A 111,772-nucleotide genomic window follows, 5' to 3' on the forward strand; every position below is an offset into this window, starting at 1 on the left:
TCGAGCAGGTCGGGATCGTCAGTGGCACGCAGCCGACGACAGCGATCGTGGATCTGGGTTATCGGGGACGGGAGATCGAGGGCGTCCAGGTGCTGTACCGGGGCAAGCCGAAGACGCTGACGCGGCGGCAGTGGGCGTGGGTGAAGCGGCGACAGGCGGTGGAGCCGGTGATCGGGCATCTGAAGGACGACTGCCGGCTGCGTCGCTGCCATCTCCAGGGTGCTGAAGGCGACGCCCTGCACGTGATCGCCTGCGCGGCCGGCTACAACATCCGCTGGCTGCTGCGGTGGATCGTGTTTTTGTGTGCCTGGATCCGGGAGTGCCTGTTGCCGTCGGCGGCTCGCAGCTCAGGTGCGCGCGTCGCAATGGCCTGCTGAAGCGGATACTTCAGGGGTGACTACTGAGAGATCACAGCTAGGCTACAACGCGCTGAACGAGCGCACGTGGAAGCAGATAGCGACCCTGGGCACCACCCGTTTCGTGTACGGGCCCAACAGCACGCTGCTGGGCGAGCGACGGGCAGTGGACCAGCTACCTGTGGTTCGGGGGGCGAGTTGGTCGGCATGGTCCGGGGCACCACGCTGTACTACATCCATGGCGACCACCTGGGCCGGCCGGAGATCGTGACCAGTACCGGCAAGGCGGTGGTGTGGCGGGCCAGCAACTACGGCTGGGACCGGGCGGTGACCACGGACAGCATCGGCGGGCTTAACATCGGCTTCCCGGGGCAGTACTACGATCAGGAAAGCAACCTCTGGTACAACATGAACCGGTATTACGACGCCCGGCTGGGGGCTTATACGCAGGTCGATCCGATCGGGCTGGCGGGTGGGTTGAATCCGTATGTCTATGTGTCAGGAAATCCAATCAGCCAGACTGACCCACTTGGTCTGAAGGACTATACCGAATGTGAAACCGAAGCCCTGCTAAACCAAGAAAGGATGGATGCCGAGTCAGCTCCATTAGTAGCGACAGCAAAGCTATTTAACAACCATCGGGCAGGCGGAACGTTTGATTTCGCCCATAACCAACTCCCTGGTCAGAATGACACCTTCAACGTCGGTGGTACGATCTACAACGCGAGCCAATTTGGCAATTTCATCGCGGGTTATGGCGGGGCTTATTTCGGGGGTGCTGCCGGCGTCGGTATAGTCAAAGGTGCAGGTTTTTCCATGAACGCCATGGAAGGCGGAGTTAACTTTGCCTTACGACGAGAAGGGCGCCAATTCGATGGCGATCGTGGAAGCCGGCCCTACATTGATGCAGGTGCACAACGAGCCTACGGAGAAATGGCGAACGGCAGCGGCCCTGGCTGCGGGTGCGGGCAATGAAGCCTATCTGGTTGCTTGCGATTGTCTTCGTGCTGACATTTCTTGTTGGGGTATTTAGTAAGAAGCTACTGCTACGGAATTGCGCAGCGGTAGTTCTATTCTTGGTTATCGCTATCGGCGCAACGCTATTTTTTGAAGTAAGCGTAAGAATTGTTTTGGACAACGCCTACCAAAGCACAGAAATCTCGGAAGGTTTCATCTTAGGCGTGCGTCGGCTATCTGGGTGGTTTTCTTGGAGTCGGATAGTTGTGGTTTTCGCAGCACTGGGGCTCCTGATCATCGCTCTTCGCAAACCGCCCACCTGAACATCTATGCCTATGTTGATGGCAACCAATTAGCTTCATTGATCCTTACGGATTGACCTCCTCCCTGTAATTCGGACCATCCAGAAGTAGAGGATTGGGCGACACTCCGCCCCGAGGAGGGCCCGTCGCCATGAAGAAGTCGAAGTTCACCGAAGAGCAGATCGCGTTCGCCCTGAAGCAAGCCGAAAGCGGAGCGTCCGTCGAGGAGGTCTGTCGCAAGCTGGGCATCAGCCAAGCCACGTTCTATGCCTGGCGCAAGAAGTTCGGCGGGCTTGGCGTGGCCGAATTGCGCCGTCTGCGCCAGCTCGAGGAGGAAAACCGCAAGCTCAAGCAGTTGGTCGTCGACCTGAGCCTGGACAAGGTCATGATGCAGGATGCCTCGTCAAAAAAGCTCTGAGGCCCACGCAGCGCAAGACGCTCGTGCGCCATCTGCTCGACCGGTACCGCATCGGCGTGCGCCGTGCCTGCGAGGTCGTCAGGCAGAGCCGTTCGGCGTGGTACTACCAACCCCGGGAGAATGATGATGCGCCCCTGCTTCGACGGATCGAGGAGATCGCCGCCACACGGGTCCGCTACGGCTTCCGCCGGATCTTCGTGCTGCTGCGCCGGGAAGGCTGGAGGGCCAACCACAAGCGCGTGTACCGGCTGTACTGCCAGGCCGGACTCAACCTGCGGCGCAAGCGGCCTCGTCAGCGCAAGGCCGCGGCCCATCGCCTGGAGCGCGCCGTGCTGACGGCGCCCAACCAGGCCCGGAGCATGGACTTCGTGGCCGACGCCCTGTTCGACGGTCGCCGCTTCCGGGCCCTGACAGTCGTGGACAACTTCACCAAGGAGAGCCTGGCCATCGAGGTCGACCAGCAGCTCAAGGGTGAGGACGTCGTGGCGGTCATGGAACGGCTCAGGCACCCACGTGGGGTGCCGCAGCGGATCCAGACGGACAATGGCAGCGAGTTCATCTCGATCGTGGTGGATCGCTGGGCCTACGACCACGGCGTGACCATGGACTATTCCCGCCCGGGCAAGCCCACCGACAATCCGTTCATCGAGTCGTTCAACGGCAGCTTCAGGGACGAATGCCTCAACACGCACTGATTCCTGTCGTTGGATGACGCCCGTCAGAAGATCGAAAACTGGAGGGTCGATTACAATCATTTCCTGACGCACTCGTCGATCGGCGACGTCCCGCCCGCCGAGTTCGCCGCCCGGTTCACCCCCCAACCCAAGGCCGAATTTTTCCAGTTCTGCTCGGGCCTAATGCGGGGAGGAGGTCAATCGGTCGCCTAGGTCCTCCGCAATGTGGATGCTGCCCGGGGCCCAGTTGTTCGGTATGATCTATCATGATTGACAATGGAGTCGAAAAAGTCGTCGCCTCGCAAATCGCTCCATCTTCCGCCCTAGAAAAATCTTTGAGCGGCTGGCGGTAAAAGCGACGGTAAGGCTCCATGCCGATCACAGCCAATCCCTTTAACCACGCGGACTTGCGTGGCTTGTTGATGATCGAGTGGGGAGTGAGCGGCGCAGCCGCCGGCATGGTCCACGCCTGACAACAACACAAGGAGCAGTCCATGCATTCCAGACCCTTCGGCCGTACCGGCCGCGATGTCGGCCAGATCGGCTTCGGCGCCTGGGCGATCGGCGCCGCCTGGGGCGAGGTCGACGATTCCGCGTCGGTCGCCGCGCTGCACGCCGCGCTGGACGCGGGGCTGGACTTCATCGATACCGCCGACGTCTACGGCGACGGCCATTCCGAGCGCCTGATCGCCCGGGTACTGAAGGAGCGCGGAGGCGAGCGGCCGTTCGTGGCGACCAAGGCCGGCCGCCGGCTGCCGCAGCAGACCGTGGAAGGCTACAGCGCGGCGAACCTGGAGGACTGGATCGACCGCAGCCTGCGCAACCTGGACGTGGAGCGCCTGGATCTGCTCCAGTTGCATTGCCCGCCCACCGATGCCTACTACCATCCGGACGTGTTCGAGCGCATGGAGCGCCTGGTGGAGCGCGGCAAGGTCGCCCACTACGGGGTGAGCGTGGAGCGGGTGGAAGAGGCGCTGAAGGCGATCGAGTACCCCGGCGTGGTCAGCGTCCAGATCATCTACAACATGTTCCGCCTGCGCCCGGCCGAGTTGTTCTTCCGCCAGGCGCAGCGCCGCGAGGTGGCGGTGATCGTGCGGGTGCCGCTGGCCAGCGGCCTGCTCAGCGGCAAGTTCGGCCCGGATACCCGCTTCGAGTCCAACGACCACCGCCAGTTCAACCGTCACGGCGAAGCCTTCGACGTGGGCGAGACCTTCTCCGGCGTGCCCTACGAGGTGGGCCTGGCGGCGGTGGAGAAACTTCGTCCGCTGGTGCCGGAAGGCGCGACCCTGGCACAGCTCGCGCTGCGCTGGATCCTGATGGACCCGGCGGTGACCGTGGTCATACCCGGTGCGCGCAACACCCGCCAGGCGCTGGGCAACATCGCCGCTTCGGCGCTGCCGGCGCTGCCGGAGGACACCATGCAGGCGGTGGCACGGATCTACGACGAGGACATCCGGCCCTACGTGCACCAGCGCTGGTGATCCGCAAGCGCCGGCGATGCGGGGGAGTCCGGTAGGGTACGGGCAGCATCCGCTCCGTGCGCCCGCCGGGCCGTCCTCGGCATGATCGATGCGCGCCATTCGTCCGCCATGCCCGCGGACGCTCGCATCCCGCGCATGCCGGGGGCACCATGGACTTCCGCCCAGGAGAACCCCGCCATGCGCGTGCTGCGTGTTCGGATGCGACTCCCCATCCTGTGCCTGCTCCTGCCGTTGGCGGCGTGCGGAGCGGACGATGGGTCCGGTGGTTCCCCGCCTGTTCCCGAAGCCGCCACGCCGACGCCGGCATCGGTGCAGGAACGGCCTGCCGATGCGCTTGCCGGCGACCTGGTCGCATCGATCAACGAGCCGTTCTGGCAGGCGCGCGTGGAGGCGCGCGCATTGCAACTCGGAGGCGTGGACCAGGAATCGCCGCGCTGGCTGGACATCGTGGAGGACGTGCGGCAGGCGCGCCTGCGCCGGATCCTGGCCCGCGACGCCATCGGCGAGGTGGAGTTGCGGGTGGAAGATCTTCCCTGCGAGGACAGTATGTCCGGCGCCCGTTTTCCCTTCAGCGCCCTCCTGTCCATCGCCGACGGCGACGCGGTCGCCGGTTGCGCACGGCCGGCATCGATGCCGCAGCCGCGCGAACCGGGCTGAGCGACGCCCGCGGGCACCGTGCATCCGGGCGCCCGCGGACGGCGCTGGCTAGAATGGGCGGTTCCACGCCAGTGCAGGTGAGCGTCATGACCATGAACCCTTCCAATTGCCCGCAGTGCGGTCTGGACAACGTCTATCCCGATGGCGCGCTCCAGGTGTGCGCCGATTGCGGCCATGAATGGAGCGGCCATGCCCAGGCCGTGGACGAGGTGCGGCAGGCCGTGCGCGATTCCAACGGCAATCCCTTGGCGGCCGGCGACACCGTGGTGGTGATCAAGGACCTGAAGGTGAAAGGCTCCTCGATTCCGCTCAAGCAGGGAACGATGATCCGCAACATCCGCCTCGTGGAGGGCGATCCGGAACACATCGAAGGCCATTCCGAGAAGATTAAGGGGCTGGTGCTCAAGACTCAGTTCCTGCGCAAGGCGTGACGCAGGGTCCGGCGATGCCACGGCAGCCCGGCACCCGCGCGGGGTCCTGAATGAGCGGAGGCAGCGAAGATGGCGACCGGTTGGGCAGGCGACGGCGCGGTCCACGACCAGATCGAAGCCACGGTGAAGGACGCGGTGGAACGGGCGCGCCGGCAGTTGCCGGCCGGCCCGGGGCTGGACCGCTGCGAGGAATGCGATGCGCCGATCCCGGAAGCGCGCAGGCGCGCGATTCCCGGCGTGCGCCTGTGCGTGGCCTGCCAGACGGTGCGCGACGAGGAGGCGGGCTTCAGCGCCTACAACCGCCGCGGCAGCAAGGACAGCCAGTTGCGCTGATGGCCCGGGCGCGGCTTCAGCCGGGCTGCTCCTGGGTGCCGGCGTCGGCGGCGTCCGCCCGCCAGCGCGAGGGTACGTCCTGGCCGCGCCAGCGGCGCACGGCCCGCTGGAAGAAGAGGCTGTTGGGTATTTGCAGCACGCTGCTTTCGCCGTCGGCGCCGCCGCCGATCTCCTGCAGGGTGGTGTAGATCAGGTTGAGGTCGACCACCCGGCCCTTGAGGCCGGGTTTCTCGCCGTTCTCCAGTATCTCGATGTGGTCGTTGCGGCGGAACGGCCGGGTGGTGAAGATCAGCACCGAGCAGAAGATGTTGGACAGCACGCTCCACGCGGCGAAGAAGGCCACCGCGCCGACCGCGGCGAAGCTGGTGAAGGCGGTCCACAGCACCGTCCCGGAGACGCCCAGCCGTTCGAGCGCCAGCAAGATGGTGGCGAACGCGATCAAGGTGGCCGATACGCGCCGCAGCACCGCGGCCATCTCCGGCGGGAGGCCGCGCCGCGCCACCAGCCGGCGCACCACCGCCCGGACCAGGCGCTGCAGCAGCCAGGCCGCCAGCAGGATCAGCACCACCTGGCCGATGGGCAGCACGGTGCCCAGCCATTCCTGCATCCATGCGGGCAGGTGCTGCCTCATGGCGGGGATGCGCCGGTGCGCGGCGGCGCCAACACGTTGATGCGCGTGTCCCCGACCGCCACGGTGTCGCCGGCCCGGATCTTGCGGGTCTTGCGCAACTCCACCGCTCCGTCCACGCGCACCTGGCCGGCGGCGACCAGCGCCTTGCCAGCTCCGCCGCTGTCGCACAGGCCGGCCAGCTTGAGCAACTGGTTCAGCTCGACGTACTCGCGGTCCAGTTCGAAGTCCATGTGTTCCATCGGCACAGTCTAGAGGCTGCGTCCCGCCTGGCCGGCGCTGTGTTCCTGCCAGCGCTTGAGGTGTTCGAGCTTGCGCATGTAGACGCTGCGGTCCTGTTCGGTGTTGGCCAGGGTATGGGCGCGGGCCATCTCGCGCTGGGAACGGACGATGTCGCCGGAAAAGAAATAGGCGCGGGCCAGGCCGAAACGGAACTGATGCTCGTTGTGGCGCAGCCGCAGGGCGGCGCGGTAGTGGTCGATGGCGCAGGCGTAGTCGCCGCGCTCTTCGCAGCGCACGGCCATGACGAACTGGTGGAAGGCGTCGCCGCCCTGCACCTTTTCCAGCCGCCGGGCGTAGCGCTGCACATTGCCGACGTTGCCCCGGCGCTGGTACAGGGACACTAGGTTGCTGAGCGTGGGACTGCTCTGCGGGGCCAGGCGCAGGGCGGTCTGGTAGGCGTGTTCGGCGCCGTCCAGGTCGCTCTCGCGTTGCAGCAGCACGCCCAGGTTGTTCCAGGCCGCGACGAACGTCGGGTCGTCGGCCAGCGCCGCGCGCAGCAGGACGCGCGCCGCCTCGACGTCGCCGGCGGCCATGTGCTCGGCGCCGCGGTTGTTGTGGAAATGCGCCATCGCACGCGCGTCGTCGATGGCGCGCGGGTGTTCGCGGGTGGCCAGGATGTTGCGGTCCAGGTCGAAGGTCCGATGCCGGCCGTTGCCGCGGACGCCGGCGTTGACGTGGTTGGCGCCGTAGATCACGCCCTGGTTCTGGTACCAGGCCAGGACTTCGCCGGCTTCCTGCACCCGCGCGTCCAGCCCGGCTTCGCGGGCCAGGGCGACGAACAGCAGGGTGAAGGACAGGCAGTTGGCGCGGCGGTCGCGCCAGGTTTCGGCCACGGTGCGGGTGAACTCGAAATCGTAGTGCAGCTCCAGTCCGCCGTCCTCGAACGTCAGCTCGAGCAGGCGCTGCAGGCGCGCATCCGCATTGCCGCCCGGCGCGACGACGCGCTCGTGCAGCAGCGCGCGGAGGTCGTCGGGCAGGTGCATGACCTCGGCCTGCGACGGCACCGCGACGGTGGCGGGAGGCGGGAAGGGGGCCTCTTCGGCCATTGCGGCGGAGGCGGCCATGGACAGCGCCAGCGATGCCGCCATCAGCAAGGTGTGCATGACCTGCCTCCAGGGGTGCGGTAATGGGCGCAGTGTAGGCCGTTCCTGGCCGCTCATGGCGCCGTCTGCTCCGAGGGAATATCCAGCCGTCCCCGGCCGCTGAAACGGCGGGTGCCGAACAGGCCGCCTTCCAGCTTGCCGCGGACCACGTAGTCCAGCCGTCGCGGCTCCTTCCCGCTGCCGAACGCGGCGATCTGGCGGGCCACGCCCAGCATGGATACGGTGACGGGGATGGTGACGATGGCCTCGCCATAGCGGGGCACGGTACCGGCCGCGCCGCTCACGCCGGTGGCCAGGGTACGGCCGTTCAATTCCAGCTCCAGGGCCGCGCCGTCGTAGTCCACCGCCACGGCGTTGGGGTTCTGGACCCGCAGCTTCACCGCCAGGCGCAGTTCCATGCCCTCGCCGGGCAGGGATTCCACACCGGCCACGTCCACCCGCAGCGGGTCGCGGTGGGGCAGGCCGGCACAGCCGGCGAGCGCGGCCAGCAACAGCAGCGCGAGCCGTTGGAAGACCGGGGCGGGGCGCATGGCGATCCTGCATCTGGGAGGATGCGGGCAGTCTGTATGCAAGGGCGCGGGGCCGGCAAGACGGTGGCGCAGCCCTGTTCAGCCGCCGCCCGGCAGCGGCGTCAGCGGAGGGCCGCCGCCCTGGACGCCAGCGAGCCGCGGGCCGGCGCGGCGGCAGTGGCGGAGTGGGAGGGCGCCGCGCGCGCGACGGGGTCGATGGCGTTGCCGGTTGCGCCCGGCGATGCCAGCGCGTCGGCCTGCAGGTCGGTGGCGCGATTGAGCACGACGATGCTGATCCGGCGGTTGATCGGCGCGCGCGGATCGGCCTGGTCGAACGGTACCGAGGAGGCCAGGCCGACCACGCGGGCCACCCGCGCTTCGGCCAGCCCGCCCGCCAGCAGGGCGCGGCGCGCGGCATTGGCGCGGTCGCTGGACAGCTCCCAGTTGCCGTACCCGCGCGGCGCGTGGAACGGCGTCTCGTCGGTGTGCCCGGCCAGGGCGATCCGGTACGGCGAGTCGACCAGCAGCCGGCCCAGTTCGTGCATCACCTCGACGGTGTAGTCCTTCATGCTGGAACTGCCCAGGTCGAACATCGGCCGGTTCATGCGGTCCACGATCTGGATGCGCAGCCCCTCGGGCGTGAGGTCGATCAGCAACTGGTCCTTGAACGGCGCCAGCGCCTGGCTGTTCTCGATGGCCGCTTCCAGTTCGTGGCGCAGCTCTTCCATCCGGCGCCGGTCCTCCACCTGCGCCGCGGCGCGGGCGATCGCGTCGGGCGCCTGCGGTCGCCGGGCGCGCGCATCGCCGGGATCGCCCGGGCGTGGGCCGACGCCGCCTGGGATGGACAGCGCGTTGGCGGTGGGGACGAGCTTGTCGGAGGCCCCGCCGGGACCGAGCACGCCGCCGCCCGGGACGATGGCCCGGCCCTCGGCCGCGCTGGGGTTGTTGAAGTATTCCGACACCGCCGCCTTCTGCTCCTTGCTGGCGATGCCCACCAGCCACATCACCAGGAAGAAGGCCATCATCGCGGTGACGAAGTCGGCGTAGGCCACCTTCCAGGCGCCGCCGTGATGGCGGCCGGCGACCTTCCTGACCCGGCGGACGATGATCGGCGCAGGCTTGTCCATGGTCGCTCAGCGGTTCCCGCGCAGGTGCGCTTCGAGGTCGGCGAAAGCCGGGCGCACGTCGGTGAACAGCAGCTTGCGCGCGAACTCCACCGCCACCGTCGGCGGATAGCCGCGCAGGCTGGAGACCAGCGCCATCTTGATGATCTCGAACGCCTTGCCTTCCTCGTGCGCGCGATGCTGCATCGCGGCGGCCAGCGGCCCGACGAACCCGTAGCCAAGCAGGATGCCCAGGAAGGTGCCAACCAGCGCGCCGGCCACGTGCTGGCCGATCTCGCTCACCTCGCCGCCGATGGCGCCCATGGTGATGACGATGCCCAGCACCGCCGCCACGATGCCGAAGCCGGGCAGCGAGTCGGCCAGCACCTGCAGCGCGTGCGCCGGCTCGGCCGCCTCCTGGTGGTGGGTCTCCACCTCGATCTCCAGCAACTGCTCCAGCTCGTGCGGCTCCAGATTGCCGCTGACCATCAGGCGCAGGCAGTCGGTGGTGAACTCCATCAGCGCATGGTCGGCCAGCAGTTTCGGATACTTGGAGAAGATGGTGCTGGCGCCGGGATCGTCCGCATCCTTCTCGATGCCGATCATGCCTTCCTTGCGGGCCTTGACCAGCACGTCGTAGACCATCGAGAGGATGTCCACGTAGTCCTCGCGCTTGTAGCGGGCCCCCTTGAACAGGCCGGGCACGCCGCGCAGCACCGCCTTGACCACCTTGACCGGGTTGGCGGCCAGGAACGCGCCGAAGGCCGCGCCGCCGATGATGATCAGCTCGTAGGGCTGCCACAGCGCGCCGAGCCGGCCGTGCGCCATGGCGTAGCCGCCGAACACGCTGAGGACGACGACGACGAAGCCGATCAGGATGAGCATGGGAAGACGAGGCCAGGGGTCGTATCCGTATCGGCCGCCGGGCGCGGGAGTTGAGCGGGCGCCGGCGCCGGGGGCCGCACCGCCCGGTGCGCGGGTGTATCCTGCGCCGCCGCACGCCGCGTGCGGCGCCCACCTTGCCCTCCAGCTTCCAGGAATTCCCCGCATGATCCAGCGTTTCGAAGTCGGTCCGCGCATGTCCGAACTGGCCGTCCACGACGGTGTCGCCTACCTCGCCGGCCAGGTGCCGGAAGACGCCTCGCAGGACATCGCCGGCCAGACCCGCCAGGTCCTGGAAGCGATCGACGCGCTGCTCGCGCAGGCCGGTTCCGACAAGACCAAGATCCTGCGCGCCCAGATATTCCTGGCCGACGCGGCCGACTTCGCCGGCATGAACCAGGCCTGGGACGCATGGGTCGTACCCGGCCACACGCCGCCGCGCGCCACCGTGCAGGCGGTGCTGGCCAAGCCGGAGTGGAAGGTCGAGATCGTGGTGACCGCCGCGGTGTGAGGCGGCACAGATCGGCCGGCTTCCTTCCGGTTACGGACCGGGAGAAGCCAGTCGGCCGGCCGCGGCGCGGCCGGCGCGCAGGCCGCTGGCGAAGCAGGCGGTGAGCAGGTAGCCGCCGGTCGGCGCTTCCCAGTCCAGCATCTCGCCCGCGAAATACACGCCGGGCGCGGCCTGGGCCATCAGTTCCGCGTCCAGCGCCTCCAGCCGCACCCCGCCGCCGCTGCTGATCGCCTCGGCCACGGGGCGCGGGCGGCGCAGGACCAGCGGCAGCCGCTTGAGGGCGCCGGCAATGCCGTCCATGTCGGCCAGGGCATCGGCATCGAGCGCTTCGCGCAGCAATGCGGCCTTGGCTCCGCCGATGCCGGCATGGCGGCGCAGGTGTTCGCTCAGGCTGCGGCCGTTGCGCGGCCGGGCGAGGTCGCGGCGCAGGCGGTCCAGGCCGCGGCCGGGTGCCAGGTCCAGCCACAGCATGGCCTGGCCATCGCGCGCGATGGCTTCGCGCAGCGGCACCGACAGCGCATAGACCAGGCTGCCTTCCAGGCCGGTGGCGGTGGCCACGCATTCGCCCTGGAGGGCGTGCTCCTCGCCGCCGGCGTCGCGCCAGTGGGCGACCACCGGCTTGAGCGGGGCGCCGGCACGGCGCTGGGCGAAGTGCTCGCTCCAGCCGACGTCGAAGCCGCAGTTGGAGGAAACCAGCGGGGCCACGTCGACCCCGCGCGCGGCGACCTGGGCCGTCCAGGCGCCGTCGGACCCCAGGTGCGGCCAACTGCCGCCGCCCAGGGCCAGCACGCTCGCCCCGGCGCGCAGGCGACGTTCCCCGTCGGGCGTGTCGAAGCGCAGCGCGCCGCCGGCATCCCAGCCCAGCCAGCGATGGTGGACGTGGAAGCGCACGCCCTGCTCCTTGAGCCGGCGCACCCAGCCACGCAGCAGCGGTGCGGCCTTGCGGTCCAGCGGGAACACGCGCTCCGAGCTGCCGACGTAGGTCTCCACGCCCAGCCCGCGCGCCCATTGGCGCAAGTCTTCCGGGCCGAAGTCGCGCAGCCATCCGGCCACCTGCGCCGTGCGCGATCCGTAGCGCCGTACGAAGCCGGGCATCGGCTCGGCGTGGGTGAGGTTCAACCCGCCCTTGCCGGCGATCAGGAACTTGCGCCCCACCGAGCCCTTGGCCTCGAACAGGTCAACCTCCACGCCGGCCGCGCGCGCGGTCTCGGCGGCCATCAGTCCGGCCGGGCCGCCACCGATGACGGCCAGCCCGGGCAAGCGCGAGGCAGGGGCGTCCATGCGCTTGTCAGCGAGGCCGCACGTCGAGCAGTTCCACCTCGAACACCAGCGAGGCGTCGGCCGGGATCACCCCGCCGGCACCGCGCCGACCGTAGGCCAGGCCGGCGGGAATCGACAGCGTGCGCCTGCCGCCCACCCGCATGCCGGCCACGCCATCGTCCCAGCCACGGATCACCTGGCCGGCGCCGAGCAGGAAGGTGAAGGGTTCGCCGCGGTCGCGGGAACTGTCGAATTTCCTGCCACGCCTGTCCGCCGCCAGCGCGTCGTAGAGCCAGCCGGTGTAGTGCACGGTGACGTCGCTGCCGGGCGCGGCGAGGGCGCCTTCGCCGATCCGCTGGTCGACCCGCTCCAGCTCGGCCACGGTGCCGGTGGGCGGCGGGCCGGGAGGGGCCTGGCAGGCGGCCAGCAGCAGCGCGCAGGCGAGGGCGGCGAGGATGGGGATGCGATTCTGGCGGCGCATGGCTCGGGGCGTTTCACGCGGGGCGCAAGGGTAACCCATGCGCCGCCGGTTCCCGCGACGCAGCTATCATGCGCGAATGGCGAAACGGCTGTTCGATCTGCGCAACGTGCCCGACGACGAGGCCGACGAGGTGCGCGCGCTGCTGACCGCCCACGCGCTGGACTGGTACGAGACCCGGCCCGGCTCCTGGGGCATGTCCGCCGGCGGGCTCTGGCTGCGTGACAAGGCCGACTATCCGCGGGCGCGGCGATTGCTGGACGAGTACCAGCGGCAGCGCCGCGACAGGGCGCGGGATGCGGCCGCCGGCGATCCGCAACCCACCTTCCTGGAACTGCTCCGCAACCAGCCCATGTTCGTGCTGCCGCGGCTGCTGGCGATCCTGGCCGTGTTGGCGCTGACCCTGGCGTTGCCATGGTGGCTGCTGCGCTGATGCCTGCCGGTCCGCGCCGAGGCGCCGCCCCGGCTGCATGGCGGCACCGCCCGTACAATGCCGGCCATGATCCTCAACGCCGCCGCTTATCACTTCGTCAACATCTCCGATCCTCCCGCCCTGGCCGCCTGGCTGCGGGAGCGTGCCGAAGCGGCGGGCCTGCTCGGCACCGTGCTGGTCGCCGGCGAGGGCGTGAACCTGTTCCTGGCCGGCGCGGACGAGGCGCTGCGCGGGATGCTCGAGCAGGTGCGCGGTCGCCCCGGCTTCGAGGCGCTGCAGGCGAAGTTCAGCCATAGCCAGCGGCCGCCGTTCGCCCGGCTCAAGGTGAAGGTGAAGCCGGAGATCATCAGCTTCCGCCATCCGCGGGCCACGCCGCTGGCGGCGGGCGGACGCGCGCCGGCGGTCGATCCGCCGACCCTGGCGCGCTGGCTGGCCCAGGGCGGACGCGACGATGCCGGCCGGCCGGTGGTGCTGCTGGACACCCGCAACGCGCAGGAGGTGGAGCACGGCACCTTCGCCGGCGCACTGGCCCTGCCGATAGCCAGCTTCACCGAGTTGCCCGGCGCGCTGGCCCCGCACCGCCCGGCGTTGCGGGATGCCACCGTGGTCAGTTTCTGCACCGGCGGCATCCGTTGCGAGAAGGCCGCGCTGTGGATGCGCCAGGCGGGAATGGACAACGTGCTGCAGCTCGAAGGCGGCATCCTGGGCTACTTCGAGCAGGTGGGCGGGTTCGGCTACGAGGGCCGTTGCTTCGTGTTCGACCAGCGCACGGCCCTGGATGCGCGGCTGCAGCCATGGGTGGACGGGGCGGTGGCGGACGAAACGCTTGCGTGCTCCGGGGCGACTGGCTAATATTCGCGCCCTCAGCTTCGTGGGGCCATAGCTCAGCTGGGAGAGCGCCTGCATGGCATGCAGGAGGTCGGCGGTTCGATCCCGCCTGGCTCCACCAATCCAGCCGACGCGCTGGGCGAAGCGACGATTCAAGTCCCCATCGTCTAGAGGCCTAGGACACTACCCTTTCACGGTAGCGACCGGGGTTCGAATCCCCGTGGGGACGCCACTCCAGCAAGGCCGCGCAGGCACCGCGCGGCCGTTCCCGGTTCGCCTGGGGCCATAGCTCAGCTGGGAGAGCGCTTGCATGGCATGCAAGAGGTCGCCGGTTCGATCCCGGCTGGCTCCACCAGGCGGCCGTGCCGGCATCGCGCATTCCAGCCCATCGCCAACGCAGCCCGGAACCATGCCCGCCTTCCAGGCGAGCAGAACGCCGTGCCCCGACACCGGGCGCTATCGCGCAACGGTACTCATGCCGCCCTGCGCCCGTGCCGCAGGCGCAGGGCGTTGCCGACCACCGATACCGAACTCAGGCTCATCGCCAGCGCCGCCAGCATCGGCGACAGCAGCAGCCCGGTGAACGGGTACAGCACGCCGGCGGCGATCGGCACGCCCAGGCCGTTGTAGACCAGGGCGAAGCCCAGGTTCTGGCGCATGTTGCGCACGGCCGCGCTGGAGATCGCGATGGCCTGGGCGATGCCGCGCAGGTCGCCCTTGACCAAGGTCACCTGCGCCGAGGACATCGCCACGTCGGTACCGGTGCCCATGGCGATGCCGATGTCGGCCGCGGCCAGCGCCGGCGCGTCGTTGATGCCGTCGCCGGCCATGGCCACGCGGCGTCCTTCCCGGCGCAGGCGCTCGATCAGCGCGACCTTGCCGTCCGGCGTCATCTCGCCATGCACCTCGTCGATGCCCAGTTGCGTACCCACCGCCTGCGCGGTGGCCTGGCCGTCGCCGCTGGCCATGACGATGCGCAGCCCGGCCGCGTGCAGGCGGGCCAGCGCCTCGGGCGTGCTGGCCTTGACCGGGTCGGCCACGGCCAGCAGCCCGGCGGCGGCACCATCGACCGCGAGGAACATCACGCTGGCGCCTTCGCGGCGCAGGGCCTGCGCGCGCGCATCCAGGGCGGCGACGTCGATGCCCTCGGCGCGCATCAGCGCGGGCGAGCCGAGCAGCAGGGCATGTCCGTCCACCCGGCCACGCACGCCGGTCCCGGCACCGGACTCGAAGTCCTCGGCCGGCGACAACGCCAGCCCGCGCCGGCGCGCCTCGCCAACGATGGCGGCGGCCAGCGGATGCTCGCTGCCGGCGTCGAGGCTGGCGGCCAGGTGCAATACGCCGGAATCGCCGGCCGGGGCCAGCGCCACCACTTCGCGAAACGCGGGCCGGCCTTCGGTGAGGGTGCCGGTCTTGTCGACGACGAGGGTGTCCACTTGGCGGAGGCGCTCGATCGCCTCCGCATCGCGGAACAGCACGCCGGCCTGCGCGGCGCGGCCGCTGGCCACCATCACCGACATTGGCGTGGCCAGGCCCAGCGCGCAGGGACAGGCGATGATCAGCACCGACACGGCATTGAGGAGGGCGTGCGTCCACGACAGTTCCGGGCCGTAGAGTCCCCAGACCGCGAAGGTCAGCATCGCCACGCCGATCACCCCCAGCACGAACCAGAACGCCACCCGGTCCGCCAGCCGCTGCATCGGCGCCCGCGAGCGCTGCGCCTGCGCCACCAGTTGCACGATGCGCGCCAGCACGGTCTGCTCGCCCACGCGGGTGGCGCGGATCACCAGCGCGCCGTTGCCGTTGAGGGTGGCGCCGACGACATCGTCGCCCACCGCCTTGGCCACCGGCATCGGTTCGCCGGTGAGCATGGATTCGTCCACGTGCGAGCGGCCTTCCAGGACCGTGCCGTCCACCGGGACCTTTTCGCCGGGCCGCACGCGCAGGCGATCGCCGGCCTGGACCCGGGCCAGCGGCACGTCCTCCTCGCCGCCGTCCTCGCGCAGGCGGCGCGCGGTGGCCGGCGCCAGTTCCAGCAGCGCGCGGATGGCCGAGGACGTGCGCGAGCGCGCCTTCAGTTCGAGCAACTGGCCGAGCAGGGTGAGCGAGACGATGGCGGCGGCGGCCTCGAAGTAGACGCCCACGCGGCCGTGCTCGTGGAACGAGGCGGGGAACCACTGCGGCGCCAGCGCGGCGACCAGGCTGTAGGCGTAGGCGGCCAGCACGCCGGTGCCGATCAGGGTCCACATGTTCGGACGACCGGTGGCGATGGAGGTCGCCCAGCGCCGCAGGAAGGGCCAGCCGGCCCAGAGCACCACCGGTGTGGCCAGCACCAGTTCCATCCAGGTGCGGGCCGAACCGGAAAGCCCGGGCCACAAGCGGTGCCCGGCCATCGCCACCAGCACGATCGCCGCGGTCAGCGGCAGGGTGAGCCAGAAGCGCCTGCGGAAGTCGACCAGTTCCGGATTCTCGCCATCGTCCAGGCTGGGCATCATCGGCTCCAGCGCCATCCCGCAGATCGGGCACACGCCGGGTGCGTCGCGCACGATCTCCGGATCCATGGGGCAGGTGTAGAGGCTGCCCGGCGGTGCCGGTTCCGATTCCTGCACCCGTGCCGGGTCCAGGAACCGCTGCGGATCGGCGAGGAACCGCTCGCGGCAGCGCGCCGCGCAGAAGTGCCAGGTGCGTCCGGCGTATTCGGCGTGGTGCGGCGTGCGCTGCGGATCGACGCTCATCCCGCAGACCGGGTCGACCGCCATGTTCTTGGCCGGGCCTTCGGACGTCCCGCCCGCCGTGGCCTGCAAGCGACCGCTGCAGCAGGAGGAGGGGACGGCGACCGGCCCGGGCGGTGGCGGAGCGGGGTGGCGGTGCCCGTTCATGCCGCTTCTTCCGCCAGGGCGCCCATGATCGGGCAATCCTGGAGTGCGCCATGGCCCGGACAGGCCTCGACCAGGTCGCGCAACGCATTGCGGACCCGCTGCAGTTCGTCGATGCGCTCCTGGATCATCACCAGTTTCTCCTGCGCGGTGACGCGTACCTGGGCCATGTCGGCGCCGCGCGCATCGCTGAGCGCGAGCAGGCTGCCGATTTCCTCAAGGGAGAAGCCCAGTTCCTTGGCGCGCCGCACGAAGCGCAGCCGGCGGGTGTCGGCCGGCCCGTATTGCCGGTAGCCGTTGGCGCCGCGCCGTGCGGCGGGCAGCAGGCCCTGGCGTTCGTAGTAGCGGATGGTGTCGATCGCCACGCCGGTCTGGCGCGCAAGCTGGCCGATGTTCATGGGAGGCTTCCGCAAGGAGATGGCGACATTGTCGACCCTGGAGCAGGGTCCAGGGTCAAGGCCGGTGAGGGCTTGGCGCGGAGGGTGGATAGGCGACGCCCAAGGTACAGAGCCACTTCCATAATTTCGCATAATGCACATTATGTAAAATTATAGATGGAGTGTTGAGGCTTGCAACCCGGCCTCCCGCCGATGCTGCCGGCTTGCCCAAATCCCGCCGTGTCGCGGCTGGCGCCCGCAAGCCATCACCCACGGAGACGCAACAGCATGACCGGCTACGCGTCAAGACGACGGGCGCTGGCACGAAAGACGTTTTGGCCGCGCAGGCTGAACTCCTGTTGACGCTGGCCAGGCCAGCCGCCACTCCGCTTGGCGTTCTCACCTATCATCCCCGGCGGGCCATGGGGATGGCCTCGAATCGATATGGGGAGAAATCAATGAAGCTAGCGACACTCGTGGCGGCGGCCTGCCTGCTCACCCTGCCCGGCGCGGTAAAGGCCGAGCCGCAACTCAAGCTCAACGAGCAAGGCTATTTCGAGGCGCCCGGGCTCAACGTCACGGTGTTCGCCGACATCTATCCCGATGGCCACCAGACCGGCGTGACCGTGATCCAGCACGGCGAGCGCGTGGCCGCCAACGGCGATCTGCGCCTGGAACCCTCGCCCGGCCAGTGGTCGCCGATGCCGGCCGGCGACGGTACCGCGGTCGTGGATGCGGCCTCCGGTACTGTCACCCAGGCCCTGCGCTACCCCGACGAGTCGAAGAACCGCAAGGGCTTCAACCCGATCGAGTATCCCGACCTGGCCTTCAGCTACCGCGTCGGCGTCACCCCGATGGAGGGCCATGCGTTCAAGGTCACCGTCGACTTGGACGAGCCGCTGCCCGCCGACTGGGAAGGCAAGGTCGGCTTCAACTTCGAGCTGTTCCCGACCGACCTGTTCGGCAAGTCCTGGCTGATGGACGGCGCGTCGGGCATCTTCCCGCGCCAGGCCAACGGCCCGATCAAGGAGGTCCACGGGCAACCGATCTCGGCGCCGATGGCCGAGGGCAAGACCCTGGTGGTGGCGCCGGAGAGCGACCTGCAGCGCCTGAAGATCGAAAGCCTGACCGGCCGGATCGAGCTGCTGGACGGCCGCGGCAACATGAACAACGGCTGGTACGTGGTGCGCGAGATCACCCGGCCCGGCGCGACCCAGGGCGCGGTCTCGTGGGTCATCACGCCCCACGTCGACCCGGGCTGGCGCTATGCGCCGGTGGTGCAGGTCTCGCAGGTCGGCTATCGCCCGCACCAGGTCAAGACCGTGGTGATCGAGCAGGACAAGCGCGACCTGCGCGCCGACCCGCTGGTGCTCTACCGGTTGACCGAGGCCGGCCCGCGCGAGGCCGCCCGCTTCACGCCCAAGCCGTGGGGCAAGTTCCTGCGCTACCACTACCTGACCGCCGACCTGAGCGCGGTCACCGAACCGGGCATGTACGAGCTGGCCTATCGCGGCAGCCGGACCCACGCCTTCCGCATCGCCGACGACGTGTACGACCGCGGCGTGTGGCAGCCGACGCTGGAGTACTTCCTGCCCGCGCAGATGTGCCACATGAAGGTCGTCGAGAACTACCGCACCTGGCACGGCCTGGACCACCAGGACGATGCGCGCATGGCGCAGGTGGGCGTGCACTTCGACGGCTACGACCAGGGGCCGGACACGCTGAGCCGCTACAAGCCCGGCGACCGCGTGCCCGGCCTGAACGCGGGCGGCTGGCACGACGCGGGCGACTACGACCTGCGCGTGGAAAGCCAGATGGGCACGATCTGGCTGCTGGCCAAGATGGTCGAGGAATTCGGCCTGGACTACGACGCCACCACCATCGACCAGTCGCGCAAGGAAACCCACATCCACCGGCCCGACGGCGTCAACGATGCGGTCCAGCAGATCGAACACGGCCTGCTGAGCGTGCTGGGCGGCTACAAGGCGCTGGGGCGCACCTACCGCGGCATCATCGTGCCCACGCTCGAGCAGTACACGCTGCTGGGCGACCCCGCCACCCACACCGACGGTCTGAACCACGACCCGGCGCTCAAGCCGGGCGCCAGGACCGCCACGACCTCCTCCGTGCCCGACGACCGCTGGGTGTTCACCGAGGACAATCCCGACCGCGAACTGAACACCGCGGCCGGCCTGGCCACGGCCGCCCGCGTGCTGCGCGCGTCCAACCCCGCCATGGCCGCCGAGGCGCTGGACGCGGCCGTCGACCTGTACCGCCAGGCCATCGACCGCGCCAAGAACGTGGGCGCCAAGGTGTCGGCCCTGTCGCAGTTGGCGCGCAGCACCGAGGAACCGGCCTATGTCGCGCGGCTGGTGGCGATGAAGCCCGAGATCGTCGCCAACATCGACAAGACCGGCGCATCCCTGGCCCAGGCCCTGCCCCTGATCGACGACGCGGCCTTCCTGGACGAAGTCGATGCGGCGGTGAAGGCCTACCAGGCCCGGCTGGCCGACGAGGCGACCCGCACGCCCTATCGCGTGCCCTACGTGCCCTACATCTGGGGCGCGGGATGGGACATCCAGAAGTTTGGCGTGGACCAGTATTTCTTCCGCAAGGGCTGGCCGCAGCACACGCCGGCCACCCTGCAGATGGAGGCGTTGAACTTCGTGCTGGGCGTGCATCCGGGCAATCGCACCGAATCGTTCGCCTCCGGCGTCGGCGCGCATTCGGCCACGGTGGCCTACGGCACCAACCGCGCGGACTGGAGCTACATCCCCGGCGGGGTGATCTCCGGCACCGCGCTGATCCGCCCGGACCTGCCGGAACTGAAGGTATGGCCCTACTTCTGGCAGCAGCGCGAGTACGTGATCGGAGGCGGCGCCGAGAACTTCATGTTCCTGGCGCTGGCGGCGGCGCAGCGCGAGGCGGAATAGCCCGCACTGCCCTCGTCCCGGCCGCCGTGCATCCGGCGGCCGGGACGATCGCATACGCGTGATCGCATGCGTATAGGGGGAGCCCGCTTCAGCGGGCGGCCGCGCCTGCGCGATGCCGCATAGCGAACCACAGAGGGGGCGTTCGCTGGCTCCGGCGACTCCGGGTCGCCCACTGAAGCGGGCGCCTGCATGGCCGGGGGTCAGCGCCCCTTGCGCGCCTGTTCGCGCGACGCGCGCAGACGGTCCAGTTTTTCCTTCAGCCGGATCTCAAGCCCCCGCTCCACCGGCGCGTAGTAGACGCGCTCGCCCATCGCATCCGGGAAGCCGGTCTGGCCCAGGGCGATGCCGCCTTCGGCGTCGTGGTCGTACTGGTAGCCCTTGGAATAGCCGAGCTGCTTCATCAGCCGGGTCGGTGCGTTGCGCAGGTGCAGCGGGACCTCGGCCGTGCCGTACTCGCGGACGTCGGCCTTGGCCGCGTTGAAGGCGGCATAGGCAGCGTTGGACTTGGCGGTGCTGGCCAGGTAGATCGCCACCTGGGCCAGCGCCAGGTCGCCCTCGGGGCTGCCCAGGCGCTCGTAGGTGTCCCAGGCGTCCACCGCCATCTGCCAGGCGCGCGGGTCGGCCAGGCCGATGTCCTCGATCGCCATCCGGGTCAGGCGCCGCGCCAGGTAGGCCGGGTCGCAGCCGCCGTCGAGCATCCGCGCCAGCCAGTACACCGCCGCGTCGGGGTTGGAACTGCGCACGGACTTGTGCAGCGCCGAGATCTGGTCGTAGAACTGCTCGCCCCCCTTGTCGAAGCGGCGGGTGCGATCGGCCAGCACCTGCAGCAGGGTCTGCTCGGTGATGCGGCCGCCCTCGTCGGCGGCCAGCTCGGCGGCGATCTCCAGCAGGGTCAGGGCGCGGCGCACGTCGCCGTCGGCGGCGCCGGCGATCTCGCGCAACGCCAGCGGCTCGACCTCGATCCCCTGCCCTCCGAGGCCGCGCTCGCCGTCCTCCAGCGCCCGCTGCAACGCGGCCACGATATCGTCCACCGACACCGCCTCCATCACGTGCACGCGGCAGCGCGAGAGCAGCGCCGAGTTCAGCTCGAACGAGGGGTTCTCGGTGGTGGCGCCGACGAAAACGATGCTGCCGCGTTCGATGTGCGGCAGGAACGCATCCTGCTGCGCCTTGTTGAAACGGTGCACCTCGTCCACGAACAGCACCGTGCGCCGGCCCCCGGCGAAGCGCTGGGCGGCCTCGGCCAGCACCTGGCGGACCTCCGGCAGGCCAGACAGCACCGCGGAGATGGCACGGAAGTCGGCGTCGGCGTACTGGGCCAGCAGCAGCGCCAGGGTGGTCTTGCCGCATCCGGGCGGCCCCCACAGCACCATCGAGTGCACCTTGCCCGCCTCCACCGCCCGGCGCAGCGCCGAACCGGGCGCGAGCAGGCGGCGCTGGCCCACCATCTCGTCCAGGCTGCGCGGGCGCATGCGCTCGGCCAGCGGGCGCATGGCTTCCTGGCGGGTGTCGTCGGCCAGCAGGTCGCTGGTGCCGGCTCGGGGGGGACGGGTGCGGCTCATGCGGCCATGATAGGCGGTCGGGAATGGCGCGCCTTTACCCGGTCAAGGAACCGGCTTGCCGGCTCCTGCGGCGGCACTATTCGCCGACGACGTCGACGTCCTTGCCCGGGACGAACGTGAAGGTGCCGGCGGCGAAGGCCGGGTTGCGCTTCCAGCCATCGAAGCGGATCTGGGTCTTCTGCCCGACCAGGTCCAGCACTTCCATGCGCGCCAGTCCCTGCGGCCCGAAGCCCAGGCGCGCCATCTGGAAGCTGGCCTCGGCATCGGCCTTCGGGGTCAGGGTGAGCCAGTGCAGGCCGTCGCTGGGCACCGCTTCCTCGCTCACGTCGAACTGGCGGTCCAGCCGGTCCGGATCGAACAGCGCCACCAGCGGGCTGTTGCGCTCCTCCTCGCCCTGGGCGCGCACGGTGGCCTGGTCCAGGTCCGGCTCGTACACCCATACCTTCTGTCCGTCGGCGACGATCAACTGCTCGAACGGCTTGAGGTATTCCCAACGGAACAGGCGCGGGGCGGAGACGGCGACCTTGCCGCTGCTGGTCTCCTTGTTCCGCCCCTGGCCGTCGAACACCTGCTGGCTGAACTGTCCTTCCAGGCCCTTGAGGCCGCTGGTGAAGCGGGTCAGCTCGTCGCGGGCGCCGGCGAAGGCGGTGCCGGCGGCGAACAGGGCCAGGGCCAGGACGAGGAGCGCAGGGCGGGCGTGGCGGAGAGAGTGCGGCATGGGATCGGCGTCCGTATCGGGTCGGGCGGAAGTGTGCCGCGATGAACCTGAACGAGCGGCGGCATGGTGCGCGCCAGGAACCGGCTTGCCGGCGACCGCCACGCATGAAGCGCCTGCCGGCGATCCGTGAGCCATGGGTCGCCCGCAAGCCGGCCCTTGCACGGAGGATTGCCGTGGGGCTCAGTCGCGCGGCGGCGGCGGCGCCAGCACGCTGCGGTCGCCGTTGTGCTCGGGCGGGCTGACCACGCCGGCCGCTTCCATCGCCTCGATCAGGCGCGCGGCGCGGTTGTAGCCGATCTTCAGCCGCCGCTGCACACCGGAGATGGACGCACGCCGGGTATCGGTGACGATGCGCACCGCCTCGTCGTACAGCGGGTCGGATTCGTCCCCTCCCCCGCCCGACTCGGGCAGGCCGGTGGCGCCGACCACCACGCCGTCGCCCAGGGTCTGCACTTCGTCCAGCACGCCTTCCACGTAGTCGGCGCGGCCGCTGGCCTTGAGGTGCTCGACCACGCGGTGGACCTCGTCGTCGCTGACGAAGGCGCCGTGGATGCGCTCGGGCATGGCGGTGCCCGGCGGCAGGTAGAGCATGTCGCCGTGGCCCAGCAGGGTCTCGGCGCCGGACTGGTCCAGGATGGTGCGCGAGTCGATCTTGCTGGAGACCTGGAAGGCGATGCGGGTGGGGATGTTGGCCTTGATCAGGCCCGTGATCACGTCCACCGACGGGCGCTGGGTGGCCAGGATCAGGTGGATGCCGGCCGCGCGCGCCTTCTGCGCCAGGCGCGCGATGAGCTCCTCCACCTTCTTGCCGACGATCATCATCATGTCGGCGAATTCGTCGATGAAGATGACGATGAACGGCAGCGGCTCCAGCGGGCGCGGCGCCTCGCCCAGTTCCGGGTTGGGCTTGAACAGCGGGTCCATCAGCGGCTGGCCGGCGTCCTGCGCGTCGCGGACCTTCTTGTTGAAGCCGGCCAGGTTGCGCACGCCCACCGCGCTCATCAGCTTGTAGCGGCGCTCCATCTCGGCCACGCACCAGCGCAGGCCGTTGCCGGCCTCCTTCATGTCGGTGACCACCGGCGCCAGCAGGTGCGGGATGTCCTGGTAGACGCTCAGCTCGAGCATCTTCGGGTCGATCATCAGCATCCGCAGTTCTTTCGGGCTGGCCTTGTACAGCAGGCTCAGCACCATCGCGTTGACCGCCACCGACTTGCCCGAGCCGGTGGTGCCGGCCACCAGCAGGTGCGGCATGCGCGCCAGGTCGGCCACCGTCGGGCGGCCGGCGATGTCCTTGCCCAGAGCCAGGGTCAGCACGCTGGCGGACTTGTCGTATTCCTTGGAGCGCAGCAGCTCGGAGAGGTAGATCATCTCGCGGCTGGTGTTGGGGATCTCCAGGCCGACCACCGACTTGCCCGGGATCACGTCGACCACGCGCACCGACTTGACCGACAGGCCGCGGGCGATGTCCTTGTCCAGCGAGCTGATCTGGCTGACTTTCACGCCCGGCGCCGGCTCGATCTCGAAGCGGGTGATCACCGGGCCGGGATAGGCGCCGACCACCTGCGCGTCGATGCGGAAGTCCTTGAGCTTGAACTCGATCTGCCGCGACAGCGTCTCCAGGGTCTGTTCCGAATACCCCTTGGTCTGCGGCTTGGGGTCGTCCAGCAGGGCCAGCGGCGGCAACCCGTCGGCGGTGCCGCCGGCGCCCTGGAACAGCGGGATCTGGGTCTCGCGCTTGGCCCGCTCGCTCTTTTCCACGACCGGTGCGGCGGGCGGCTCGATCTTCACCGGTTCGCGCCGGGCCTGGCGCACGGCCTCGGTCTTGCGCACCTCGCCGCGCTCCTCGCGCATGGTGCGCGCGCGCTGCCACTCCCCGGCCTGCTGCGACTTGCGCCGCAGCAGGTCCGGCAGGGCCAGCACGCCGGCGCCGATCTTCTCCATCACCCAGAACCAGGACAGCCCGGTGGCCAGGGTGACCGAGACCAGCAGCAGCACGACCAGGAACAGGTTGGCGCCCAGCACGCCGAAGCCGGCGGCGATCGACTTGCCGACCAGTTGCCCGATCACGCCGCCGGCCCGGGCCACGTCGCCGCCGCCACCCACGCCGAGCAGGCGCATGTGCAGCAGCCCGGTGACCGCGATCAGGAAGCCGACGATGCCGACCAGACGCAGCGCCGGCCCCAGCTCGTCCTCCTCGCCCAGGCCGAACAGGGCGATCCAGGCCACCGCGCCCAGGATCAGCGGCAGGACGAAGGCGGCATGGCCGAACAACTGCAGCAGGACGTCGGCGGTCCAGGCGCCGGCGCGCCCGCCCAGGTTGTGGATCGGTGCGACCACGCTGCCGCTGTGCGACCAGCCCGGATCGGCCGGCGAATAGGTGAACAGGCACGCCAGCAGGTACAGCAGCAGCGGCGCGACGACGATCAGGGCCAGGTCGCGCCACAGCCGTTGCCGGCGCGCGGCCGGTGCGCGTTCCTCGCGCACGGGCGTGCCGCGGGAGGACTTGCTGCGTTCCGTCAGTGCCTTGGCCACGTGGTTCCGGGGTCTTGAAATGTTCGCAGGAATGCTGCGTTAGGCATTGATATTAAACGAATATGAGTGCCATCGCCTAGTGCCTGACACAGCGCCTGATGGATCGCGCCAGCGATGCGCCACGCGGCGCGCGCGACCGGGCGGACGGTGCCGGGTCGGCTTGATTCGCCTGGGTGCGGCCGCCACTCTATGTGTCGGCTTCCGCGCCCATCCTTCCCTCCAAAGACTATACATGACCACCACCCAGCACTCGCGCCTGCTCATCCTCGGTTCCGGCCCCGCCGGCTGGACCGCCGCCGTCTACGCCGCCCGCGCCAACCTCAAGCCGGTGGTGGTCACCGGCATGCAGATGGGCGGCCAGTTGATGACCACCACCGAGGTGGACAACTGGCCGGGCGACGCGCACGGGCTGATGGGCCCGGACCTGATGGCGCGGATGCAGGCCCATGCCGAGCGCTTCGACACCCAGGTGGTGTTCGACCACATCCATACGGCCGACGTGTCCAAGCGTCCGTTCACCCTGGTCGGCGACAGCGCGACCTACACCTGCGACGCGCTGATCATCGCCACCGGCGCCACCGCCAAGTACCTGGGGATCGAGTCGGAGGAGACGTTCAAGGGCCGCGGCGTGTCCGCCTGCGCCACCTGCGACGGGTTCTTCTACAAGGACCAGGACGTGGTCGTGGTCGGCGGCGGCAATACCGCCGTGGAGGAGGCGCTGTACCTGTCCAACATCGCCCGCAAGGTGTACCTGGTCCATCGCCGCGACACCCTGCGCGCGGAAAAGATCATGCAGGACAAGCTGCTGGCCAAGGTCGAGGCCGGCAAGATCGAGCCGGTCTGGCACCACACCGTCGACGAAGTGCTGGGCGACGACGCGGGCGTGACCGGGGTGCGGGTCAAGTCCGTCCTCGACGGCGGCACCCGCGACATCGCCGCCCACGGCTTCTTCGTGGCCATCGGCCACCATCCCAACACCGGCCTGTTCGAGGGCCAGTTGGCGATGGACGGCGGCTACCTGACGATCCGCTCGGGCCTGGGCGGCAATGCCACCCAGACCTCGGTGGAGGGCGTGTTCGCCGCCGGCGACGTGGCCGACCAGCACTACCGCCAGGCCATCACCTCGGCCGGCTTCGGCTGCATGGCCGCGCTGGACGCCGAGCGCTACCTGGACGCCAAGGGCGCCTGACGGGCGTGCGCCGCCGTCCGCTACCGGCACGGCGGCGTGCGCAGCCGCGGGGGCGTTCGCCCTGCCCCGCGGCGGCCTCCCCGGCACCGGCATGACCGTGCAGGTCCGCTGCCTGTCCTCGCTGGCGGCCATCGATCCGGCCGCCTGGGATGGACTGCACGACGGCCGCAATCCATTCCTGCGCCACGCCTTCCTCGAAGGGCTGGAGCGCTGCGGCTGCCTGCGCCCGGAATGGGGCTGGACGCCGCGCCACCTGACCCTGTGGCGGGATGGGCGCCTTGCGGCCGCCGCGCCCGGCTATCTCAAGGCCAACTCGCACGGCGAGTTCGTGTTCGACCACGCCTGGGCCGCGGCGCATGCGCGGCAGGGCCTGGACTACTACCCAAAGTGGCTGTTCGCCGTGCCCTACTCGCCGGTGACCGGCCCGCGGCTGCTGGCCGGCGACGAGCCTTCGCGGCGCGCGCTGCTGGCGGCGATGGTGCAGTGCCTGGGCGCGGATGGGCTGTCCTCGGCCCACGTCAATTTCCACGGCGCCGGGGAGGACGCGCTGTTCGGCCAGGACTGGCTGCCTCGCAGCGACGTGCAATACCACTGGCGCAACCCTGGCGGCTGGGCCGACTTCGATGCGTTCCTGGCGGCGATGGACCACAAGCACCGCAAGAACATCCGCCAGGAGCGGGCGAAGGTCCGGCGGGAAGGCATCCGCTTCCGGCGGGTGCATGGCGACGAGGCCTCGCCGGAGGATCTGGAGGCGATCCACCGCTTCTACCTGCGCACCTTCCGCGACTACGGCAACGCCCCGGCGCTTACCCTGGAATTCATCCGATATATTGCACGAAAAATGCCTCGCAATATATTGATTATATTGGCTATACATAACGACGAAGCGATCGCGGGCGCCTTCTGCCTGAGGGGCGAAGACACGCTCTACGGCCGCTACTGGGGCAGCGAGGCGGCCGTACCGGGGCTGCATTTCGAGACCTGTTACTACCAGGGCATCGAGTACTGCCTGGAACAGGGCCTGGACCGGTTCGAACCGGGCGCGCAGGGGGAGCACAAGCTGGCGCGCGGCTTCCTGCCCACGTTCGTGCGCAGCCGCCACTACCTCGCCCATCCGGGTTTCCGCGAAGCGCTGCGGGGCTGGTGCGAGGAGGAAACCCGCGCGGTGCGCCGCTACGCGGACACCCTCGCCGCGCACGGCCCGTTCCGGGCGCGGGATTGAACCCGGTCGGCCCGTCGGCAACCGCCGCGCCGCGCATACCTCGCCCGGCCGCGCCGCCGCCTGCACAATCGCGGGCATGAGCGCACGCCCGTTCCTGCTGCCGGACGATCCTTCCGTCCCCTTCCCGCCCGCCGCGCACGCGCTGCGCGAGCCGGACGGGCTGCTGGCGGTCGGCGGCGACCTGTCTGCGCCAAGGCTGCTGAACGCCTACCGGCACGGGATATTCCCCTGGTACTCGGAGGGCCAGCCGATCCTGTGGTGGAGCCCCGATCCCCGCCTGGTATTCCGCACCGATGCGGTGCGCCTGTCCCAGCGCTTCCGCCGCAGCCTGCGCCGCAGCGGCTGGCGGGTGCGGGCCGACACCGCCTTCGACGCCGTCATCGACGCATGCGCGGACAGCCCGCGCCCGGGCCAGTCGGGCACCTGGATCACCGGTGCGATGAAGGCGGCGTACGCGCGCCTGCACCGGCTGGGCCATGCCCATTCGGTGGAGGTGTGGGATGGACAGGGGCGACTGGCCGGCGGACTCTACGGCGTGGCCATCGGCCGCATGTTCTTCGGCGAGAGCATGTTCAGCGCGCGCCCCGGCGGTTCCAAGGCCGCCCTGGCGGCATTGGCCTGGCGCTTGCGCGAATGGGGCTGGCCGCTGCTGGACGCGCAGGTGGAAAACCCGCACCTGCTCTCGCTGGGAGGCGAACGCTGGCCACGCGCCCGCTTCCTGGAAGAGGTGGCGCGGCTTGCCGAGGCGCCGGGACGCGCGTGGAACTGGCGCGAGGAATTCGGCGAGCTGGCCGCCGCCTTGCTGGCCGGCCAGGGCCGGGGTTAACGCATTTTTGCTTTGTTGGCGGCATTCGCATAGAATTCCGGCCTTTCACGCCCCGAATAAGCGCAGATCCCAGCCGCATGTCGAAAGACGATTCCATCGAGTTCGAAGGCACTGTCGCCGAGACGCTGCCCAACACCACCTTCCGGGTTCGCTTGGAGAACGGGCACGAGATCATCGCCCACATCTCCGGACGCATGCGCAAGAACTACATCCGCATCCTCACCGGCGACAAGGTCAAGGTGGAGATGACGCCCTACGACCTGACCAAGGGCCGCATCACCTACCGCATGAAGTGAGTCCGCCCGGGGCCGTTCGGCCTCGGTGGCGGTTCGAAGAAAGGCGGCCGATCGGCCGCCTTTTGCATGTCCGCCGCCTTTCCCTCCCCGGTCAGACCGTGGCCGGCAGCAGCCGCTCCGGCTCGGACTGGGCCTCGACCACCAGTTCCCCATCGACCACGTCGATGTTGACCCGGCCGCCGTCGACCAGCTTGCCGAACAGCAGTTCGTCGGCCAGCGGGCGCTTGATCTTGTCCTGGATCACCCGCGCCATCGGGCGGGCGCCCATCAGCGGATCGAAGCCGTGCTGGGCCAGCCAGTCGCGGGCGGTCGGCGAGGCCGACAGGGCCACCTGCTTCTCGTTGAGCTGCATCTCCAGCTCGATCAGGAACTTGTCCACCACCCGCAGGATGTGGTCGAAGCCCAGCGGCTGGAACTGCACCACCGCGTCCAGGCGGTTGCGGAACTCCGGGCTGAAGCTCTTGCGGATGACCTCCATCGCGTCGGTGGAATGGTCCTGGCGGGTGAAGCCGATCGAGCGCCGCGCGGCCTGGGCCGCGCCGGCGTTGGTGGTCATCACGATCACCACGTTCTTGAAGTTGGCCTCGCGTCCGTTGGTGTCGGTCAGCACGCCGCGGTCCATGACCTGCAGCAGGATGTTGAAGATGTCCGGGTGCGCCTTCTCCACCTCGTCCAGCAGCAGCACGCAGTGGGGGGTCTTGACGATCTTCTCGGTGAGCAGGCCGCCCTGGTCGAAGCCGACGTAGCCCGGGGGCGCGCCGATCAGGCGCGACACCGAGTGCGACTCCATGTACTCGGACATGTCGAAGCGCACCAGTTCGATGCCCAGTTGCAGCGCCAGTTGCTTGGTCACCTCGGTCTTGCCCACGCCGGTGGGGCCGGCGAACAGGAAGTTGCCGATGGGCTTCTCCGGGTTGGCCAGACCGCTGCGCGCCAGCTTGATCGCCGAGGCCAGGGTTTCGATCGCCGGGTCCTGGCCGAAGATCACCATCTTCAGGTTGCGCTCCAGGTGCTGGAGCACGTCCTTGTCGGTGGCGCTGACCTGCTTGGCCGGGATCCGGGCCATCTTGGCGACGATGGTCTCGATTTCCTCCACGTCGATCAGCTCCTTGCGCGCGCCCTCCGGCAGCAGGCGCTGGCGGGCGCCGGCCTCGTCGATCACGTCGATGGCCTTGTCCGGCAGCAGGCGGTCGGCGATGTGCTTGACCGACAGGTCCACCGCGGCCTGGATGGCGTCGTCGGCGTAGGTCACGCCATGGTGCGATTCGTAGCGGGGCTTGAGGCCCTGCAGGATCTCGTAGGCCTCGCCCACCGTCGGCTCGACGATGTCGATCTTCTGGAAGCGGCGGGCCAGGGCGCGGTCCTTCTCGAAGATGCCGCGGTATTCCTGGAAGGTGGTCGAGCCGATGCAGCGCAGGTCGCCGGAGGCCAGCGCCGGCTTGATCAGGTTGGAGGCATCCATCGTGCCGCCGCTGGCCGAGCCGGCGCCGATGATGGTGTGGATCTCGTCGATGAACAGGATCGCGCCGGGGATCTTCTTGATCGCCGACAGCACGCCCTTCAGGCGCTTCTCGAAGTCGCCGCGGTACTTGGTCCCGGCCACCAGCGCGCCCAGGTCCAGCGAGTAGATCACCGCGTCGGACAGCACCTCGGGCACGTCGCCCTCGACGATGCGCTTGGCCAGGCCTTCGGCGATGGCGGTCTTGCCCACGCCGGCCTCGCCCACGTACAGCGGGTTGTTCTTGCGCCGCCGGCACAGGACCTGGATGGTGCGCTCGATCTCGTCGGCGCGGCCGACCAGCGGGTCGATCTTGCCGCCGCGGGCGCTGTCGTTGAGGTTGGTGGCGTATTCGGCCAGGGCATCGGTCTTGCCCTCGCCCTCGCCGCCCTCGGCCCGGCCTTCGCCGTCGCCGGAGGCCGACGGGCCGCTCTCGGAGGATTCGTCGCCGAGCTTGGCGATGCCGTGCGAGAGGTAGTTGACCACATCCAGCCGGGTCACGTCCTGCTGGGTCAGGAAGTAGACCGCGTGCGAGTCCTTCTCGCCGAAGATCGCCACCAGCACGTTGGCGCCGGTGACCTCCTTCTTGCCCGAGGACTGCACGTGATACACCGCCCGCTGCAGCACGCGCTGGAAGCCCAGGGTGGGCTGGGTGTCGCGGCCGTCGTCCTCGGCCAGGCGCGAGACCGAGGCTTCGATGGCCTGGTCCAGCTCGCCGCGCAGGCGGCTGGCGTCGGCGCCGCAGGCGCGCAGCACGGCCTGGGCGGAGGGATTGTCGAGCAGGGCCAGCAGCAGGTGCTCGACCGTCATGAATTCATGCCGTGCTTCGCGCGCGCGCTTGTAGCACTGGCCGATGGTCTGTTCGAGATCTTTGCTGAACATGGCGGACTCCGGCGGTTTGCCAACAATATGCGGCCTGACCACCGGAATTCCACATCCCCGGCGAAAGAAAGCGTTCAGGTAGGGATATGCCGGGCGGACCGGCTCTGCCGGCGCCAGCCGGCGGGGTCAGGCCTTCTCCATGGTGCACAACAGCGGATGCTGGTTCATCCGCGAGAATTCGTTGACCTGGGACACCTTGGATTCGGCCACTTCCCGCGTGAAGACGCCGCACACGCCGCGGCCTCGGGTATGCACGTGCAGCATCACCTGGGTGGCCCGCTCCAGGTCCAGGGCGAAGAACTGCTGGAGCACCGCGACCACGAAGTCCATGGGCGTGTAGTCGTCGTTGAGCAGCACCACCTGGTACATCGGCGGCGGGGCCACCGCCGGCTTGCCGGGATCGACCAGGGTGCCGTGTTCGTGTTCGTGGCGAGGGGTTCGGGGCATGGCGGCGATTATACGGACCGTGCGTGGATGGACGCGGTCGCAGACGGTGCCGGACAATGCGTCACCGCCCTTCCGGCCGCTTCCGAACCGATGTCCGATTCCCCCCGCCCCTGGCGCCCGCACGTGACCGTGGCCAGCCTGGTCGCCCGCGAGGGACGGCTGCTGCTGGTCGAGGAGCGGATCGCCGGCGAGCGGGTGCTGAACCAGCCGGCCGGGCACCTGGAGCCGGGCGAAAGCCTGGCCCAGGCCGCGGTGCGCGAGACCCTGGAGGAAACCGCCTGGCGCATCCGCGTGGAAGCCTTCGTCGGCGCCTACCAGTGGACCGCGCCGGGCGGCGGGCAGTACGTGCGCTTCGCCTTCGCCGGGCAGGCGCTGGAACACCACCCGGGCCGGCCGCTGGACACGGGCATCGAACGGGCCCTGTGGCTGACGCCGGACGAGTTGCAGGCCCAGTCCGCCCGCCATCGCAGCCCGCTGGTGTGGCAGGGGGTGGCCGACTGGCTTTCTGGGCGCCGCTACCCGCTCGACCTGGTGCGCAACCTGGGATGAGCGCAGGAGCGACCAATGCGCCGCGCACCGTCGTCGGCGTCTCCGGCGGGGTCGATTCCTCGGTCGCGGCCCTGCTGCTGGCCCAGGCGGGCGAGCCGCTGGCCGGGCTGTTCATGCAGAACTGGGACGACGACGGCAGCGGCCAGTGCCGGGCCGAGGAGGACCGCCGCGACGCGGTGGCGGTGTGCGGCCGGCTGGGCATGGCGTTCCATTTCCGCGACTTCTCCAGGGAATACTGGGCCGGCGTGTTCGAGCACTTCCTGGCCGAGTACGCGGCCGGGCGCACGCCCAACCCGGACGTGCTGTGCAACCGCGAGGTCAAGTTCAAGCACTTCCTCGACGCGGCCCGCGAACTGGGCGCCGAGCGCATCGCCACCGGCCACTACGCGCAGGTGGAGCGCGCCGGCGGCCGCTGGCGCCTGCTGCGCGGCGCCGACCGCGACAAGGACCAGAGCTACTTCCTGCACCAGCTCGGCCAGCGGCAACTGGCGGCCACCGTGTTCCCGATCGGGCACCTGCCCAAGGCGCAGGTGCGGCGGCTGGCGCGCGAGGCCGGCCTGCCGACCCATGCCAAGAAGGATTCCACCGGGATCTGCTTCATCGGCGAACGCGACTTCCGCAGCTTCCTCGGCCAATACCTGCCGGCACAGCCGGGCGAAATCCGCGATCCGCACGGGGTGAAGGTCGGCGAGCATCCGGGCGTGTTCTATTTCACCCTGGGCCAGCGCGAGGGCCTGAACATCGGCGGCGTGCGCGGCCGTGCCGCGGCCCCCTGGTACGTGGTCGCCAAGGACGTGGCCGGCAACGTGCTGTACGTGGACCAGGCGTGCGACAGTCCCTGGCTGCTCTCGCGCACGGTGCGCACCGAGGCGATGCACTGGGTGGAAGGCGGGCCGCCGGCGGCCGCGTTCGACGGCGCCGCGCAGGTGCGCTACCGGCAGCGCGAGGAACCCTGCCAGGTACAGGCGAACGCCGATGGAAGCCTGACGGTGCGTTTCGAGCGCGCGCAGCGCGCGGCCACGCCCGGCCAGTCGCTGGTGCTGTACGACGGCGACGCCTGCCTGGGCGGCGCGGTGATCGAGTCCACCGACGCGCCGGTGCCCGGGCGCTGAGCCGCAGGCCCGGCTGCGGGTGGCGCGTGCCGGGTAGAATGCGCGGCATGAATCCTCCCTACGACGACCGCGTGCTGGCGCTGGCCGGCCTGGCCCAGGCGCTGCGCCAGGTACGGCGCATCGCCGAGACCGGACAGAGCGAGACCGCCGCGGCCCGGCCAGTGCTGGACAGTGTGTTCCGCATCGATGCCGATTCCACCGCCGAGGTCTACGGCGGCGCGCGCGCACTGGCACCGGGCCTGCGCCTGCTGGCCAACCACCTGTCCAGCCGCGGCGACGACCCGCTGCTGCCGCGCCTGGCCCTGGCGACGGTGCAACTGGAACGCCGCTTCTCGGGCGAGCCGGAGATCGTGGCCGCGGTCGCCGCGGGCATCGCCGCGATCGCGCCGCAGGCCGAGGCCCTGGACAGTACCCATCCTGAAGTGCTGTCGGCGCTGGGCGCGCTGTACGCGGACACCATCAGCAACCTGCGGCCGCGGATCATGGTCCAGGGCAACCCGCACTACCTGGGCCAGCCCGGCGTGGTGTCGGAGATCCGCGCACTGCTGCTGGCGGCGGTGCGCTCGGCCCTGCTGTGGCGGCAAGTGGGCGGCAACCAGTGGCAGTTCCTGCTGGCACGGCGGGCGATGCTCGATTCGGTGGCGCGGCACCTGGACTGATCCAGCCTCGCCGCGGCCCTCGCGTTCGGCGCCGGCGTCGGTTTCCCGGCGCGCGCATCGATCGTCGCGCGGTCTTCACGCGGCCCGCTTCCATTAAAGGCCCCCGCCATGCGGCCGATACTGCGAACGAGGCTCCGCCGAGATCACCCATGGACTCCCGTTTGCTTATCCGCATGGCCGCACCGCTGGTGCTGACCCTTCTCACCCCCATCGCCGTGGGCTTCGATTGGCCGGCGCCGATGCGCTGGGCGATCCTGACCACCTTGACCCTGAGCTGGTTCGGCTTTGCCGCCTGGCTCCTGTTCCGCGGCCCGACCTCGCCTTCGCGTTCGCCGGAGCAGTTGCGGGTGGTCCGCGAGCAGGAACACCTGCTCGGCGAGCTGCGCACCTTCGTGGGCAAGGAGATCGACGGCTCGCGGCATGAAGTCGAGCGTGCCCGCGACCTGATCCGCCAGGCGGTGGCGGGCCTGGGCGGCAGCTTCGAGGAGATGAACCGCAAGTCGCGCCAGCAAAGCGGCGCGATGGCCCGGATCATCGCCGACCAGGACGGCGCCGGCGGCGTGGACGTGGCCCGCTTCGCCCAGCACGCCAGCTCGCGCATGGAGCAACTCGTGGAGGCGCTGGAGCAGGTATCCGGCCAGAGCACCACCACCGTGCAGCACATCGACCAGATGGCCCAGCACCTGGACGGCATCTTCGCCCTGCTGGAGGACGTCAAGTCGATCGCCGACCAGACCAACCTGCTGGCGTTGAACGCGGCCATCGAGGCCGCCCGCGCCGGCGAGGCCGGCCGCGGCTTCGCGGTGGTGGCCGACGAGGTGCGCAACCTGTCCGAGCGCTCGACCACCTTCAACGAGCAGATCCGCAAGCTGGCGCACAGCTCCAAGGACGCCATCGCCAAGGTCCGCGACACCGTCTCGCACATGGCCTCGCGCGACCTGGACCGCTCCCGCGAGGCGCGGGCCGAGGCGGCGCAGATGCTGCAGAACGTGGCCGCGATCAACAGCTCGCTGGGCGACGGCATGCGCGAGATCTCCGAGTGCGGCCGCGCCATCGACGGCTCCGTGGCCGAGGCGGTGCGCGCCCTGCAGTTCGAGGACATCGCCACGCAGGCCCTGGGCGGCGCCCACGTCCACCTGGACCGGCTGGATGCGATCAACCGCGAGGCCCTGGCCCTGCAGGAACTGCTCCACCGCAGCAACGGCGCCTGCGACGACGACATGCTGCGCGCCCTGCAACGGCTGGGCCAGCGCCTGAGCGAACTGCGCGGGGAATGGGAACATCCGCCGCACAAGCCGGTCACCCAGCAGACCATGGGCGCGGGCACGGTGGAACTGTTCTAGGCGGCATGGGCACGCTGGCCATGCCGTCCTTCCCGCTGCGAAGCGACCAGGACCCCGGTTCCGTACCGGGGTCCGTGCGTTCGTCCGCCGCAACGGCCGTCATGCACCAATGGCCGGCATCGCCGTGAGCCAGGGGCCTTCTTCCCCTGGACGCTTCACCGCCGGACCCATGCGCCGGACTCCGGTGCAGTCGCGGACCGCTTCCGCCCCCCTGCCCTGGGTGCTGAGGCGGATGGAGGAGATGGCCATCCAGGAGCTGGACGAGGCCGCACGCCTGGCCCCGCCCAGCACCCGACCCGACCCGCTGGACGCCTGCCTCGCGTGGGACATGGCCGGCCCGGTCCAGGCTGAAAGCGGCGCCGGGGGGAAGAGTCCCTCCGGAAGCGGCGCAGGCGATCCTCGCCACCCTGGCTGATACCGGCCTGCGCCGCGGGAGGGAGGGCGATGGGGCGCGGTACGCAGCGCCGGCCCCTGGCGGCATCTCCCGGACGGCAATGGCACCGACGACGCCCCCTTCGTGCCGCGTGTGGAAGCTGCGCGTTACGGCGTATCGCGGTGTCAGCGTACCTGCGCGTGCAGCGGGGTTTCGCCCAGCCAGGCCGGCGTGCCGGGAGCCTCGTTGGCCTGGCGCGCCAGCCACTGCGCCAGTTCGCGCGGCGGCAGCGGACGGGTATACACGTAGCCCTGGATTTCGTCGCAGCCCCAGGCCTTGAGCTGGGCCTGTTCCTCCGGGGTTTCCACGCCCTCGGCGACCACCCGCATGCCCAGTGCATGGCCCAGGTGGACGATGGCCTGGGTGACCTCGCCGGCATTGGTGTCGCTGAGCATGTCGGCGACGAAGCTGCGGTCGATCTTCAGCCGCTGCACGGGGAAGCGGTTGAGGTAGTGGAGGTTGGAGAAGCCGGTGCCGAAGTCGTCCACGGCCAGTTGCACGCCGTGGTTCTCGAACACCTGGAAGCAGTGCCGCAGGTTGTCGCTGTCCAGGATCAGGGCCGACTCGGTCAGTTCCAGTTCCAGCCGCGCCGGCGGCCAGCCGGCGCGCTGGCACAGGGCCACCACGCGGTCGGCGAAGCCGCGGTCGCGCAACTGCACGCCGGAGACGTTGACCGCGATGCGGCCGAACTGCAGCCCGGCCGCGTGCCAGGCCGCGGCCTGGCGGCAGGCTTCGGCGATCACCCACTCGCCGAGGCGGACGATCTCGCCGCATTGCTCGGCGATGGGGATGAACTCGCCCGGATGGCACGGGCCGCCCGGCCAATGCCAGCGCAGCAGGGCCTCGATCCCGGGCGGGTGGTCGCCCTTGACGCAGACCTGCGGCTGGTACACCAGGGCCAGTTCCTCGCGCTCCAGCGCGCCGCGCAGGGCATGCTCGATCTCCAGCCGGCGCCGGGTATGGCGATGGATCTCCTCGTTATGCAGTTGCCAGCCGTTGCGCCCGCGCTCGCGCGCCACGCGCAGGGCCGCATGCGCGGCGCGCAGCAGGTCGTCGAACCCCTCGCCGTCGTGGCCCAGCAGGGCAATGCCCACGCTCGCGCCGACCTTGAGGTGCTCGCTGCCGAAGGCCAGCGGCTCGGACAGCGCGGCGATCAGGCGGCGCGCGGCCTCCTCGGCCTCGGAGCCGTCGATCGGCCGGCGCAGCACGACCATGAACTCGTCCCCGCCCAGGCGGCCGAACAGGTCGCCCCCCTGCAGGGTGTGGTGCATGCGGCCGGCGGCCGCCTTGAGCATGGCGTCGCCGGCGGCATGGCCGAAGGAATCGTTGATGCTCTTGAAGCCGTCCAGGTCCACCAGCAGCAGCGCCAGCCCGGTCTCGCCACGGTCCTGGGCGGCGGCGATGGCCTCCTCGGCCTGGACCCGCAGCAGGAAGCGGTTGGGCAGGCCGGTGAGCAGGTCGTAGTGCGACAGCAGCTCGATCCGCTCACTGGTCTCCAGCTCGCGGCTGACGTCGCGGTACAGGGCCACGAAGCGCGGCGGCAGGCCGTCGCGGCAATCCAGCTCGACCAGCACCTGGACCCGCGCGCGGCGCCCGTTCTGGCGGTAGAAGCACAGTTCCAGTTGCTCCGGGGGGCCGCCCGCCGCCAGCCGCGCCAGCGCCGCCTCGAAGGTCTCGCGCGATTCGCGGGTGTACAGGGCCAGGGCGTCGTCCAGGGTCAGCGGGCCGTGCGGCAGGCCGTGCAGGCGGTAGCACTCGTCGGTCCATTGCACCCGGCGGGTCCCCGGCTCGATCTCGCAGCCGCCGATGTGGCCCAGCGAGGACACCCGGTCGAGCAGCTCGGTGCGCCAGCGCAGCAGCGCATCGGCGCGCCAGCGCGCGGTCACGTCCTGGACCTGGCCGAGCACGCGCACGATGTGCCCGTCCTCGTCCATCTGCGGCCGGCTCCAGGCCTGCAGGTGCAGCGGCTGGCCCTGCGCGTCGCGCAGTTCCAGGTCGAAGTTCAGCGGCTCGCCGTCGCGCCGCATCCGCCGCCAGGCGCGGCGCAGGGACGCGGCGGCCCCGCGCGGCAGGCGCCGCAGCCAGGCGCGGGCCGAGTCGTGGGCGCGCACGGGCTGCCCGAGCAGGCGATAGAGATCCTGCGGCCACCAGCCGGTGTCGGTGTACGGGTCCCACGACCACGACGCCATGCCGGCCAGCCGCTGGATTTCCTCCAGCAGCGCCTGCTGCCGCCGCAGCCGTTCCTCCAGTTGCTTCTGCTCGTCGACCGCAGTGTGGGTGCCGACCATGCGCAGCGGCCGGCCATCGGCCGACCAGGCGACCACCCGGCCGCTGTCGCGGACCCAGCGCCAGCCGCCATCGCGGTGGCGCACGCGGTGCTCGCAGGCGTAGGCGCCGACGCGCCCGTCCAGGTGGGCCTGGACACTGGCGCGCACGCGCTCGATATCGTCCGGGTGGACCAGCGCCAGGGCCGTTTCCAGGCCGTTTTCCGGCGCTTCCTCGGCGGTGTAGCCGAGCATGGCCAGCCAACTGTCCGAGCGGAAGATGCGGTTGGCGCCGATGTCCCAGTCCCACAGGCCGTGGCCGGCACTGTCCAGGGCCACCTGCCAGCGGCTGGAGCCGTCGGGGTCGGGAATGCTCAGGGTGTAAGCCAGCACCCCGCCCTCCGGCGCGCGCACGGCGCGCATCCATCCGTCGAGCCGGTGCTCCGGCCCGGGCAGGCTGCACGGCACGGTGCGCTGGACGTCCTCGGCCAGGGCCTGGCGCAGGTCCTGCAGGAGCTGGGCGTAGCGCAGCGCGGCCTGTGGCAGGCCGAGCGCCTGCGCAGCCGGATTGGCAGCCAACACCCGCCCGTCCCGGTCCAGGACCAGCAACGCGCTGTTGATCGGGTGTTGCATCAGGCTGGCGATCGCACCCGCATCCACGCCGTGCACTCCATAGCGGGGTCCGCCTGTCGGACCCGTCGTGTCGATAACGGCAAGCCGGGTCGAATATTGAGGGCGGATCGCGCACGCGGCGCTGCTATGCTTCCTGGCCTCCGTCTGGCAGGGGAGCGGGATGCAACGACAGGCCGGTTCCATGCCCCCGGCGCGGCCGGCCCCCGGCTTGCCGGGGCCGGGCGCGCACGCCCGGGCGATGACTTGGCGGATCCCGCTGATCTACTTGGTCGTGGGCGTGCTGTGGATCGTATTCAGCGACCGTGTCCTCGCCGCCCTCATCCCCGACCCGGCCGCCATCACCCACCTGCAGACCCTCAAGGGCGGCTTCTACATCGCCGCCACCGCGGGCCTGCTGTACCTGCTGCTGCGATCCCTGGTGGAGCGCATGTTGCGCTCGCAGCACGAGGCGCTGGATTCGGAATCGCGCTACCGCGAGCTGTTCGAGGCCAACCCCAACCCGATGTGGATCTACGAGCCGGCCTCGATGCGGATCGTCGACGCCAACCAGGCCGCCAGCGCGTTCCTGGGCTGGTCGCGTGGCGAATTGCGCGGCATGGAGATGTTCATGCTCTGGCCGCCTGAGGACCTGGAATGCTTCAAGGCCGGCGCCGAGGCCATCCGCCAGGCGCCCGGGCTGGCCTATGCCCGGATCGAGCGCCTGCGGGTCAGCGACGGCAGCTTCCGCGACGTCGAGCTGCGCAGCACCGACCTGACGCGCGGCGGCGGCGAGGACCGCGGACGGCTGATGGTGCTGTCCGACCGTACCAGCGAACTGCAGTCGCAACGCGCGCGCGAGCAGGCCATGGCGCGCCTGCAGGAGGCGCAGCGCCTGGCCCGGCTGGGCTCCTGGGAAATCGACCTGCCCGGCCGTCGCGGCCGCTTCTGCCCGATCCTGCTGCACCTGCTGGGCCACGGCATCGCCGACGACCGTCCGCGCGAGCTGGGCGACGTGCTGGTGGCGGCCGATGCGGCCAGCCAGGCACGGTTGGACCAGTTGCTGGACGAACTGGCGTGCGGGCAGTTGCAGAAGATGGACGTGCTGCTGCCGTTCCTGGGCGCGGGCGGCGGCGAGCGCCTGCTGCGGGTGCGGGCGCAGCGCATCGACGAGGACGGCCGCCGCACCCTGCGCGGCACCGTGCAGGACGTGACCGAGGAGCAGCAGACCCGGCGCCTGCTGGACGAACGCGAGCAGCAGTTCCGCGAACTGGTGCGGATCCTCCCCGACGGCGTGATGATCCTCGCCGGCGAGCGCGTGTTCTACGCCAACCCGGCCTGCGGCGGGTTGTTCGGCTGCCAGTCCGAGGCCTTGCTGGGCGAATCGCTCGCCCACCTGGTGGATCCGCCCGACCTGCCCGCGCTGCACGCCTGGCTGGAGGGCGGCGGCGCGCTGGAAAGCCCGCCGCGCATGCGCCGCGCCGACGGCAGCACGTTCCGCGCCGCGCTGTCGCGCGCGCAGGCGCGCTACGGCGGGCAGGCCTGCAAGCTGCTGCTGGTGCGCGACCTGAGCGAGCCGGAACGCATGCGCGATGCCCTGGCCGCCGGCAACGTGGAGCTGCAGGCCATGGCCCGGCGCCTGTTCTCGGTGCAGGAGGACGAGCGCCGCGCGATCTCGCGCGAGCTGCACGACGACATCGGCCAGGCGATCACCGCGATGAAGCTGTCCGCCCATGCGGCCATGGGCGAGGAGGACGGCGCCCGCCGCCGCGAGGACCTGGACGACATCGCCGCCACCGCCGACGCCACCCTGGACAAGCTGCGCAACCTGTCGATGCTGCTGCGCCCCCCGCAACTGGACGCGCTGGGCCTGGAAGCGGCGCTGCGCTGGCATGCCGGCGGGCTGTTCCGCAACTCGCCGGTGCGCCTGGAGATGGATATCCATGCGCTGCCGCGAAGGCCCGAGCGCGAGATCGAGCAGGCCTGTTTCCGCATCGCCCAGGAGGCGTTGACCAACGCCCTGCGCCACGCCGGCGCCGACGCCATCCGCCTGGCGCTGGAGGACGACGGCGACGAGGGCCTGTGCCTGAGCGTGGAGGACGACGGCCGCGGCTTCGACCCAGCCCGCGCCCGCGGCCTGGGCCTGGTGATCATGCGCGAGCGCGCGCAGAGCGCCGGCGGCCGCCTGCGCATGGGCACCGCCCCGGGCGGCGGCACCCGCATCCGGCTGCAACTGCCCTACGCGCCGCGACCGGCCGCCGACGGCCCGCACCGATGATGATGCATCCCCCCCTCGCCGATATCCCGCCGCGCCTGGGCGCGGGCAACCCCGAGCTGGCGGCCATGGTCGCCCAGGCCGCCGAAGGAGGTCCGCCGCTGATGGTGGTCCACCTGGACATCGACCACTTCGCCTCGGTCAACGAGAACATGAGCGTGGACGTGGGCGACCTGGCGCTGGACCTGCTGGCCTGCCGGCTGGCCGAGTCGCTGCAGGGGCGCGGGCGGATCTGGCGCCACGGCAGCGACGAGTTCGTGGCCGCGATCGTGCTGGCGCCGGGCATGCCTTCGCCCGAGGCGCTGGCCGAGGAACTGCTGCGCCAGACCGAATCCCCGTTGGGCGTGCTGCCCTACACCCTGTTCCTCACCGCCAAGGCCGGCATCAGCCTGTGCCCCCAGCACGCGCGCGCGCCCGACGCCCTGCTGCGCATGGCCGAGACCGCGGCGCGCCAGGCCAGCCACGGCGACGAGCGGATCCAGTTCTATGGCGGTGCGAGCCTGCAGAACGTCCACAACGAGAGCGTGATCGCCCGCCAGATCGTCGATGCGATCCCCAACGGCGAGCTGCGCCTGCGCTTCCAGCCGGAGATCAGCGCCCGCGACGGGCGCGTGGTCGGCATGGAGGTGCTGCTGCGCTGGCAGTCGCCCAGCCTGGGCCTGATGGTGCCCGAACGCTTCATGCCCATCGCCGAGCGGCTGGGCGTCATCGTGCAGATCGGCGACTGGGTGCTGGACAACGCCATCGCCCAGTTGCGGCTGTGGCGCGAGTCCGGTTTCGACGACCTGTTCGTGGCGGTCAACGTCTCCACCCTGCAACTGCTGCGGCCCGGCTTCACAGACGAGGTGCTGGAACGCCTGCGCAAGAGCGCGATCCCGCCCGAATGCCTGGTCCTGGAGATCAACGAGAGCGCGCTGGCCGCCAACGTCACCCCGGTCTACGAGGGGCTGGCCATGCTCCGGCGCGAGGGCGTGGGCCTGGCCCTGGACAACTTCGGCACCGGCGATTCCAGCCTCAGCGCGCTGGTGCGCTACCCGGTGGACATGCTGAAGATCGACCGCAGCTTCATCCGCAGCGCCCCGGCCGGCGAGCGCGAGACCGCGATCGTGCGCGCGATCATCGCCATGGGCCACCAGCTCAACATGAAGGTGATCGCCAACGGCGTGGAGAGCGAGGCCCAGTTGGGCTACCTGCGGCGCAGCGACTGCGACGTGTTCCAGGGCTACCTGTTCGGCGAGCCGATGCCGCCCGAGGCCGCGGGCATGGCCCTGCGCCGGCGCTACCTGCGCCCGGAGCTGTTCGCCACCAGCAAGCAGGACCTGACCCTGCTGCTGGTGGACGACGAGGAGAACGTGCTGCGCTCGCTGGTGCGCCTGTTCCGCCGCGACGGCTACCGCATCCTGGCCGCGGGCAACGTGCGCGACGCCTTCGACCTGCTGGCCACCAACGACGTGCAGGTGATCCTGTCCGACCAGCGCATGCAGGACATGAGCGGCACCGAGTTCCTGGGCCGGGTGAAGATGCTCTACCCGGACACGGTGCGCATGGTGCTGTCCGGCTACACCGACCTGGCCACGGTCACCGACGCGATCAACCGCGGCGCGATCTACCGCTTCCTGACCAAGCCCTGGAACGACGACGAGCTGCGCGAGCACATCCGCCAGGCCTTCCGCACCCACCAGGAGCGGCAGCCGATGCGCGGCGACGTGGTGGGCTGACGGCATCAGCCCGCGCAGGGCCTGCCGCCACGAAGCCTCTCGCAGCGGCTGAAGCGGTTTGCAACAGCCGAATGGCCGGTAATGGCCGGTCTCGCGCAGGTGGCGACTTGGCGAGTCGGCATTGCGCCGGCGACCCTTGGCCGCGGCGTCCCGGCACGATGCCGGCCCCCACGGCGAAAGTGCTACGGGCCGCGGGCGCTCAGGCGGCCGCCTTGGGCTGGCGTACCGGCAGCACGATGCGGAAGCGCGAGCCCTCGCCCAGGGTGCTGGCCACGTCGATCCGGCCATGATGCTTGGCCACGATGCCGTAGGAGATCGACAGGCCCAGCCCGGTGCCCTTGCCCACCGGCTTGGTGGTGAAGAACGGATCGAAGATCTTCTGCAGCGACTCGGCCGGGATGCCCGGGCCGCTGTCGGCGATCTCGATCCACACCTCGTCGCCCTCGTGCCCGGTGCTCAGGCGCACCCTGCCGCGCTCGCCGATGGCCTGGCCGGCGTTGATCAGGATGTTCATGAACACCTGGTTGAGCTCGGACGGCAGGCACTCCACCGGCGGCAGGGTGCCGTAGTCCTTTTCCAGGGTGGTGTTGTACTTGAGCTCGTTCCAGATGATGTTGAGGGTGGATTCCAGGCCGGCATGGACGTCGGCCAGCTTCCACGACTCGTCGCGCTCGGAGCGCGAGAAATCCTTCAGGTCGCGCACGATCCGGGTCACCCGCTCGATGCCCTCGCGCGACTCGGTCATCAACTGCGGCAGGTCGCGGCTGATGAAGTCGATGTCCAGGCGCGAGCGGGTCTGGTCGATCTCCGGCAGCATCGCCTTGGGGTCGGGCGAGCGCAGCGCGCGCTCGTAGGCGTCGATCAGGGCGAACAGGCTGTGCAGGTATTCCTGCAGGCTGCCCAGGTTGGAATGCACGTAGCCGATGGGATTGTTGATCTCGTGGGCCACGCCGGCGGCCAACTGGCCGATGGAGGCCAGCTTCTCGGCCTGCAGCAGCTTTTCCTGGGCGGCGGTCAGGCGCACGTTGAGCTCGGCGTGGCGGCGCAGCAGTTCCTGCTCGTAGGCGCGGATGCGCTGCAGGTCCTGCATCAGCACCAGGTAGTGGTCGCCTCCCTCCTCGGTGAAATACAGGTGGACCAGCAGCATCGAGCCCTGGCCGAAGGACAGGTGCCCGCCCCAGTGCCCCTGGCTGCGGGCCTGCGGCAAGGCGTCGCGCGGCACCAGCAGCTCGAGGGTGAGGCCGTGCTCCAGGTCGCGCGGATAGCAGGCCTTGCACATGGCGTGCGCGGCCGGGTTGGCGTACAGCAGCGTCCCGTCGGCGCCGTACAGCAGCACGCCTTCGAGCATGCGCGCGCGCAGAGCGTCGAGCGCCCCGGGGGAAAGCGTATGGATGTTTTCGGGGGGTGCGGTCACGGCGCTGGGGGATGGAAGCCTGGCCCGATTCTAGCTGCCCGGCGGACGGCGAACGCGCGGGTCAGACCACCGCCAGGTCGCGGCGTGCCTGGAGTTGCTGCGACTGGCCCTGCGCGTCGTACTCGGGCGCGCTCTCGGCGCGGCCCAGGTGGCGCAGTGCCCAGTTGACCTCGCGGCGCCGGCGGGCGAGCAGCGCACCGTTGCTGCGGTTGTTCTCGGCCAGTTCGACCAGGCGTTCGGCGAGGCCGTCGGGCAGGTCGGTCTCCAGCTCGCGCAGGGCGGCCAGTTTCTCCTGGGTCGAGCGCACCAGCAGCTCGATGTCGTGGTCGAGCAACGCGCGGCGCTCCTCGGCCAGGGCGGCGGCCAGGCGGTCGAGCGCGGCATCGCTGGTGGCCAGGGCGCTCATGCGGTCAGCCCAGCAGGCGGTCCATTTCCAGCATGCGGTCGGCGATCCTGGCCGGGTCGATGCGGTAGCTGCCCGACTCCACCGCCTGCCTGACCTCGGCCACGCGGGCGCTGTCCACGGCCGGGGCGGCCGACAGCTCGCGCTGCAGGGCCTGCAGGCCGGTGGCCTCGCCGGTCAGGCGCAGGCTGTCGCCGGCCTGGGTGGCCTCGACCGGGCCGGAACGGTCCGCGCCGGCGGGAGCAACATGGCCGCCTACCGGGCCGGTGCTGCGTACCGCGGGGGGCGGGACACCTTCTATCTTCTGGCTCATCGCTGTGAGTCCTTGAACGGGGTACGCCGGGAGTATCGGCTGGGCTGGAGGGAAACTTTAGAGGGAAGTCACAAAAAACTTCATGGCTGCCTGATGGCTGCCTGCTAGGGGGCCACCAGGACGTCGCCGCCCGGTCCCACCCGGCCTTGCAGGATGCGATGGGAGGACAGGTTCTCCACCGCCACGCGCTCGTTCTCGCCGGCATCGCCCAGGGCGCGGCCGGCCACCCGCACTTCCACGCCGCCGCGGCGCGAGACCAGGGCCACCTGGTCGCCGCGCCTGACCAGCCGCGGCGCGGCCAGGTCGCCGGACGCCAGCACGGTGCCGGCGGGCAGCACCCGCCGCGCGATCTTGCCAGCGGCCTGCGCCGGGTCGGCCAGCGCCGCGCCGGCGATCCGCGCCGCATCGCGGGTCTCGGCCACCAGCGCATCGGCCGGGATGGCCTCGCCCGCCGCCACCCCGCGCGACAGCACCAGCACGGTCTGGCTGCGGCGCAGCTTGACCGGCACGAACAGGCGCCAGCCGCTGGGACAGGTCACCTCGACCGTCCCCGAGGAGGCCTGCTGGGCCTGCAGCGGCTGGCCGCAGGCCGGCATCCGCAGCGCCGGGTCCAGGTTGACCTCGGCCTGGCCCCCGGCCACCGCGCCCAGCGCGGCGGCGCGGATCGACTCCACCGGCTGGAAGCCGCCGGCGGCCAGTGCCATCGTCATCGGCAGTCCCAGCAGGAACATGAGCGCACAGCGCAGCAGGGTCATGGCAGCCTCGGCCGGATCGGCACGTGAATCCACCCGGCTCGATGCAAGCCGCGTGCCGGACCCGGGGCCGCGCGGCGGCGCCTCAAGCGGCCGCGCGCGGCGCCGATACCGGGAGCATGGCCCACAACCTGCTCAACCGCATCGACCAGCGCACCCGCCTGGCCGGCCACAACCGGCTGGCGCTGCTGCTGTTCCGCCTCGGCGGGCGTCAGCTTTTTGGCGTGAACGTGTTCAAGGTCCAGGAAGTGCTGCGCCAGCCGCCGCTGTTCCAGTTGCCCGGGCTGCCGGCCCAGTTCGCCGGTGCGGCGGACGTGCGCGGGCGCTCGGTGCCGGTGCTGGACCTGGGCATGGCCATCGGCCATCCCGAGCGCGGCGCCCCGGGGGAGGACGGCGCCACCCAGTACCTGGTGGTGACCGAGTTCAACCGCTCGGTGCAGGGCTTCCTGGTCAGCGACGTGGAGCGCATCGTCAACATCGCGGTGGAGGACATCCACCCGCCGCCCGACCTGGGCGCCGAAAGCACCTACCTGACCGCGGTCACGCGCTTCCAGGGCGAGTTGATCCAGGTGCTCGACGTGGAGAGCGTGCTGTCGGACATCACCCAGGCGCGGATGGACGCGGTCCTGGCGCCGGAGATGTCGCTGCCCGCCGACGCGCCGCCCATGCAGGTGCTGGTGGCGGACGATTCGCGGGTGGCGCGGCAGCAGATCCGCAGCGTGCTGGACCAGCTCGGAGTCGGCGTCACCCTGCTGTCCGACGGCCGCCAGGCGCTGGACCACCTGTTGCAGGTGCACGCCAGCGGCGAGGATCCGACCGAGCGCTACGCCATGATCATCTCCGACATCGAGATGCCGGCCATGGACGGCTACACCCTGACGACGGAAATCCGGCGCCACCCGGCCCTGTCCGGCCTCTACGTGCTGCTGCACACCTCGCTGTCGGGCGTGTTCAACAACGCCATGGTCGAGCGGGTCGGGGCCAATGCCTTCGTCGCCAAGTACAGCCCGCACGAGCTGGCCGAGCACGTCCTTACGCGGCTGCGGCAGGTGGCGCAGAGGGCCTGAAGGGCTTGCGGGGCCATTGAGGCCAAGGCGTTGGTGGGAAAGCACGGAGCCGTCGCGGCAGGAGCGGGATGGGTGTCGGCTCCGGATGGCGACGTGGCGCCCCCGGTGTCCATCCTCGGGGACGTCCTGCGCTTGCTCGGGGTCGCAGAACATCCATGTCTTGACCTTTGCCGCAGCCCCCAGGGCGCCACGTCCCGGTCATTTCTTACCCTATATTTTAGATAAAGAATATATCTCAATATACTGATATATAAGATATTTATAAGTAATCCGAAGGGCGGGAATGGCAGCCGCTGGCCGTGCCCGGCTCTGCCATGGCCCCCCGCTCCGATCGGCCTTTCCCTGCAGGCCGGCGTCAGTCGACGACTTCGCACCTGGGCCAGGATGGCCGCCCCCCGCTGCCGTCGGAACCCCGTCCTGGCACGCCGCTTGCCTATGCCCTGGCAACGGTTCGCCCGGAGGCGCCATGTCCAATCCGATCTCTTCCTATTTCGGGGTCCATGCCGACGCCCTGCCCCTGCGCGAGCAGCGGATGAAGCTGATCGCCAGCAACCTGGCCAATGCCGACACGCCCGGCTACAAGGCCCAGGACATCGACTTCAACGCCGCCCTGGACTCGGCCCGGCAGCAGCGCATGGGCCTCCAGGACGGCAACGGGATGGCCACCACCAACGAACGCCATCTGTCCGATGCCATCGACACCGGCCGCCTGCCGTTCCAGTTCACCCGCCAGGCCAGCCAGCCGAGCCTCGACGGCAACACCGTGGACCCGGACGCCGAGCGCGCCGCCTACGGGCGCGCCGCGCTGGAGTACCGCGCCTCGCTGAGCTTCCTCGAATCCAAGGTGCGCAACATGCTCACCGCGATCACCGGCCAATAGGGGCCAAGGGGACATCCATGAGCAACCTGCCCATCTTCGACGTCGCCGGTTCCGCGCTCCAGGCGCAGTCGGTGCGGTTGAGCACCATCGCCTCCAACCTGGCCAACGCCGACTCGGTGGCCGGTTCCCCCGAGCAGGTCTACAGGCCGGTCGAGCCGGTGTTCCAGGCCCAGGCCAGCGCCAGCGACCCCAACCTGACCGGCGTGCGCGTGCGCGAGATCGTGCAGAGCGACGCGCCGCCGGTGCGCCGCTACGAGCCCGGCCACCCGCTGGCCGACGCCGACGGCTACGTGTTCGCGCCCGACGTGGACCCGGTGGCGCAGATGGTCAACCTGATCTCCGCCTCGCGCAGCTACCAGGCCGGCGTCGAGGTCATCTCCACGGCCAAGGAACTCGCCCTGGCCACCCTGTCCATGGGCCGCTGAGGACCCCGCGCATGAGCAGCATCGCTTCCGACGTCTACAGCAGCCTTGGCCTGTCCGCCCCGCAGGGCAAGGCCGACAAGAAGAACGACGCGCTCGGCCAGGCCGATTTCCTGCGCCTGATGACCGAGCAGTTGCAGCACCAGGACCCGCTCAAGCCGATGGAGAACAGCGCCTTCCTCGGCCAGTTGGCGCAGTTCTCCACGGTGCAGGGCATCCAGGAGCTCAACACCCAGGTACAGGGCTTCTCCGCCTCCCTGGGCAACGACCAGGTGCTGCGCGGCGCGGCGCTGGTCGGCCACGAGGTGCTGGTGCCTTCTTCCAAGCTGTCGCTGGAGGAGGACGGCAGCGTCCGCGGCGCGGTCGCCGCGCCCGGCTCGGGCAACGTGGTCTTCGAGGTCACCGACGCCAATGGCCAGAAGGTCCACGAGTTCACCGTGGCCGCCACCAAGGCCGGCGAGGTCGCCTTCGCCTGGGACGGCACCGGCGCCGATGGCGAGCGCCTGGCCGCCGGCAGCTACGGCATCGGCGCCCGGCACGTCGCCCCCGACGGTACGGCGACCAAGCTCGACACCTACGTCAAGGGCCGGGTCGACAGCGTCACCGTCGGCACCGACGGCCTCTACCTCGACCTGCCCGGCCTGGGCACCGTCCCGCTCGACTACGTGCTCCGCGTGAGCTGAGCCGCCACCGTCCAACGCACGACCTCCCGCAGGAGTCCGCCATGAGCTTCAACACCTCGCTGTCCGGCATCAACGCGGCCAACGCCGACCTGAACGTCACCGCGAACAACATCGCCAACGTCAACACCACCGGCTTCAAGGAATCGCGGGCCGAGTTCGCCGACCTGTTCTCGTACACGACCTACGGCCTGTCGCGCAACGCGATCGGCACCGGCGTGAAGATCAGCAACGTCGCCCAGCAGTTCTCGCAGGGCAACATCGACCCGACCGGGCGCAGCCTGGACTTCGCGGTGGACGGCGAGGGCTTCTTCACCGTCAACAAGAACGGCAACGTCCTCTACACCCGGGCCGGCAACTTCCAGACCGACAGCCAGGGCTACGTGGTCACCCCGGACGGCTCGCGCCTGCAGGTGTTCGCGCCCAACGCCGGCGGCAACGGCTTCGACGTGGGACGGCTGAGCGACCTGCAACTGCTGGCCACCGACAGCCCGCCGCGGCAGACCGAGAGCATCAGCCTGATGGTCACCCTGCCCGGCAACGCCAGCCAGCCGGCCACGCCCCCCGTGCCGCCGGCGACGGTGCCGACGCCGATCCCGTTCGACCCGGCCAACCCCAACAGCTACAACGCCTCCAGCGGCGGCGTGACCGTCTACGACTCGCTGGGCGTGGCCCACGTGCAGACCTCGTACTTCGTCAAGACCGGCAACCCCAACGAGTGGGAGGTGCACAACTTCATCGACGGCGCCCCCGCCGGCGCGCCGTCCCTGCTGCAGTTCTCCGACGCCGGCGCGCTCGTCCTGCCGGCGGACGGCCAGGTGGCCATGGACCCGTACACCCCGACCACCGGCGCGGGCGTGCTGAACCTCACCCTGGACGTGACCGGAAGCACCCAGTACGGCAGCACCTTCGCCCTGCGCGACGTGCACCAGGACGGGTACGCCAGCGGCCGCCTGAGCGAGATCAGCGTGTCCGAGGACGGCGTGGTGTTCGCCCGCTACAGCAACGGCGACGACGTGGCCCTGGGGCAGATCGCGCTGACCACCTTCGTCAACCCGCAGGGCCTGCAGTCGCAGGGCAACAACATGTGGGGCGCCACCTACTCCTCCGGCACGCCGCGCACCGGCACGCCGGACAGCTCGGACTTCGGCCAGATCCAGTCCGGCGCGCTGGAGTCGTCCACCGTGGACCTGACCGAGCAACTGGTGAACATGATCGTGGCCCAGCGCAACTTCCAGGCCAACGCGCAGATGATCTCCACCCAGGACCAGACCACCCAGACCGTCCTCAACATCCGTTGACGACGCCGCGAGCCGGAAGCCGGGGCGGACATAGGCGTTCCCCCGGCCCGCCCGGACGCATCCCGCCCCCCGGAACCGCGCTCCCATGGACAAAGCCCTCTACATCGCCATGACCGGCGCGCGCGCCACGCTGCAGGCGCAGGGCACGGTCTCGCACAACCTGGCCAATGCCGACACCGCCGGCTTCAAGGCGGCGCTGGCCAACACCGAGGCATTCCCGGTGCGCGGCCCCGGCCATGCCTCGCGCACGGCGGCCATGCACATCGACCAGGGCTTCGACGGGCGCATCGGTGCGCAGCAGGTCACCGGCAATCCGCTGGACGTGTCGCTGCAGGCCGAGCGCTGGCTGGCGGTGCAGGCGCCCGACGGCGGCGAGGCCTATACCCGCGCCGGAAACCTGTCGCTGACCCCGAACGGGCAGTTGGTCACCGCCGGCGGCCGGCCGCTGCTCGACCAACAGGGCAACCCCATCGCCCTGCCCCCCCACCAGGCGCTGGAGATCGGCCAGGACGGCACGATCTCCATCGTGCCCCTGGGCGAAGGCGCCGACACCATGGCCGAGGTCGGCCGCCTGAAGGTGGTGGCCGCCGCGCCCGAGCGGCTGGCCCGCGGCCTGGATGGCCTGATGCGCAACGTCGACCCGCAGGCGCCGCTGGCCCAGGCGCCCGGCGCGGTGATGACCACCGGCGCGCTGGAGCAGAGCAACGTCGATGCCGCCGGCGCGCTGGTGCAGATGATCCAGTTGCAGCGCCAGTTCGAGATGCAGGTGAAGGTGATCTCGCGCGGCGACGACAACGCGCAGGCGGCCAACTCGCTGCTGCGGCTGAGCGGCGGCTGAGGCGCCGGCCCAAGGTGCGGCCGCTTCCTCGGGGCGTTCTCGTGGAAGCCGGTTCTTCCCTGCTTCGGTAAGCGAGCCGTCGTCATCGCGGGTATGGCTTGGCCCCTCGGGGACGGCCTCCTGCCTTTACTCGGGGCCGTGGCACATCCTTGTACCGCTTGCGCCATGCTCCCGGTGGCACGACGGCTCCGTCCGAAGCCAGCTCTCATGGCCGTTGCACTTGGCTGCAGCCCCCGGCAACCGCCATCCCCCTGGGCCAACCAGCCCCCTCCGCCGGCCGACCGGCGCCCTTTGGCACGCCGCATGCATCTACCCCGGCGTCAATCCGACTCACGAGGTATCGCGTCATGAACCAGGCACTCTGGGTCGCCAAGACCGGACTGGATGCGCAGCAGACGCGCATGTCGGTGGCCGCCAACAACCTGGCCAACACCAACACCACCGGTTTCAAGCGCGACCGCGCCAATTTCGAGGACCTGCTCTACCAGCAGGTCCGCCAGCCCGGAGGCTCCACCTCGGCGCAGACCCAGCTTCCCTCGGGCCTGCAACTGGGTACCGGCGTGCGCGTGGTCTCCACCGCCAAGGACTTCCAGCAGGGCAACCCGCAGCAGACCGGGCGCTCGCTGGACGTGATGATCAACGGCCGCGGCTTCTTCGAGGTGCTGATGCCCGACGGCAGCCCGGCCTACACCCGCGACGGCAGTTTCCAGGTCAACGCCCAGGGCGAACTGGTCACCAGCAGCGGCTATCCCGTGCAGCCGGGCATCCAGGTCCCCGAGGGCGCGCAGTCGATGACCATCGGCAACGACGGCACCATCACCGTGCAGATGGCCGGCGAGGCGCAGGCGCTGGAAGTGGGTGCGCTGAGCGTGACCGACTTCATCAACCCCGCGGGCCTGCAGGCCCGGGGCGAGAACCTGTACGTGGAGACCACCGCCTCCGGCCCGGCCCAGAACGGCACGCCCGGCCTCAATGGCCTGGGCCTGCTGGAACAGGGCGCACTGGAGGGCAGCAACGTCAACGTGGTCGAGGAGCTGGTGAGCATGATCGAGACCCAGCGCGCCTACGAGATGAACGCCAAGGCCATCTCCACCACCGATTCGATGCTGGGCTACCTGAACAACAACGTCTGACGCGCGCGTCGCCGCGCCGCAGGAGAGCGCCATGAACCTCCCGTTCCGTACCGCCGCCGTGCTTGCCGCCACCGCGCTGCTCGGCGGTTGCGTGGCCGCCGGCGACGTGCGCCCCTACCCGCCCATGGCCCCGGTGGTGCCGGTGGTCGCGCCGAGCGTGGCGGCCACGCCCGGCGCCATATACCAGGCCGGGCCGGGGCTGTCGCTGTATGCGGACCGGGTGGCCCGCGACGTGGGCGACCTGCTGACCATTACCCTGGTCGAGTCCACCACCGCCCAGACCAGTGCCAGCACCCAGGTGGGCAAGAGCGGCGGGATCAGCATGGGCGCGCCGGAGATCTTCGGCGCGCCGGTGACCTACAACGGCCGCGACATCCTCTCCGCCTCGGCCAGCGCCGAGCGCGACTTCGACGGCCAGGGCAAGAGCAGCCAGAGCAACCGCCTGCAGGGCAGCGTCACGGTCAGCGTGATCCAGCGCCTGCCCAACGGCAACCTGGTGGTCCAGGGCCAGAAGAACCTGCGCCTGAACCAGGGCGACGAGCTGGTGCAGATCCAGGGCGTCGTGCGCCCGGCCGACATCGCCCGCGACAACAGTGTGCCGTCCAGCCGGGTCGGCGAGGCGCGCATCGTCTACGGCGGCCGCGGCGCCATCGCCCAGTCCAACGCGATGGGCTGGCTGGGCCGCTTCTTCAACTCGCGGCTGGCGCCGTACTGAGGTCCTTATGCGAATCCCTCGCAAGAGCCCGCACGTCGACGTGCCAATCCCTCGCAAGAACCCGCACATCCATGTGCGCGGGTTCAACCTGCGGGGATCCAACGGGCGAATCCTTCGCGCAAGGATCGGCGCCCTGGGCTGCGTGCTCGCGCTGCTGGGCGCCTTCCTGGCACCGGCCCATGCCGAGCGCATCAAGGACCTGGCCCAGGTCGGCGGCGTGCGCGGCAACGCGCTGGTCGGCTACGGCCTGGTGGTCGGCCTGGACAACAGCGGCGACCGCACCAGCCAGGCGCCCTTCACCGTGCAGAGCCTGAAGAACATGCTCGGCGAGCTGGGCGTGAACGTGCCGCCCAACGTCAACCCGCAGTTGAAGAACGTGGCCGCGGTGGCGATCCACGCCGAGCTGCCGCCGTTCGCCAAGCCCGGCCAGACCATCGACATCACCGTCTCCTCGATCGGCAACGCGGTCTCGCTGCGCGGCGGCTCGCTGCTGATGGCGCCGCTGAAGGGCGCCGACGGCCAGGTCTACGCCATCGCCCAGGGCAACCTGGTGGTGGGCGGTTTCGGCGCCCAGGGCCGCGACGGCTCGCGGGTGTCGGTCAACGTGCCCAGCGTCGGCCGCATCCCCAATGGCGCCACGGTCGAGCGTGCCGTGCCCAACGCGCTGGACGGCGGCGGCGACATCACCCTTAACCTGCACCGCAACGACTTCACCACCGCCGCGCGCATGGTCGAGGCGCTGAACGGCGCGTTCGGCCCGGGCGCGGCGCGCGCGGTCGACGGCGTCACCGTGGCGGTGGCCGCACCGACCGACCCGGGCGCGCGGATCGGCTTCCTGGCCCGGGTGGAGAACCTGGAGCTGACCCCCGGCACGGCGCCGGCCAAGGTCATCGTCAATGCCCGCACCGGCACCGTGGTGATTGGCTCGCAGGTGCGGGTGATGCCGGCCGCCGTCGCCCATGGCGCGCTGACGGTGACCATCAACGAGGCGGTGCAGGTCAGCCAGCCCGGCAGCTTCGGCGCCGGCAACACCGTGGTGGCGCCCGCCTCCACCGTCAGCACCTCGCAGGAGGGCAGCCGCATGTTCAAGTTCGAGGGCGGCGCCACCCTGGACGAGATCGTGCGCGCGGTGAACGAGGTCGGCGCCGCGCCCGGCGACCTGATCGCCATCCTGGAAGCGCTGCGCCAGGCCGGCGCGCTGCGCGCGGAGCTGGAAGTGATCTGATGCGCATCGGCGAACCGCTCCCGATGGACCTGGCCGCCGCGCCCCAGAAGGCCGATCCCGCGCGCATCGACCATGTCGCGCGCCAGCTCGAGGGCCAGTTCGCACAGATGCTGGTCAAGAGCATGCGCGATGCCAGCTTCGGCGATTCGCTGTTTCCCGGCGAGAACCAGACCTTCCGCGACCTCTACGACCAGCGCTTGGCCAAGGCCCTGACCGAAGGCAAGGGGCTGGGCCTGGCGCCGATGATCGCGCGCCAGCTCTCGCGCCAGTCCGGCGTGGCCGAAGCCGCCGCGCCAGCCCTGGATACCCGCCTGCCGGCCTCCGTGGATGGCCGCGCCGGCCCCACCCGCGCCGCGGCCGCGGCATTGGCCTATGCGCGCGCGCGCGGCGGCCCCGCGGACGGCATGGATGGGCTGGCCGGGCTGGACCGGGCACTGGACCTGATCGCCGGCCGAGGCGACGGCGAAGGAACCGGTGCGTCCGCCTCGCCGCTGGATGCCCTGGTCCAGCGCCTGATGGCCGGCGTCGACGGCGCGGTGGCCTCCCCGACCGCCAGGGCCGCGGCGACGGCCGAGGCCGGGTTCGCCCCGCACAGCCCGGAACGGTTCGTCGCCGGCATCTGGCACCACGCCCAGTCCGCCGCCCGCGAACTGGGCGTGGACGCGCGCGCGCTGGTGGCCCAGGCCGCGCTGGAGACCGGCTGGGGCCGCCGGCAGATCCAGCGTCAGGGCGGCGACAGCGCGCACAACCTGTTCGGGATCAAGGCCGCCGGCTGGAAGGGCGAACGCGCCACCGCCGGCACCCACGAGTACGTCGATGGCGTGCGCGTCAGCGAGAAGGCCGAGTTCCGCGCCTACGCCTCGCCGGCCGAGAGCTTCGCCGACTACGTGCGCATGCTGAAGAACAACCCGCGCTACCGCCAGGCGCTGCAGTCCGGCGGCGACGTCAAGCGGTTCGCCCAGGCCCTTCAGAATGCGGGCTATGCGACCGATCCTTCCTATGCGGCCAAGATCACCGCGATCGCCAACGGGCCGACCATCGGCCGGGCGGTCCAGGCGATCGCCGGCGTCGCCGCGCGCACGGGGGCCGACCTGGCCGCCGGCGCCGGCGCGGCCGTGGCCAGTGCCGCCGGCGCCCTGGGCGCCGCGAACCGGAGGTAAGCCCCGATGTCCGTCCTGTCCACCGGTACCGGCGCCCTGATCGCGTTCCAGCGCGCGCTGGCGACCGTCAGCCACAACGTGGCCAACGTCAACACCGAGGGCTACAGCCGGCAGCGGGTCGAGTTCGCCACCCGCAACCCTACCAACTACGGCTACGGCTACGTCGGCAACGGCGTCAAGATCAACGACATCCAGCGCATCGCCGACCAGTTGGCCACCTCGCGGCTGCTGGACAGCGGCGGCGAACTGGCGCGCCTGCAGCAACTGTCCAGCCTGTCCAACCGGGTCGACCAGTTGTTCTCCGATACCGCCACCAATGCCGCGGGGCTGTGGTCGAACTTCTTCGACTCGGTCAGTGCGCTCTCGTCCAACGCCGCCGGCACCGCCGAGCGCGAGGACCTGCTGGCCATGGGCGGTTCGCTGGCCACGCGCTTCCGCCAGCTCGACGGGCAGTTGCGCACCCTGGATGCGGAAGTCAACAACGGCCTGATCGCCGGCGCCCAGGAAATCAACCGCCTGGCCGGCGAGATCGCCCGCATCAACGTCAGCATCGGCGGCAACGTGGCGTCCGCCTCCCCCGACCTGCTCGACCGCCGCGACCAGTTGATCAGCGAGTTGGCGAGCTACACCGGGGGCACCGCCGTGGCCCAGGACGGCGGCATGGTGAACGTGTTCACCGCCGGCGGCCAGCCGCTGGTGGTGGGCGGCGATGCCGTCTCGGTGACCACCATCCCCGATCCCTACCGTCCCGAGCGCCTGCAACTGGCCCTCAGCAGCCATGGCACCACCGTGGCCCTGGACCAGCGCACGCTCGGCGGCAGCATGGGCGGCCTGGTCGAGTTCCGTACCGGCGTGCTGGACCCGGCGATGGCCGAGCTGGGCCGCATCGCGGTGAGCATGGCCGACACCTTCAATGCCGGCCACCGCGCCGGCATGGACCTGCACGGCGACATGGGCGGGGACTTCTTCAGCGTGTCCGCGCCCCGGGTCAACAGCCACTCCGGCAACGCCAGCGGCGCCAGCCTGCAGGCGCAGGTGTACGATGCCGGCGCACTGACCGGCCAGGACCTGATCCTGCGCTTCGACGGCGCCAACTGGAGCGCCGAACGCGCCGCCACCGGCATGCCGGCGACCCTGTCCGGCACCGGTACCGCGCTGGATCCGCTGCGCGTGGGCGGCGTGGAACTGGTGGTCTCCACCGCCCCGCCGCCGGCCGCCGGCGAAAGCTTCCTGCTGCAACCCACCTCCGCCAGCGCCGGCAACCTGGCCGTGGCCATCACCGATCCGTCGCGGATCGCGGCGGCCACGCCGGTGTCGGGCAGCGCCGACCTGGCCAACCTCGGCAGCGGCGTGCTGTCCGGCCTGAAGGTGGACGACGCCGGCGACGCCGCGCTGCTGGACGACGTGGTGATCGAATTCCTCGATCCCGGCCAGTACATGGTCGGCGCCAGCGGCCCGTTCGCCTTCGTCCCCGGGCAGACGATCAGCGCCAACGGCTGGAGCGTGACCCTGGACGGCGCGCCGGCCGCCGGCGACCAGTTCCGGGTTGGCCGCACCAGCGCCCGCTCGGGCGACAACGGCAACGCCGCGCTGCTGGCCAACCTGGACGACGCACGCGTGCTCAACGGCGGCACGGTCAGCCTCAACGGCGCCATGGGCGGCCTGACCACGATGGTCGGCTCGGCCGCGCGCCAGGCCCAGTATTCGGCCGACGCCCAGCAGGTGATCCACGACCAGGCCCAGGCCGCGCGCGATTCGGTGGCCGGGGTCAACCTCGACGAGGAGGCCGCCAACATGCTCCGGCTGCAGCAGGCCTACCAGGCGGCGGCGCAGATCATCTCCACCGCCGACACCATGTTCCAGTCCATCCTCAACGCGGTGCGCCGATGAACAACCGCATCTCCACCGGCATGATGTTCAGCCAGTCGCTGGCCAGCATGATGCTGCGGCAGAAGCAACTGACCACCCTGCAGCAGCAGTTGGCCTCCGGGCAGAAGCTGGTCACCGCCAAGGACGACCCGGTGGCCGCCGGCACCGCCGTGGGCCTGGACCGCGCCCTGGCCGAGCTGGAGCGTTTCGGCAAGAACGCCATCACCGTGGCCAACCGCCTGGGCCTGCAGGAGAACCTCCTGGCGCAGGCCGGCGACAGCATGGGCCGGGTCAACGACCTCGTCGTCCAGGCCAACAACTCCAGCCTTTCCGACGACGACCGCCGCGCCATCGCCGCCGAGCTGCGCTCGATCCACGACGGCCTGCTCAGCCTGGCCAACAGCACCGACGGCAGCGGACGCTACCTGTTCGGCGGCAGCGCCGACGATTCGGCGCCCTTCAGCAAGACCGCCGGCGGCATCGTCTACAACGGCGACCAGACCCAGCGCCGGGTGGAGATCGCACCGGAGACCTTCGTCGCCGACGCCACGCCCGGCAGCGAGATCTTCATGCGCATCCGCACCGGCGACGGCACCGTGGACGCGCACGCCGACATCGGCAACGCCGGCACCGTCGTGCTGACCGACTACGGCCGCGCCTCCGGCGGCGGCTGGAACGGCGACGCCTACCGCATCGTCTTCACCGGGGCGGACACCTACGAGGTGCTCGACGATGGCGGCAACACGGTGGGCGGCGGCACCTGGGCCAGCGGCGAGGACATCGCCCACGGCGGCCTGCGCCTGCGCCTGGAGGGCGAGCCGGCCATCGGCGATGCATTCGAGATCGGCGCGGCCGGCCACCGCGACGTGTTCGCCACCCTGCGCAGCCTGATCGGCACGCTGGAAGGCGACGCGTTGACGGTGGCGGAAAAGGCCGCGCGCCAGAACGCGTTGCAAGGCGCGATGCGCGACGTCGCCCGCGCCTCCGAGCAGATGATCGACGCGCGCGCGGCCGGCGGCGCGCAACTGGCCGCGATCGACGATGCCGCCTCGGTACGCGAGGCGAATGCGGTGACGATCGAGGAAACCCTGTCGGGCCTGCGCGACCTGGACTATGCCGACGCGCTCACCCGCTACCAGATGGAAAGCACCGCGCTGCAGACCGCGCAGACGGTGTTCGCGCGCATGCAGGGCATGTCGCTGTTCGACCTGCTGCGCTGAATCCCGCGCCGGCTGCGCGCGCGCCTGCAGGAACCGGCTTCAGTCGGCGACATCTTCCCGGTGCCGGGCATCGCCGGCACATGGCGGTCGCCGATCATACCCGGCTCCTAAAAGCGCCTCTCGCAGCCTTCTCCCGCAGGAGCCGGCATCAGTCGGCGACCTCTCCGAAGCCGGCATGCCCCCGCTCCCGGCGAACCGGCTGCCCGCTGCATCCGCCTCCGGTCGAATACCCCCGTCGCTTTCCCGCTGCCCCGCCTTCGACGCCGGGGAAGAAATTTTTTCCCGCCCGGACCTAAACTCCCGCCACGCCGCGCCGTTAAACCCTGTCGGCGGGCGACCGCCACCGTGGCGCAGCGGCACACAGCCGGCGGGGATACCGGAAGACGCAAAAAGTTCCGGCAAGTCCTCTAAAGGTTCTTGACAAAGCGCCGTTATTCATACCAGCAGCGGCACCGGTCAGCTTGATGACCCCCCTGCGGAGGCTCCGGCCAAGGCAAACCACATCCTTCCGCCGGGATAGAACGCTTAGAGGAGAATCAAAATGGCACAAGTCATCAATACAAACGTGATGTCGCTGAACGCGCAGCGCAACCTGAACACCACCAGCGCGAGCCTGGCGACCACCATCCAGCGCCTGTCCTCGGGCCTGCGCATCAACAGTGCGAAGGACGATGCCGCCGGCCTGGCGATCTCGGAGCGCTTCACCACCCAGATCCGCGGCCTGGACGTGGCCGTGCGCAACGCCAACGACGGCATCTCGCTGGCCCAGACCGCCGAAGGCGCGATGGTCGAGATCAGCAACAACCTGCAGCGCATCCGCGAGCTGTCGGTGCAGTCGGCCAACGCCACCAACTCCGATTCCGATCGCCAGGCGCTGAACGCCGAAGTCACCCAGTTGCTGTCGGAAATCGACCGCGTCGCCAACCAGACCAGCTTCAACGGCACCAAGCTGCTCGACGGCAGCTTCTCCGGCCAGTTGTTCCAGGTCGGCGCCAACGCGGGCCAGACGATCGGCATCAACAGCATCGTCGATGCCAACATCGAGGCGCTGGGCAAGGCCGGCTTCGCCGAGGCCCAGGTGTCGGACAGCTCGGTCATCGCTTCCGGCACGGCCGCCGGCGCCGGCGGCCTGTCCGGCATGCAGGTCAACGGCAAGGCCATCGCCAACGTGAAGATCGCCGTGGGCGACACCCACACCGACGTGGCCAAGAAGGTGGCCGCCGCGATCAACGAGAGCATGGACCAGACCGGCGTATACGCTTCCATCGACGCCGCCACCGGCGCGCTGAAGCTGGAGTCGCTGAAGGCGGGCGAGGACTTCACCTTCACCGCCGGCGCGCTCACCGGCACCACGGGCCTGACCTACGACGCCAGCGGCATCGTGGCGGCGACGGTGGCCGCCAACGTCACCGCCAACGGCTCCAGCTTCCTGAAGGACCTGGACATCTCCACCTTCCAGGGCGCTCAGCGGGCGATGGAGATCGTGGACAAGGCGCTGACCTCGGTGAGCGGTTCGCGGGCGGAGATGGGCGCGGTGCAGAACCGCTTCACCTCCACCATCGCCAACCTGAACACCACCTCCGAGAACCTGTCCGCTTCGCGCAGCCGCATCCGCGACGCCGACTACGCCAAGGAGACCGCGGAGCTGACCCGCACGCAGATCCTGCAGCAGGCCGGTACCGCGATGCTGGCCCAGGCCAACGCCTCGACCCAGAACGTGTTGAGCCTGCTGGGCTGATTCCAGCCGAGGCGGTTCTCCAGGCTCCAGGGGAGCGCCGCACTTGCGGCGCCGGCAACCCCTCCCGGAAACGGGAGGGGTTTTTCTTTGCGCCGCCCCGCCTTGCGCCTACCTGCACGCGTAGGAGCCGGCTTCGGCCGGCGATACCTTTCCGGGCCGGAGACGCCCCGGGCACGGGCATGACGGTCGCCGGCCATATCCGGCTGCCACAGGGAACAGGCAAGTGCGGCCGCCTCCCGTTCCTGGCACAGCGGCCCGCCCTCCCCCGGCCGTGGAACGGGAATTGCATCCTGCGGGGGATGCCGGGCTAAAGTCCGGCCGGCCAAGGCCGCTACCGACCATGGTGCCCGCCGCGATCGCGGCCGGTGCGACAGGAGAACCTACGACATGGCGACCATCAGCTTCAGCGGGCTGGGCTCGGGCCTGGACATCGGCAGCCTGGTCGACCAACTGGTCGCGGCCGAGCGCAGGCCCGCGGAAAGGACCATCACCAGCAGCGCCAGCAAGATCAACTCCCAGCTCTCGGCCCTGGGCACGCTCAAGAGCAGCTACAGCAACCTGCAGGCGGCGCTGCTGAAGCTCACCGCCAGCATCGGTACGCCCAGCCATAGCACCAGCGTGGACAGCAACGCCGGCTTCACCGCCAGCGCCGGCAGTTCGGCCGCCGCCGGGCGCTACGAGGTCGAGGTGATCGCCCTGGCCCAGTCCCACAAGCTCGCCTCCGGCGCGTTCGCCGAGGACGCGGCGGTCGGCAGCGGCACCCTGCACATCGGCTTTGGCGACAAGACCCTGGACGTGGCCATCGACGCCGACGCCACGCTCGAGCAGATCGCGCGGGCGGTCAACCGCGCCGCCGGCGGCAGCGGCGTCACCGCCAGCGTGGTCAACGCCGACGACGGCCAGCACCTGGTCTTCAACGCCACCGGGCCCGGCAGCGCCGGCGCCCTGACCATCACCACCAGCGGCGGCGACGGCGGATTGGCGGCACTGGTCTACGACCCCGACAACGGCGCCGCCACCCTGCAGGAGGTGGTCGCCGCCACGGACGCCAGGCTCAAGGTGGATGGATTCGAGCGCACCGCCACCAGCAACGCGGTGGCCGACCTGGTGCCCGGCCTGACCCTGAACCTGACCAAGGCCAAGCCCGGCGAGACCTTCGCCGTGCGGGTCGCCCGCGACGACGGCGCGCTCAAGAGCAACCTGCAGTCGCTGGTGGGCGCCTTCAACGCGGCCAATACCGTGCTGCGCTCGGTCAGCAGCTACAACGCCGAGACCAAGACCGCCTCGATCCTGACCGGCGATGCGATGGTGCGCGGCATGCAGCAGCAGTTGCGCAGCCTGGTCGGCAGCAACGTCAGCGAACTCATGGCGCTCGGGGTCACCATCGCCAAGGACGGAACGCTGAGCCTGGATTCGGCCAAGTTCGACAGCGCCATGGCCGCCGACCCGGACTCCCTGAACAAGCTGTTCGGCAAGGAAGGCACGCTTTCCACCCGTTTCGACGCGCTGCTCAAGGGCGTGCTGGACAGCCACAGCGGCAGCCTCACCCTGCGCACGAACGGCCTGAACAAGCGCATCGACGGCCTCTCCGACCAGATGGATGCACTGAACCGGCGGATGGAGGCGGTGGAGGCGCGCTACCTGGCGCAATTCACCGCGATGGACACGCTGGTGGCGCAGATGCAGAGCACCAGCTCCTACCTGACCCAGCAACTGTCCGCCCTGCAGGCGAAGACGAACAAATAAAGGATGGGCCGGCCGCGCCGATAACCTAGGCACAGCCTTTCCCGTGCGCACCACACCGTCCCGCACACCCGATTGCAGGAGAACGCCATGCTTGGGTCCAGCCGCCGATACGCCGAGCAGTACCGCAAACTCGAAGTGTCCGGCAACGTGATGGATGCCGACCCGCACAGACTCGTCGCCCTGCTGTTGTCGGGCGCCTGCGAACGCATCCGCCTGGCCAAGGCCTGCCTGGACCAGGGCGACCTGGCGCGCAAGGGCAAGGCCATCGGCGAGGCCTGCGCGATCGTCGGCCACCTCAACGGCTCGCTCGACCATGAGGCCGGCGGCGAGCTGGCCGGCAACCTGTCGTCGCTGTACGACTACCTGGTCCAGCGCCTGACCGAGGCCAACCTGCACAACGACCATGCCGCGCTGGACGAGGCGCTGGGCCTGCTGGGCGAGATCGATGCGGCCTGGAACGCCATTCCCGCCGAGCAGCGCCAGGCGGCGCCCGCGGTGCTGGAGACCGCCAGGTGAACGCCGTGGCGGCCCCGCTCGACCAGTTACACGAGGACCTGGCCAGCCTGCGCCGTGCGCTGGACAGCGAGGACTTCGTCCAGGCCGGCGAAGTCCTCGCCAGCCACGACCGGCGCCTGCGCGAGTACATCGAGACCGTCGGCCAGCAGGCTCCGCTGCAGGCGTTGCGCGAACTTCTGGAGCTGCAGCACCGCATCCAGAGCGACATGTCCGCGGCGCGCGAACAAGCCGCCACGGCCCTGCGCGGCCTGCGCCAGTCCGGCCAGGCCAGCCACAGCTACCGGCAGAGCGCGCGATGAACGCGGGCTGGCCCCAGGCGGCGCAGGCTGCCGAGGCCGGCCTGTTCGGCGACACCCTCAGTTGCGACGCGGTGCTGCCGGCCGACTTCCGCGCCGGCGTCGCCGGTTCCGGCCGCCTGCCGCAGGCCGAGGCGCTGCTGCTGAGCCTGGCGCAGGTCGAGGACCTGCGCGGCGAGGAAGGCGGCGAGGAAAAGCGCGGCGAACTGCCGCTGCTCGCCCAGCGCATGGATGCCAAGCTGGACCTGATGCTGGTGCTGCTGGGGCGCCTGGTCCGCCAATCCCTGGATGCCCTGCCCGCCCGTACCCTGCGCTGGTCGGCGCGCGGCCTGCGCCTGCGCCTGGAAGCGGGGACGCCGGCACCGGCGACGGACACGCCGGGCCTGCTGCGGCTGCAACCCTCGGACTGGCTGCCGGACGAACTGGAGCTTCCGGCCAGCGTGGCGGCGACCGCCTCCGACGATGGCGGCCTGTGGCTGTGGCTACGCTTCCCGGTGCTGCCGACCGGACTGGAAGAAGCGATGGGCCGCCAGTTGTTCCGCATGCACCGGCGCCAGATCGCCGACGCGCGCCGGCGCTGATCCGTTGCAGGAGCCGGTTCGGCCGGCGACCCTTTACCGGAGCCGCAAGAGGCCACGCGCCGCCCATCCATCGCGCCCGCCATCCCCCCGCGCCTACAAATCGCAGGGACGATCGGCTAAGGTGGTTCCCGGCATACGGGGAACGATTGCCCATCCGTGCGAGTCCTGATCGTTGACGACCACACCCTGGTCCGTGCCGGCCTGAGCCGGTTGTTGCAGACCTTCGCCGGGGTGGACGTGGTGGCCGAGGCCAGCAATGCCGACCAGGCCATCGACCTGGCCGCGATCCATCGCCCCGACCTGGTCCTGCTCGATCTTTCCCTGCCCGGCCGCACCGGCCTGGAAGCGCTGAGCGGCATCCTCCAGCGCGCGCCCGAGACCCGCGTGGTGATGATGTCCATGTACGACGACCCGCTGCACGTGCGCGATGCGCTGGACCGCGGCGCGGCGGGCTTCGTGGTCAAGGACGCCGCGCCCCTGGAGCTGGAACTGGCCCTGCGCACGGCCGCCGGCGGCGAGGTGTTCCTCAGCCCGCGCATCTCCGCGCGCATGATCGCCCCCCTGCTCGGCCGCGCCCGGTCCAAGCCCGAGGGCGTGGCCGCGCTGCCGCCGCGCCAGCGCGAGATCCTGGCCCAGATCGGCCGCGGCCTGAGCAGCAAGGAGATCGCCGCCGACCTGGGAATCAGCGTGAAGACGGTGGAGACGCACCGGGCCAGGATGATGGAAGCCCTGGGCTGCCGGCGCGCCAACGAACTGGTGCTGCTGGCGGTCAAGCACCGCCAGGAACTGGACTGAGCCCGGGCGAACGGCGATTTTTCGCCGCACGGCGCCGAGGCGCCGTTTTTCATGTGGGGGAAACCCCTACAACGAGTAGGGGAAACAATGACCCCACTCAGGTTAGTCCCGATTCAGTTTCCGACGCATGGGGTCCACGATGCCTCCATGGTGCCGGGGAGCCGGCGCAGTCCGGGGAAGGGGAATCGCGATGAAAGCCACCACGTCGGTCCAAATGAGCCAGCAACTGCACCTGACCCCGCAGTTGCTGCAATCGATCCGCCTGCTGCAGCTCGACGCGCAACAGTTGCAGATGGAAATAACCCGGGTGCTCGAACAGAACCCGATGCTCGAACTGGACGAGGAAAACGCGACCGTCGCCGCCGACGGCGAGAACGACGCCGCGGACGCGGACAGCGCCGGCCTGGAAACCGCCGCCTTCGACGAACTGCCCGAACCGTCGATGTGGGACGTGCCCAGCGCCGGCTGGAGCGGCGAAGGCGAGGACCGGATGCAGCGCATCGCCGAGCCGGGGTCCAGCGACCCGTTCGTGCGCGTGCTGGAGCGCCTGTCCCTGGAACTGGACCCGAAGTCGCTGGAGATCGCCGGCTTCTGGCTGGAACACTGCGACGATGCCGGCTACCTGGACGGCGATCATTCCGCCCTGCTGCTGCGCGCCTGCGCCCGCTTCGACGTGGCCGCCGAGCGGATCGAGGCCATCCGCCAGCACCTGCTGCACGGCGAGCCGGCCGGCCTGGCCGCGCGCGATGCCGGCGAATGCCTGCGCGCCCAGCTCGCCGCCCTGCCCTCGCCCTGCGCCGGCCGGCCGCTGGCCGCCCGCATCCTCGAACACTGCCTGGCCGAGCTGGCCGCCCACGACCACGCGGCCATCGCCCGCCGCCTGGAGGCGGAGGCCGGCGACGTGGCCGAGGCCGTGGGCCTGATCCTGTCCCTGCAGCCGCGCCCGGCCCAGGCCGAGGCCGATCCCGCCGATGCCGGCTACGTGATCCCCGACGTGGTGGTGTGGCACGGCGGCGGCCAGTGGCGGGTGGCGCTGAACCCGGCCACCGCGCCGAAACTGAACGTCAACGCCGGCTACGAGCGCGCCCTGGCCCAGGCCGGCGACGGCGAAGGCGCCGGCCGCCTGCGCGAGCTGCTGCAGGAAGCCCGCTGGCTGACCCGCGGCCTGTCGATGCGCTACGACACCCTGCTGCGCACGGCCAAGGTGATCGTCGAGCGCCAGGCCGCGTTCCTGGAGCGCGGCGACGAGGCCATGGCCCCGCTGACCCTGAAGGAAGTGGCCGACGCCATCGGCATGCACGAGTCCACCGTCTCGCGCATCACCAGCGGCAAGTACGTGCAGACCCCGCGCGGCACCTTCGAACTGAAGCACTTCTTCGCCGTGCGCCTGGAAGGGGCCAGCGTCTCCGGCGCGGCGGTGCGGGCCATGGTCCGCCGCCTGATCGAGTCCGAGCCGGCCAGCCGGCCGCTGGCCGACGATGCCATCGCCGCCCTGCTCGCCCGCCAGGGCGTGAATATCGCGCGCCGCACCGTGGCCAAGTATCGTGAGCAACTGTCCATCGCCCCGGCGCGCGAACGCCGCCGCGGCGCCGTGCCCCCCACCCCGGCCCTCGCCAGCGCCGGCTGACCAGGAACACGTTGCCATGCGTCACATCCGCGTCCTGCTGGTCGACGACCACGACGGCTTCATCAATGCGGCCATGCGCCACTTCCGCAAGATCGAGTGGCTGGAGGTCGCCGGCACCGCCGGCAATGGCCTGGAGGCGATCGAGCGCTCCGAGGCGCTGCGCCCGGACGCGGTGTTGATGGACCTGGCCATGCCGGAGATGGGCGGCCTGCAGGCCACCCGCCTGATCAAGACCCAGGACGACCCGCCCTACATCGTCATCGCCAGCCACTTCGACGACGCCGAGCATCGCGAGCACGCCATGCGCGCCGGCGCGGACAGCTTCGTCAGCAAGCTGTCCTACCTCCAGGAGGTGATGCCGATCCTGGAGCGGCTGGCACAAGAGGAGGCCACATGAGCGAATCCCGGATCCTGGTCATCGACAGCCAGGCCGAGCGCGCCGAGCGCCTGTGCGGCCTGCTGGAGTTCATGGACCTCAACCCGCGCTGGGCCGCCTCGCCGGGCGACGTGGCCACCGCGCGCCAGCGCCCGACCGACTGGATGGCGCTGGTGGTGGGCGAGCTGGACGACGCGGCCGGGGCGAAGGACTTCTTCGCCTGGCTGGGCGATGCGCCGCTGCCGCCGCCGGTGCTGCTGCTGGAAGGCGAGACCGCCACGTTCGCCTCCGCCCACGGCCTGCACGAGGCCGGGGTATGGCCGCTGGAATCGCCGATCCGCCACGTCCAGCTCGAAGCCTGCCTGCGCCGGGCCAGCCTCAAGCGCCTGGATGCCGAGCAGCAGGCCGGCACGCTTGGCCAGGACAGCGGCCCGACCGGCAACAGCGCCGCCGTGCAGCGCCTGCGCCGGATGATCGGCCAGGTCGCCCCGTTCGACACCACGGTGCTGGTGCTGGGCGAGTCGGGTACGGGCAAGGAAGTGGCCGCGCGCGCCATCCACCAGCAATCGCCGCGCCGCGACGGCCCGTTCGTGGCGATCAACTGCGGCGCGATCCCGCCGGACCTGCTGGAAAGCGAACTGTTCGGCCACGAGAAAGGCGCCTTCACCGGCGCCCTGAGCGCGCGCAAGGGCCGCTTCGAGATGGCCGAGGGCGGCACCCTGCTGCTGGACGAGATCGGCGACATGAGCCTGCCGATGCAGGTCAAGCTGCTGCGCGTGCTGCAGGAGCGCAGCTTCGAGCGGGTGGGCGGCAACCAGACCATCAAGTGCAACGTGCGGGTGATCGCGGCCACCCACCGCGACCTGGAGGATCGCATCGCCGAGGAACACTTCCGCGAGGACCTGTTCTACCGGCTCAACGTGTTTCCCATCGAGATGCCGCCGCTGCGCGAGCGCCGGGAGGATCTTCCGGTGCTGGTGGCCACCATCGCCGAGCAACTGGCCCGCACCGGCCGCGGCGAGGTCCGCTTCACCGACAACGCCCTGGCCGCCCTGGCCGGCTACGCCTGGCCGGGCAACGTGCGCGAACTGACCAACCTGGTCGAGCGCCTGGCGGTGCTCAACCCCGGCGGCCTGGTCCGGCTGGAGGACCTGCCGGCGCGCTACCGCGCCCATGTCCCGGCCGGAACCGAGCCGGTGCTGGCGCAGGCCGCCGCGCCCGTCTCCGCGCCGGCGGCGACGCCTACGGCGAGCACGGCGGCGGCGCCATCGGCAACCCCGGCGGCGGCCGACACGGCCGTCCTGCCCGCCAGCTTGCCGGAGGACGGCCTGGACCTGCGCGAACACATGGCCCAGGTCGAGCTGCAACTGATCCGAGAAGCCCTGGAGCGCACCCAGGGCGTGGTGGCCCATGCCGCCCAACTGCTGGGCCTGCGCCGCACCACCCTGGTGGAGAAGCTGCGCAAGTACGGGATCGATCGCGAGCAGGCCGAGCTGTCGAGCTGAGGCGGCACGCCAGGCACACCATTTGCATACCCGACGTGGCGACCGAATCCCGTAGGGGGAAGAACGGGCCACAGGAGGCCGCCATGCCGATTCCCGTCACCAGCCCGCTGTTGCCTCCCCTGGAGGAGTTCCTGCCCTACCTGCAGAAGATCTGGAGCAGCCGGACCCTGACCAACGGCGGCGACATGCATCGGGAGCTGGAACAGGCCATGGCGCGCTACCTGGGGGTGAAGCACCTGGCATTGATGGCCAACGGCACCCTGGCCCTGGTCACGGCGCTGCAGGCCCTGCGGATCACCGGCGAGGTGATCACGACGCCCTACTCCTTCGTCGCCACCGCGCATTCCCTGCTCTGGAACGGGATCAAACCGGTGTTCGTCGACGTGGACCCGGTAACCCTGAATCTGGATCCATCCCGGATCGAGGCGGCAATCACTCCCCAGACCACAGCGATCATGCCGGTGCATTGCTATGGCAATCCCTGCGATACCCGGGCCATCGAACGCATCGCCGACACCTACAACCTGAAGGTGATCTACGATGCCGCCCATGCCTTCGGGGTCGAGGACGCGGGCGGATCGGTGCTGCGCCATGGCGACCTGAGCGTACTCAGCTTCCATGCGACCAAGGTTTTCAACACCTTTGAAGGCGGCGCGATCGTCTGTCCCGACGAGCGTACCTACCGGCGCATAGGCCATCTGAAGAACTTCGGATTCGTCGACGAGACCACCGTGGTCGCCCCGGGCATCAATGGAAAAATGAGCGAGGTCAACGCGGCATTCGGCCTGCTGCAACTGCGTTATATCGACCGTGCGCTGGAACGCAGGCAGCAGATCGATGCCCTGTACCGGCAACGACTTCAAGGAATTCGCGGGCTGCGCTTCATGCCGCCGCGCGGCGGCCAGGCTCGCGCCAACCACGCCTACTTCCCGGTGCTGGTGGATGCCGAGTTCCCGCTCGACCGCGATGGCCTGTACCAGCACATGCGCCGGCGCGGGATCCTCGTACGGCGTTATTTCTACCCGCTGATCAGCGATTTCCCGATGTACCGCGGCCTGGCCTCGGCCGACCCGGCGCTGTTGCCGATGGCCCGCGAGGCGGCGCAGAAAGTGCTGTGCCTGCCGATCTTCCCCGACCTGAAAGATACCGGAGTCGAAGCGGTCTGCGCGGCGATCGGCGAGGTCCGCGCGGAGGCGCACGTAGCGTGATCCTGGCGGCGATGCAGCCTTATTTCTTCCCCTATCTGGGCTACTTCCAGTTGGCCGCCGGCGCGGACCACTTCGTATTCCTGGACGACGTGGCCTTCATTCGCCGGGGCTTCATCCACCGCAACACCATCCTGCTCGGCGGCCAGCCCTTCCGCTTCACGCTGCCGGTGGCCAAGGCCAGCCAGAACCGGGCCATCTCCGAGCACCGTTTCGCCGGCGACGCCTTTGCACGGTTCTTGCAGCAATTGCGGCATGCCTACCGCCGCGCGCCCCATTTCGATGAAGCCTATGCCCTGGTGGAGTCCGTGTGCCGCCCAGGCGAAGGCGTGGCGCGCCTGTGCGCGGACTCGGTGCAGGCAGTGTTCGCGCACCTGGGACGCGGATTGCGGGCGTCCTTCGCCTCCGAGCGCCCCTCTCGGGTGGGCGGCCAGGCGCGGATCCTCGAACTTTGCGGCGAGCTGCACGCCGACGTCTACCACAACCCTCCCGGCGGTCGGGCGCTTTACGACGCGGCCGCATTCGGCGCACACGGGGTGCGCCTGCGCTTCGTCCATGGCCGCTTTCCCGCCTATCCGCAGACCGCGCGGGAGGACTTCATGCCCGGCCTTTCGATGATCGACCTGCTGATGCACAACCCACCGCACGAAGTGGCGCGGATGCTGGACCTGGCCCACGTAGAGGACGCGGCATGAACGTCCTGGTGATCGATGCGCCGCCCGAACCGTCGCCGACGCCGGTGATCGCCGTGGTCCTGGCCGGAGGCCGTGGCCTGCGCTTCGGCAGCGAAGTTCCCAAGCAGTTCGTCAAACTGGCCGGACGCATGGTGATCGAACACACCGTCGAGGTGTTCGAGCATTCGCCGATGGTCGACCAGATCGTGGTCGTGGTGCCGTCCGGCTACGAGGACAGCCTGTGGGACGCGGTCACACGCAACGGCTGGCGCAAGGTCGGCAAGGTCGTGGCAGGCGGCCGCGACCGCGCCGATTCCACCGCCTCGGCCATCGTCGCCCTGGCCGATGAATCGGCACAGGCTCGGGTGCTGGTCCACGACGCCGCCCGCCCGCTGCTGGACCAGCCGACCATCGGTCGCTGCCTGGAAGCGCTCGAACGCTACGACGTCGTCGACGTCGTCGTCGCCGCCGGCGACACCATCGTCGAAGTCGCCGGCGAAGGGCATATCCACGACATCCCGGACCGCAGCCGCCTGCGGCGCGGCCAGACCCCACAGGGGTTCCGCCTCGGCATCCTCCGCGAGGCCTACCGGCTGGCGTCTGCCAGCGGCCTGGAAGGCGCGACCTGCGACTGCGGCGTGGTCCGCCGGGAAATGCCCGGCATTGCCATCGCTACGGTCGACGGCGCGCCTTCCAACCTCAAAATCACCGACGGCGTGGACCTGTATATCGCCGAGAAACTGATCCAGATCCGCAGCACGCAGAGCACGCAGCACAGCGAAAGTCTCGAGGGGCTGCAGGGCCGGGTCGTGGCCGTGGTCGGCGCGCACTACGGCATCGGCGCCTCGATCGCTGCCTTGGCCCGGGCGCATGGCGCCCGGGTCCACGGTGCCAGCCGGGGCGCCGGCAACATCGACATCACCCGCCGGCACGACCTGGAGGCGTTCCTGGCTGGCGTGGCCGCGCGCGAAGGCCGGATCGACGCGATGATCAACACCGCCGGCCTGCTGATCAAGAAGCCGCTGGTCTTGCTCGCGGAAGGCGAGATGGAGCGGATCATCGCCACCAACCTGACTGGTGCGATCCATCTGGCCCAGGCGGCTCACCCGTATTTGCGGCAGAGCCATGGTTGCCTCGTGAATTTCGCCTCCAGCTCCTACACCCGCGGGCGCGCCTTCTATGCCGCCTATAGCGCGACCAAGGCCGCCATCGTCAACTTGACCCAAGCGCTGGCCGACGAATGGGCTGCCGACCACGTCCGCGCGATCTGCATCAATCCAGAACGCACCCAGACCCCGATGCGCGCGCGCAACTTCGGCGCTGAGCCGGCGGACAGCCTGCTCGATCCGGAAGTCGTGGCACGCGCGACCTTGCTGGCGGCCTGTTCCACGTTGACCGGCGTGGTATTCGACGTGCGGCGCCATGACGCTTGAATCATGCCTCCCTCGGCGAGTCGGATCGGTGGCGTTGGCCGATGTGCAGCAACGCGCCTTCGAGGTGCTGTGCGCACTGGTGGATTTCCTCGATGCCGAAGGCATCGGCTACTTCCTCATCGGCGGCACCCTGCTCGGCGCACTCCGCCACCGCGGCTTCATTCCTTGGGACGACGACATCGACATCGGCATTCCGCGCGCGGACTACCGGCGCCTGCTGCAGGCGTTGCCACGCTTGCCACCCGGGTTGAAGGCCGCCCACCCTCGCAACGACCCGCGCACGCCCTATCCATTCCTGGTCGTGAGCGATACGGCTTCGCGCCTGGTGATCGACTACGCACGTCCCTACGACCGGGGCATCGGCGTGGACGTGTTCCCGCTGGACGCCGTACCGCAGGCGGGCTGGCAACAGGCGCTCCTCTGGCGCGGAATCGCGCTATTTAGAGCGATGACGATGAACAAGCAAGCCGGCTACTATCGCCGCCGCATCCCGTGGCGGCAGCGTCCCCGGTACGCACTGCTGACGCTGCTCAGCGCATGGGTGCCGCGTCGCGTCTTGTTCCGCGCCTACGACACATGGACATCGAGCGCCGGCAACCGCGGATCATTGCTGCTGGGCAACTTGTACGGACTCTATGGGCACCGCGAACTGGTGCCGGCACAGGTATTCGGCGCTGGCAGCAAGGTCCATTTCCAGGGACGCATGTTCCGTGCGCCGGCCCGGCCCGAAGAATACCTGCACGCGGTCTACGGCGACTTCATGCGCCTGCCGCCCACCACCGATCGCCATTCGGGACACCGTATCCGCACCGTGTCCATCGCCACCGCATGCACGTCCGGCAAGGCGCGATAGTGAGTCTGGAGAGAGAGTACGGGATGTCCAGCAACCGAAGAAACAACAACGTCTGGGTTTTCAATGCCGGCATGAACTTCTCCGGCAACCCCAAATGGCTGTTCGCGTACATCCAGATGAAGCGCCGGGACATTCAGGCGCATTGGCTGTGTGACGACGACACGACCATCGCACTGGTTCGCCAACAGGGATTCAGCGCGCAGCGTTTCGATTCGCCGGCCGGACGCTCGCTGATGCGAAAGGCCGGGGTCTATGTGGTGGAGAACTTCAAGGAGATCATCCATGACGAGCTGCAGGGCTGCAAGATACTGAACCTCTGGCATGGCGTGGGCTGCAAGTCCATCGAGCGCGGGGTCGCTACCGGGTTCCTGCGCGAGCGCATCGTCAAGAAGCACATCGTCAACCACGAGGCCTACCGCCACAACTCCCTGTTTCTGACCACCTCGCCATTGATGGAGCGGCATTTCATCGAGCAATGCGCGCTCGAAGAACACGCCATCCTCCGAGGCGGCTACCCGCGCTGCCATGAGCGGGTCGCCATCCGCACATTCGATCACGACCTTCTTGGCCGCAAGAAATTGCCTGCCGGCACCCGCATCGTCGCCTATTGCCCGACTTACCGGGAAAAATCCCACAACGACTTCTTCTCGCAAGCCCTGCCGGACATGGCCCGGCTTCTGGATGCCCTTGAAGCACATGGCCTGCTGCTGGTACTCAAGGTCCATCCGATGATGGAGGGCTACCAGAAGTACAAGGCATTGAAGCTGCGTCATGGCGATCACCCGCGCCTGATGTTCTGGGACAACCACGAGGATTTCTACGAGGTACTGGAGAAGATCGATGCCGCCATCATTGATTACTCCTCCATCTTCTACGATCTGCTGGCCGCGGGTGTGCCGCACTTCATCCGTTACTTCTTCGACCATGGCCAGGACGGCAATATCCGCAACGTCGCGTTTGACCTGCGGGAGATGACCTCGGGCCTGGAATGCCCCGACTTCGATGCGCTGTTGCGGGCCCTGGGCAACTATCGCGAACATGCCGATACGGACAGGGAGCGCATTCGCTCGCTGTTCTGGTCGTACGCCGGGTCCGGCAACAACGACCGCCTGATCGAATCGACCCTGGCCTTCGCCCCATGCCCGGCGCTTTCTCCGGTCCTGCACTCGTTCGATGTGTTCGATACGCTGCTCCAGCGCGCCACGCTGGAGCCGGTAGGCGTCTTTTACCGGGTGCAGCGCGCCATGCGCGACTCCGGCCTGGAATTCCCCGAGTCGCTGGTCGCCGACTATCCCAATGCCAGGATGGGGGCCGAATCCAATGTCCGCTATTTCTACCGATCCACTCGACTGGAACGCAACAGCACGCTGCTGGAAATCACCTTCGAGGAAATCCTTGAGCGCCTGGCGCAGACATACGGCCTGACGGCAGGGCAAGTCGCCTTTCTCCGCGATCGCGAACTGGAAAGCGAATGGCTGTCGTGCCAACCCTGCGATGAGAAGGTCGCGGAGGCGCTCAGGCTGGTCGAGGAGGGGCAGTCGGTCATCCTGTTGTCGGACATGTACTTGCCAGAGGACTTCGTTCGCCGCCTGCTCGCCAAGGCCGAACCTCGCCTGGCCGAATTGCCCCTCTTCCTGTCGTCTTCGCGCGGCACCCAGAAAAGCAACCGGACGCTTTATCTGGATGCCTTCGCCGAAGTGGACTACCGCTTTTCCGAATGGGTCCATCATGGCGACAACCCCATCGCCGATGGCGAGCGGGCGGTTCAGATCGGTATCGTGCCCGTCCTGCATGAACCGATGCAGTTCTCGGCCTACGAGCGCGAAATCGTTGACAGTCTGCGCAGTTACGATGGCTTCTGCGTGGCCGCCCTGATGGCCCGCTTCCGTCAGAAGCACGGCCGGGACGAGAAATCCTGCTATGCCTATACGCGGGCATCGCTGTACATGGTCCCCTACGTGATGTGGGTGCTGCGCGATGCGCTGGACCGGGGGTTGGAATGCCTGTATTTCGTCGCCCGCGACGGCCATTACCTCAAGCAGATCGCCGACTCCGTCATCGCCGAGCGGGGATTGCCCTTGCGGACCCGTTACATCCACGGTTCGCGCCGGGCATGGTGGATGGCCTCCTACATCGAGGGCGTCGATAAGGAGTTCTTCGCCAGCTTCCTGAATTATCAAGGAGGCATGTCCTTCGATGGATTGCTGAAGGGATTCCGGCTGGACGAGGGGCAGTTCGTCGACTTTTTCCCGGACCTGACGATTCCCGCCGAACGCGGAAAATTGCCTCGTACCTTCCTGGTACTGGTCATGCACGAAGCCAAGAACTGCACGCGATACCACCAGCACCTGCTGGAAATCGCTTCGCATGAGCGCAGCCTGGCCTGCGGCTACCTGGCCTCGCAGATCGACTTCGACCAACGCCATGCCTATGTCGATTACTGGGGGCGCGGTTACACCCAGGACTGTCTGGCGCGATTGCTCGAACGGGCCGCCGGGCGACCCGTGCCGACCGACTTCTACTATGCGCGCAGCATCTATCGCAGCGAGCCCGGCAAGCAGCGCCACAACCTCTCGGTAAGCCCCGCCTCGCTCCAGGTGGTGGAGACGCTGTTCGCCAATCTTCCCTACGACAGTACGCTGGGGTACGAACAGCGCGATGGCGCGTTCCTGCCACTGGTTCCGCCACGCGAATGCGACTTGCAGTTGCACCAGGCAATGGAGCGGGAGCTTCCGCGTTTCGCCCGCGACCTGTGCCGCCTGCCGTTGCAGGACGAAGCCGACACCATGCGCATGCTGTTCGACTGGTCGATAGGCCATTTCGCCCGCAACAAGGCCGACCCGAAGGCGCTGGCCGTCGTTTCCGACTTGTCCGATTCAGTACACAGCCATGGCACCCGGAGCGGATTCGCCCCACCGCTCTCGCTGGCCGACATCGTGCGCAACCTGCGCGGAGAGCCGCTCCAGACGCAGTCCCTGGACGTCTCGCTGGGGAGGTCACCGCGCTGGCTGGCCTTGCTGTACGTGCTCACCAGCCTGCCCATCCTGCAGGGTTCTTCCCGGCGGGCACGGGAAAAGGCGGCCAACCTGCGCAGAATCCAGTCCTGACCGGGGGGCGACGATGAATAAGGTCAGGATATTGGTCTTCCCGAGCGGCAGCGAAATCGGCCTGGAGATCGCAGCCGCACTAGGGCATTCGGTGCATGTGGAACTGCATGGCGCCTCCAGCCGCTCCGACCACGGCGCATTGGCATTTTCCCGGCATGCCCGGGTCCCGAACATCGCCGCCCCTGACTTCGACGCCAGTTTTTCCCGGCTGCTGGCGCAATGGCGCATCGATTTGGTGTTCGCCACCCACGACAGCGTGCAGGAATACCTGGCCCCACGCATCACGGGCTGGAACAGCCGGTTGGTCAATGGCGATCCCGATGCCTCCCGCACGGCACGCCGAAAATCGGCCACCTACGCCTTGTTCGATGACAAGGCGTGGATGCCGCGCAGGTACGCCGCCCACGGTTGCATCGACACTTGGCCGGTGGCGGTCAAGCCCGATCGGGACCAGGGAGGAAAGGGTTTCCGCCTTGTCCATGCACCTGCCGAACTCGCCACCGCATTGGCGACGACGGACGAGCCCGTGGTCTGCGAATACCTGCCCGGCGAGGAGGCGACCGTGGACTGCTTCACCGACCGCCACGGTCGGCTGCTGCATGTGGGGCCACGCAGCCGCGAACGCGTGGCCGGGGGGGTCGCCATGTGCTCGCGGCGCATGGCGGCGGATGCCGAATTGCGGGACATCGCCGGAGACATCAATCAGCGCCTGCGCCTGTGCGGACCATGGTTCTTCCAGGTCAAGCGCGATCTGCACGGGCAATGGAAGCTGCTCGAACTTAGCTGCCGGCTGTCGAGCAGCTCGGCGCTGCAACGTGCCGCGGGGGTGAACCTGCCGCTGATGGCCGTACAGGATCACATGGGGCGCGACCTGGACGTATTGGACGATCCCCGCGTATCGCGGGTGGAGCGCAGGCTGGCCACCACCGCCGTACTGGAGCATGACTTCGATACCGCCTGCTTCGACCTGGACGACACCCTGCTGTGCGATGGCATCGCCAACCCAAGTGCGATGCGCCTGGCCTATCGCTTGCGGCAACTGAGAAAACGACTGGTACTGCTGACCCGGCATCCGCGCGACCCGTTGCCGGCATTGGCGGCGGCCCACATCCCGGCCACCCTGTTCGACCAGATCGTCCACCTGCGCCAAGGCGAACCCAAGTCCGCGCACGTGCCGGCATCGTCGATCTTCATCGACAACCATTTCCCCGAGCGCATGGAAGTCGCCGGCAATCGCGGCGTCCCCGTGTTCGACGTGGATGCGCTCGACCTCCTGTTCCCATGACCGACACCATGCCCACCGTTGCGCCCGTTGCCGCTTCCCCGCTGGTCAGCGTGGCCATGCCCGCCTACAAGCCGCACTACCTCGCCGCCGCGCTGGAGAGCCTGCGCGCGCAAACCTGGCCGAACCTGGAGCTGGTGGTCTGCGACGATTGCCGCGGCGACCGGGTACGGGAGCTGGTCGAGGCCTTCGCGGCCACGGTGGATTTTCCCGTCCACTACCACCGCAATCCAGAGCGCCTGCACGAATCGCGCAACGCCGCCCGCTGCGTGCAACTGGCGCGGGGCGAATACATCAAGTTCCTGTACGACGACGACCTGCTGCACCCGGATTGCATCGCCGCCCAGGTAGCCGCAATTCGTGGCCGCCACGGCGTCGCCCTGGTTTCCTCGCGCCGCCTGCGCATCAATGCCGGTGGCTACGCGCTTCCGGATACGCTGCACACCGCACGCCTGTTCGCCTGCGACATGCTCATCGATGGCCCGTCGCTGGTCGATTTCCTCGGCAAACACACGGTGAACTTCATCGGCGAACCCAGCGCGGTGCTGTGTCGGCGAGCCGACCTGCTCGCTTTCGGCGACCGCTTGATGGACCTGGACGGCGTGCCGATTCGCTGGTTCGGCGACTTGGCGCTGTATGCCAGGCTGCTGCAGCACGGCGCACTGGCCTTCCTCGACCGGCGCCTGAGCAGCTTCCGGGTCTCGGCGCAGCAGTTCAGCCAGATCGGCCGCAACCTGCCCGGCATCGGCGACCAAGGCTTGGAGGATTTCCGGCAAGGGCTGCGCAAGCTGGGGTGGTGCGACGAAAGCTCCGGCACGACTACCCCGGTCATGGCTGCGCTGGAACCAGGCGCGCCTTCTGTCGCATTCGACCTGGCCCAAGCATTGGCAGGGGCCGAATCCACCGCGAACGTGCAGCAACAACTGCACGAATGGCGGCGGCCGCGGCGCTGGAATGCGGCCCAGCGCGGGCTTGGCGTCGCACACGTAGGGGCAGGCGGGAAAGCGCGCGTGGGCGTGGTGGTATCGGCCGGCACGCATACCCCCGCCGCCGCACTTGATCTGACCCTGGGCAGCCTGGCGATGCATGCCGACCTCCTCCACCTGCGGGTGGTGGTGACGGGCATCGATACCGTTCCGGAAAGGTACGCCGGCGCCGGGTTCGGCGCGCATGTGAATGCCTCGCCCGGGCAGGTCCTGCGGAGCATGGCCACCGAGGGCATCGACTGGCTGTTGTCGGTACAGGCCGGTGCCCACTTCCTGACCGGCGGCATGCAACGTTTGGCAATGACCCTGCCAAGCCTGCAAAATTGCCGTGCTCTGTATGCCGACGGCTGGCATGTGGATGCCGACCACCAGACTTCCCCGCTGCTGCTGCCGGACTTCGATCCCGGGCTGGTACTGGCCAATCCGTCGGTCTTCGCACGGCACTGGCTGTTCCATCGTGATGCGGTACTCGCCGCGCCGGCAATCGATCCCGCGGCCGGTGCGGTCCCAGGCCTCGATCTGGTTCTGGAAGTAATGGCGGGCAACGACGCTGCCGCCATCCACCACATGGCCGAGCCCTTGGTTTCCCATACGCCTCTGGTCGTGAACGAGGGCGCCGAACGCCAGGCGATCCTCCAGCACCTGAAACGCATGGGGCATCCACGCGCAAGGGTCGAAAGTACGGCGGCCGGCCTGTACCGGATCGAATACGGTCACGACCGGCAACCGCCCGTTTCGCTGGTGGTGATCGCCTCGGCGAACACCGCCCTGGCCACGCTGGAACGCTGCGTGGTCTCGCTGCTGGAAAAGACCCGCTACCCGAATTACGAACTGTTGCTGATCGACAACGGTGCCGCCGCCGAAACCGGCCAGTGGATGCAGCAGGTCGAAACGCTGGCTGCCGGCCGCGTGCGGGCGTTCGCCTTCGATCCGCCGCTGATGCATGCCGCCGCCTGCAACGTGGCGGCCACGCAGGCGGCCGGGGATTACCTGCTGTTCCTGCGCCCGGAGGTGGCGGCCCTGCAACCGCAATGGCTGGAAGAACTGCTCAACCACGGCTTGCGCCCGGAGGTGGGCATAGTTGGCGCGAAGACCGTATCGGCCGATGGCAAGATCACCCACGCCGGGCTGGTGCCCGGCCTGCTGCCCAGTGGCGGCCGCGCCTTTGCCGGCTCGCCGATGGATGCACCCGGCTACATGGCCCGCCTGCAGGTGGCGCAGAACTACTCGGCCGTCGCCGACAGTTGCCTGCTGATAGGCAAGGCGCTGTTCGTGGAACTGGAGGGCTTCGACCATGCCACGTTCGCCGACGCGGGCGCCGACATCGACCTGTGCCTGCGCGCGTGCCAGCTCGGCCATCCCACGGTGTGGACACCGCACGCACTGCTGCTTCACTCGGCCGAAGTGGGACCGTTGCCGCCAGCCGCCAGCGATGCCCTGGTTGAGCGCTGGCTCCCCGCCCTCGCCCACGACCCGGCCTACAACCCCAGCCTGCGGCTGGACGTGCCCGGCGGCTTCCGCCTGGGCGAGTCGGATTTCTCATGGCGGCCGTTTCCGTGGCGGCCGGTTCCACGCGTGCTGGCGCATCCGGCCGACCCTTGGGGCAGCGGCCATTACCGCGTGATCCAGCCGCTCGAGGCGCTCAAGACCGTCGCCCGGGCCGAAGGGGCGCTCTACGCCACCCTGCTCGATACCGTCGCGCAAGCGCGCATCGACCCGGACGTGGTGGTGCTGCAGCGCCGGGTTTCCGACGAAGACCTGGAGCGCATGCGTCGCATGCCGCGCTTCTCGCGCGCGCTCAAGGTCTACGAACTGGACGACTACCTGCCCAACCTGCCGGCCAAGAACGTCCACCGCGAGCACATGCCACGCGACATCCTGCGCAGCCTGCGGCGGGCCTTCGGGCTGGTTGACCGCGTCGTGGTATCCACGCCGGCGCTGGCCGAAGCCTTCGCCGGCATGCATCCGGACATCCGTATCGCCCGCAACCGCCTGCCACCACCTTGGTGGAAAAGCCTGCCCGCGCCAAACCGAAATACGGGGGCCAAGCCGCGCGTGGGCTGGGCCGGTGGCGTGGGCCATGCGGGCGACCTGGAGATGGTTGCCGGCGTGATCGCCGAACTGGCCGGCGAAGTGGACTGGGTTTTCCTGGGCATGTGCCCGGAGCGGTTGCAGCCGTACCTGGCCGAATTTCATCCCGGCGTCGACATCGCCACCTACCCGCGCGTGCTGGCACGGCTGAATCTCGATCTGTCCATCGCCCCGCTGGAGCAGAACCGCTTCAACGAGTGCAAGAGCAACCTGCGTCTGCTCGAATACGGCGCCTGCGCGGTGCCGGTGGTGTGCAGCGATGTCGGTCCCTACCGGGATGCCGCATTACCGGTGACCCGCGTGCGCAACCGCCACCGCGACTGGGTCGGCGCCATCCGAGACCACCTCGCCGACAGCGAAGCCCGTGCTGCGGCAGGCGATGCGCTGCGTACCGCGGTGCACCGCGACTGGATGCTGGCCGATAACGGGCTGGAGGAGTGGCGCGCCGCCTGGCTGCCTTGAACCCACGGCGCGTATCAAGGAAACAGTTCCATGGAAATCCAACGATCCACCTTCAAACATCGCCACGGCAATCATCCGAACGGGAGCACCAGAATGGAAGACAAGCATTTCCTTGCCAAGGAAACCGAAAACCTCATCAAGCAATGGGAGTCATATGACCAGGAACTGCTGGCGGACTACCTGGTCCAGAGCCTCCAGGATCCGCGGATAAACCCGCAGAGCATCCTCGCCCGCCTCCACATCGCGGACGGCATTGCCGACGGAAAACTCCATGACATGGCAATGGAGGAACTGGCATGGGCGTTTGATGCGAATCGCATGCTCAGGGAATACGAAAAAGAGCATGGCGTTTCCGTGCACAACCTCAGCGCGATCAAAAGCGACCTGCCCGAGAACAAGCTCTATCAAACCCTCTACAAGCAACTTTTCGACGAACAACAGAAAGAGTGGCAAGCCCGATGGGTGAGGGAATTGGCTCCCTATGCGGCCTCGGCAAGAAAGCCCACGGTAATCGAGGCCGCATGCGGCGCAGCCAACGACTATCGATTCCTCGATGCCTACGGATTCGGGCGGGCGATAAGGTACAAGGGCTTCGACCTGAACGCGGCCAATGTCGCAACAGCCCAAAAGCGCCACCCGGAAGCGACGTTCGTCCGGGGCAACATCCTGGACATGGACGAAGCCGACAAATCATGGGACATCATGGTCATCCATGATCTTTTCGAGCATCTCCACATCGATGCCTGCCGCGTTGCGATGAAAGAAGCGATGCGCGTCACTCGCGACAAGATCGTCATTTCGTATTTCAGCATGGACGAAATCGAGGACCATCGGATCAAGCCCATCAAGCATTACCACTGGAACACCCTTTCCCGGGTAAAAATGGCGCAGGAGTGGCGCGATCTTGGCGCCCAGGTGGAGTCGACACATATCAATTCACTGGCATCGAAATACGGATTCTCGGAATTCCACAACGAAAGGGCATACACATTCGTTGTGACCCCTTCCTGATATCGCCCGCGTTCCTGGCGATAAATCCTGGGTGAACCCGGGATTTGCCGCTCATTGGGCGCTGGACTGGGACGGATCGGAGTCCTCGGTCGGTCTGTTGCCTGCACGCGGTGACACGCCAGCTTCGGTATGCGGCCGCCCGGCATCCCTATGGCAGCCGACTTCGGCCGGCGACCGTCCCCCCCAAGCCGGGGTCGGCCGGCTCGCCGGCACGGCCGTCGCCGGCGGAAGCCGGCTCCTACATGGGGGGCAGCCATTCGCAGGCCCTGGCCTGGCCCTGCCCGGCTGGGCCATGGCGCCTGGCTTCGCGGCGCAAGGGATTGTTCGGAAAGGATTTCATCCTTGCGCCGGAATCCCGGCACCCTTCCGGCACGCCGTTTGCATCAGGGAGGGCGAGACCGGCACGCGCCCGTCCGGGGGCCCCCCATGACCGATTCGATCAGTTCCGTCCTGTCGCAGATACGCGCCTACCAGTCGCAACTGGGCCAGGCCGCGCACGCCACCGGCGACGTGGCGCGCGGGGATGCGATCCAGGGGCTGCGGGGCGTGCAGGCGCCGGACCAGGCAGGCGCGGCCTCCGGTCCCAGCTTCAGCCAGACCCTGCGCAACGCCGTCCAGGGCGTCAGCGAGGCGCAGGAGAAGGCCAGCGCCTTGGCCGTGGCCTTCGAGCGCGGCGAGCCCGGCGCCGACCTGGCCCGGGTGATGATCGCCTCGCAGCATGCGCAGGTGGCCTTCCGCGCTACCGTGGAGGTCCGCAACAAGCTGGTGCAGGCCTATCAAGACGTCATGAACATGCCGCTGTGATCCAGGATTGAACCTCGATGGCCATCACCCTTTCCAAGGAATCCCTCAACCGCGAGCAGGCCACCGAGAAGGCCGCGCAGGCGATGGTCAAGCTGCAGGAGATGCAGTTGGTGCGCAAGCTCGGCACCATGCTGACGATCGCCCTGGCGGTGGCGGCGGGCCTGTACGTGTTCTTCTGGTCGCAGAAGCCGGACTACAGCCCGCTGTACACCGGCCTGGACCCCAAGGCCACCGCCGAGGCCACCGACCTGCTGCGTTCGGCGCAGATCCCGTTCAAGCTGGACCAGGCCACCGGCGCGATCTCGGTGCCGGAAAAGCACCTGCACGATGCCCGCCTCAAGCTGGCCGGCTCGGGCCTGGCCGACAGCGGCCGCCTGGGCTTCGAGCTGATGGAGCGCGACCCGGGCTTCGGCGTCAGCCAGTTCGTGGAGAGCGCGCGCTACCAGCACGCGCTGGAAACCGAGCTGGTGCGCACCATCGCCACCCTGCGCCCGGTGCGCGACGCGCGCGTGCACCTGGCCATCCCCAAGCCCTCGGCGTTCACCCGCCAGCGCGAGGCGGCCAGCGCCTCGGTGATGCTGGAGCTGCGCTCGGGCACGCTGCTGGAGCGCAACCAGGTCGACGCCATCGTCCACCTGGTCTCCTCCTCCATCCCCGACCTGGCCCCCGAGCGGGTCACCGTGGTCGACCAGAACGGCCGCCTGCTCAGCCGCAACGGCACCGACAGCGCCTCGGAGCTGAGCGCGGTCCAGTTCGAGCAGGTGCGCCGCCAGGAAACCTCCTACAGCCAGCGCATCCGCGAGCTGCTCGAGCCGCTGACCGGCAGCGGCCGGGTCAACGCCGAGGTCACCGTCGACGTGGACTTCTCGGTCACCGAGGAGGCGCGCGAGCTGTTCAACGGCGAGCCGCCGAAGCTGCGCAGCGAACAGGTCAGCGAGAACACCGCCGCTACCGCCGATGGCCCGCAGGGCATTCCCGGCGCCACCAGCAACACCCCGCCGGGCGCCGCGGCACCGGCCGACCCGGCGGCCGCGCCCCCGGCCGCCGCCGCCGCCGCCGTGCCCACGGAAACCTCGCGCAGCGCCACCCGCAACTTCGAGCTGGACCGCACCCTGCAGCACACCCGCCAGCCGGCCGGCCGCATTCGCCGGGTCACCGCCGCGGTGCTGGTCGACCACGTGCCGCGCACCGGCACGGACGGCAAGGCCGCCCTGCAGCCGCTGGGCGCGGAGGAACTGAAGCGGGTCGAGGAACTGGTCCGCCAGGCGGTGGGCTTCGACGCCAACCGGGGCGATGTGGTCTCGGTGGTCAACGCCCCGTTCGTTCGCGAGACCGGCGGGGAAGCGCTGGAGCCGGCCAAGTGGTGGGAGGACCCGCGCCTGCGCGATGCCCTGCGCCTGGTGCTCGGCGCGGCCGTGGTGCTGGCCCTGCTGTTCGGCGTGCTGCGCCCCACCCTGCGCCAGATCGCGGCGCCGGCGCCCAAGCCCAGGCCGGGCCATGCCCAGCAGGCCGAGGTCGCGCTGGTCGACGACGAGGACGCGCTGGTGCTGGCCGAGGATACCGCCCGGATCGCCGCCGCGCGCCAACCCATCGCGCTGACCTCCAATGCCTACGACGACCGCCTGCGCAACGCGCGCGAGGCGGTCAAGACCGACTCCAAGCGGGTCGCCCAGGTGGTGAAGGACTGGTTGGGCAATGAAACAGCCTAGCAACCCCGACGAACTGAGCGGCGTCCAGCGCGCCGCGGTGCTGCTGCTCTCGCTGGGCGAGACCGACGCGGCCGAGGTGCTCAAGCACATGGGCGCCAAGGAAGTGCAGAAGCTCGGCCTGGCCATGGCGACCATGAGCGGCGTCACCCGCGAAAAGGTCATGCAGGTGATGGACGACTTCGAGGGCGCGCTGGACAAGCAGACCTCGCTGGGCGTGGGCGCCGACGACTACATCCGCAACGTGCTGATCCAGGCGCTGGGCGCGGACAAGGCCGGCAGCCTGATCGACCGCATCCTGCTGGGCCGCAACACCACCGGCCTGGACACCCTGAAGTGGATGGACCCGCGCGCGGTGGCCGACCTGGTGCGCAACGAGCACCCGCAGATCATCGCCATCGTGCTCTCGCACCTGGACAGCGACCAGGCCGCCGACGCGCTCAAGTTCCTGCCCGAGCGCGTGCGCGCCGACGTGCTGCTGCGCATCGCCACCCTGGACGGCATCCCGCCCAACGCGCTCAACGAGCTAAACGAGATCATGGAGCGCCAGTTCGCCGGCAACCAGAACCTGAAGTCGTCCAGCATCGGCGGGGTGAAGGTCGCGGCCAACATCCTCAACTTCCTGGAGACCGGCCAGGACCAGTCGATCCTGGGCGCCATCTCGCAGGTGGACGCCGAGCTGAGCCAGCGCATCCAGGACCTGATGTTCGTGTTCGACGACCTGGTCGAGCTGGAGGACCGCGAGCTGCAGACCCTGCTGCGCGAGGTTTCCGGCGAGCGCCTGGGCATCGCCCTGCGCGGCGCCGACACCAAGGTGCGCGAGAAGATCACCCGCAACATGTCCCAGCGCGCCGCCGAGATCCTGCTGGAGGACATGGACGCACGCGGCCCGGTGCGGCTGTCCGACGTGGAGTCGGCGCAGAAGGAGATCCTGAGCATCGTCAGGCGGCTGGCCGATGAGGGCGTGATCGCGCTCAACAGCGCCGGTGGCGAGGAACTGGTATGAGCCCGGCCGTGCGCTGGCTGGCACCGGAACTGGGCGCGGGCGCGGCCGTCCCGATGGCCGATGCGCCGCCGCCGCGGCCGCCCAGCCTGGAGGAAATCCAGGCCATCCAGGACGCGGCGAGCCGCGAGAGCTACGAGGAAGGCCTGGCCCGCGGCCACCAGGAAGGCTTCGCCCAGGGCCAGGCCGAGGTGCGCCGCTTGACCGCGCAGATCGAGGGCATCCTCGACAACTTCTCCCGTCCGCTCGCGCGTCTGGAGGACGAGGTCACCACGGCGCTGGGCGAACTGGCCGTGCGCATCGCCGGCAGCCTGGTCGGCCGCGCCTACGACGCCGACCCGGCGCTGCTGTCGGACCTGGTGACCGAGGCGCTGGACGCGGTGGGCGGCGCCAGCCGCGAGGTCGAGGTGCGCCTGCACCCGGACGACATCGCCGCGCTGGCGCCGCTGCTGGCGCTGGTCTCCGGCGCGCGCCTGGTCCCGGACCCGTCCCTGGGCCGCGGCGACCTGCGCGTGCATGCCGAGAGCGTGCGCATCGACGGCACCCTGGAGGCGCGCCTGCGCGGCGCGCTGGAAAGCGTCATCCACAAGGCCGGGACAGGCACATGACCCCGCCGCCGCCGCCCGCTTCGGCTTCCTCCCCGGTCGTCCCCGGCGCGGTGCCGGCCGACTGGCTGGCCGCGCGCAACCTGCGCCTGGCCACCCGGCTGGACGCGATCGCGCTGGACCCGTCCACCGGCCGCGGCCTGATCCGCGAGGGCGTGCTGCGCCGCGCGGTGGGCCTGACCCTGGAAGCGACCGGCTGCGAGGCGCCGATGGGCGCCACCTGCAAGGTCGAGGTCGCCGATGGCGGCTGGGTCGAGGCCGAGGTGGTGGGCTTCGCCGGCGAGCGCACCTCGCTGATGCCCAGCGCCGAACTGCATGGCCTGCTGCCCAACGCCCGGGTGGTGCCGGTGCGCCGCCGCGGCGGCGTGGAGGTGGGCGAAGGCCTGCTCGGCCGGGTCATCGACTCGGACGGCGTGCCGCTGGACGGCCGCGGCCCGGTCCGCGCCGAGGGCAGCGTGGGCATGGCCGGCGTGGCGATCAACCCGCTGGCGCGCGAACCCATCATCCAGCCGCTGGACGTGGGCGTGCGCGCGATCAACGCCCTGCTGCCCATCGGCCGCGGCCAGCGCGTGGGCCTGTTCGCCGGCTCGGGCGTGGGCAAGTCGACCCTGCTGGGGATGATGACCCGCTACACCGCCGCCGACGTCATCGTGGTCGGCCTGATCGGCGAGCGCGGCCGCGAGGTGCGCGACTTCGTCGAGACCACCCTGGGCGAGGAAGGCCTGCGCCGCGCCGTGGTCGTGGCCGCCCCGGCCGACCGACCGCCGCTGGCGCGCCTGCACGGCGCCTACCGCGCCACCGCCATCGCCGAGTGGTTCCGCGACCAGGGCCTGAACGTGTTGCTGCTGATGGATTCGCTGACCCGCTTCGCCCAGGCTCAGCGCGAGATCGGCCTGTCGGTGGGCGAGCCGCCGACCACCCGCGGCTACCCGCCGAGCGTGTTCGCCAAGCTGCCGGCGCTGGTCGAGCGCGCCGGCAACGGGGCCGCCGGGCGCGGCTCGATCACCGCCTTCTACACCGTACTGACCGAGGGCGACGACCCGCAGGACCCGATCGCCGACGCCGCCCGCGCGATCCTCGACGGCCACATCCTGCTCTCGCGCCGAATCGCCGACGCCGGCCTGTACCCGGCCATCGACGTGGAATCCTCGGTCAGCCGCGTGGTCCAGGACATCGCCGACGAGACCTGGCGCGAACGCATCCGCGCGCTCAAGCGCCTGGTGTCGGCCTACAACGCCAACCGCGACCTGATCGCCATCGGCGCCTACCAGCGCGGCAACGACCCGGTGGTGGACGAGGCCCTGGAGCGCTGGCCGGAGATCGTCGAGTTCCTCGGCCAGGACGTGGCCCGTGCCGCCGACCTGGGCCACAGCCGCGAGGCGCTTGCACAGCTCTTGCATGAGCAGCCGGAAGACAGGCTGCATGAGAAGGAGACCACCGCATGATGCAGTCCCGCCGCATCGACCCGCTGCTGCGCCGCGCGCAGGAGCACGAGGACACCGTGGCCCGCGAGCTGGCCGAGCGCCAGCGCGCGCATGCGCTGCAGGAGTCGCGCCTGGACGAGCTTCGCCGCTACGTGGACGAATACGCCTCCAGCCAGATGGCCGCCACCAGCCCGGCGCAACTGGCCAACCGCCGCGCCTTCCTCGACCGCCTGGAAAGCGCGGTGGAGCAGCAATGCCGCAACGTGGACAGCAGCCGCCAGCACCTGGAGGCCGAGCGCACCCGCCTGCTGCTGGCCAGCCGCGACAAGCAGGTGCTGGAGCAACTGGCCGCCAGCTACCGCGCGCAGGAACGCAAGGTGGACGAACGCCGCAGCCAGCGCGACATGGACGACCTGGGCGCGCGCCGCGTCCGCGCCGCGCAGCAGGCCAGCGAAGCCGAGGGAGAGTCGCATTGAACATGTCAGCCATCGCCAACGCCGTGGCGCCCGCGCCGGCGCCGCCCGCTCCCGGCGCCAGCGGCGTGGAAAGCGCCGGCGACGGCCAGTTCTCGCGCATGCTCCAGGGGGGCGCGCAGCAGGAAGGCACGCCGCGCACCGATCCGGCCAACGCCGGCGACACCCGGCCCGGAAAGCGTGCCGACGCGGCCGGCCGCGATGCCGGGCATCGCGCCGCCGCCCGCGCCCCGGGCGCCGAGGATGGCGAAGACGCCGACCCGGCCGCCACGGCCGAGGCCGGCGAGACCTTGCGCTCCGCGGACGCGGCGCCGGACGCGGAAACGGCGCCCGACAACGGCTGGCCGCCGCCGGGGCTGGCCAGCCTGCTCGATCCGGCGGCCGCACCGCCGCCCGCCACCGGCGCCGCGGTGGCGCAGGAGGCACCGGCGTCCAGCTTCGCGGGCGCCCCGAGTGCGACAGGCGCGACGGCGATGCCCCAGGGGCTGCCGGGCGCTGTGCCGGCGGCCGTTGCCGGCACCGCCGATGCCCAGGCCCAGACCCAGCCGGTCGCCGACGCCCCCGCCGCCGATGGCGCCCGCCCGCTTCCCGCCGCCGCTGCCGCCACCGCGGCGGCGAGTACCAAGGCCCTGCCCGTCGCGGAGCAAGGCACCGCTTCCCCGGCACCCGCCGATCCCCTGCCTGTCGCGGCCGCGGCGTCCCCGGCTCCCACGGCCTCCACCGCCTCCACTGCCGATGCTTCGGCGGCCACCTTCGTCCTGCCGCCGGTGGCGCCGCCGCCTGCCGCCGCGTCCGCGCCGCCGCTCTCCGCCCCGCACGCACCGGTGCCGCAGTTGCACGGCCAGGCCTTCGCCGACGACATCGGCACCCATGTGCAGTGGCTGGCCGGGCAGAAGATCGGCCATGCCCACATCCGCATCTCGCCGCAGGAACTGGGGCCGGTGGAGATCCGCCTGCGACTGGACGGCGACCGCATCAGCGCCGACTTCACCAGTGCCCAGCCGGAAGTGCGCCAGGCGTTGGAAAGCAGCCTGCCGCGCCTGCGCGAAATGCTGGGCCAGCATGGCTTCCAATTGGCCCATGCGGGCGTGGGCCAGCAGTCGCCGCAATCGCAGCGCGATGGCAATAGCCAGGCGGCCGGCACCGGCACGGGCGGCGGGCATGGCGATGCGGCCGTTGGCGAGGAAACGGCAGCCCCCCCCGTGCACAGCGTCCGCCGCGGCCTGCTCGACGCCTACGCCTGACCTCGTCGTCCCCGCCGCTTTCCCGAACCCCGCCGCGCCGCCAGCGCGGCGCCGGCCATACGGGCTCCCCGCCCACCGCTTGCGGCCATGCCCCTTGCAGGTGCTGCCGGCCGGGCCTCCTGTCCACGGCCCACAACGCGTCAAATCCCCGCCACGCCCGCGGCACGGTGCTTGCATCCTGACGATGGCAATCCCAAGGAGAAAGACGCGTGCCCGCTGCCGCCGACAAGACAACACGGACCCCGCCTTCCAAGACCGCCTCCGCCAAGAAGGGCGGCGGCAAGCTGCCGCTGATCCTGGGCCTGGTGGCCCTCGTCGCCATCGCCGGCGTGGCCGGCACCTGGTACCGGGCCTCGCACCGTGCCGCCGAGGCGGAAGCAGCCGTGGCCCAGGCGGCCAAGTCGAAACTGCCGGCCCAGGCCCAGTACCTCGCCCTGGAGCCGCCGTTCGTGGTCAACCTCAACGGCGGCCTGGACGGCCCGCAGTACCTGCAGGTCGAGATCCAGCTCATGACCCGCGACGCGGCCGCGCTGGCCAACCTGCAGCGCCACAGCCCGGCCATCCGCGCCCGCCTGCTGATGCTGCTGGCGCAGCAGACCCCGGAAGGCATCGCCGACCGCGCGGGCAAGGAGAAGCTGCAGACCCAGGCGCTCGCCGAGGTGCAGAAGCTCATGCGCACCGAAACCGGTTCGGCCGGCGCCGAAGCCCTGCTGTTCACCAGCTTCGTCACCCAGTGAGGGGCGCACGCCCATGACCATCAACGACCTGCTCTCCCAGGACGAGATCGACGCCCTCCTCCATGGCGTGGATTCGGGCGCGGTCAACACCGAGCCGGAGCCGGTCGACCCGGGCGTGGCCCGCCCCTACGACTTCGCCAGCCAGGACCGGATCATCCGCGGCCGGATGCCGACCCTGGAGATGGTCAACGAGCGTTTCGTGCGGCTGTGGCGGATCGGCCTGTTCAACCTGATCCGGCGCTCGGCCGACCTGTCGGTGCGCGGCATCGAGCTGATCAAGTTCGGCGACTACATGCACTCGCTGTACGTGCCGACCAACCTCAACCTGGTCAAGTTCAAGCCGCTGCGCGGCACCGGGCTGATCGTGTTCGAGCCCAAGCTGGTGTTCACCGTGGTGGACAACTTCTTCGGCGGCGACGGCCGCTACCCCACCCGCATCGAGGGCCGCGAGTTCACCCCTACCGAGATGCGCGTGATCCAGTTGCTGCTCAAGCAGACCTTCGCCGACCTGAGCGAGGCCTGGGCGCCGGTGATGGACGTGGAGTTCGAGTACATCAACTCGGAGATCAACCCGCACTTCGCCAACATCGTCACCCCGCGCGAGTACGTGGTGGTCAGCCGCTTCCACGTCGAGCTGGAAGGCGGCGGCGGCGAGATCCACGTGACCCTGCCCTACTCCATGCTCGAGCCGATCCGCGAGCTGCTCGACGCCGGCATCCAGAGCGATCGCATCGACCGCGACGAAAGCTGGAACGCCACCCTGCGCGAGCAGTTGATGCTGGCCGAGGTGAACCTGTCCAGCGTGCTGGCGCAGAAGCGCATCGACCTGCGCGGCCTCACCCGGCTCAAGGTCGGCGACATCCTGCCCATCGAGCTGCCGCGCCACATCCCGATCTGCGTGGAGGACATCCCGGTGTTCACCGGCGAATTCGGCCTAGCCAACGGCCGCAACGCGGTGAAGATCGTCCAGACCCGACCGCCCGGCAGCGTCGCGCCGCGGCCTCCGCTTTCCGAGGAAACGCCCACATGAACCCGAACGAAGAATCCGAAGCCAGCCCGGCGCAGTTCGACGCCCTGCAATCGGACGCCGACGCCGACATCCGCGACCTCAACCTGGACGTCATCCTCGACGTGCCGGTGACCCTGTCGCTGGAGGTCGGGCGCACGCGCATGCCCATCCGCAACCTGCTGCAGCTCAACCAGGGCTCGGTGATCGAGCTGGAGCGCGGCGCCGGCGAACCGCTGGACGTGTACGTCAACGGCACCCTGATCGCGCATGGCGAGGTGGTGGTGATCAACGACCGCTTCGGCGTGCGCCTGACCGACGTGGTCAGCCCCAGCGAGCGGATCCGGAGACTGCGTTGATCCCGCTGCTGGCCGCCGCCGCGCAGTCCGTCGCCACCGCCGCCCGGCCGGTGGCACAGCAGTCCGCCGCGCATGCGCCTGCCACGCCCGGCCTGTTCGGCGCGTTCCTGGCGCTGCTGCTGGTGCTGGGGTTGATCCTGGGCCTGGCCTGGCTGCTGCGGCGCCTGCCCGGCGGCCTGCGCACGGCCGAGGGGCTGCGCGTGGTCGGCAGCCTGCCGCTGGGCGCCAAGGAGCGCCTGGTGGTGGTGGAGGTGGGCGGCCGCCAATTGCTGCTGGGCGTCACCTCGGCCGGCATCTCCCTGCTGCACGACCTGCCCGAGCCGCTGCCGCCGGCCGAGCCGCCCAGGCTTCCGAATCTCAAGGACCTGCCCAACTTCGCCCAGTTGCTGTCGCAGCGGCTGCGCAAGGACGCCTGACCCATGCCGCGCCGCCCTTCCCTTTCCCGCCTGTTGCTCCTGCTGTCCGTGCTGCTGCTGGCCTGCGCGCCGCTGCTGGCCCTGGCGGCGCCCGCCGGCGCCCCGCAGATGCCGGCGCTGCCGGACGTGACCGTCGGCCGCATCGGCGATGCGCCGGTGAGCGTGCCGCTGCAGACCCTGCTGCTGATGACGGCCATCACCCTGCTGCCGTCGCTGCTGCTGGTGATGACCGCCTTCACCCGCATCATCATTGTGCTGGCGCTGCTGCGCCAGGCGCTGGGCACCGGGCAGACGCCTTCCAACCAGATCCTGGTCGGCCTGGCCCTGTTCCTGACCGCGCTGGTGATGATGCCGGTGTGGCAGAAGGCCTGGGAGAGCGGCCTGGCGCCCTACCTCAACGGCGAGATCGACTTCCGCACCGCCTGGGACCTGGGCGCCGCGCCGCTGCGCGGCTTCATGCTCGCCCAGGTGCGCGACACCGACCTGATGACCTTCGCCGGACTGGCCGGCCACGGCACCTACGCCGGCCCGGACGCGGTGCCGTTCCCGGTGCTGGTGGCCTCCTTCGTCACCTCCGAGCTGAAGACCGCCTTCGAGATCGGCTTCCTGATCTTCATCCCGTTCGTGATCATCGACATCGTGGTGGCCAGCGTGCTGATGTCGATGGGCATGATGATGCTCTCCCCGATGCTGGTCTCCGCCCCCTTCAAGATCCTGCTGTTCGTGCTGGTGGACGGCTGGGTGCTGACGGTGGGCACCCTGGCGGCGAGTTTCAACTGACATGACCCCCGAACTTGCATTGACCGAGTTGCGCCGCGGCCTGGAAGTGGCGCTGTGGGTGGGCGGGCCGCTGCTGCTGACGGTGCTGGTGGTGGGCGTGGTGGTGGGCATCGTCCAGGCCGCCACCCAGCTCAACGAGCCGACCATCGCCTTCGTGGCCAAGGCCGCGGCGCTGACCACCGCGCTGTTCGCCGGCGGCAGCTTCCTGCTGGCCTACCTGGTCGACTACACCAACGCGCTGTTCCAGCGCATCCCCCACCTGATCGGCTGAAGCGGACGGCACCGGGATGGATGCGGCGACCGCGACGGTGATCGATGGCCAGCAGGCCTTCGCGATGATCGGCACGGTGATGTGGACCATGCTGCGCACCGGGGCGATGCTGATGGCCATGCCATTGATCGGCACCCGCGCGCTGCCGATGCGGATCCGGGTACTGCTGGCCGGCGCGCTGGCCCTGGCGATTTCGCCGATGCTGCCTCCGCCCCCTGCCTCCGGGGGCATCGACGCGGCCACCGTGCTGGGCGTGGCCCGCGAACTGGCGCTGGGCGTGGCGATGGGGTTCGCCCTGCGCCTGGTCTTCGAGGCCGGCGCACTGGCCGGCGAGCTGGTCTCGCTGGGCATGGGCCTGGCCTTCGCGCAGATGACCGACCCGCTGCGCGGCACCCGTTCGGGCGTGGTCGCGCAGTGGTTCTACATCGCCTTCGGCCTGCTGTTCTTCGCTTCCGACGGCCACCTGGCGATGATCTCGCTGCTGGTGCGCAGCTACCAGGCACTGCCGCTGGCCGCGGCGTGGCCGGATGCCCCCGCCATGCTCGGTGTGGTCCCGGAGCTGTTCAGCCTGGTCCTGCGCGGCGGCGTGACCCTGGCCCTGCCGGTGATGGTGGCCATGCTGGCCACCAACCTGGCCTTCGGCGTGCTGGCGCGCGCGGCGCCGGCGCTCAACCCCATCCAGTTGGGCCTGCCGGTGGCGCTGCTGCTGGGCCTGTTCCTGCTGGCGGCGCTGGCCACCGAGGTGGCCTCGCCGATCCAGGGCATGTTCGAGCATGCCTTCGGCGCCGGCGCGCGCGTGTTCGCCCCGTAGGCCCGGTCCACGCCGGTCAAGCCGGTGGCCGCACGGCCGATAGCGTGATGACCATCCGACTTTTTTGACGATGGGTTCCTCTTTCGGTTCCGGATCGATGCGCCATCCGTTTCCCCACCGGGGCGGCGCTTCTCATTTTCCTGCGGGGAACGCATAGTGGCGGACGCGAAAAGTTCCGATGACGCGACAGGGGGCGTCATGCACGCATGGACCCGGTGCGACACACGCAACGCGGTGCTGATCGCGCTGGTCTGCTTCGCCCTGCCGCAGTGGCCCATCAGCTACTGGCCCGCCTTCAAGGAAGGCGGCGGCGCCGCGCCGCTGGCGAACCTGCACTGGGGCGTGATGCTGGCCCTGGCGATGCTCCTGCCGCAGCGCGCCTACTACCGCATCGGCTACGCGGCGGTGTTCGCTTCCATGTGCATGCAGGCGGCCATGAAGCTGCCGCTGCCGGATGCGGCGTTGTACATGCTCCGCCTGGCGCCCCTGTACGTGGCCATGTACGGCTGGACGCTGCTGTGCGCGCACTGGCTGGGATGGCCGCAGCCGCTGCAGCGCGCGCGGATCCGCCAGCGCGACATCGTGCCCTTCGGCGCGGTCGCCCTGGTGCTGTACCCGCTGGGATGGGCGCTTTCGCACCTGCTGCTGAACACGGTGCTGGACGGATGGCAGCCGGGCCAGATCGACCAGGCCATGCGGGTCGGCTTCTCGCGCTTCTTCGGCGTGCTGTGCCTGACCCTGCCGATCATGCTGTTCGCCACCGGCCGCCACGAGCCGGCACCGCTGCCCAGCCGCATGCCGCGCTGGGAGGCGTGGCTGCTGATCGGGTACTTCGTGCTGCTGGCGGCGATGCTGTGGGCCGGATCGGCCCAGGCCCCGCATCCGCTGGCCGGGCTGATCGAGCAGCGCTTCATGGTCGCCGCGCTGATGATCTGGGCGGTGCTGCGCCTGCCCTGGCGATGGTCCACGCCGTTGATCGCCGCGGTCACCCTGCTGCTGGTGTACCTGGTGGGCATCGGCACCCTGGCCGGGGTGCGCACCGACGCGCTGCACCTGATCCAGATCGGCTTCGAGATGAGCATGCTGCAGCAGTTGATGGCGCTGATCCTGGTGATCTCGCGCGACAACAGGCGCGCGGTGCTGCGCCTGGCCGAGGAAGGCCGCCGCGACAGCCTCAGCGGCGTGCCCAACATCAACGCGCTGCGCCACGACCTGGCCGCGCGCCCGTCGCCGCCGGCCGAGATCGCCTGCCTGAGCATCGAGCACCTGGACAACCTGATGGCCGGCTTCGGGCTGCCGGCGCAGGAGGCCCTGACCGCGGCGGTGCACGCACACCTGCGGCCGGGGGTGCAGGCCTACACCCTGGGCATGGGCCGCTTCGTGCTGGTGCCGCAGGCCGAGAAGATGTCCTGGCAGTCGCTGCTGGCGCAGATCGAGCAGTTCGAGTTCCGCTACGCCGACGCCCAGGTCCGGATCGAGCCCTACCTGGGCGTGTGCCCGCTGCGCGACGGCAGCCCGGAGGCGCTGGAACTGGCCCTGCACGCGGCCTACGGCGCGATGAAGGACGCCGGCCAGCGCGGCGAGACCGCGCCGGTGTTCGCCCACGGCCGTACCGACCCGGCGCTGCTGCGGGCGGTGCTGGAGACCCATTCGCTGGCGCTGTCGCTGCTGCGCCGGCGCCGGGTCGAGCTGCACGTGCAGCCCATTCACCGGATCGACGGCGATGGCCCGCCGATGGGCGAGATCCTGTGCCGCCTGCGCATGGACGACGGCAGCCTGCTGATGCCGCGCGACTACATGGAGGAACTGGAGGCCAGCCGCGGCGTGGTCGAGCTGGACCGGGCCGTGGTCGAGACCCTGCTGGCCTGGCTGCGCAAGCGCGGCGACACCCTGCCGTTCCAGCGCCTGGCGGTGAACCTGACCGGGCGCAGCCTGGTCTCCGAGCAGTTCCGCAACTGGCTGCTGTACCAGTTGGACACCTTTCCCGGCTGCGCCTCGAAGCTGTGCTTCGAGATCACCGAGCGCGCCATCGCCGGCGGCCTGGGCCAGGTGCGGCCGCTGCTGGACGGGCTGAGCCAGCGCGGCTGCCTGATCGCGCTGGACGACTTCGGCACCGGCATGCAGAGCTTCGAGCGCCTGCAGCAACTGCCGATCCACGTGGTCAAGATCGACGGCGCCTTCATCCGCAACGTGGCCGGCAACCCGCGCGACCGCGACCTGGTCCGGGCCATGGTCACCATCGCCCGCGCCTACCAGGCCGAGACTGTGGCCGAGTACGTGGAAAACGCCGACATCCTGGCGGAACTGGACCAGTTGCAGGTGGACTGGATCCAGGGCTACCACATCGGCCGGCCGCGCCCGCTGGAAGGGTTCGACCCGGACGACCCGGACCTGGCGCCGGTGCCCAAGTCCCCTCCCAGGCCGCAGGGCGCTCCGGCCACGTAGGCGCCGGGCAGACACCCTGCGGGCACGCCGGTCGTCCAAGGCTCCGGCGCCTGGCGCCGACCGAAGCCGGCCCCTACGGAAGGCGGGCAGGTATCCGGCCCTTGCCGGAGCCGGCTTCGGTCGGCGGCCGCCATGCCGGCGAACCGAACCGGCCCCGACCGCCCTCGCCCCGCGCCGCGGCGATGCCCCGGCGAGCGGCGCTTCCCGCCCTTCCGGCAAGGCCCGCGCTCGTCTGGAACGGCACTTGCTTGGACCCCCTGTGTCCCCCGGGCACAGGAGCCTGCCATGGCCGAGAACGAAGACGGCCAGGAAAAGACCGAACAACCTACCGCCAAGCGCCTGAACAAGGCGCGGGAGGACGGCAACATCGCCCGTTCGCGGGAGCTGTCCACCGCGGCGGTGTTCGGCGCCGGGGTCATGGCGCTGATGGTCCTGGGGCCGATGCTCGGCCGCGGCGCGCAAGGCTGGATGCGCGGCGCGCTCAGCCCCGAGCCGCTGCTGCTGGAGACGCCCGAGCGGCTGTTCGGGCACATGGGCATGCTGCTGCTGAAGCTGATGGTGGTCATGCTGCCGGTGCTGGCGGTGTGCCTGCTGGCCACATTCGCCGCGCCGCTGATCATGGGCGGGCTCAACGTGGCCTCCAAGTCGCTGGTTCCCAACCTCAAGCGGCTCAATCCGATGTCGGGCCTCAAGCGCATCTACGGCCCCGAGGGCCTGGCCGAGCTGGCCAAGTCGCTGCTGCGCGTGGCCCTCCTGGGCACCGCCACCGGCCTGACCCTGGTCCACGGCATGGACGTGCTGCGGGCCATGCCCAACCAGGGCGTGGAACAGGCCGCCCAGACCGGGCTGTACTTCGCCAGCCGCCTGCTGCTGGCCGGCGCGGCGGCGCTGCTGCTGCTGGCCGCCATCGACGCCCCGTACCAGAAGTGGAACTGGAAGCGGAAGCTGAAGATGACCCGCCAGGAAGTGCGCGAGGAGATGAAGGAGTCGGAGGGCAACCCGCAGGTCAAGGGCAAGATCCGGCAGATGCAGATGCAGTTGTCGCAGCGGCGGATGATGGAGGCCGTGCCCACCGCCGACGTGATCGTGGTCAACCCGACCCACTACGCGGTGGCGCTCAAGTACGACGGCGGCAGCATGCGCGCGCCCAGGGTGGTGGCCAAGGGCGTTGACGAAGTCGCCTTCAGGATCAGGGAGTTGGGCGAGCGCCACCGGGTCGCGGTGGTGTCCGCGCCGCCTCTGGCACGGGCCTTGTATCGGGAGGGCGAACTCGGCAAGGAAATTCCCGTGAGACTGTACGCGGCCGTCGCCCAGGTCCTGTCCTACGTGTACCAGTTGCGCGCCTGGCGCGCCGGCGTCGCGCCCGCCCTGCCGCAACTGGGCCCGGTGCCGATGGACGAGTTCCCCGATGTCGGCCGGGGTGAAGGCCGATGAGCGCGGTGGCCTCCACGCCGATGTCCCGGCGCCTGGTGGAAATGGCGCGCAACGGGCTGGGCGCGCCGCTGGTGGTGATGGCGCTGCTGGCGATGATCGTGGTGCCGCTGGCGCCGCCGGTGCTGGACGCGTTGTTCAGCTTCAACATCGCCGTGTCGCTGGTGGTCCTGCTGGCGGTGGTCTACGTGAAGCGCCCGCTGGACTTCACGGTGTTCCCGATCATCCTGCTGACCACCACCATGCTGCGCCTGGCGCTGAACGTGGCCTCCACCCGGGTGATCCTGCTCAACGGCCAGAACGGCCACGAGGCCGCCGGCAAGGTCATCGCCGCCTTCGGCGAGTTCGTGGTCGGCGGCAACTACGCGGTGGGCATCGTGGTCTTCGCGATCCTCACCATCATCAACTTCGTGGTCATCACCAAGGGCGCCGGGCGCATCTCCGAGGTGACCGCGCGCTTCATCCTCGATGCCATGCCCGGCAAGCAGATGGCCATCGACGCCGACCTCAACGCCGGCCTGCTGACCCGCGAGGAGGCCAAGGCCCGGCGCGAGGAGGTCCGCGAGGAAGCCGACTTCTACGGCGCGATGGACGGCGCCAGCAAGTTCATCCGCGGCGACGCCATCGCCGGCATCCTGATCATGCTCATCAACCTGGTCGGCGGCCTGGGCGTGGGCGTGCTCCAGCACGGCATGGCGGTGGCCGACGCCGCGTCCACCTACACCCTGCTGTCCATCGGCGACGGCCTGGTGGCGCAGCTTCCGGCGCTGCTGGTGTCCACCGCGGTGGCCATGCTGGTCACCCGCGCCTCGCGCGCCCAGGACATGGGCGAGGCGATGTTCGGCCAGGCCTTCGGCCAGCACAAGGCGCTGGCGGTGGCCGCCGGCATCCTGATCGCGGTCGGCCTGGTCCCGGGCATGCCCAACGTCGCCTTTTTGACGCTGGGCGGAATCCTCGGCTTCATCGCCTGGAAGATGTGGCAGCGCGCACCGCGCGAAACGGACGACGGCGCGGCATCGGCCGCCGCGGCCAGCCAGCCGGCGGCGGGCCAGGCCGGCGCCGAGCTGGACTGGGACGAACTGCGCCCGGTCGACCCGCTGGGCCTGGAGGTCGGCTACCGGCTGATCCCGCTGGTGGACAAGGCCCAGGGCGGCGAACTGATGGCCCGGATCAAGGCGGTGCGGCGCAAGCTCACCCACGAGATCGGCTTCCTGGTGCCGCCGGTGCACATCCGCGACAACCTGGAACTGGCCGCCACCCACTACCGGGTGCTGGTCCACGGCGTGCCGGTGGCCAGCGCCGAGGTGCACCCGGACCGTGAGCTGGCGCTGGACCCGGGCGGGGCGATGGGCGCGATCGACGGCATCAAGGGCAAGGACCCGGCCTTCGGCCTGGACGCGGTGTGGATCCAGCCGCACCAGCGCGCCCAGGCCGAGTCGCTGGGCTACACCGTGGTCGATCCGGCCACGGTCATGGCCACCCACCTCTCGCACCTGGTGCGCGAGCACTGCCCGGAACTGCTCGGCCACGAGGAGGCGCAGCAACTGCTGGCCACCCTGGCCAAGAGCGCGCCCAAGCTGGTCGAGGACCTCACCCCCAAGACCCTGGCCCTGCCGGTGGTGGTGCGGGTGCTGCAGAACCTGCTCGTCGAACGCATCCCGGTGCGCCAGTTGCGCAAGATCGTGGAAACCCTGGTCGAGCACGGTGCGCAGAGCCAGGACCCGGTCGTGCTCACCGCCGCGGTGCGCAACAACCTGGGCCGCTTCATCGTCCAGGAGATCGCCGGCAATGCGCCGGAACTGCCGGTGTTCACTCTGGCCGCGCCGCTGGAACGGGTCTTGCAGGACTCTGCGCAAGGCAACGGTGCGGCACTGGAGCCGGGCCTGGCCGAGCGCTTGCAGCAAAGCCTGGCCGATTGCGCCGGGCGGCAGGAAGCCCGCGGCGAGCCGGCGGTGGTGCTGGTCCCGGCCACGGTCCGCGCCTCGCTGGCCCGGCTGGTCCGCCACAGCGTCCCGTCGCTGTCGGTGCTGGCCTATACCGAGGTGCCGGAGGACAAGCGGCTGAAGCTGGTGGGCACGATCAGTTGATCGTCCCGGGAAACGGGGAATGAGGCGCCGCGCGAGCGGTTCCTCGGGCAAGGAGAAAGACGATGACCGAAACCAACGCCCGCAAGGCGGCCAGAACACCGAAGCGAAGCCACGGCGCGCCTGCCTGCCTTCTCCACCCCCGATTCCCCATTGCCGGTTCCCAGCCATGAAGATCAAACGTTTCGTCGCCCCCGACATGCGCACCGCACTGCGGATGGTCCGTGCCGAACACGGGCCGGACGCGGTGATCCTCTCCAACCGCCGCACCGAGGAAGGCGTGGAGATCGTGGCCGCCAGCAACTACGACGAGAACGCCGTGCAGCGCGCCCTCCTCGAAGCCCAGCGCACCGCCGAGGCCCAGGCCGCCGCCGCGCGCCCGAACCCGTTCCTGGCCGGCCTGCCACCGCCGCCCGAGCCCGTGGCCCCGCCGCAAGCGCCCGCGCCTGTGCGGATGACGCCCGATTTCGCCGCGGCCATGGCCGCCGCCCTGTCCACCCCGACCGCGCAGGCCGCGGCCGTCGCCCGGCACGATGACGCGCACGACGCTCCCGCTCCCGCACAGGCCGCCTCCGCCACGCCTGCGCCTGGAGCCGGTATCGCTTCCCTTCCCGCCGCACAGGCCGTCCGCGCCGAGGAGGCGACGCCGGCGCTGGCCGCCGTGCCCTCGCCGCCGGCCCCCGCCAACGACGCGCAACTGGTCGCCATGCGCGAGGAACTGGCGCAGATGCGGCAGATGATCGAGCGCGAGATGCACCGCCTGACCGACGAGCGCCTGCGCGGCTCGCCGATCCGGCTGCAGGCCATGGAACTGATGGAGGACTACGGCTTCGACGCCGGCATCACCCGCGACATCGTCCTGCAATTGCCGCCGGACACCCCGGAGCACCGCGGCCGCGGCCTGATGCTGGGGCTGATCTCCCGGCAACTGCCGGTATGCCCGCTGGACCCGCTCGAACAGGGCGGCGTGATCGCCCTGGTCGGCCCCACCGGCGCCGGCAAGACCACCACCATCGCCAAGCTGGCCGCCCGCTTCGTGGCCCAGCACGGCCCGCGTGACATCGCCCTGGTCACCACCGACACCGCCCGCATCGGCGGCCGCGAGCAACTGCACGGCTACGGCCGCCAGCTCGGCATCGCGGTGCACGAGGCCGACAGCGACGCGGCCCTGATCCAGTTGCTGCAGAAGCTGGAGGACTACCGCCTGGTGCTGGTGGACACCGCCGGCCTGGGCCAGCGCGACCGCGCCCTTGCCAGCCAGCTCAACTGGCTGCGCGCCGCGCGCAACGTCAGCACCCTGCTGGTGCTGCCGGCCAACTCCCACTACGCCGACCTGGACGAGGTCGTGCGCCGCTTCGGCCCGGCCCGGCCGCAGGGCGTGGTCCTGACCAAGCTGGACGAGACCGGCCGCCTGGGCAGCGCCCTGTCCGTGGTGGTCGACCACCAGTTGCCCCTCACCTGGATCACGGACGGCCAGCGGGTTCCGGAGGACCTGCACCGCGCCAATGCGGCCAGCCTGGTCCTGCACCTTGAAGATCTGCGCCGCGCTGCCGATAAGCCGAACATCCCGGAGCACGACCATGCCGTCGCCTGAGCCCCGCCCACTGAACATGCCCGCCGCCAACGCCCCGATCGCCAGCCAGGTCCCACTCGTGCCCGTGCGCAGCATCGCCGTCACCGGCGGCAAGGGCGGCGTGGGCAAGACCAACCTGTCGGTCAACCTGGCCGCCTCGCTGGCCCTGCTGGGCAAGCGCACCCTGCTGCTGGACGCCGACCTGGGCCTGGCCAACGTGGACGTGCTGCTGGGCCTGTCCCCGCAGCACACCCTGGCCGACCTGGTGTCCGGCCGCTGCGAGCTGGACGAGCTGATCCTGGAAGGCCCGGCCGGCATGCTGGTGGTGCCCGCCGCCTCCGGCCGCCGGCACATGGCCGAGCTGCAGCCGGCCCAGCACGTGGGCCTGGTCAACGTGTTCAACGACCTGCAGCGGCAACTGGACATCCTGATCGTGGACACCGCCGCCGGCATCACCGACAGCGTGCTCACCTTCTGCCAGGCCGCGCAGGACGCCGTGGTGGTGGTCTGCGACGAGCCGGCCTCCATCACCGACGCCTACGCCCTGATCAAGGTGCTGGCCCGCGAGCGCGGCGTGGACCGGGTGCAGGTGGTGGCCAACATGGTGCGCAACCCGGCCGAGGGCCGCGCCCTGTACGACAAGCTGGCGCGCGTGTGCGAGCGCTTCCTGGGCGACGTCTCGCTCAACTTCCTCGGCGCGATCCCGCACTGCGACTGGCTGCGCATGGCCGTGCAGCGCCAGCAGGCGGTGGCCACCGCCTACCCGGCCAGCGCCTCGGCCCGCGCCATCGCCGAGATCGCCCGCCGCGCCGCGCGCTGGGAGCCGCCGGTCGCCCCGCGCGGCAACATCGAGTTCTTCGTCGACCGGATGATCCGGCAAGGGGCGGTCGCATGAGCCTCGCCGCCGCCGAATACCGTGCCGTCCAACGCGCCGGCGCCAACGACTGCGTCGTGCGCCATTCCGACCTGGTCCGGCGCATCGCCCACCACCTGGCCGCGCGGCTGCCGGCCAGCGTGGAGATCGACGACCTGATCCAGGCCGGCATGATCGGCCTGATCGAGGCCTCGCGCAGCTACGACCCCGAGCAGGGCGCCTCGTTCGAGACCTATGCCTCGATCCGCATCCGCGGCTCGATGATCGACGAGATCCGCCGCGGCGACTGGGTGCCGCGCTCGGTCCACCGCCGCGCCCGCGACGCCGCCGCGGCGGTGCGCGAGATCGAGCAGGCCGCCGGCCGCGCGGCCACCCCGCAGGAAGTGGCCGCGCGCCTGGACATGCCCCTGCCCGACTACCTGCGCCTGCTGGAGGACGCCTCGCGCGGCCAGGTGCTGAGCCTGGACTCGCACGTGGAGGACCACGGCGACGTGCAGGCCCACGGCGGCGGCCCGACCCCTCAGCAGACCCTGGAGCGCAGCGACTTCGGCCGCGAGCTGGCCGGCGCCATCGGCCAGTTGCCCGAGCGCGAGCAACTGGTGCTGTCGCTGTACTACGAGCAGGAACTGAACCTGAAGGAGATCGGCGCGGTGCTCGGCGTCAGCGAGTCGCGGGTGTGCCAGATCCACGGCCAGGCCGTGCTGCGCCTGCGCGGCCGGCTGTCCCAGTACGAATCGCGCGATGCCGGGCTGGGCGACGGCTGACCCGATACCGCCGCCCGGCGGCATACTGCGGTACCGCGCCCACGAAACGGCGCGCCTGAAGAAGAACGGAGCACGAAGTGAACAAGAACATGCGCATCCTGATCGTGGACGACTTCTCGACGATGCGCCGCATCGTCAAGAACCTGCTCAACGATCTTGGCTACAGCAACACCGCCGAGGCCGACGACGGCCACACCGCGCTGGCGGCGCTGCGCGCCGCGCCGTTCGACTTCGTGATCACCGACTGGAACATGCCGGGCATGACCGGCATCGAGCTGCTGCGCACCATCCGCGCCGACGACAAGCTCAAGACCCTGCCGGTGCTGATGGTCACCGCCGAGGCCAAGCGCGAGCAGATCATCGAGGCCGCGCAGTCGGGAGTGAACGGCTACATCATCAAGCCCTTCACCGCGCAGACCCTGGAGGAAAAGCTCGGCAAGATCTTCGAGCGCCTGGCGGCCACCGCATGAACGGACGCACCGACACCACCGACCGCGAAACCCTGGTCGAGCGCCTGCGCGATGCCCTGGACGCGCTGGAGCGCGGCGACGAGACCGCCCTGCGCCGCAAGATCGACGTCCTGGCCGCCGCCCGCACCCGCCCGCTGGTACAGGGACTGGGGCGGCTGGCGCGCGAACTGAGCCAGGCCCTGGGCGAGCTGCCGGTCACCGCCGCCGGCGACCTGAACGACGCCTGCGCGCGCCTGGACCACGTGGTGGCGATGACCGAGAAGGCCAGCCATCGCACGCTGGACCTCACCGAATCCTGCCGCACCCTGGTCGAGCAACTGCAGGCCACCGCGCTGGCGCCGGAACAGCAGGCGCTGCTGGCGCAGGTCCGCGGCCAGCTTTCGGACATGGCCCTGGCGCAGAGCTACCAGGACCTCACCGGCCAGATCATCCGCCGCGTCGCCGGCATCGTCCGCCGCGTGCACGAAGGCTTCGGCGCGCTGGGCCTGCCGCCCAAGGAGGAGCCGGGCGAGGCCAAGCTCGCCGGCCCGGCCGTGGCCGGCCTGGACCGCCACGCCGTCTCCCAGAACGACGCCGACGCACTGCTCTCGGACCTGGGGCTGTAGGCCATGAGCGGGGTGACGCCGGACATCGCGGCCGACTTCATCATCGAGGCACAGGAGATCCTGGACCGCCTCGGCGAGCAGTTGGTCGGGCTGGAGCAGTCGCCGGACGACCGCGACCAGCTCAACGCGGTGTTCCGCGGATTCCACACCCTCAAGGGCGGCGCGGGCTTCCTCGGCATTCAACCGATGGTCGAGCTGTGCCATGCCGCCGAGGAGACCCTCGGCGCGGTCCGCGCCGGCGAGGCGCAACTGGACCCGCTGCATTTCGACGCCGCCCAGCGTTCGCTGGACTGGCTGCAGGCCATGCTCGACGCCATCGGCGCGGGCGCCGACCCCGAGCACGCGCCACCGGAGCTGATCGCCCAGTTCAGCCTGGACGCGGCCGCCGAATGCGTGCCCGGCGCACCGCCGGTATCCGCATCGGCCGCCGCCGCGCCGGCCTCGGACATGATCGACGACGACGAGTTCGAGGCCCTGCTCGACCAGTTGCATGGCGGCGCCGCGCCGGGCGCGACCGCCGCGCACCCGCGCCCGGGCACGCAGTCCAAGCCGCCGCCGGCGATGATCGACGACGACGAGTTCGAGGCCCTGCTCGACCAGTTGCACGGCGCCGCCGCGCCCGGGGCCAACCCGCTGCCGGCGGTGGCCGGGACCGCCGCCGCGACCGCCCCGCCCCGCGCACCCGCGCGCCCGGCACCGGCCCGGCCGGCCTCGCCGCCGCCCCGCATCAACCCGGCCGGCGAGGCCGAGCACACCGTGCGCGTGGACACCCGCCGCCTGGACGCCATCGTCAACCTGATCGGCGAGATGGTGCTGGCCCGCAACCGGCTCAAGACCCTGCGCGCGCGCCTGAAGGACGAGGAACTGGACCGGGCCGTCGGCAACCTGGACGTGGCCACCGCGCGCCTGCAATCGGCGGTGATGCGTACCCGCATGCAGCCGGTGGGCAAGGTGTTCTCGCGCTTCCCCAAGGTCGCCCGCGACGTGGCCCGCTCCCTGCAAAAGGAGGTGGAACTGGAGATGGTCGGCGCGGATACCGAGCTGGACCGCAACCTGGTCGAGGCCCTGGCCGACCCGCTGGTGCACCTGGTGCGCAACGGCATCGACCACGGCATCGAGCCGCCGCACGTGCGCGAGGCCGCCGGCAAGCCGCGCAGCGGCCGCCTGCGCCTGGCCGCGCAACAGGAGGGCGACTACGTCGGCATCGAGGTGCAGGACGACGGTGCCGGCATCGACCCCGAGCGCCTGCGCGCCAAGGCCCGCGAGAAGGGCCTGCTGGACCCCGAGGCCGCCGCCCGCCTGGGGGTGGAGGAATGCCTGCACCTGGTGTTCCTGCCCGGCTTCTCCACCAAGGCCCAGGTCACCGACATCTCCGGCCGCGGCGTGGGCATGGACGTGGTGCAGTCGCGCATCCGCGAACTGGGCGGGCAGATCCAGATCCAGTCCGAACTCGGCCGCGGCACCCGCTTCCTGATCCGCGTGCCGCTGACCCTGGCTATCCTGCCCACCCTGCTGGTGCAGGCCGGCGAGGCCGTCTACGCCCTGCCGCTGGCGCGCGTGCTGGAGGTGCTGCACGCCGCGCCCGCATCGCTGGGCTGGTTCGACGGCCGCCCGGTGCTGGACCGCCAGTCGCACACCCTGCCGCTGCTGGACCTGCGCCGCTGGCTCAACCTCGAATCCGAGGACGCGCACCTGCTGACCGTGGTCGTGCTGCAGATGGGCGACTCGCGCTTCGGCCTGATCGTGGACCAGGTGCGCGGCCGCGAGGAAGTGGTGATCAAGCCCCTGCCCCGCGCCCTGCGTGGCCTGCCCGGCTATGCCGGCGCCACCCTCATCGGCGATGGGCGGCTGGCGCTGATCCTGGACGTGGACGGTCTGCGGGCCAGCGGCTGACCCGCTTTCCCGATAACGTCCCGGTGGCGCCATCGGGACGGACGCGCTCAGTGCGAGCGCGAATACACCGGGATGCGCTCCCATCGGCCGGACGTACGGGAGAAGGTCCACTCCTCCACGCAGCATGGCGCCGTGGCCGGGTCGCCGAAGAACAGGCGGGCATACCGCAGTCGCCGACGACCTTGGACAGCGGCGCCTCCCACTTTCCCGCCACGGCCATGAGTGCGCGCAAATAGGCTGCGGCACGTGGCCCCACGACGGGCAGCGACTGGCTCTCGATGGCCGCAGGGTCCAACCCGATGTCGCCGGCGGCGAAGCGGTGCTGTGGCGAGACGATTCGGCCCGGGCGGGCGCCAGGGGCAAGCCAGTTCTCCGCCACGTCAGTGGCACATCTCCGAATTGCGCGCACTCTCCGGCAAGACAAACCGGCGGCCCGCGCAAGAGCCGGAAATGCGACCCTTGTCACCCTTCGTGGCCGGCAGGCGCCGCCGCCGCGCTTCGGTACCGCCGGATACCCAGCTCAAGTCCCCATCCCCCGCGCCGATACCGCCCACATGGACATCCTCAGCCTCGTCGGTCTGCTGCTGGCAGTGATTGCACTGGTCGGCGGCAGCATCCTCAAGGGTGCCGGCCTCGGTTCGCTGTGGTCCTCGGCCGCGTTCGTGATCGTGATCCTGGGCACGATCGCGGCGATCCTCGTGCATACCCCGCCGCCGGTGTTCCGGCGCGCGTTCGGCATCGTCGGCTGGATCCTGCGCCCGCCGGCGGCCGACCGCGCGGCGCTGATGGCGCAGATCGTGGAGTGGAGCAACATCGCCCGCCGCCAGGGCCTGCTGGGCCTGGAGCAGCAGGTGGCCGAACAGGCCGACCCGTTCCTGCGCAAGGGCCTGCAGATGCTGGTGGACGGCGTGGAGCCGGAACAGATCCGGCACATGCTGGAAATCGACCTGGGCAGCCAGGAACACCACGACCTGGCCGCGGCCAAGGTGTTCGAGGGCATGGGCATCTACGCGCCCACCCTGGGCATCATCGGCGCGGTGTTCGGCCTGATCGCGGTGATGAAGAACCTGGCCGACCCCAGCAAGCTGGGCCACGGCATCGCCGCCGCGTTCACCGCCACCATCTACGGCATCGCCTCGGCCAACCTGTTCTTCCTGCCCATCGCGGCCAAGCTCAAGAGCGTGATCGCGCGGCGCACCGGCGAGCGCGAGATGATCATCGAGGGCCTCATCGCCATCGCCCAGGGCGAGAACCCGCGCAACATCGAATCGAAGCTGGCCGGCTTCCTGCACTGAGGCCCGGACCCGATGGCACGCCGGCGATCGCACGAAGAGCACCTCAACCACGAGGCCTGGGCGATCCCGTACGCCGACCTGATGACGCTGCTGCTGGCGTTCTTCGTGGTCATGTACGCGATCTCCACGCTCAACGAAGGCAAGTACCGGGTGATGGCCGACGCGCTCACCGCCGCCTTCGGCGGCGCCCCGCGCACGATCAACCCGGTGCAGGTGGGCAACCACCAGTTGCAGGGCGCGGACTACGACCGGCCCTCGCCAATCAAGTCCGGGGCCAAGCAAGGCCCCTCGGCGCCCTCGCCCGCGCCCAATCCCACCCTGCTGCCGGCGCTGGCCTCGCACATGCGCACCGGCCAGCCGATGGACGTGACCGACCGCGCGGCGGTACAGCGCGCCCAGCGCCAGCTCGGCAACATCGCCGCGCGGATGGAGGATGCGCTGGCGCCGCTGATCGACGCCCGGCTGATCACGGTCAAGCGCTCCGAGCTGTGGCTGGAGGTGGAGATCAACAGCGACATCCTGTTCGGCACCGGCTCGGCGGCGCTGGACCTGTCCGCCCGCGGCGTGCTGTCCAAGCTGGCCGAGGTGCTGCACGATGCGCCCAACCCGGTGCGGGTGGAGGGCTATACCGACAACATGCCGATCAATACGCCGCAGTTCCCCTCCAACTGGGAACTGTCGGCCGCGCGCGCGGCCAGCGTGGTACACCTGTTCGCGGCCCAGGGCGTGGTCCCGCAGCGCCTGGCCATGGTCGGCTACGGTGAATACCGGCCGCGCGCGGACAACCTGTCCGAGGAAGGCCGCAACCGCAACCGCCGGGTGGTGCTGATCGTGCTGGCCAACCCCGACGATGCCGGGCCGTCCGCACAGGCGGTCAAGCCCGTGGCTTCGGCGCCGATATCGGTACAGGGCGCACCGGTCGCCGCCGCCGGAGGCGGCGCCAGCGGACCGGCCAACGCCAATCCCTGAAGGAGGATCCAACCGATGCGCGTGTGGGCGATCGCCAACCAGAAAGGCGGCGTGGGCAAGACCACCACTTCCCTGGCCCTGGGCCGCGGGCTGGCGCTGCGTGGCCACCGCGTCCTGCTGCTCGATCTGGATCCGCACGCCTCGCTGACCCGCGCCTTCGGCGTTCCCGCCGAGCCGCCGCCGGAAGGCGTGCTGGACCTGTTCTCGGCCCCGCCACGGACGCTGGAGGCGCTGGCCCGCGCCAGCGCCATCGACAACCTGTCCTACGTCTGCGCGCAGACCGCCCTGGCCACCCTGGAGCGCCGCAGTGCCAACCAGCCGGGCCTGGGCCTGGCCCTGTCGCAGGCCCTGGCCCGCCACGACGGCCAGCACGACTACGTCCTGCTCGACTGCCCGCCCACCCTGGGCCTGCTGATGATCAACGCGCTAGCGGCGGCCGACCGGGTGGTCATCCCGACCCAGGCCGAGCCGCTGGCCCTGCATGGCCTGGCCGGCATGCGCCGCACCGCGGAGATGGTCGAGCGCTCGCGCAACCGTCCGCTGCCGGTCTCGGTCCTGCCCACCCTCTACGACCGCCGCACCCGCGCCGGCCAGGAAGCGCTGAAGAAGATGCAGGACGAGCACGGCGAGCGCGTCTGGGAGGATGCGATCCCGGTCGATACCCGCCTGTGCAACGCCGAGCTGCTGGTGCAGCCGGCGGGCGAGGAAGGGGGCTACCCGGGCCGCGCCCTGTCCGCCTACCGCCGTGCGCTGGAGTGGATCGTGGGCGAGGACCAGGAACCGCTGGAGCGTGCGGCATGAACGCGGTGGCCGCGCTGGACGACTACCTGGACGGTCTGCTCGCGCCGGGTGCCGCCGAGCCGGTGCCGGCCGCCCAGGCCACGCCTGCCGCCTCCGCCTCGCCGACATCGGTGCCGGCCGCCGCGCCGCCGGCGCCGGTATCGCCGGTCCCGACCTCCACGGCTGCCGCGCCGGCCGCCATTGCCGCTTCGGTGCAGGATCCAGTCCCAACTCCGGCGCCGCCGCCGGCTCCCGCGCAGGCTCCCGCCCTGGCGGCGGCACGCCGCGCCGCCGCCCCCGGCCCTTCGGCTGCACCGGCCAGGCCCCCTGCGGCCCGTCCGGCCGACGACGATGCCCCGCCCCAGCCGTACCGCCGCGCCGCCGACCACAGCTCGCGCTGGCTGCGCCTGCGCTGCGCCACCCAGACCTACGGACTGGAACTGCTGAAGGTGCAGGAGGTGGTGCTGCCCACGCCGCTGCTGCCGCTGCGCGGCACCCCGCCGGCCATGCTCGGGGTGATGAACCTGCGCGGCCAGGTGGTGCCGGTGATGGACCTGGGCGTGCACCTGGGCCAGGCTTCGCAGCCGACCACGCCGGCCACCCGCATCGTGGTGCTGGAGGAGAACGGCGAGACCCTGGGCCTGCGCGTGTCGGCGGTGGAGGACGTGGTCAACCTGACCGACCCGCAGATCGAGACGCCGGACAACGCCCGCGTCGGCCGCCTCCACGATGCGCTGTTCCGCGGCATCGCCCGGCAGTCGGCCGAGCCGATGATCCTGCTGGACGCATCCTGCCTGCTGGTCCCGCCCAGCGGCGGCCACGGCCTCGGTTAAAGGTCCATGGCCGACGGCCGCTATCCAATCGAACCTCAAATCCCGATCTCAGCGGGCGGAGATGCGATGAACACCGTGCCCCTTGGCGAAGACCTCGGCATCGAGGCCAGCGCCGAGCTCAAGGAACGCTTGGCGGCGCATCTGGAAGAGCCGGAACTGGCGCTGGACGGCACCGCGGTGCGGCGTGTGCACACCGCCGCGATGCAGGTCCTGTGCGCCTTCTTCCGCAGCCGCGGCGAACTGGGCCGCAGCACCACGCTGGCCGGCTGCAGCGACGCCCTGCGCGACGCGGCGCGCCTGCTGGGACTGGCCGGCCAGCTCGGGCTCACGGGCGCCGACCAAGACATGAAACAAACTGTGGAGAACGCCGCATGAGCGCACGCATTCTGGTGGTGGACGATTCGGCCTCTATGCGCCAGATGGTCTCTTTCGCCCTGACTTCCGCCGGGTTCGCCGTGGAGGAAGCCGAGGACGGCCAGATCGCGCTGGGGCGTGCCCAGGGCCAGCGTTTCAACGCGGTGGTCACCGACGTGAACATGCCCAACATGGACGGCATCTCGCTGATCCGGGCATTGCGCGGCCTGCCCGACTACAAGTTCACCCCGTTGCTGATGCTGACCACCGAGTCGGCGGCCGACAAGAAGGCGGAGGGCAAGGCCGCCGGCGCCACCGGCTGGCTGGTCAAGCCGTTCAACCCCGAGCAACTGGTCGCCACGGTCCAGAAGGTCCTCGGCTGACCCACGTACACCGTTCCATCCCACCGTCACGAGCCGCGTCGCCATGAGCATGGACCTGCAACGCTTCCACGCCACCTACTTCGAGGAGAGCCGCGAGGGCCTGGACGCGATGGAAGCCGGGCTGCTGGCGCTGGAAGGCGGCAGCCTGGACCCGGAAGTGGTCAACTCCGTGTTCCGCGCCGCGCACTCGATCAAGGGCGGCGCCGCCACCTTCGGCTTCGAGAAGATGGCCTCGCTGACCCACGTGCTGGAGACGCTGCTGGACGAGATCCGCTCCGGCAAGCGCGCCCTGGCCGCCAGCGCGGTGGACGCCATGCTCGGCTCGGTGGACGTGCTGCGCGCGCTGCTGGCCGAGGCCGAGCACGGCAAGCCCGCCGACCCGGCCGCGGTGGCGGCGGTGCACGCCCGGTTGGAAGGCGAACTGGACGGCAGCGCCGAGGCCGCCGCGCCGGAGCAGGCCGTGGAAGCCGAGCCGGAAGGCTGGAAGATCGCCTTCACCCCCTCGCCCTCGCTGTTCATGAGCGGCAACGACCCCCTGCGCATCCTGCGCGAACTCGAACACCTGGGGCCGCTGGACGTGGACGCCAACCTGGAGCGCCTGCCCGCCTTCGCCCAGCTCGACCCGCTGGAAGCCTGCATCGCCTGGGACCTGGGCCTGCGCGGCAAGGTGCCGCGCAGCGCCATCGACGACGTGTTCGCCTGGGTGGTGGACGATTGCGAGCTGGACATCCAGCCGCAGGCGGCCCCTGTGGCCGAGGCCGCCGATGCGGTCGCGGCGCCGGCCGGCCTCCCCGCGCCCGGCACCCCCTCGGCCGGCGCGCCGGTCAGTGCGGTCCCGGCCGGCACCCATGCCGAGGCCGAGAGCTCGATCCGCGTCAGCGTCGACAAGGTCGATGCGCTGATCAACCTGGTGGGCGAGCTGGTCATCACCCAGGCCATGCTCAAGCAGGTCAGCGGCGGCATGGACCCGGCCACCTCCGAGCGCCTGTTCGCCGGCCTCGAACTGCTGGAGCGCAACACCCGCGACCTGCAGGAAGCGGTGATCGGGGTGCGCATGCTGCCGGTGGACGCGGTGTTTCGCCGCTTCCCGCGCCTGGTCCGCGACCTGTCCACGCGCCTGGGCAAGCACGTCGCGCTGCGCACCGTCGGCGAAGGCACCGAGCTGGACAAGGGCCTGATCGAGAAGATCGCCGATCCGCTGGTGCACCTGGTCCGCAACTCCATCGACCACGGCCTGGAGATGCCCGAGGAGCGCCGCGCCGCCGGCAAGAACGAGACCGGCACCATCACCCTGGCGGCCTCGCACCAGGGCGGGCACATCGTCATCGAGGTCGCCGACGACGGCCGTGGCCTCAACCGCGACCGGATCCTGGCCAAGGCCATCGAGCGCGGCCTGTCGGTGCCGGAAAACCCCACCGACGCCCAGGTGTGGGACCTCATCTTCCAGGCCGGCTTCTCCACCGCCGACCAGGTGACCGACCTGTCCGGCCGCGGCGTGGGCATGGACGTGGTGCGCAAGAACATCCAGGCCCTGGGCGGCGAGGTGCAACTGGAAAGCCGCCATGGGCACGGCACCCGGGTGGTGATCCGGCTGCCGCTGACCCTGGCCATCCTCGACGGCATGGTCGTGTCCACCGGCGGCGAGATCCTGATCCTGCCGCTGACCCACGTGCTCGAGGCGCTGCAGCCGCAGCCCGAGGAGATCCGCACCGTCGCCGGCGAAGGCCGGGTGCTGCGCGTGCGCGGCGAGTACCTGCCGATGCTGTCGCTGTCCGGGCACTACGGCTACCACGGCGACAGCCGCGAGTCGCTGGTGGTGGTGGTCGAGGGCGACGGCCAGAAGCTGGCGCTGGAAGTGGAGGAACTGGTCGGCCAGCAGCAGGTGGTGGTCAAGAACCTGGAGAAGAACTACCGGCGGGTGCCGGGCATCTCCGGCGCGACCATCCTCGGCGACGGCCGGGTGGCGCTGATCGTCGACGTCGGCGGGCTGGTGCGCCTGCGCCAGCAGAGCTTGCCGCAGGCCGCCTGAGCCGCCCACGACAGAAAGGTCCGGGCACGCCCCGGCACAAGGGTTTCCCGCATCCCTGCGGGCGGGCGCATCCGGCGATGCCGCGGCCCGCCGCGCCTCCATGGCATGGCCCGGACGCGCGCAGGCGCCAACCGCCACGCCCTCCCGCATATCCACGGCCCATCCGGTTCGTCAAGTCTGCGCGGGCGATGCCGCTAATACCCTTTGCACGGATGCGACCCGTCGGTGGTTTTTCCGCCCTCGTGGCCGCTGGCCTTTTTCCCGAGGACGCAGCGATGAACTGGTTCCAGAACCTCCCGATCACGCGCAAGCTCGCGCTGGCCTTCGCGGCCACCACCCTCATGACCGTGGCGCTGGGTCTGTTCGCCCTGCTCCGTCTGGGCGAGGCCAACCAGCAGATCCGCGAAACCAGCGCCAACTGGATGCCGGCCGTGGTCGAACTGGGCCAGATGCTGTCCCTGCTCAACGAATACCGCACCTACGAGCTGGCGCAGCAGGGCAAGCAGGGCCTGCCCGAGGAAATCGCCGACTACAACGAGCGCATCGCCGACACCCGCGCGCAGATCGAGGCGGCGGAGGCGGCGTACAACGCGATCGGGGCCCGGTCCAGCACCGACGAGCTGGCGATCTACGCGCGGGTCAAGGCTGCCCGCACCGGCTACTTCGCCTCGCACGAGGACATCGCCGCCGCCATCGCCGCGGACGACTTCGTGGCCGCCGAGGCAGTGTCCAGCGGGCCTTCGCGGGCGCTGCGCCGCGACTTCGCCGCCGCGCTGAAGGAACTGATCGAATTCAACGCACAGGGCCTGAACCGGCAGGTGCAGGCGGCCGAGAGCGCCTATCGCCGCACCCGCGCCGCCCTGTGGAGCGGCATGGGCGCGCTGGCGCTGCTGTCGGCCCTGCTGGGCTGGCAGATCGCGCGCGCCATCTCGCGCCCGCTGCGCAAGGCCACCCGCGTGGCCGGCGACATCGCCCGCGGCAGGCTCGACAACGTCATCGCCATGCACAGCCGCGACGAGGCCGGGCAACTGCTCCAGTCCATGCGCCGGATGCAGGAGCAACTGCAGGCGGTGATGGCCGCCCAGCGCGAGATGGCCCAGCGCCACGACGAGGGCCAGATCAGCTTCCGCATGGACGAGGGCAGCTTCCCGGGCGAATTCGGGACCATGGTGGGCGAGGTCAACGCGCTGGTGGCCCAGCACATCGCGGTCAAGATGCGCACGGTCGAGGTGATGCGCCATTACGCCGTGGGCGACCTGTCCATGGACATGGACCGGCTGCCCGGCGAGAAGGCGGCGATCACCGAGGCCATGGACATGTGCAAGCACAACCTGTCGGCCATCAACGCCGAGATCAAGCGGCTGGCCCGGGCCGCCGCCGAGGGCGACTTCACCCAGCGCGGCGACGAGGGCCGCTACCAGAACGATTTTCACAGCATGGTCCAGGGCCTGAACGCGATGATGGCCACCAGCGACCGCAACCTGTCGCAGTTGTCCGCCCTGCTGGGCGCCATCGCCACCGGCGACCTGACGGTGCGCATGGAGGGCGACTTCCACGGCGTGTTCGCCCGCATGCGCGACGACGCCAACGCCACCGTCGCCCAGCTCACCTCCATCGTCTCGCGCATCCAGGGCGCCTCCACCGCCATCAACACCGCCTCGGTGGAGATCGCCTCCGGCAACAACGACCTGTCACGCCGCACCGAGCAGCAGGCCGCCAACCTGGAGGA

General features: G+C 70.1%; 100 protein-coding genes, 3 tRNA genes and 1 pseudogene. 84 read left to right on the forward strand and 20 right to left on the reverse strand.

Annotated features, from left to right (window positions below):
* The 7 genes and pseudogenes from HNR76_RS12275 to HNR76_RS12310 form a co-directional block, all read left to right on the forward strand.
* Positions 1-377, forward strand: a 377-nt coding sequence (locus HNR76_RS12275) for a transposase (protein WP_183982268.1), incomplete at its 5' end; no start/stop codon positions are given.
* Between the two features lie 186 nt (positions 378-563).
* Positions 564-1,331 (forward strand): RHS repeat-associated core domain-containing protein, encoded by a 768-nt coding sequence (locus tag HNR76_RS12280; protein ID WP_162311595.1) that lies wholly within the window; start codon positions 564-566, stop codon positions 1,329-1,331.
* A 435-nt stretch (positions 1,332-1,766) separates the two neighbouring features.
* A pseudogene (locus tag HNR76_RS12285) lies at positions 1,767-2,920 on the forward strand (IS3 family transposase).
* A 281-nt stretch (positions 2,921-3,201) separates the two neighbouring features.
* Positions 3,202-4,188, forward strand: a complete 987-nt coding sequence (locus HNR76_RS12295) for an aldo/keto reductase (protein WP_162311597.1) — start codon at positions 3,202-3,204, stop codon at positions 4,186-4,188.
* Between the two features lie 309 nt (positions 4,189-4,497).
* Entirely contained in the window at positions 4,498-4,845 is a 348-nt protein-coding gene (locus HNR76_RS12300; protein ID WP_162311598.1) for a hypothetical protein, read from the forward strand.
* Between the two features lie 92 nt (positions 4,846-4,937).
* On the forward strand, positions 4,938-5,276 hold the full coding sequence (locus HNR76_RS12305; protein ID WP_425501815.1) for a zinc ribbon domain-containing protein YjdM: 339 nt from the start codon (positions 4,938-4,940) through the stop codon (positions 5,274-5,276).
* 69 nt (positions 5,277-5,345) lie between these two features.
* Entirely contained in the window at positions 5,346-5,609 is a 264-nt protein-coding gene (locus HNR76_RS12310; protein WP_162311600.1) for a DksA/TraR family C4-type zinc finger protein, read from the forward strand.
* Between the two features lie 16 nt (positions 5,610-5,625).
* Here HNR76_RS12310 and HNR76_RS12315 read toward each other — a convergent pair whose 3' ends face one another.
* The 6 genes from HNR76_RS12315 to motA form a co-directional block, all read right to left on the reverse strand.
* Entirely contained in the window at positions 5,626-6,240 is a 615-nt protein-coding gene (locus HNR76_RS12315) for a mechanosensitive ion channel family protein (protein ID WP_162311601.1), read from the reverse strand.
* A complete protein-coding gene (locus tag HNR76_RS12320; RefSeq protein ID WP_162311602.1) occupies positions 6,237-6,479 on the reverse strand; it encodes an RNA-binding S4 domain-containing protein in 243 nt (80 codons plus the stop codon). The genes HNR76_RS12315 and HNR76_RS12320 overlap by 4 nt, the downstream gene beginning before the upstream one ends.
* A gap of 9 nt (positions 6,480-6,488) precedes the next feature.
* Positions 6,489-7,622 carry a tetratricopeptide repeat protein gene (locus tag HNR76_RS12325; RefSeq protein ID WP_162311603.1) on the reverse strand — a complete coding sequence of 378 codons (1,134 nt, stop codon included), beginning with the start codon at positions 7,620-7,622 and terminating at the stop codon, positions 6,489-6,491.
* A gap of 53 nt (positions 7,623-7,675) precedes the next feature.
* Positions 7,676-8,152 (reverse strand): LEA/WHy family protein, encoded by a 477-nt coding sequence (locus HNR76_RS12330; RefSeq protein WP_162311604.1) that lies wholly within the window; start codon positions 8,150-8,152, stop codon positions 7,676-7,678.
* Between the two features lie 101 nt (positions 8,153-8,253).
* A complete protein-coding gene (gene motB, locus HNR76_RS12335; protein ID WP_162311605.1) occupies positions 8,254-9,258 on the reverse strand; it encodes a flagellar motor protein MotB in 1,005 nt (334 codons plus the stop codon).
* A gap of 6 nt (positions 9,259-9,264) precedes the next feature.
* Positions 9,265-10,119 (reverse strand): flagellar motor stator protein MotA, encoded by an 855-nt coding sequence (gene motA / locus HNR76_RS12340; RefSeq protein ID WP_162311606.1) that lies wholly within the window; start codon positions 10,117-10,119, stop codon positions 9,265-9,267.
* A 163-nt stretch (positions 10,120-10,282) separates the two neighbouring features.
* Here motA and HNR76_RS12345 point away from each other — a divergent pair, with 163 nt between their 5' ends.
* Positions 10,283-10,627: a RidA family protein gene (locus HNR76_RS12345; RefSeq protein WP_162311607.1), complete on the forward strand. Its 345-nt coding sequence runs from the start codon at positions 10,283-10,285 to the stop codon at positions 10,625-10,627.
* A 30-nt stretch (positions 10,628-10,657) separates the two neighbouring features.
* On the opposite strand, the gene HNR76_RS12350 is transcribed toward HNR76_RS12345, so the two are convergent.
* Positions 10,658-11,908, reverse strand: coding sequence for a TIGR03862 family flavoprotein (locus HNR76_RS12350; RefSeq protein WP_162311608.1), 1,251 nt, complete (start codon positions 11,906-11,908; stop codon positions 10,658-10,660).
* Positions 11,909-11,915: 7 nt separating this feature from the next.
* Entirely contained in the window at positions 11,916-12,368 is a 453-nt protein-coding gene (locus HNR76_RS12355; RefSeq protein ID WP_162311609.1) for an FKBP-type peptidyl-prolyl cis-trans isomerase, read from the reverse strand.
* A 76-nt stretch (positions 12,369-12,444) separates the two neighbouring features.
* On the opposite strand from HNR76_RS12355, the gene HNR76_RS12360 reads away from it, so the two are divergent.
* From HNR76_RS12360 to HNR76_RS12380, 5 genes are all read left to right on the forward strand, one after another.
* Entirely contained in the window at positions 12,445-12,798 is a 354-nt protein-coding gene (locus tag HNR76_RS12360; protein ID WP_162311610.1) for a DUF6164 family protein, read from the forward strand.
* Positions 12,799-12,864: 66 nt separating this feature from the next.
* Positions 12,865-13,650 carry a sulfurtransferase gene (locus HNR76_RS12365; protein WP_162311611.1) on the forward strand — a complete coding sequence of 262 codons (786 nt, stop codon included), beginning with the start codon at positions 12,865-12,867 and terminating at the stop codon, positions 13,648-13,650.
* A gap of 21 nt (positions 13,651-13,671) precedes the next feature.
* Positions 13,672-13,747, forward strand: a tRNA-Ala gene (locus HNR76_RS12370).
* 35 nt (positions 13,748-13,782) lie between these two features.
* Positions 13,783-13,858: transfer RNA gene (locus tag HNR76_RS12375), tRNA-Glu, on the forward strand.
* 47 nt (positions 13,859-13,905) lie between these two features.
* Positions 13,906-13,981: transfer RNA gene (locus HNR76_RS12380), tRNA-Ala, on the forward strand.
* Between the two features lie 118 nt (positions 13,982-14,099).
* Here the strand turns inward: HNR76_RS12380 and HNR76_RS12385 are convergent.
* Together HNR76_RS12385 and HNR76_RS12390 are read right to left on the reverse strand one after the other, a co-directional pair.
* A complete protein-coding gene (locus tag HNR76_RS12385; protein ID WP_211373183.1) occupies positions 14,100-16,385 on the reverse strand; it encodes a heavy metal translocating P-type ATPase in 2,286 nt (761 codons plus the stop codon).
* A gap of 116 nt (positions 16,386-16,501) precedes the next feature.
* Complete coding sequence (locus HNR76_RS12390; protein WP_162311613.1) at positions 16,502-16,900, reverse strand: heavy metal-responsive transcriptional regulator; 399 nt, start codon at positions 16,898-16,900, stop codon at positions 16,502-16,504.
* Between the two features lie 437 nt (positions 16,901-17,337).
* Between HNR76_RS12390 and HNR76_RS12395 the strand changes: the two genes are divergently transcribed.
* Positions 17,338-19,812: a glycoside hydrolase family 9 protein gene (locus HNR76_RS12395; RefSeq protein ID WP_162311614.1), complete on the forward strand. Its 2,475-nt coding sequence runs from the start codon at positions 17,338-17,340 to the stop codon at positions 19,810-19,812.
* Between the two features lie 200 nt (positions 19,813-20,012).
* Here the strand turns inward: HNR76_RS12395 and HNR76_RS12400 are convergent, their stop codons facing one another.
* The 3 genes from HNR76_RS12400 to HNR76_RS12410 form a co-directional block, all read right to left on the reverse strand.
* Entirely contained in the window at positions 20,013-21,374 is a 1,362-nt protein-coding gene (locus tag HNR76_RS12400; protein WP_162311615.1) for a replication-associated recombination protein A, read from the reverse strand.
* A gap of 76 nt (positions 21,375-21,450) precedes the next feature.
* Positions 21,451-22,092, reverse strand: a complete 642-nt coding sequence (lolA, locus tag HNR76_RS12405) for an outer membrane lipoprotein periplasmic chaperone LolA (protein ID WP_162311616.1) — start codon at positions 22,090-22,092, stop codon at positions 21,451-21,453.
* Between the two features lie 180 nt (positions 22,093-22,272).
* Positions 22,273-24,624 carry a DNA translocase FtsK gene (locus tag HNR76_RS12410; protein ID WP_162311617.1) on the reverse strand — a complete coding sequence of 784 codons (2,352 nt, stop codon included), beginning with the start codon at positions 24,622-24,624 and terminating at the stop codon, positions 22,273-22,275.
* 232 nt (positions 24,625-24,856) lie between these two features.
* On the opposite strand from HNR76_RS12410, the gene trxB reads away from it, so the two are divergent.
* From trxB to infA, 4 genes are all read left to right on the forward strand, one after another.
* Positions 24,857-25,813: a thioredoxin-disulfide reductase gene (gene trxB, locus HNR76_RS12415; RefSeq protein WP_162311618.1), complete on the forward strand. Its 957-nt coding sequence runs from the start codon at positions 24,857-24,859 to the stop codon at positions 25,811-25,813.
* Between the two features lie 91 nt (positions 25,814-25,904).
* A complete protein-coding gene (locus HNR76_RS12420; RefSeq protein ID WP_162311619.1) occupies positions 25,905-27,035 on the forward strand; it encodes a GNAT family N-acetyltransferase in 1,131 nt (376 codons plus the stop codon).
* A gap of 76 nt (positions 27,036-27,111) precedes the next feature.
* Positions 27,112-27,861: a leucyl/phenylalanyl-tRNA--protein transferase gene (gene aat, locus HNR76_RS12425; RefSeq protein WP_162311620.1), complete on the forward strand. Its 750-nt coding sequence runs from the start codon at positions 27,112-27,114 to the stop codon at positions 27,859-27,861.
* 77 nt (positions 27,862-27,938) lie between these two features.
* Positions 27,939-28,157, forward strand: a complete 219-nt coding sequence (gene infA, locus HNR76_RS12430) for a translation initiation factor IF-1 (protein ID WP_162311621.1) — start codon at positions 27,939-27,941, stop codon at positions 28,155-28,157.
* A 91-nt stretch (positions 28,158-28,248) separates the two neighbouring features.
* Here infA and clpA read toward each other — a convergent pair whose 3' ends face one another.
* Both clpA and clpS read right to left on the reverse strand, forming a co-directional pair.
* Positions 28,249-30,537 carry an ATP-dependent Clp protease ATP-binding subunit ClpA gene (clpA, locus tag HNR76_RS12435; protein ID WP_162311622.1) on the reverse strand — a complete coding sequence of 763 codons (2,289 nt, stop codon included), beginning with the start codon at positions 30,535-30,537 and terminating at the stop codon, positions 28,249-28,251.
* 126 nt (positions 30,538-30,663) lie between these two features.
* Positions 30,664-30,984, reverse strand: coding sequence for an ATP-dependent Clp protease adapter ClpS (gene clpS / locus HNR76_RS12440; protein WP_162311623.1), 321 nt, complete (start codon positions 30,982-30,984; stop codon positions 30,664-30,666).
* Between the two features lie 90 nt (positions 30,985-31,074).
* Between clpS and HNR76_RS12445 the strand changes: the two genes are divergently transcribed.
* The 4 genes from HNR76_RS12445 to HNR76_RS12460 all read left to right on the forward strand — a co-directional run bounded on the left by HNR76_RS12445 (position 31,075) and on the right by HNR76_RS12460 (position 34,647).
* The gene (locus HNR76_RS12445) at positions 31,075-31,533 is read left to right on the forward strand and encodes an NUDIX hydrolase (protein ID WP_162311624.1); all 459 of its coding nucleotides are present in this window, start codon (positions 31,075-31,077) and stop codon (positions 31,531-31,533) included.
* Positions 31,530-32,645, forward strand: coding sequence for a tRNA 2-thiouridine(34) synthase MnmA (gene mnmA, locus HNR76_RS12450; protein WP_162311625.1), 1,116 nt, complete (start codon positions 31,530-31,532; stop codon positions 32,643-32,645). The genes HNR76_RS12445 and mnmA overlap by 4 nt, the downstream gene beginning before the upstream one ends.
* Before the next feature lie 47 nt (positions 32,646-32,692).
* The gene (hflD, locus tag HNR76_RS12455) at positions 32,693-33,304 is read left to right on the forward strand and encodes a high frequency lysogenization protein HflD (RefSeq protein ID WP_162311626.1); all 612 of its coding nucleotides are present in this window, start codon (positions 32,693-32,695) and stop codon (positions 33,302-33,304) included.
* 149 nt (positions 33,305-33,453) lie between these two features.
* A complete protein-coding gene (locus HNR76_RS12460) occupies positions 33,454-34,647 on the forward strand; it encodes a methyl-accepting chemotaxis protein (protein ID WP_162311627.1) in 1,194 nt (397 codons plus the stop codon).
* A 558-nt stretch (positions 34,648-35,205) separates the two neighbouring features.
* Here the strand turns inward: HNR76_RS12460 and HNR76_RS12465 are convergent.
* Positions 35,206-38,004, reverse strand: coding sequence for a bifunctional diguanylate cyclase/phosphodiesterase (locus tag HNR76_RS12465; RefSeq protein WP_162311628.1), 2,799 nt, complete (start codon positions 38,002-38,004; stop codon positions 35,206-35,208).
* A gap of 211 nt (positions 38,005-38,215) precedes the next feature.
* Between HNR76_RS12465 and HNR76_RS12470 the strand changes: the two genes are divergently transcribed.
* Complete coding sequence (locus HNR76_RS12470; protein WP_246429131.1) at positions 38,216-40,231, forward strand: PAS domain S-box protein; 2,016 nt, start codon at positions 38,216-38,218, stop codon at positions 40,229-40,231.
* Complete coding sequence (locus HNR76_RS12475) at positions 40,228-41,946, forward strand: EAL domain-containing protein (protein ID WP_425501813.1); 1,719 nt, start codon at positions 40,228-40,230, stop codon at positions 41,944-41,946. The genes HNR76_RS12470 and HNR76_RS12475 overlap by 4 nt, the downstream gene beginning before the upstream one ends.
* A gap of 199 nt (positions 41,947-42,145) precedes the next feature.
* On the opposite strand, the gene HNR76_RS12480 is transcribed toward HNR76_RS12475, so the two are convergent.
* The 4 genes from HNR76_RS12480 to flgA all read right to left on the reverse strand — a co-directional run bounded on the left by HNR76_RS12480 (position 42,146) and on the right by flgA (position 44,831).
* Positions 42,146-43,294 carry an ATP-binding protein gene (locus HNR76_RS12480; RefSeq protein ID WP_162311691.1) on the reverse strand — a complete coding sequence of 383 codons (1,149 nt, stop codon included), beginning with the start codon at positions 43,292-43,294 and terminating at the stop codon, positions 42,146-42,148.
* Between the two features lie 127 nt (positions 43,295-43,421).
* Positions 43,422-43,766 (reverse strand): flagellar protein FlgN, encoded by a 345-nt coding sequence (locus HNR76_RS12485; RefSeq protein ID WP_162311631.1) that lies wholly within the window; start codon positions 43,764-43,766, stop codon positions 43,422-43,424.
* Positions 43,767-43,770: 4 nt separating this feature from the next.
* Positions 43,771-44,076 (reverse strand): flagellar biosynthesis anti-sigma factor FlgM, encoded by a 306-nt coding sequence (flgM, locus tag HNR76_RS12490; RefSeq protein ID WP_162311632.1) that lies wholly within the window; start codon positions 44,074-44,076, stop codon positions 43,771-43,773.
* Between the two features lie 104 nt (positions 44,077-44,180).
* Complete coding sequence (gene flgA, locus HNR76_RS12495; protein ID WP_246429132.1) at positions 44,181-44,831, reverse strand: flagellar basal body P-ring formation chaperone FlgA; 651 nt, start codon at positions 44,829-44,831, stop codon at positions 44,181-44,183.
* Between the two features lie 116 nt (positions 44,832-44,947).
* Here flgA and HNR76_RS12500 point away from each other — a divergent pair, with 116 nt between their 5' ends.
* From HNR76_RS12500 to HNR76_RS12795, 60 genes are all read left to right on the forward strand, one after another.
* A complete protein-coding gene (locus HNR76_RS12500) occupies positions 44,948-45,895 on the forward strand; it encodes a chemotaxis protein (protein ID WP_162311633.1) in 948 nt (315 codons plus the stop codon).
* A 466-nt stretch (positions 45,896-46,361) separates the two neighbouring features.
* The gene (flgB, locus tag HNR76_RS12505) at positions 46,362-46,775 is read left to right on the forward strand and encodes a flagellar basal body rod protein FlgB (RefSeq protein ID WP_162311634.1); all 414 of its coding nucleotides are present in this window, start codon (positions 46,362-46,364) and stop codon (positions 46,773-46,775) included.
* A gap of 17 nt (positions 46,776-46,792) precedes the next feature.
* Positions 46,793-47,200 (forward strand): flagellar basal body rod protein FlgC, encoded by a 408-nt coding sequence (gene flgC, locus HNR76_RS12510; RefSeq protein ID WP_162311635.1) that lies wholly within the window; start codon positions 46,793-46,795, stop codon positions 47,198-47,200.
* An 11-nt stretch (positions 47,201-47,211) separates the two neighbouring features.
* On the forward strand, positions 47,212-47,880 hold the full coding sequence (locus HNR76_RS12515; protein ID WP_162311636.1) for a flagellar hook capping FlgD N-terminal domain-containing protein: 669 nt from the start codon (positions 47,212-47,214) through the stop codon (positions 47,878-47,880).
* A gap of 41 nt (positions 47,881-47,921) precedes the next feature.
* Positions 47,922-49,178 carry a flagellar hook protein FlgE gene (gene flgE / locus HNR76_RS12520; protein WP_162311637.1) on the forward strand — a complete coding sequence of 419 codons (1,257 nt, stop codon included), beginning with the start codon at positions 47,922-47,924 and terminating at the stop codon, positions 49,176-49,178.
* 85 nt (positions 49,179-49,263) lie between these two features.
* Positions 49,264-50,016: a flagellar basal body rod protein FlgF gene (locus HNR76_RS12525; protein WP_162311638.1), complete on the forward strand. Its 753-nt coding sequence runs from the start codon at positions 49,264-49,266 to the stop codon at positions 50,014-50,016.
* Between the two features lie 347 nt (positions 50,017-50,363).
* Positions 50,364-51,149 carry a flagellar basal-body rod protein FlgG gene (gene flgG / locus HNR76_RS12530; RefSeq protein ID WP_162311639.1) on the forward strand — a complete coding sequence of 262 codons (786 nt, stop codon included), beginning with the start codon at positions 50,364-50,366 and terminating at the stop codon, positions 51,147-51,149.
* A 31-nt stretch (positions 51,150-51,180) separates the two neighbouring features.
* Positions 51,181-51,864 carry a flagellar basal body L-ring protein FlgH gene (gene flgH / locus HNR76_RS12535; protein WP_162311640.1) on the forward strand — a complete coding sequence of 228 codons (684 nt, stop codon included), beginning with the start codon at positions 51,181-51,183 and terminating at the stop codon, positions 51,862-51,864.
* Positions 51,865-51,904: 40 nt separating this feature from the next.
* Positions 51,905-53,089, forward strand: coding sequence for a flagellar basal body P-ring protein FlgI (locus HNR76_RS12540; protein WP_425503969.1), 1,185 nt, complete (start codon positions 51,905-51,907; stop codon positions 53,087-53,089).
* Positions 53,089-54,249 (forward strand): flagellar assembly peptidoglycan hydrolase FlgJ, encoded by a 1,161-nt coding sequence (flgJ, locus tag HNR76_RS12545; protein ID WP_162311642.1) that lies wholly within the window; start codon positions 53,089-53,091, stop codon positions 54,247-54,249. The genes HNR76_RS12540 and flgJ overlap by 1 nt, the downstream gene beginning before the upstream one ends.
* Positions 54,250-54,255: 6 nt before the next feature.
* On the forward strand, positions 54,256-56,139 hold the full coding sequence (gene flgK / locus HNR76_RS12550; protein ID WP_162311643.1) for a flagellar hook-associated protein FlgK: 1,884 nt from the start codon (positions 54,256-54,258) through the stop codon (positions 56,137-56,139).
* Positions 56,136-57,338 (forward strand): flagellar hook-associated protein FlgL, encoded by a 1,203-nt coding sequence (gene flgL, locus HNR76_RS12555; protein ID WP_162311644.1) that lies wholly within the window; start codon positions 56,136-56,138, stop codon positions 57,336-57,338. Before flgK ends, flgL begins: the two co-directional genes overlap by 4 nt.
* 541 nt (positions 57,339-57,879) lie before the next feature.
* Positions 57,880-59,076: a flagellin gene (locus tag HNR76_RS12560; RefSeq protein WP_162311645.1), complete on the forward strand. Its 1,197-nt coding sequence runs from the start codon at positions 57,880-57,882 to the stop codon at positions 59,074-59,076.
* Positions 59,077-59,463: 387 nt separating this feature from the next.
* Complete coding sequence (gene fliD / locus HNR76_RS12565; RefSeq protein WP_162311646.1) at positions 59,464-60,822, forward strand: flagellar filament capping protein FliD; 1,359 nt, start codon at positions 59,464-59,466, stop codon at positions 60,820-60,822.
* Positions 60,823-60,909: 87 nt separating this feature from the next.
* Entirely contained in the window at positions 60,910-61,338 is a 429-nt protein-coding gene (fliS, locus tag HNR76_RS12570; protein WP_162311647.1) for a flagellar export chaperone FliS, read from the forward strand.
* Entirely contained in the window at positions 61,335-61,637 is a 303-nt protein-coding gene (locus HNR76_RS12575) for a hypothetical protein (RefSeq protein ID WP_183982270.1), read from the forward strand. Before fliS ends, HNR76_RS12575 begins: the two co-directional genes overlap by 4 nt.
* Positions 61,634-62,215, forward strand: a complete 582-nt coding sequence (locus HNR76_RS12580; RefSeq protein WP_162311648.1) for a PilZ domain-containing protein — start codon at positions 61,634-61,636, stop codon at positions 62,213-62,215. The genes HNR76_RS12575 and HNR76_RS12580 overlap by 4 nt, the downstream gene beginning before the upstream one ends.
* Positions 62,216-62,371: 156 nt before the next feature.
* Positions 62,372-63,010 (forward strand): response regulator, encoded by a 639-nt coding sequence (locus HNR76_RS12585; RefSeq protein ID WP_162311649.1) that lies wholly within the window; start codon positions 62,372-62,374, stop codon positions 63,008-63,010.
* Positions 63,011-63,200: 190 nt separating this feature from the next.
* Positions 63,201-64,637 carry an RNA polymerase factor sigma-54 gene (gene rpoN / locus HNR76_RS12590; RefSeq protein WP_162311650.1) on the forward strand — a complete coding sequence of 479 codons (1,437 nt, stop codon included), beginning with the start codon at positions 63,201-63,203 and terminating at the stop codon, positions 64,635-64,637.
* A 16-nt stretch (positions 64,638-64,653) separates the two neighbouring features.
* Positions 64,654-65,034: a response regulator gene (locus tag HNR76_RS12595; RefSeq protein ID WP_162311651.1), complete on the forward strand. Its 381-nt coding sequence runs from the start codon at positions 64,654-64,656 to the stop codon at positions 65,032-65,034.
* A complete protein-coding gene (locus HNR76_RS12600) occupies positions 65,031-66,518 on the forward strand; it encodes a sigma-54 dependent transcriptional regulator (RefSeq protein ID WP_162311652.1) in 1,488 nt (495 codons plus the stop codon). Before HNR76_RS12595 ends, HNR76_RS12600 begins: the two co-directional genes overlap by 4 nt.
* An 83-nt stretch (positions 66,519-66,601) precedes the next feature.
* On the forward strand, positions 66,602-67,726 hold the full coding sequence (locus HNR76_RS12605) for a DegT/DnrJ/EryC1/StrS family aminotransferase (RefSeq protein WP_162311653.1): 1,125 nt from the start codon (positions 66,602-66,604) through the stop codon (positions 67,724-67,726).
* A complete protein-coding gene (locus HNR76_RS12610; RefSeq protein WP_183982272.1) occupies positions 67,723-68,418 on the forward strand; it encodes a WbqC family protein in 696 nt (231 codons plus the stop codon). Before HNR76_RS12605 ends, HNR76_RS12610 begins: the two co-directional genes overlap by 4 nt.
* Positions 68,415-69,830 (forward strand): bifunctional cytidylyltransferase/SDR family oxidoreductase, encoded by a 1,416-nt coding sequence (locus tag HNR76_RS12615; RefSeq protein ID WP_162311655.1) that lies wholly within the window; start codon positions 68,415-68,417, stop codon positions 69,828-69,830. Before HNR76_RS12610 ends, HNR76_RS12615 begins: the two co-directional genes overlap by 4 nt.
* A gap of 43 nt (positions 69,831-69,873) precedes the next feature.
* Complete coding sequence (locus HNR76_RS12620; RefSeq protein ID WP_343059325.1) at positions 69,874-70,683, forward strand: LicD family protein; 810 nt, start codon at positions 69,874-69,876, stop codon at positions 70,681-70,683.
* A gap of 23 nt (positions 70,684-70,706) precedes the next feature.
* Positions 70,707-73,790, forward strand: a complete 3,084-nt coding sequence (locus HNR76_RS12625) for a CDP-glycerol glycerophosphotransferase family protein (RefSeq protein ID WP_162311657.1) — start codon at positions 70,707-70,709, stop codon at positions 73,788-73,790.
* A gap of 13 nt (positions 73,791-73,803) precedes the next feature.
* The gene (locus tag HNR76_RS12630; protein WP_162311658.1) at positions 73,804-75,075 is read left to right on the forward strand and encodes an ATP-grasp domain-containing protein; all 1,272 of its coding nucleotides are present in this window, start codon (positions 73,804-73,806) and stop codon (positions 75,073-75,075) included.
* The gene (locus tag HNR76_RS12635; RefSeq protein ID WP_246429133.1) at positions 75,072-78,611 is read left to right on the forward strand and encodes a glycosyltransferase; all 3,540 of its coding nucleotides are present in this window, start codon (positions 75,072-75,074) and stop codon (positions 78,609-78,611) included. Before HNR76_RS12630 ends, HNR76_RS12635 begins: the two co-directional genes overlap by 4 nt.
* 30 nt (positions 78,612-78,641) lie before the next feature.
* On the forward strand, positions 78,642-79,622 hold the full coding sequence (locus HNR76_RS12640; protein ID WP_162311659.1) for a class I SAM-dependent methyltransferase: 981 nt from the start codon (positions 78,642-78,644) through the stop codon (positions 79,620-79,622).
* 426 nt (positions 79,623-80,048) lie between these two features.
* Complete coding sequence (gene fliE / locus HNR76_RS12645) at positions 80,049-80,426, forward strand: flagellar hook-basal body complex protein FliE (RefSeq protein ID WP_162311660.1); 378 nt, start codon at positions 80,049-80,051, stop codon at positions 80,424-80,426.
* A 17-nt stretch (positions 80,427-80,443) separates the two neighbouring features.
* Positions 80,444-82,135: a flagellar basal-body MS-ring/collar protein FliF gene (fliF, locus tag HNR76_RS12650; RefSeq protein WP_162311661.1), complete on the forward strand. Its 1,692-nt coding sequence runs from the start codon at positions 80,444-80,446 to the stop codon at positions 82,133-82,135.
* Between the two features lie 13 nt (positions 82,136-82,148).
* Positions 82,149-83,138, forward strand: a complete 990-nt coding sequence (gene fliG / locus HNR76_RS12655; protein ID WP_246429136.1) for a flagellar motor switch protein FliG — start codon at positions 82,149-82,151, stop codon at positions 83,136-83,138.
* Positions 83,135-83,743 (forward strand): FliH/SctL family protein, encoded by a 609-nt coding sequence (locus HNR76_RS12660; protein ID WP_162311663.1) that lies wholly within the window; start codon positions 83,135-83,137, stop codon positions 83,741-83,743. The genes fliG and HNR76_RS12660 overlap by 4 nt, the downstream gene beginning before the upstream one ends.
* The gene (fliI, locus tag HNR76_RS12665; protein WP_162311664.1) at positions 83,740-85,185 is read left to right on the forward strand and encodes a flagellar protein export ATPase FliI; all 1,446 of its coding nucleotides are present in this window, start codon (positions 83,740-83,742) and stop codon (positions 85,183-85,185) included. Before HNR76_RS12660 ends, fliI begins: the two co-directional genes overlap by 4 nt.
* Positions 85,182-85,640 carry a flagellar export protein FliJ gene (fliJ, locus tag HNR76_RS12670; RefSeq protein WP_162311665.1) on the forward strand — a complete coding sequence of 153 codons (459 nt, stop codon included), beginning with the start codon at positions 85,182-85,184 and terminating at the stop codon, positions 85,638-85,640. Before fliI ends, fliJ begins: the two co-directional genes overlap by 4 nt.
* 2 nt (positions 85,641-85,642) lie before the next feature.
* Positions 85,643-86,881 (forward strand): flagellar hook-length control protein FliK, encoded by a 1,239-nt coding sequence (locus tag HNR76_RS15615; RefSeq protein WP_162311666.1) that lies wholly within the window; start codon positions 85,643-85,645, stop codon positions 86,879-86,881.
* A gap of 209 nt (positions 86,882-87,090) precedes the next feature.
* Entirely contained in the window at positions 87,091-87,618 is a 528-nt protein-coding gene (locus HNR76_RS15690) for a flagellar basal body-associated FliL family protein (protein ID WP_162311667.1), read from the forward strand.
* Positions 87,619-87,631: 13 nt separating this feature from the next.
* Positions 87,632-88,648: a flagellar motor switch protein FliM gene (gene fliM, locus HNR76_RS12685; RefSeq protein WP_162311668.1), complete on the forward strand. Its 1,017-nt coding sequence runs from the start codon at positions 87,632-87,634 to the stop codon at positions 88,646-88,648.
* A complete protein-coding gene (gene fliN, locus HNR76_RS12690; protein ID WP_162311669.1) occupies positions 88,645-88,983 on the forward strand; it encodes a flagellar motor switch protein FliN in 339 nt (112 codons plus the stop codon). The genes fliM and fliN overlap by 4 nt, the downstream gene beginning before the upstream one ends.
* Entirely contained in the window at positions 88,980-89,399 is a 420-nt protein-coding gene (gene fliO, locus HNR76_RS12695; protein ID WP_162311670.1) for a flagellar biosynthetic protein FliO, read from the forward strand. The genes fliN and fliO overlap by 4 nt, the downstream gene beginning before the upstream one ends.
* Before the next feature lie 3 nt (positions 89,400-89,402).
* Positions 89,403-90,179, forward strand: coding sequence for a flagellar type III secretion system pore protein FliP (fliP, locus tag HNR76_RS12700; RefSeq protein ID WP_162311671.1), 777 nt, complete (start codon positions 89,403-89,405; stop codon positions 90,177-90,179).
* A gap of 1 nt (position 90,180) precedes the next feature.
* Positions 90,181-90,450, forward strand: coding sequence for a flagellar biosynthetic protein FliQ (locus tag HNR76_RS12705; RefSeq protein ID WP_162311672.1), 270 nt, complete (start codon positions 90,181-90,183; stop codon positions 90,448-90,450).
* Between the two features lie 16 nt (positions 90,451-90,466).
* Positions 90,467-91,261: a flagellar biosynthetic protein FliR gene (gene fliR, locus HNR76_RS12710; protein ID WP_162311673.1), complete on the forward strand. Its 795-nt coding sequence runs from the start codon at positions 90,467-90,469 to the stop codon at positions 91,259-91,261.
* A gap of 198 nt (positions 91,262-91,459) precedes the next feature.
* Positions 91,460-93,706, forward strand: coding sequence for an EAL domain-containing protein (locus HNR76_RS15620; protein ID WP_162311674.1), 2,247 nt, complete (start codon positions 91,460-91,462; stop codon positions 93,704-93,706).
* A gap of 285 nt (positions 93,707-93,991) precedes the next feature.
* Positions 93,992-95,140, forward strand: a complete 1,149-nt coding sequence (gene flhB / locus HNR76_RS12720; RefSeq protein ID WP_162311675.1) for a flagellar biosynthesis protein FlhB — start codon at positions 93,992-93,994, stop codon at positions 95,138-95,140.
* Positions 95,137-97,224, forward strand: coding sequence for a flagellar biosynthesis protein FlhA (gene flhA, locus HNR76_RS12725; protein ID WP_162311676.1), 2,088 nt, complete (start codon positions 95,137-95,139; stop codon positions 97,222-97,224). The genes flhB and flhA overlap by 4 nt, the downstream gene beginning before the upstream one ends.
* A gap of 166 nt (positions 97,225-97,390) precedes the next feature.
* A complete protein-coding gene (gene flhF / locus HNR76_RS12730; RefSeq protein ID WP_162311677.1) occupies positions 97,391-98,815 on the forward strand; it encodes a flagellar biosynthesis GTPase FlhF in 1,425 nt (474 codons plus the stop codon).
* A 16-nt stretch (positions 98,816-98,831) separates the two neighbouring features.
* Entirely contained in the window at positions 98,832-99,689 is an 858-nt protein-coding gene (locus HNR76_RS12735; protein WP_183982284.1) for a P-loop NTPase, read from the forward strand.
* Positions 99,686-100,432 (forward strand): RNA polymerase sigma factor FliA, encoded by a 747-nt coding sequence (locus tag HNR76_RS12740; RefSeq protein ID WP_162311679.1) that lies wholly within the window; start codon positions 99,686-99,688, stop codon positions 100,430-100,432. Before HNR76_RS12735 ends, HNR76_RS12740 begins: the two co-directional genes overlap by 4 nt.
* Positions 100,433-100,509: 77 nt before the next feature.
* Positions 100,510-100,902: a chemotaxis response regulator CheY gene (gene cheY / locus HNR76_RS12745; protein WP_162311680.1), complete on the forward strand. Its 393-nt coding sequence runs from the start codon at positions 100,510-100,512 to the stop codon at positions 100,900-100,902.
* On the forward strand, positions 100,899-101,507 hold the full coding sequence (locus HNR76_RS12750) for a protein phosphatase CheZ (RefSeq protein WP_162311681.1): 609 nt from the start codon (positions 100,899-100,901) through the stop codon (positions 101,505-101,507). Before cheY ends, HNR76_RS12750 begins: the two co-directional genes overlap by 4 nt.
* A 3-nt stretch (positions 101,508-101,510) precedes the next feature.
* Complete coding sequence (locus HNR76_RS12755) at positions 101,511-103,400, forward strand: chemotaxis protein CheA (RefSeq protein WP_162311682.1); 1,890 nt, start codon at positions 101,511-101,513, stop codon at positions 103,398-103,400.
* A gap of 554 nt (positions 103,401-103,954) precedes the next feature.
* The gene (locus tag HNR76_RS12760) at positions 103,955-104,695 is read left to right on the forward strand and encodes a flagellar motor protein (protein WP_162311683.1); all 741 of its coding nucleotides are present in this window, start codon (positions 103,955-103,957) and stop codon (positions 104,693-104,695) included.
* A 12-nt stretch (positions 104,696-104,707) separates the two neighbouring features.
* Positions 104,708-105,664 (forward strand): flagellar motor protein MotD, encoded by a 957-nt coding sequence (gene motD, locus HNR76_RS12765; RefSeq protein ID WP_162311684.1) that lies wholly within the window; start codon positions 104,708-104,710, stop codon positions 105,662-105,664.
* Between the two features lie 15 nt (positions 105,665-105,679).
* On the forward strand, positions 105,680-106,465 hold the full coding sequence (locus HNR76_RS12770; protein ID WP_162311685.1) for a ParA family protein: 786 nt from the start codon (positions 105,680-105,682) through the stop codon (positions 106,463-106,465).
* The gene (locus HNR76_RS15765; RefSeq protein WP_183982276.1) at positions 106,462-107,277 is read left to right on the forward strand and encodes a chemotaxis protein CheW; all 816 of its coding nucleotides are present in this window, start codon (positions 106,462-106,464) and stop codon (positions 107,275-107,277) included. Before HNR76_RS12770 ends, HNR76_RS15765 begins: the two co-directional genes overlap by 4 nt.
* A gap of 66 nt (positions 107,278-107,343) precedes the next feature.
* Entirely contained in the window at positions 107,344-107,652 is a 309-nt protein-coding gene (locus HNR76_RS12780; protein WP_162311687.1) for an STAS domain-containing protein, read from the forward strand.
* Positions 107,649-108,014, forward strand: a complete 366-nt coding sequence (locus tag HNR76_RS12785) for a response regulator (protein WP_162311688.1) — start codon at positions 107,649-107,651, stop codon at positions 108,012-108,014. The genes HNR76_RS12780 and HNR76_RS12785 overlap by 4 nt, the downstream gene beginning before the upstream one ends.
* A gap of 43 nt (positions 108,015-108,057) precedes the next feature.
* Complete coding sequence (locus HNR76_RS12790; RefSeq protein WP_162311689.1) at positions 108,058-110,043, forward strand: chemotaxis protein CheA; 1,986 nt, start codon at positions 108,058-108,060, stop codon at positions 110,041-110,043.
* A gap of 275 nt (positions 110,044-110,318) precedes the next feature.
* Positions 110,319-111,772 (forward strand): HAMP domain-containing protein (locus HNR76_RS12795; RefSeq protein ID WP_183982278.1); only part of this gene is annotated, 1,454 nt, incomplete at its 3' end.

Source organism: Pseudoxanthomonas broegbernensis (assembly GCF_014202435.1).
GTDB lineage: Bacteria > Pseudomonadota > Gammaproteobacteria > Xanthomonadales > Xanthomonadaceae > Pseudoxanthomonas > Pseudoxanthomonas broegbernensis.

Excerpts from the sequence above, each read along its gene's own strand:
- HNR76_RS12280 (WP_162311595.1), top strand. The coding sequence starts at position 564 with ATGGTCCGGGGCACCACGCTGTACTACATCCATGGCGACCACCTGGGC.
- HNR76_RS12295 (WP_162311597.1), top strand. The coding sequence starts at position 3,202 with ATGCATTCCAGACCCTTCGGCCGTACCGGCCGCGATGTCGGCCAGATC.
- HNR76_RS12305 (WP_425501815.1), top strand. The coding sequence starts at position 4,938 with ATGAACCCTTCCAATTGCCCGCAGTGCGGTCTGGACAACGTCTATCCC.
- HNR76_RS12310 (WP_162311600.1), top strand. The coding sequence starts at position 5,346 with ATGGCGACCGGTTGGGCAGGCGACGGCGCGGTCCACGACCAGATCGAA.
- HNR76_RS12315 (WP_162311601.1), bottom strand. The coding sequence starts at position 6,240 with ATGAGGCAGCACCTGCCCGCATGGATGCAGGAATGGCTGGGCACCGTG.
- HNR76_RS12320 (WP_162311602.1), bottom strand. The coding sequence starts at position 6,479 with ATGGAACACATGGACTTCGAACTGGACCGCGAGTACGTCGAGCTGAAC.
- HNR76_RS12325 (WP_162311603.1), bottom strand. The coding sequence starts at position 7,622 with ATGCACACCTTGCTGATGGCGGCATCGCTGGCGCTGTCCATGGCCGCC.
- HNR76_RS12330 (WP_162311604.1), bottom strand. The coding sequence starts at position 8,152 with ATGCGCCCCGCCCCGGTCTTCCAACGGCTCGCGCTGCTGTTGCTGGCC.
- motB (WP_162311605.1), bottom strand. The coding sequence starts at position 9,258 with ATGGACAAGCCTGCGCCGATCATCGTCCGCCGGGTCAGGAAGGTCGCC.
- motA (WP_162311606.1), bottom strand. The coding sequence starts at position 10,119 with ATGCTCATCCTGATCGGCTTCGTCGTCGTCGTCCTCAGCGTGTTCGGC.
- HNR76_RS12345 (WP_162311607.1), top strand. The coding sequence starts at position 10,283 with ATGATCCAGCGTTTCGAAGTCGGTCCGCGCATGTCCGAACTGGCCGTC.
- HNR76_RS12350 (WP_162311608.1), bottom strand. The coding sequence starts at position 11,908 with ATGGACGCCCCTGCCTCGCGCTTGCCCGGGCTGGCCGTCATCGGTGGC.
- HNR76_RS12355 (WP_162311609.1), bottom strand. The coding sequence starts at position 12,368 with ATGCGCCGCCAGAATCGCATCCCCATCCTCGCCGCCCTCGCCTGCGCG.
- HNR76_RS12360 (WP_162311610.1), top strand. The coding sequence starts at position 12,445 with ATGGCGAAACGGCTGTTCGATCTGCGCAACGTGCCCGACGACGAGGCC.
- HNR76_RS12365 (WP_162311611.1), top strand. The coding sequence starts at position 12,865 with ATGATCCTCAACGCCGCCGCTTATCACTTCGTCAACATCTCCGATCCT.
- HNR76_RS12385 (WP_211373183.1), bottom strand. The coding sequence starts at position 16,385 with ATGGCGGTCGACCCGGTCTGCGGGATGAGCGTCGATCCGCAGCGCACG.
- HNR76_RS12390 (WP_162311613.1), bottom strand. The coding sequence starts at position 16,900 with ATGAACATCGGCCAGCTTGCGCGCCAGACCGGCGTGGCGATCGACACC.
- HNR76_RS12395 (WP_162311614.1), top strand. The coding sequence starts at position 17,338 with ATGAAGCTAGCGACACTCGTGGCGGCGGCCTGCCTGCTCACCCTGCCC.
- HNR76_RS12400 (WP_162311615.1), bottom strand. The coding sequence starts at position 21,374 with ATGAGCCGCACCCGTCCCCCCCGAGCCGGCACCAGCGACCTGCTGGCC.
- lolA (WP_162311616.1), bottom strand. The coding sequence starts at position 22,092 with ATGCCGCACTCTCTCCGCCACGCCCGCCCTGCGCTCCTCGTCCTGGCC.
- trxB (WP_162311618.1), top strand. The coding sequence starts at position 24,857 with ATGACCACCACCCAGCACTCGCGCCTGCTCATCCTCGGTTCCGGCCCC.
- HNR76_RS12420 (WP_162311619.1), top strand. The coding sequence starts at position 25,905 with ATGACCGTGCAGGTCCGCTGCCTGTCCTCGCTGGCGGCCATCGATCCG.
- aat (WP_162311620.1), top strand. The coding sequence starts at position 27,112 with ATGAGCGCACGCCCGTTCCTGCTGCCGGACGATCCTTCCGTCCCCTTC.
- infA (WP_162311621.1), top strand. The coding sequence starts at position 27,939 with ATGTCGAAAGACGATTCCATCGAGTTCGAAGGCACTGTCGCCGAGACG.
- clpA (WP_162311622.1), bottom strand. The coding sequence starts at position 30,537 with ATGTTCAGCAAAGATCTCGAACAGACCATCGGCCAGTGCTACAAGCGC.
- clpS (WP_162311623.1), bottom strand. The coding sequence starts at position 30,984 with ATGCCCCGAACCCCTCGCCACGAACACGAACACGGCACCCTGGTCGAT.
- HNR76_RS12445 (WP_162311624.1), top strand. The coding sequence starts at position 31,075 with ATGTCCGATTCCCCCCGCCCCTGGCGCCCGCACGTGACCGTGGCCAGC.
- mnmA (WP_162311625.1), top strand. The coding sequence starts at position 31,530 with ATGAGCGCAGGAGCGACCAATGCGCCGCGCACCGTCGTCGGCGTCTCC.
- hflD (WP_162311626.1), top strand. The coding sequence starts at position 32,693 with ATGAATCCTCCCTACGACGACCGCGTGCTGGCGCTGGCCGGCCTGGCC.
- HNR76_RS12460 (WP_162311627.1), top strand. The coding sequence starts at position 33,454 with ATGGACTCCCGTTTGCTTATCCGCATGGCCGCACCGCTGGTGCTGACC.
- HNR76_RS12470 (WP_246429131.1), top strand. The coding sequence starts at position 38,216 with ATGACTTGGCGGATCCCGCTGATCTACTTGGTCGTGGGCGTGCTGTGG.
- HNR76_RS12475 (WP_425501813.1), top strand. The coding sequence starts at position 40,228 with ATGATGATGCATCCCCCCCTCGCCGATATCCCGCCGCGCCTGGGCGCG.
- HNR76_RS12480 (WP_162311691.1), bottom strand. The coding sequence starts at position 43,294 with ATGCTCGAAGGCGTGCTGCTGTACGGCGCCGACGGGACGCTGCTGTAC.
- HNR76_RS12485 (WP_162311631.1), bottom strand. The coding sequence starts at position 43,766 with ATGAGCGCCCTGGCCACCAGCGATGCCGCGCTCGACCGCCTGGCCGCC.
- flgM (WP_162311632.1), bottom strand. The coding sequence starts at position 44,076 with ATGAGCCAGAAGATAGAAGGTGTCCCGCCCCCCGCGGTACGCAGCACC.
- flgA (WP_246429132.1), bottom strand. The coding sequence starts at position 44,831 with ATGACCCTGCTGCGCTGTGCGCTCATGTTCCTGCTGGGACTGCCGATG.
- HNR76_RS12500 (WP_162311633.1), top strand. The coding sequence starts at position 44,948 with ATGGCCCACAACCTGCTCAACCGCATCGACCAGCGCACCCGCCTGGCC.
- flgB (WP_162311634.1), top strand. The coding sequence starts at position 46,362 with ATGTCCAATCCGATCTCTTCCTATTTCGGGGTCCATGCCGACGCCCTG.
- flgC (WP_162311635.1), top strand. The coding sequence starts at position 46,793 with ATGAGCAACCTGCCCATCTTCGACGTCGCCGGTTCCGCGCTCCAGGCG.
- HNR76_RS12515 (WP_162311636.1), top strand. The coding sequence starts at position 47,212 with ATGAGCAGCATCGCTTCCGACGTCTACAGCAGCCTTGGCCTGTCCGCC.
- flgE (WP_162311637.1), top strand. The coding sequence starts at position 47,922 with ATGAGCTTCAACACCTCGCTGTCCGGCATCAACGCGGCCAACGCCGAC.
- HNR76_RS12525 (WP_162311638.1), top strand. The coding sequence starts at position 49,264 with ATGGACAAAGCCCTCTACATCGCCATGACCGGCGCGCGCGCCACGCTG.
- flgG (WP_162311639.1), top strand. The coding sequence starts at position 50,364 with ATGAACCAGGCACTCTGGGTCGCCAAGACCGGACTGGATGCGCAGCAG.
- flgH (WP_162311640.1), top strand. The coding sequence starts at position 51,181 with ATGAACCTCCCGTTCCGTACCGCCGCCGTGCTTGCCGCCACCGCGCTG.
- flgJ (WP_162311642.1), top strand. The coding sequence starts at position 53,089 with ATGCGCATCGGCGAACCGCTCCCGATGGACCTGGCCGCCGCGCCCCAG.
- flgK (WP_162311643.1), top strand. The coding sequence starts at position 54,256 with ATGTCCGTCCTGTCCACCGGTACCGGCGCCCTGATCGCGTTCCAGCGC.
- flgL (WP_162311644.1), top strand. The coding sequence starts at position 56,136 with ATGAACAACCGCATCTCCACCGGCATGATGTTCAGCCAGTCGCTGGCC.
- HNR76_RS12560 (WP_162311645.1), top strand. The coding sequence starts at position 57,880 with ATGGCACAAGTCATCAATACAAACGTGATGTCGCTGAACGCGCAGCGC.
- fliD (WP_162311646.1), top strand. The coding sequence starts at position 59,464 with ATGGCGACCATCAGCTTCAGCGGGCTGGGCTCGGGCCTGGACATCGGC.
- fliS (WP_162311647.1), top strand. The coding sequence starts at position 60,910 with ATGCTTGGGTCCAGCCGCCGATACGCCGAGCAGTACCGCAAACTCGAA.
- HNR76_RS12580 (WP_162311648.1), top strand. The coding sequence starts at position 61,634 with ATGAACGCGGGCTGGCCCCAGGCGGCGCAGGCTGCCGAGGCCGGCCTG.
- rpoN (WP_162311650.1), top strand. The coding sequence starts at position 63,201 with ATGAAAGCCACCACGTCGGTCCAAATGAGCCAGCAACTGCACCTGACC.
- HNR76_RS12595 (WP_162311651.1), top strand. The coding sequence starts at position 64,654 with ATGCGTCACATCCGCGTCCTGCTGGTCGACGACCACGACGGCTTCATC.
- HNR76_RS12600 (WP_162311652.1), top strand. The coding sequence starts at position 65,031 with ATGAGCGAATCCCGGATCCTGGTCATCGACAGCCAGGCCGAGCGCGCC.
- HNR76_RS12605 (WP_162311653.1), top strand. The coding sequence starts at position 66,602 with ATGCCGATTCCCGTCACCAGCCCGCTGTTGCCTCCCCTGGAGGAGTTC.
- HNR76_RS12615 (WP_162311655.1), top strand. The coding sequence starts at position 68,415 with ATGAACGTCCTGGTGATCGATGCGCCGCCCGAACCGTCGCCGACGCCG.
- HNR76_RS12625 (WP_162311657.1), top strand. The coding sequence starts at position 70,707 with ATGTCCAGCAACCGAAGAAACAACAACGTCTGGGTTTTCAATGCCGGC.
- HNR76_RS12630 (WP_162311658.1), top strand. The coding sequence starts at position 73,804 with ATGAATAAGGTCAGGATATTGGTCTTCCCGAGCGGCAGCGAAATCGGC.
- HNR76_RS12635 (WP_246429133.1), top strand. The coding sequence starts at position 75,072 with ATGACCGACACCATGCCCACCGTTGCGCCCGTTGCCGCTTCCCCGCTG.
- HNR76_RS12640 (WP_162311659.1), top strand. The coding sequence starts at position 78,642 with ATGGAAATCCAACGATCCACCTTCAAACATCGCCACGGCAATCATCCG.
- fliE (WP_162311660.1), top strand. The coding sequence starts at position 80,049 with ATGACCGATTCGATCAGTTCCGTCCTGTCGCAGATACGCGCCTACCAG.
- fliF (WP_162311661.1), top strand. The coding sequence starts at position 80,444 with ATGGCCATCACCCTTTCCAAGGAATCCCTCAACCGCGAGCAGGCCACC.
- HNR76_RS12660 (WP_162311663.1), top strand. The coding sequence starts at position 83,135 with ATGAGCCCGGCCGTGCGCTGGCTGGCACCGGAACTGGGCGCGGGCGCG.
- fliI (WP_162311664.1), top strand. The coding sequence starts at position 83,740 with ATGACCCCGCCGCCGCCGCCCGCTTCGGCTTCCTCCCCGGTCGTCCCC.
- fliJ (WP_162311665.1), top strand. The coding sequence starts at position 85,182 with ATGATGCAGTCCCGCCGCATCGACCCGCTGCTGCGCCGCGCGCAGGAG.
- HNR76_RS15615 (WP_162311666.1), top strand. The coding sequence starts at position 85,643 with ATGTCAGCCATCGCCAACGCCGTGGCGCCCGCGCCGGCGCCGCCCGCT.
- fliM (WP_162311668.1), top strand. The coding sequence starts at position 87,632 with ATGACCATCAACGACCTGCTCTCCCAGGACGAGATCGACGCCCTCCTC.
- fliN (WP_162311669.1), top strand. The coding sequence starts at position 88,645 with ATGAACCCGAACGAAGAATCCGAAGCCAGCCCGGCGCAGTTCGACGCC.
- fliP (WP_162311671.1), top strand. The coding sequence starts at position 89,403 with ATGCCGCGCCGCCCTTCCCTTTCCCGCCTGTTGCTCCTGCTGTCCGTG.
- HNR76_RS12705 (WP_162311672.1), top strand. The coding sequence starts at position 90,181 with ATGACCCCCGAACTTGCATTGACCGAGTTGCGCCGCGGCCTGGAAGTG.
- fliR (WP_162311673.1), top strand. The coding sequence starts at position 90,467 with ATGGATGCGGCGACCGCGACGGTGATCGATGGCCAGCAGGCCTTCGCG.
- HNR76_RS15620 (WP_162311674.1), top strand. The coding sequence starts at position 91,460 with ATGCACGCATGGACCCGGTGCGACACACGCAACGCGGTGCTGATCGCG.
- flhB (WP_162311675.1), top strand. The coding sequence starts at position 93,992 with ATGGCCGAGAACGAAGACGGCCAGGAAAAGACCGAACAACCTACCGCC.
- flhA (WP_162311676.1), top strand. The coding sequence starts at position 95,137 with ATGAGCGCGGTGGCCTCCACGCCGATGTCCCGGCGCCTGGTGGAAATG.
- flhF (WP_162311677.1), top strand. The coding sequence starts at position 97,391 with ATGAAGATCAAACGTTTCGTCGCCCCCGACATGCGCACCGCACTGCGG.
- HNR76_RS12735 (WP_183982284.1), top strand. The coding sequence starts at position 98,832 with ATGCCCGCCGCCAACGCCCCGATCGCCAGCCAGGTCCCACTCGTGCCC.
- HNR76_RS12740 (WP_162311679.1), top strand. The coding sequence starts at position 99,686 with ATGAGCCTCGCCGCCGCCGAATACCGTGCCGTCCAACGCGCCGGCGCC.
- HNR76_RS12750 (WP_162311681.1), top strand. The coding sequence starts at position 100,899 with ATGAACGGACGCACCGACACCACCGACCGCGAAACCCTGGTCGAGCGC.
- HNR76_RS12755 (WP_162311682.1), top strand. The coding sequence starts at position 101,511 with ATGAGCGGGGTGACGCCGGACATCGCGGCCGACTTCATCATCGAGGCA.
- HNR76_RS12760 (WP_162311683.1), top strand. The coding sequence starts at position 103,955 with ATGGACATCCTCAGCCTCGTCGGTCTGCTGCTGGCAGTGATTGCACTG.
- motD (WP_162311684.1), top strand. The coding sequence starts at position 104,708 with ATGGCACGCCGGCGATCGCACGAAGAGCACCTCAACCACGAGGCCTGG.
- HNR76_RS12770 (WP_162311685.1), top strand. The coding sequence starts at position 105,680 with ATGCGCGTGTGGGCGATCGCCAACCAGAAAGGCGGCGTGGGCAAGACC.
- HNR76_RS15765 (WP_183982276.1), top strand. The coding sequence starts at position 106,462 with ATGAACGCGGTGGCCGCGCTGGACGACTACCTGGACGGTCTGCTCGCG.
- HNR76_RS12780 (WP_162311687.1), top strand. The coding sequence starts at position 107,344 with ATGAACACCGTGCCCCTTGGCGAAGACCTCGGCATCGAGGCCAGCGCC.
- HNR76_RS12785 (WP_162311688.1), top strand. The coding sequence starts at position 107,649 with ATGAGCGCACGCATTCTGGTGGTGGACGATTCGGCCTCTATGCGCCAG.
- HNR76_RS12790 (WP_162311689.1), top strand. The coding sequence starts at position 108,058 with ATGAGCATGGACCTGCAACGCTTCCACGCCACCTACTTCGAGGAGAGC.